A 110,776-nucleotide genomic window follows, 5' to 3' on the forward strand; every position below is an offset into this window, starting at 1 on the left:
GAGGTAGGGCTCGGGATGGCGGTCGTGCCGAGTACGGTGCTGGCCGGACGGCCGGGGCTGCGCGGGATTCCGCTGTCGGGCGACAGCGGGCGCGATGGGCACGGACTGCACCGTACGGTCGCGCTCGCTCATCGCAAGGATGTCACCCCCACGCACGCGGCCGGAGCATTCCGCGCCACGCTGGAGAGGTTCGTCCGGGAGGCCGCCGCGAGTGGCGGCCTCCCGCCGGGGGTCCGGTCGCTGCTGCCGGAGACCGAGTAGGACTTCGTCAGAGCTCACGGTCAACCGAATCGGTTACGGCGCAATGCGATTGGCCGCACAGAACCCGGCTCCGAGCACCATCCCCCTGCCCAGCTGGAACTGAACGTCGCCGCGGCCCGGATACCGCTGTCCGACAACCAGTTCGAGCGGCTCTCGGTTATCGCTGCCGCGTGCACGCCCTGATCGGACCGACGTAGTGGATGGTTACGTCATGGTCGGCGTCGATCGACAGATGTGGCGGCGGGTCGCGCGACGCTGGAGGTTCTCTCTCCGCACGATCGATCGGTCATCGGGCGAGCAGCGCAGGCGCAACCCGTCGACGTGGACCGCGCCATGGCGGCGGCGCATGCGGCTTTCGAAAGCCGCGCGTGGCGCGACACCCCGCCCTCGAGCGAATCGCATCGCAGCGGCGGTTCGATAAGCTGCGCGAGGCCGAGGCCGACCGGATCGCCGAACTCATCACCCGAGAACTAGGAGATCAGGGTGTCGCGGAGGCGCCGGAGTTCGGGGGCCGAGAGACCGTTGGCCAGTAGCCATTCGGCAGCGCCGCCGTGTTCGGCGTAGAGGTTCTTCAGGAAGCCGAGCATGACGTCCGGGGAGACCGCGAGGATACCGGTGTCGGTTCGCGGGAGTCCCTCGTAGGAGGGGAGAGCGTCGAGGCGGTCGCGGACTCTCTGCATGCGCTCGTTGGTGAGGGCGTAGTCGTGGGCGATCGCTTCGGCGGGGACACCTACCGCGTCCAACAGCACTGCGGCGAGGACGCCGGTGCGGTCTTTGCCCGCGGCGCAATGGAACAAGACCGAGTGGCGGTCGGGGTCGATGATGAGGCGGACGGCCTCGACGATGTGCTCGCCGCTGCCGCCGAGCAGCTGGCCGTAGAGCTCGGTGAGGTCGACGCGGGTCTTGTCCGGGACCAGATCGCGTGCCGCCAGCGAGGATCGGGGCGACTTCCGGATCGGCAGGCTCGCGATGCGGAGGTCGGCGTCGGCGATCAGGCCGTAACCCTCGCGTTCCACCTCGTCGGGCAGGCGCAGGTCGATGACCGTGCGCAGGCCCAGCTTCCCGACCAGGTGCGACAGGTCGTCGCAGGTGGCCTGTTGCAGAGTGGACGAGCGCAGAACGATGCCGAAACGGGTTGTACCGCCGTCGATTACCGGAAGTCCGCCCAGATCGCGGACATTGTCGATCTGGGCGAAGTCGATCCAGCGGGCGGGCATGGAATCAGTGGGCACGGCCGGCCGCCGCCTCGTCCGCGCGAGTCAGGCCGCACAGGCCGATGAGGTCTTCGTGCAGTTCGAACCAGACGGTGTGGTAGCTGTCCATGATGGGGCGTGCCACGTAGGTGTGGTCGCCCTCGGCGATGCGCTCGACGGCCCGGTCCAGGCGGTCCAGGTAGCGGGACAGGCGGGGAGCCAGGTCACCGAGGCGGGCGATGAGGGCGCGCAGGCGGTGGTGAGCGTCGTCGAGGCGGGCCAGGACCCCGGCGTCGTAGTCGGTGTCGGCATGGTCGTTGACGGTGGCCGGGTCCTTCATCTGCCAGTCGGTGATGATGACCTTGAGGTCGGCGTTGAAGACGCAGAACTCGTCGTAGGCGGTGGTCATGGCGGCCGGGTCGACGGTTCGACGCTCCTCGGCGAGGAGCTGCTCCAGGCGGGAGCGGCCCTCGGGGGTGATCCGGAAACCGGCAGGCGTGGTCGCGCAGTAGCCCGCCGCCACCAAACCCTCACAGCAGGCGGCGATTTCGGCGGCCTCGGCGAGGAGGCTGGCGGCCAGGTTGTCGGCGTTCACCCGGCCCTTGATGCCGATCAGGCGCAGTACGGCCAGTTCGGTGACGGGAGCGTTCACGGGAACCTCCTCCTGCTCAGCGTCTTCGGGAGCGGCGCCGCGCTGCTCGAGGCGATCGGCCAGCCGCGCGCTGTCGACACCCGCCCACTGGGCGAGCTGGTGGACGTCGTCGAGCACTGCCTGTTCGACCGGCTTGGCGACGACTTCGCCCGGCAGCACGAGCCCGGCCCCGCCGTCGACGGTGACGGTTCTGCCGGTGAGCGTGTCGACGACGCCGGGCCCGCAGCCGACCACGCACGGGCGGCCCAGTTCACGGCTCACCAACGCGGCATGGGAAGTGGTGCCGCCCAATTCGGTGACGATGGCCCGCGCCGCGATCATGCCGTGCAGGTCGTCGGGGCTGGTGGTGGGGCGCACCAGGATGACGTCCTCCCCCGCCTCCGCGCGCGCCTCCGCCTCCTCGGGATCGGTGACGACCACGCCGGAAGCCAATCCGGGACAGGCGGATTCGCCGCGTGCCAGCGGCATGTGGCCGCCGGTGTCACCGGAGGCCGGGCGCAGCACCTCGCGCACCTGCTCGGCGGTGACCCGGTCCAGGGCCTCGTCGGCGCTGATCAGCCCCTCCTCTGCCATGACGACCGCGGCACGCACCGCGGCTCGGGCCGAGCGCTTGGCCGAGCGCGACTGCAGCAGCCACAGGGTGCCGGATTCGACGGTGAACTCCACGTCCTGGATGTCGCGGCCATCGCGCTCCAGCAACTGCGCGGCGGCGATGAGCCGCTCGTGCACCGCGGGCTGGGTGGCCGCCAGGTCATCGAGGGGACGCGGGGTGAGACGGCCGGACACGACGTCCTCGCCCTGCCCGCCGACCAGCCACTCGCCGTAGACGGGTCCGTCGCCGGTGTTGGGGTTGCGGCTGAAAAGCACTCCGGTGCCGGATGATTCGTCGAGATTGCCGAATACCATGGCCTGCACGGTGACCGCGGTGCCGAGGGTGTCTGGCACGCCGCGATTGGCGCGATAGGTTCTGGCGCGCGCGGAATCCCAGGACCGGAACACGGCCTCGACCGCGCCGCGCAGCTGCTCCCACGGGTCGGCCGGGACCACACCGCTCTCGTCGCCGAGCACCGTCTCGCGGTACTGGTGCACGAACCGCCGCCGGGTGTTCTCGGCGTAGGCCGAATTGCGAGTCTCGGCCGCCAGCGCCTGCCGCACCGCATCGGTCATGCCGAGGTTCAGGACGGTGTCCATCATGCCGGGCATGGAAATGGCCGCGCCCGAGCGCACCGACACCAGCAGCGGCCGTTCCGCCGATCCGAAGCGCCGCCCGGTGCCGCGCTCGATCATGGCGATGCCCTCACGCACCTGCGCCCAGATCTCGTCGGCGATCGCGCCGCGCCGCGTGTAATCGGCCCACCCGTCGGTGGTAATGACGAAGGCGGGCGGCACCGGCAAACCCAGTGCCCGCATGTGGTCGATGCTCCACGCCTTGCCGCCGATCTTGTCCCGCGACAGTCCGCACGCGCCGTCGAGTTCGACAACGGTGACCGCGCCCTGATCCAGCCGCTGCGCCAGCTCCGTTCCGGCCGTCATGTCACTCCTCCGAGATCCTGAATTCATCCGCACTCCAGCGCTTTGCCGCTGCTCGAGCGGCCTGCCGGGCAATATCCCGTCCCCCCGACGGAACCACTGCATCGAGCGTGCCGCGTGACCGTTCCCACCCCCAACTCCCATCCCGATCACCGGAACGTCGGCGCGTTCGCGGGCATGCGTATGGCACGCCCGGTCAGCGGGATGGCATGGCGAAAATGGGCATCGGTCCTCGGAGCCTGGGGCAGGATGGGCGAAATGGATCGGCGGCACTCGGGCGGAAGCTCAGCGGTCGGACCCGTGACAACCATTCCGGCCCTGGTGGCGGAGCGGGCGCGGCGGTATCCGGACGCGGTGGCCATTGCCGGACCGGCCGGGCGGCTCACGTTCGGCGAACTGGCCGAGGAGGTCGCCGCGGTGACGCGGGCCGCCATGGCCTCCGGTCTCGAGGTCGGCGATCGGGTCGGGATCTGGGCCCCCAACAGCGTGCGCTGGATCGTGACCGCGCTCGGAATGCTCAGCGCGGGCGCGACTTTGGTGCCGATCAGCACCCGGTTGCGCGGGGCGGAAACCGCGGAGGTGCTGGCGCGCGGCCACGCCCGGGTGGTGTGCACGGTGCAGGAGTTCCTCGGTCTGGACTATCCGCGCATGCTCGCCGAATCCGGCCGTCCGCTACCGGATCTGGAGCATCTGATCCTGCTCGACGACGCCCGCGGCGAGGGTGACGCGGACTGGGCCATCAGCTCGTGGGAGGGATTCCTGGCCCGCGGCATCGTGATCGGGCCGCAGTCGGCGCAGGAGCGCATGGCCGAGATCGAGCCGGATTCCATCTCCGACATCCTGTTCACCTCCGGCACCACCGGTGCGCCCAAGGGCGTGCTCTGCACCCATCGGCAGAGCCTGGAAGTGTTCTCCCAGTGGGCCGAGGCGGTGACCCTGCGCCCCGGCGACCGGTATCTGCTGGTGAATCCGTTCTCGCACACCTTCGGATACAAGGCGGGCATTCTGGCCTGCCTGCTGCGCACCGCCACCATGGTGCCGATGGAACGCTTCGACACCGCCCGCGCGCTGCAACTCATCGACTGCGAACGCATCACGGTACTGGTTGGTCCCCCAACGCTTTTCACCGACCTACTGGCCGCCGACCATGACAACTACATGCTCGGCTCCCTCCGCCTGGCGGGTACCGGCGGCGCGACCATCCCCACCGAACTGGTCCGCCGTATCCGCGAGGACCTGCGGATCCCCTACGTCTTCACCGCCTACGGCCTCACCGAATCGATCGGCGTCGTCTCCATCTGCCCGCCGGACGCCCCCACCGAACTGGTCGCGGGCGCCGTGGGAAAAGCGCTGCGCAGCAGTGAGATCCGCATCCTCGACGGCGACGGCAAGCCGGTGGAGGCGGGCGAGCCCGGCGAGATCACCGTCAAGGGGCCGAATGTCATGCTCGGCTACCTCGACGATCCGGAGGCCACTGCCGCCGTCATCGACGAAGACGGCTACCTGCACACCGGGGACGTCGGAACCCTCGACGGCGACGGCTATCTGCGCATCACCGACCGGCTCAAGGACATGTTCATCGTCGGCGGATTCAACGCCTATCCGGCCGAGATCGAGCGAGTCCTGATGCAGCACCCGGATATCGACGATGTCGCGGTGATCGGCATCCCCGACGACCGGCTCGGCGAGGTCGGCCGCGCGGTCGTGGTCCCCGCCGACGGGGCAGCGGCGGATCCGGCCACCATTATCGAGTGGTCGCGCAGCCGCATGGCCGGCTACAAGGTGCCGCGGGAGATCACCTTCGTCGACAGCCTGCCGCGCAATGCTGGTGGCAAGGTGCTCAAACAGCGACTGCGCGACCCGGCCTGATCAGTTCCCCGGCGCCGGGCCGCCCGCCCGGCGGTATCGGTGCGCGATCGCCGGTTACGCCGGCGTCTGCGGCGGATCGGTCATCGGAACGATCGGAAGTTTGCGGCTCACAGCAATCAGATCACGCTACGACAGCCAGCCCCGCACCGTTCGGTGCGGGGCTCGTACGGGCATGACGGAGGCATGCCTGACCCACCCACTCGCCCTCGGTTCGTGTCCGGGTGCGGAACGCACCGGGACAACGGGAGCTCCGGGGCGTCGGTCAGATCTCCTTGCGCATCTGGGCGGTCAGCGGCTTCATGTAGCCCGAGCCGAGCAGGCGGCGCATGAGGTTCATGGCTTTGGCGTCCTTGCCGATCAGGATGAGCGGCTTGTTCTTCCGAATGCCGTTGACGATGGTCTTGGCGCAGTCCTCGGGGCTGGTCTGGGCCAGGCGGTCGAAGTTGGCGGCCAGGTCGTCGCGGTCGCGGGTGGCGGCGGCGCGCGCCTTCCAGGCGATCTCGGTCTTGATCATGCCGGGGTGGATGCTGGAGACGCCCACATTGTGACCGGCGATGATCATCTCCTGACGCAGCGCGTCGCTGATGGCGTGCATCGCGTACTTGGAGGAGCTGTAGCCACCCTGGCTCGGGCAGGCCACCAGGCCGAACATGCTGGAGACATTGGCGACGTGCCCGTCACCGGAGGCGATCACATGCGGCAGAAACGCCTTCACACCGTGCAGGGTTCCCCAGTAGTTGATGCCGAAGATCCATTCGAGATCTTCCCACGAGACTTCCTCGATATTGGCTGTCAGCGAGACGCCCGCATTGTTGATCACGGCATTGACCTTGCCGAAATCGGCCACCACCTCGTCGGCGTGGGCGTAGACGGCCGCCCGGTCGACCACGTCCAGTCGGTAGGCGCGAGCCTTGGCGCCCTCTTTCTCACACAGCGCCGCGGTCTCCGCGACATTGTCGAGATTGCGCCCGGACAGCGCGAGTTGCGCACCGTTGCGGGCCAGCTCCAGGGCCAGCGCCCGGCCGATGCCCGCTCCCGCACCGGTGATGACGGCGACCTTGCCGTGGAAGTCCTTCATAAGTGTTTCCTTGTCTCGCTTCGCGATTACGCTCGAGGAGTTCGCAGGGGCGTCCCCCGAGAACCCGAGGAGTCCGGGTGGCCGACGCCTTACTCGGTGGTGAAGCCGCCGTCGGCGATGAATTCCGAGCCGGTGCTGTAGGAGGAGTCGTCGGAGATGAGGAACAGCACCAGATTGGCGAGTTCCTCGGGGGTCGCCGGGCGGGCGATGGGCTGATTGGCCGCGATATCCGCCGAACGCGCGGAGGCCGCGACCATGTCGGTCGCCACGATGCCCGGATGCACGGAGTTGACGCGGACATTGTCGGCCGCGAATTCCTGCGCGGCCGTTTTGGTCATGCCGCGCACGGCCCACTTGGAGGCCACGTAGCCCAGGATGTTGGAGTAGCCGATCAGGCCGCCCGTCGAGGAGATGTTCACAATGGAACCCACCCCGGCCCGGCGCATGGACCCGATCACGGCCTTCATGCCCAGGAACACGCCGACCTGGTTGACGTCGATCACTGTGCGGTAGTCGGCTTCCGAGAGCTTCTCGATCGGGTCGACGTGCACGATGCCCGCGTTGTTGACCAGGCCGGAGACCGGCCCGAAGGCCGACTCGGTCTGCGCGACCACGTGGTTCCAGGCGGCCTCGTCGGTCACGTCGAGCGGGAAGAACCTTGCGGCGTCACCGATTTCGGCGGCAACGGCCTGTCCGGCGTCGGCGAGCACATCGGTGATCACCACCTTCGCCCCCTCGGCGGCGAGCTTGCGAGCGAAGGCCGCCCCCATGCCGCGCGCACCGCCGGTGACGACGACGACCTTCGAATCAACCCGTCCCATATCAGTTCTCCTGTGCCGCTGCGGATTCCGCGTCCGCCAGGTGGTTGGCCGCGATGTAGCCGAACACCATGGCGGGTCCGATGGTGGCGCCCGCGCCGGCGTAGTCGTTGCCCATGACCGCGGCGGAGTTGTTGCCCGCCGCGTACAGACCGCGAATGACCTCGCCCTGGTCGTTCAGCACACGGGCGTGCTCGTCGGTGACCAGCCCACCCTTGGTGCCCAGGTCACCCGGCACCATCTCGACCGCGTAGAACGGGCCGCGCTCGAGCGGGGCCAGGGTCGGGTTGGGCTTGACGGTCGGGTCGCCGTAGTAGCGGTCGTAGGCCGAGTCGCCGCGTTGGAAGTCCTCGTCGCGGCCCTTGCGGGCGAAGCAGTTGAAGCGCTCGACAGTGGCGGTCAGCGTCTCGGCCGCAACGCCCAGTTTGTCCGCGAGTTCGGCAAGGGTGTCGGCCTGCTTGATGATTCCGGCGTCGAAGTACTTCCGGGGCAGCGGCCGCTTGGGGAAGTTGCCCAGGAACAGATACCGGTCGCGGAAGTTCTGGTCGAAGATGAAGTGCGCTGGAATGCTGCCCGGCACCTTCTTCTCTTCCTCGTACATGGTGTGCACGACATTCACGTACGGCGCGGACTCGTTGACGAAGCGCTCGCCTTTCGCATTGACCACGATCGCACCCGGCTGCGAGCGCTCGGCCAGCATGAAGAACGGCGGCCCGTCGGGATTGCGCACGGACGGACCCCACCAGGCGTCATCCATGAGATCGACGGCCGCGCCGACCTTCTGACCAGCCACGATGCCTTCGCCGACATTGTCGGTCGCGCCGACGGTCCAGCCGGTGTTCTGCGGCCCGTCGATGTACCGCTCGCGCATCTCCAGGTTGTGCTCGAAGCCACCCGCCGCCAGCACCACGCCGCGGCGCGCCCTGATGGTCACCGGACGGCCCTGGTGCTCGGCGCGAATGCCGACCACGGTGTCGCCCTCCACGATCAGGTCGGTGAGCGGCGTGTTCAGCCACACCGGCACACCCGCGTCCCGCAGCGACAGCCACAGCCGGGCGGCCAGCGCCTTGCCCAGGCTGAGCGGCTTCGCGCCCTTGATCAGGTTGAGGGCGGTCTGCGCGCCGACCTTCATGGCGGTCTTCTTGCCGGCCCAGGTGCGGGCGATCATGTTCAGGTCGTGGAAGTCCTTGACCGTAATGGCGATGCCCTTGGGCGCGGACATGGTCGGCTGGTTGATCTTGTGCAGGTCCCCGCCCAGCAGTCGGCCGTCGATCGGCTTGGGCTCGATGCTGCGGCCTTGCGCCAGGCCGCCCGGGAATTCGGGGTGGTAGTCGGAGTAGCCGCGGTCGTAGGCGAACTCCCAGTGCCGGGAGCGAGCGCCGATGTAACGGAACATCTCCGGGCCGTGCTCCAGGAAAGCACGCTGCTTCGCCTCCGGAACCCGTTCGCCGACAACGGCTTTCAGATAGGTGCGGGCGAGTTCCGGGCTGTCGGGCACGCCCGCGGCCTGTAGCACCGGGTTGTTGGGCACCCAGATGCCGCCGCCGGAGCGCGCGGTGGAGCCGCCGAACAGGCGGCTCTTCTCGATGAGTGTCACCGACAGCCCGCGGTAAGCGGCGGTCAGCGCGGCGGTCATGCCCGCCGCGCCGGAACCCACGACAACGACGTCGAATTGGAATTCCATGAATCTCGATCCTTAATAGCCGCAGCTGGTCAGCATGCCGCCGTCGACGACGAATTCGCCGCCGGTGCAGTAGCTCGAGCCGTCCGAGGCCAGGAACAACGCCACCTCGGAGACCTCGGCCGGCTGACCCCAGCGCGGAATCGGCAATTCGGAGAAGAAGGTGTTGCCATCCACCCCGGACGCGCCCGCCACGGACGCGGTCATGGGGGTGGCGATGCCGCCGGGATGAATGGAGTTCACCCGGATACCCGAATGCCCCAGCTCCCGGGCGGCGGACTTGGTGAGCCCGCGCACCGCGAACTTGCTCGCGCTGTAGGCGGACAGACCGGCCGCACCGACGAAGCCCTCCACCGAGGAGACATTCACGATGGACCCGCCGCCGGCGGCGGTGAGCGCGGGCGCGGCGGTCCTGATGCCGAGGAAAGCGCCGGTGACGTTGATGTTCATGATGGTCGTGAACTCGTCCAGGCTCATCTCCACGATGCGCTTGAACCGCAGGATGCCGGCATTGTTGATGAGCACGTCCAGCTTTCCGAACCTGGTGGTCGCCTCGGAAACCGCTGCCTGCCAGTCACTTTCACTGGTCACGTCGTGGTGCACGTAGTGGACGGCGGCGCCGAGCTCGGCGGCGAGCGCCTTGCCCTCCTCGTCCAGCACATCACCGAACACGACCTTGGCGCCCTCGGCCACGAAGCGGCGTACATGCTCCGCTCCCATGCCCCGGGCGCCACCCGTCACCAGCGCTACCTTGCCGTCCAGCTGTCCCACCGAATCCGTCCTTCCTCTGCTCGTCAACCGACGCTAAGTCCGGATGCGGAACGCCGGCACGATGTGGTCCCGGCCACTGAGACATCCCGATGACCTGAGGCTTTGGGTGCAGTTGTATTCCGGTTAGGCATAAGCGGCCGGACGGGTGGGCAGCATCGCGGCGAGAAACTCATTCCCACTTCCGCACCGAATAGCACCGTCGCAACAAGTAGACGACACAGAAAGAAGTCGAAATGTCGGATCTGACAGGCAAAGTCGCCCTGATCACCGGCGCCGCCCGCGGCCAGGGCGCGGCCGAGGCGCGACTGTTCGTGGAGCGCGGCGCCAAGGTCGTCGTCACCGACGTGCTCGAGACCGAAGGCGAGCAGCTCGCCGAATCCCTGGGCGACGCAGCACGTTTCGTACGCCACGATGTCACCGACGCCGAGAGCTGGGATGCCGCCGTCAAGGTCGCCGTCGACACCTTCGGCAAGCTGGACGTGCTGGTGAACAACGCGGCCATCTACATCATGAAGCCGCTCACCGAGACCAGCGCCGAAGAGCTGGAACGGATTCTGAAGGTCAATCTGGTCGGCGCCTTCCACGGCATGAAGGCCGTGATGCCCGCCATGGCCGCGGCCGGCGGCGGCTCGATTGTGAACATCTCCTCACAGGCCGGGCTCGAGGGCCTGATGAACCATAGCGCGTACGGCTCCTCCAAATGGGGTCTGCGCGGCCTGTCCAAGATCGCCGCTCTGGAGCTGGGCCCGACCCGGATCCGGGTCAATTCGGTGCATCCCGGACCGATCGCCACCCCGATGGTGCCGTACCTGACCACCGGTCCCGGCAGCTTCCCGACTCTGCCGCTGGAGCGCACCGGCCTGCCCGAGGAGGTCGCCGAACTGGTGGCCTTCCTCGCCTCCGATGCCGCCGCCTATATCACCGGCGCCGAGGTCACCGTCGACGGCGGGCTCGCCGCGGGCAAGTTCATCCCGCGGAACATGCGGTAAGACAGCGCGATCCAGGAAGGCCCGCAATGCCCCTGTCTCCCGAATGGCAGACCTTCGTCGACGTTGCTACCGCGGCGTTCCCGGCGCTGGGCACCGAGGTGCTCGACGCCGCCGAAGCGCGGGCCTTCCTGGCCGCCCGTCCTGCCGCCGCCATCGATCCGATTCCCGTCGCGGGAGTGGAGGAATGGCTGGTTCCGGGCCCCGACGACGCACCCGAGGTAGCGGTGCGCCTGTACCGACCGCTGGACGCCGAACCCGTTCCGGCCGTGGTGGTCTTCTACCACGGCGGCGGATTCGTGCTGTGCGGCTTGGACTCTCACGATCGCTTCTGCCGCACCATGGCCAATGAGGCCGGGGTCATCGTGGCCTCGGTCGACTACCGCCGCGCACCCGACGCGCGGTTCCCGGCCGCGGCCGACGACGCCTACGCGGTGCTGCGCTGGATCGCCGACAATGCCGAGTCCCTGGGTGGCGATCCCGCCCGCGTCGCGGTAGCCGGAGACAGCGCGGGCGGCAATCTCGCCACCGTCGCCGCCATCACCGCGCGTGACAACGGCGGACCGGACGTCGCCTTCCAGCTGCTCATGTACCCGATGCTGGACCCGCGCTGCGACAGCCGGTCCTACGCCGACAATGCCGAGGGCTACTTCACGACGGCGGCCCATCTGCGTTGGTACTGGGAGCAATACCTGTTCTCGGATGCCGAGAAAGCCAACCCCTACGCCAATCCCACCATCGCCGACCTGTCCGGCCTCCCGCCCGCCCACATCGCCACCGCCGAATTCGATCCGCTGCGCGACGAGGGCGAAGCCTACGGACAACGGCTGCGCAAGGCGGGAGTCGAAACCGAGATCCATCGCTGGAACGGCACTGTACACGGGTTCATGTCCATGGCCTTGCATCTGCGAGAAACCCAGCGCGCCAATGCAACCGCGTTCACCGCCCTGCGTCGGGCCCTGGCGTGCGCACCGGTCGTCCGAAATTCCCCGTGAGTTCACGGGGCGACCGGTTAGCATCACCTGCGTTCGCATATCTGAAACGTCAGGAATTCTCTTGCCGGTTGCACGCCTCACCACCTCGGCGACAGACTGTGTCCGATTCACCACGGGGATAGCCGCGCTCACCGCGGCCATGGCCCTCGCCGCGGCGCTGGCCGGATCCGCCGGCGCCGCACCGCAGTCCTACGGCACGCTGGCCCTGTCCCGACTGAAGAACTCGGCGGTCGCCGACACCGGCACCAGCAAGGTCGCCGCCGACGCCGCCGCGATTCGCGACTGCGCCAGCTACGACTGCGAGATCGTGCTCCGCTTCACCGGCGGCTGCGGCGCCGTCGCCCAGGGCGCCGACGGCGCCTGGGGTTGGGCCCTCGGCGCGAGCCTCGACGAGGCCGAACAGAACGCCGTCACCGGCCTCGGCCAGAGCTCTCCCCCGTTCCCCGATCTGGGCAGCGCGCAGCCGCGCGCCGCCCACGTGGTCGCCAGCGCCTGCGCCGAGAACGGGCAGTAGCGGGGCTCTCGGTGCCAGGCTCAGTGCGGGTACTGGGCCTCGTAGGCCGCGCGTTCGGCGGCCCGGCGGGCGGCCCGGGTCGGGTTCTCCAGATCCTCGGGGAATCCGTGCTTCATCAGCCGGTGTGCCCGATTCATCGGCATGTAGGCCACGATGTAGAACAGCGCCAGCAGCATGCCGAGCAGGATCACCGCCAGCTTCAGCCACAACTCTCCCGGAAGCAGGAGCGCCAGAGCGAACAGCGGAATCAGCGGCACCAGCTGGCGCACGATGTGCCGCGGCACCGCCCACTGGCCGGTGAGGTCATTGCGCACCCACTCCCGCAGATCCTCGGGCAACACGCGCCCGTACGAGTAGCCGAGCCACTGAATAGGGTTGGGGCGCTTCATTTCCGGTTTCCCTTCTTCGATCCGGCCTGCTCGCCGTCCGCCAAGACCGATCGTCGCGCTGCCGTATTGACCCGCTCGAGCACCTCGCGCAGTTCCTCGAGATCGGCCAGGCTCACCCCCAAGCGCGCCACCACGGCGGGCGGAATCCTCTCGGCCTCCGCACGCAGCTCACGCCCGGCCTCGGTCAGATCCACGACCAGATTGCGTTCGTCGTGGCTGTCGCGCCGCCGGGTGATGAGTCCCGCCGACTCCAGCCGCTTGAGCAGCGGCGAGAGCGTCGGGGAATCGAGCTGGATGGCCTCGCCGATGTCCTTGACCGACATCGGCGCCTCACCCCACAGCGCCAGCATCACCAGATACTGCGGATGAGTCAGACCCATCGGCTCGAGCAGCGGCCGATACACCGCCAGCACCGCCCGATTGGCGACGGCCAGCGCGAAGCACACTTGCCGGTCCAGCCGCAGCGGGTCCTCGACCTCCAACTCCACCGGTCGGCCCTCCTCGATCATCTTGGTTAGCGCAACAATAGTTAATGCACTAACTATTAGTCGACGACCGAATAGGTGAGAGAGGTCACATCAGCCCTGCCTCGCCTGCCGCACAGCCAGGATCCGACCGGTGTCCATGTAGTCACGGAAGAGCGTGACCAGGCCGTTCCGCACGCGAATCACATTGACGGAGCTGCGAAACCAGCCCCGCCCCCCACCCGGGCGGGTGATGTCGATGTCGTTCTCGACCACGAAGAGTTCCGGGTCGGTAGTCGCGTGGATATCGGGGCGGATGCCGTGGATCTCGATATCGGGCATGGCCGACCAGCGCGAGGCGAGGTACTCGCGAACCCGCTCACGACCCTCGATCCGGGTCGGCTCACCCGGAATCGGGAATGGGATCTCGAAGAGGACATCCGGGGCGAGCAGCGCGGCGAACCGGTCGGCATCGCGCGAGGGCAAGCCGAGGAAGAGGCGTTCGACGAGGTCACGAGGGGTTTCGATGGAAGTGGACACAGGGGCCTCCAAAAACGGAACGTTGGACCCGGTTAATATTCGGGGCGATCGCCCCGGTTGTCAATGGGTCGGTAGGCTGTCGGACGTGACGAACCGCCCCCTGCGCGCCGATGCCCGCCGCAATCGCGAGCGGGTCCTGGCCGCCGCCCAGGAAGCCTTTGCGGCCGAAGGCATCTCGGTACCGCTCGACGAGATCGCACGGCGGGCCGGCGTCGGGGCGGGCACGGTGTACCGCCACTTCCCCACCAAGGAGGCGCTTTTCGAGGCGGCCATCCTGGATCAGGTCGAGAAGATCACCGCGCACGCACGCGAACTGACCGGGGCCGAGGATCCGGGGGCGGTGTTCTTCGAATTCCTGGAGCGGCTGGTCCTCGGCGGCAGCCTCAAACGGGATCTGGCCGACGCGCTCCGAACCGGTGGCGGCGAATATCCGCGCACGGTGTCGGACGATTTGAAAGAGGCCCTGGGCATTCTGCTTTCGCGCGCCCAGCAGGCCGGGGCGGTGCGTCCGGAGATCACCGTGGACGATCTGCTGGCCATCATCAAGGGGGTATTCCTGGCGGTCCATGAGGCGGGGGCCGATCCCGGGCTGCGCGACCGCACCTTCGCCGTCATCGCGGACGGGCTCCGCGCGCGCTGATCGGTAGCCGAGAAGGGTGGATCACACACCTGTGTGAAATCGAGGAAATACCGCGGAATGAACTGACACAAGGGCGTCCAGCCCGCATGGTTCCGCGATGCCCGCGCGCTCGCCACCCGCACGATTTGATGCACCATCTGCCGACCGGTTGCCTCTCCGACACCTCGGCCCGGTGCGAATTGCACGAACCTTTCACCGATGTCGCCGTGAAATACCGCGGCTGAGGACATCGACCACACGGAACCATGTCCGCCGCAACGTTCCTGGAAGCCGTGCGGTCCGTCGGCCGATTTCGCCCAACCCGGACCGCCGAATAATGCGGTGCACCGGAACGGCCGGTCCACCTACCGTGGACGGCAGTCGAGAGGAAGGACAGTCCCATGTTTCCCGTCGAGCTGCGCGGTACTCGGGCGCAGACGCTCATGTGGGCCCACGAGCACGAGGTCGAACCGGCCGCGCTGCGGCAGCTGCGCAATATCGCGCAACTGGAGTGGGTGCACGGCGTACGGGTGATGCCGGACGTACACCTGGGCAAGGGGGCCACGGTCGGATCGGTCATCGCCATGCGGGACGCCGTCGCGCCCGCGGCGGTCGGGGTGGACATCGGCTGCGGAATGGAGGCCGTGCTCACCTCGCTGACGGCGGCCGACCTGCCCGACAACCTGCACTCGCTGCGGTCGCGGATCGAGGCGGCCGTGCCGGTCGGCTTCGCGGCACACGGCGATCCGGTGAACGTGAACCGATTGAACGCCGAGGTTTTCGGCCAGCGCGCGGCGGGCACCACGCTGCGGGCGGGGTGGGAGCGTTTCTGGAAGGCGTTCGAATCGCTGGATTCGGGCGTACAGGCGCGGGAATCCAAGGCGCACAAGCAGATGGGAACGCTGGGCGGAGGAAATCACTTCTGCGAGGTATGCCTGGATTCGGAGCAGCGCGTCTGGATCCTGCTGCACTCCGGGAGCCGCAATATCGGCAAGGAACTCGCCGAGCGGCACATGTCCGTGGCACGCACGCTGCCGCACAATGCGGATCTGCCGGACCGCGATCTCGCGGTATTCCTTTCCGGGACACCCGAAATGAACGCCTACCGGCGTGATCTGACCTGGGCGCAGGAATACGCGGCGCGCAACCGCGCCGTCATGCTGGCACTGGTCTGCAAGGCGGTGCGCGACGAATTTCATGGGCAGACCGTGCGATTCGACAATCCCATCTCCTGCCACCACAACTATGTGGCCGAGGAGGTCATCGACGGCATACCCATGCTCGTCACCCGCAAGGGCGCGGTACGGGCGGGAGCGGGTGATCTCGCGCTGATTCCCGGGTCGATGGGGACGCGCTCGTATGTGGTTCGGGGCAAGGGGAATCCGGCCTCGTTCCAGTCGGCCTCGCACGGCGCCGGGCGCCGGATGAGCCGCAATGCGGCCAAGCGGCAGTTCACCGTGGCCGACCTGGTCGCGCAGACCGAGGGCGTGGAGTCGCGCAAGGACGCCGGGGTGATCGACGAGATTCCCGCGGCCTACAAGGACATCGACCAGGTCATCGCGGCACAGTCCGACCTGGTCGACATTGTGGCCACGCTGCGGCAGGTGCTGTGCGTGAAGGGGTGAACCGGGTCAGCGGCGGCGGAAGGTCGCCGCTGCACCCGCCCCCACCAGCAGGATGCCCACGATGAGCGGGAATCCCGTTTGCAGCCACTGGAACAACGCGACATGCATGTCGTCGGAGACCGGCAGGTCGCCGATCAGGCGGAAGGTGTCGTCCGGGAAGATGACATGGATGATCCCGGGCAGCACCCCCCACACCAGCCCGGCGATGATGGTGCCCGCCGGGGAATAGGCGGCCAGGGCCGCCACCAAGAGGAACACGACCGCGGCGGCGAGGATCTCGAAGGTAGAGCCGACGCGGTCGGCGAAATCCCCGAGAATCGTCCACTGCCTGGTCCCGGCCGCGCCGCGCGCGGCGAGTGCGATGCCGACGGGGGTCAGGATCAACCCCGCCAGCATGCCGGTCACCGTCCGCGAAGCGCCTCCACTACTGCGAAACTCTGCGCCCGGCGGAGTCCACCCCGCGGGCGACGGAAACTTCTCCGGCATCAGCGTCTCCCTGCGCACCCCGGACGCCCTTCGTGCCCGGAACCCTATTGTGCGTCCGCGCACGGGATTCCGCGCGATCTTGACCCCACCGCGGCCAACGCGGTCTCCACCGGTGTTCTACAGGGCGAATGATTGTCCGGTTGGAAGGATTTGCACGATTGTCTCCGGCGCGAGATCGGCCGCGGCGGCACGGAAGTGCCGCGCGCCGTTCCGGTCGCCCTTGGTCATGATGCGATCGCCGAGGGGACCGCTGGAGAACGCGTAGTGGATCGGGATGGCCAGGCGTGGGCGCAGGGTCCGGGTCAGGTCGGCGGCCTCGACCGCGTCCATGACCACCTGCTTGTTCAGGGCCGGACGGATGCGCAGGCCGTTGACGGGCAGAAACCGATGGCGCTGCGCGCCTTTCGGCACTGTGTCACGCCTTCGTCGACTACGGCGTGGCCCACCCCGGGCACTATCGCGTGCTGTTCGGCACCGCCGGAACCCCAGGCTGGGAACCGACCACCGGCCAGCTGCCCGGCCTGCCGACCATCCGCCTGCTGGCCGCCACCGCGACCGCCGCCGGCGCTTTGGACCCCGACGCCACGGCCCAATGCCTCTGGGCGGGTATGCACGGCCTCATCACCCTTCGCCAGGACCGGCCCAGCTTCCCCTGGTTGCCCCTCGATCGCCTGGTCGACACCCTCGTCCAGGCCCATCTGGCCGCGGGCCGCTGACCCTCCTGCCCGGATCCGCGCGCCCCTTGTGCGCCGCCCGCCCAGGGGGGTGGCGCACAAGGGGCGGCGCAGTAGGGGCGAAGTTCGCCGAATATGCGGGCGGCGGCAGTCCGGTGTCGGTGCCGTGGGGCACGATGGAGCGCGTGACCTCGACCGCCCCTTCCCCCTCGCCCGATCCTTCGGCCACCGCGGCGACCGACGCGTCGCGCCCGTCGTCCATGGCCGCCGACCGGCATTCGGGTGGATCGGCTTCCGATCATCCGGCGGGCGGTCTGCGTGCGGACGCCGAGGCGCTGCTGCGCGAGCTCGCGGGGCCCGAGGCTCGGTTACGAGAGGATCAGTGGACCGCGATCGAAGCCCTGGTGGTGCGGCGACGGCGGGCGTTGGTGGTACAGCGGACCGGATGGGGAAAGTCCGCGGTCTACTTCATTTCCGCCAAGCTGTTGCGGGCGCAAGGGCGAGGGCCGACGGTGATCGTGTCACCACTACTGGCCCTGATGCGGAACCAGGTGGCGGCGGCCGAGCGGGCGGGAGTCGTTGCGGCGACCATCAACTCGGGCAATGTCACCGAGTGGGACGAGATCCACGCGCGAGTGGCGGCCGAGGATGTCGATGTACTGCTGGTGAGTCCGGAGCGGTTGAACAATCCGGACTTCCGGGACTCGGTCCTGCCCAAACTGGCGGCGGACGCGGGGCTGGTGGTGATCGACGAGGCGCACTGCGTGTCCGACTGGGGGCACGACTTCCGGCCGGACTATCGGCGCATCCGCACGCTCATCGCCGATCTCGGATCCGAGGTCCCGGTGCTGGCGACCACGGCCACTGCCAACGACCGCGTGGTCACCGATGTGGCGACCCAGATCGGCACGGACACCCTGGTGCTGCGCGGCAGCCTGGACCGGGAGTCGCTGCACCTGTCGGTGGTGCGCATCCCCGATGCGGTGCAGCGCACCGCCTGGCTCAGCCGGCGGCTGCACGAGCTCCCGGGCTCCGGCATCGTCTATACGCTCACGGTGGCCGCGGCCCACGATCTCGCCGACGTCCTGAACTCGCACGGACACCACGTGGCCGCCTACACCGGGCAGACCGACCCCACCGAACGCGAAGCCCTCGAGGCCGCACTGCTCAACAACGAGGTGAAGGCGCTCATCGCCACCTCGGCGCTCGGAATGGGTTTCGACAAGCCCGATCTCGGCTTCGTCGTGCATCTCGGTGCGCCTTCCTCCCCCATCTCCTACTACCAGCAGGTGGGCCGCGCGGGCCGCGGCACCGAACGGGCCGAGGTCGTGCTGCTGCCCGGTCACGAGGACCGTCAGATCTGGAGTTACTTCGCCTCGGTGGCCTTCCCGCGCGAACACATCGTGCGCTCGGTGCTCGCCGCCCTCGACACCGACCGGCCACTGTCCACAGCCGCTCTGGAACCGCTGGTGGAACTCAACCGCTCCCGCCTGGAGATGGTGCTCAAGGTGCTGGATGTGGACGGCGCGGTGCGCCGGGTGCGCGGCGGCTGGCTCGGCACCGGCAAGCCCTGGGTGTACGACACCGAACGTTACGAGCGGCTCAGCGCCGCCCGCGAGGCCGAGCAGCAGGCCATGATCGACTACGAGTCCACGCCCGAGTGCCGAATGACGTTCCTGCGCAGGCAACTCGACGATCCCGGCCTGGCTTCGGATGCCCGCTGCGGCCGCTGCGACAACTGCACCGGCGCCCGCCAGGACACCGCCGTGGACACCGCCGACCTGGCCGAGATCCGCACCCGCCTGGACCGCCCCGGCATCGACCTCGCGCCCCGCAAGCAGTGGCCCACCGGGCTGACCAAACTCGGAATCCCCCTGTCCGGCAAGATCACCGACGGCCCCGAGACCGGTCGGATTCTGGGCCGCCTCAGCAGCCTCGGCTGGGGCCAGCGCCTGCGCCCCCTCCTCGACGGTCCCGACGCCGCCATCCCCGACGAAGTCCTCCGTGCCTGCACCACCGTGCTGCGCGAATGGAATTGGGCACAGCGCCCGACTGCCGTCATGGCGCTGGACTCCGGCACCCGCCCGATCCTGACCCGCTCCCTCGCCGCCCGCCTCGCCGAGATCGGCCGCCTGCGAGACCTCGGCGTCCTCCACCTGCGCCCCGAGCTCCCACCCGTCTCGGCAGCCAACTCCGCGCATCGCGTGGCCGCCCTCCACAATGCCTGGGAGACACCGGATCTCAGCTTCTTCGACGGCCCCATCCTTCTGGTCGACGCGCTCACCGACACCGGCTGGACCTTCACCCTGGCCGCCCGCACCCTCCGCGCCGCGGGCGCCGCCGCCGTCTTACCCTTCGCGCTGGCGACGCCGAGCTGAGCGCCGCCCCGATCGCGAAGCGCCTCAGCATCTGCCGGCGGGCAGCTCGTCAGGCGATGGCCGCAACGCCTGACCCAGTGCCGATCGCACGGATCGATTGTGGGCGACGCGGCGAACTCACGCTAAGCATCGGCGGGCGGGCGGCGGTCCTTCAGGTTGTCGATGGCGTCGACGTAGCGGAGCATGAGCCGGGCGAAGTCGAGGCGATCCTGTTCGGACCAGTCGGCGGTGATGTATTCGTAGGCGGCGCGCTGCTGGCCACGGAAGCGTTGCATGAACTCCAGACCCCGCTCGCTCAGCTCGAGGACCGCGCGGCGGCCGTCGAGCTGGGAGGGGACGCGGAGCAGGTACCCGGCCTTGATGTTGTCGGTGACCATGCGGCTCGCGACCGAGGGGTCCACGCACATGCCGGCGGCGATGCCCCCCACCGTCATCTCCTGCCCCGTTTCCCGGGCGCAGCGCACCATGCCCAGCACGAGGGCGCGGGTCGAATCCTTGGTGGTGATGGGATTTTCGACCTCCTGCAGGACACCGCGACGGAGCTTCCCGAATGCCGGGCCGATGGCATCGAGCAGCTCGTCGGGAGTGCGGTCATCCTGCGTCATGGGCACATAGTATCGGCATGCATACAGGAACATATGTGTTGACGAGCAAATGTGTGCATGACAGCATGCATTTGTCCATATGCATGGATTCTCACTCGATCGGAGTACGCCCATGACCATCCTCGTCACCGGTGCCCGCGGCCAGATCGGCCGCGCCGTGCTCACCAGCCTGCATGCCCAGGGCCTGCCGGTCCGCGCGGCCAGCAAGGACCCGTCGGCCCTCAACCTCCCCGCCGGGATCCAGGCGGTCGCGCTACGCGACGACGACCCCGAAACCCTCACCGCCGCATTGGAGAACGTGCGCCAGGTCTTCCTCTACGCGAACCCGGCCACCGCCGACCTCTTCGTCAAGGCCGCCGAGCAGGCCGGAGTGGAGCACGTCGTACTGCTGTCCTCCTCCGCGGTCGACTCCCCCGACGCCGCGTCCAACCCCATAGGCGCAAGCCACCTGACGGTCGAAAAGGCGCTCGCCGCTTCGACTCTCACCACCACCACGCTGCGGCCCGGTGGATTCGACAGCAACGCCTTCGGCTGGATCCCGGCCGTCTCGGCCGGACAGCCGATCGAACACGCCTACCCCGACGCCGCCCTGGCCATGATCCACCCGCTGGATATCGCCGACATCGCCGTCGCCGCCCTCACCGGCGCCGAATTGCGCGGCCGCACAGTCAAGCTCACCGGGCCCGAGGCGATCAGCTTCCGCGCGCAGATCGCCGCCCTGTCCGAGGCCATCGGCCGCGAGATCCCGATCGCCGCTATCACCCCGGCGGAGGCGGAGGCCCAGCTGTCCCGCACCATGCCGCCCTACATCGTGAAAGCCCTGCTGACCATCTGGAGCCTCACCACCGATCAGCCCGAAACCCCCGCCGACACCACCGAGACCCTGCTCGGCGTCCCCGCCCGCACCTTCGGGCAGTGGGCCCGCGAGAACGCCGCCGCCTTCACCGCCCCCTGAGCCGCGCCACGCCGGGGAGGTTGCCCGGCGGTCGCGGAAACCACTGCCCACCAGGGGCGCAACGCGTAGGCTCAGAAACTCCCGCAGCCGCCGAACGATCCCGGGAAGGTCACCATGGCGTCGGCATCTCCCAAGGCTCCACCGCTTCCGATCGTGCGCACGCTCTCACTGGTCCGCGACGGGCTGGCCGCACTACAGCGTCGGCTGATGCCCGGTCATATCGCGCTGCTGGATATCTCCACGGCCGGGTACGTGACCCAGGCGGTCGCGGCGGCGGCGGAGCTCGGGATCGCCGATGCGCTCGCCGATAGGCCCAAGCAGCCGGGTGAGCTCGCTCGGGCGCTCGGTGTCGACGAGGCGGCACTGCGGCGGCTGATGCGCTTCCTGATCAGCTTCGCGGTCTTCGCACAGCGAGGAGACGGAGCCTATCGGCTGACCCGTATTTCGCGGGGCCTGCGCGGCGACGCTGCGGTATCGCTGCGCGATCTATTCCTGGTCTTGGGATCCGAACTGCACCGCAAGCATTGGTCATACCTCGCCGAGTCCGTACGCACCGGGCACGGGCTCTGGCTCGAGCTGGACGGAATGCCGTTCTTCGAATACGCCGATGCGCATCCGGAGGTCGGGGATGCCTTCGACCGCGCAATGACCAGCGTCAGCAGCCTCGCCGCCGAACCGCTGCAGGCCGCCTACGATTTCGGACGGTACGGATCGATCGTGGATATCGGCGGTGGGCGCGGCAGCCTGCTCGTCGACATCCTGCGGCGGCATCCGTCCATGCGCGGCACCATCTTCGAGCTGCCGCGCGTCGCGGGGAATCTTGCCGAGGGATTGGCAGAGCCCGGACTGTCCGGGCGGCTCACCGTCGAAACCGGTGACTTCTTCGAATCGGTGCCCAAGGGCGCGGACGCCTACCTCCTCAAACACATCATCCATGATTGGTCGGACGAGGACGCCGAGCGCATTCTGCGTACCGTGCGCAGCGCCATGGAAACCGAAGCGCGCCTGCTCATTATCGACATCGTCCTACCGGATCATCAGCGCCCCCACCCGGGCAAGATGACCGATCTGGAAATGCTGGTGAATACCGACGGCGGTCGGGAACGCACCCAGACCGAATTCGGAGACCTGCTGTCCCGCAGCGGTTTCGTGCTCACCAAGGTCATCCCGACCGCCGCCCCCGACTGCGTGATCGAGGCACGCCCCTCCTGGTGAGGAAGACACCTGCGCCGGGCCTGTGAATGCGTAATTCACACGCCCGGCGCGGGCGTCCTGCCACCCGGATGCGCTGACGGCGCCGGCGGATCAGGCGGAGCGGCGGATTCTCGGGCCGACAACCCCTGCGGCCCGATCGGTCCAACCGTCCGCCATCTGAGCCAGCAGGAACCAGGCGGCGTGTACTTGTTCGTCCGATACGTTCTCGACCGTTCTGAGCAGGTGCACGGCGCGCACATGCGCTGCCGCCATGGCATCCACCACGGCCCCGAGGGACTCGGCCCGCGCTGCACCCCTCGGCAGCGCCCGGCTTGTCACCCACTCGTCGATGAACGCGACCAGCTGAGCCCGTAGCTCGTCGATCCCACCCGCGTCGCCGGGCTGTCCCCGCCGCTGCAGGTGCAGTTCGGCCAGTGCCCGGGCCCAGCGGGTGACCGGGTGATCCTCGGACTGATCACCGATGTGGCCGCAGAAGGCGGCCAGCAGTTCGTGCCAATCGGGCAGCAGTGGCTGTTCGGCGAACCTCTCCTCGAAACTCGTGTCACGGCCGCTCGCCCGCCACAACTGGGTGCTGTCAGGTTGCGGAACGTACATACCTTCCTCCACGGGCGGTACGGGCGCACCCGGAGCCGCGGGCGATCACCGGACCGCGAGCCCGGCGCGGCAAGGGCGGACCGCGCCGGATCCAGGCAACCGCTATCGGCGAAGGGCACATCTCGATGCGGCACCGGGTGCTCCTCCAGCATGAACCTCCGGCCCGTCCCGCCCACTGCCCTTCCCCCGCCCTCCCCCTGCCCCTCACTTGAGCGTCCAACCGACCGGTTTGGGTCGTTACTTCCCCTCTCCCCCAATGCAATTCGACCGTAACCGGTACTTCGCCATCGCATGGCTAGACCTTCACCAGGTCGTCGGCATGCACGACCGGCCGCTGCATGCTGTCGGGCAAGGCGGTGGTGGAACGGCCCTTCATGGTCTCGAGTTCGTCGCTGTCGTAGGCGACGACGCCACGGGCGACGAGGCGACCATCGGGGGCGATCAGGTCGATGACGTCACCGGCATAGAAGTGATCCGATACCGCGGTGATGCCCGCGGCCAACAGGGAGTGACGGCGCTCGGACACCGCCGCCACCGCACCGGCGTCCAGATGCACCGCGCCCCGCGCGTCGGCAGCATGCCGGACCCAGAACTTGCGGGCCGAGAGCCGGACCGGCCGGGCTGCGAAGGCCGTGCCGACGGTCGCACCCGAAAGGGCCGCCGCCGCATCCGAAGCCGCGGCAAGCAGCACCGGCACGCCCGCGTCGGCGGCCAAGCGGGCCGCGGAGAGCTTGGAGGCCATGCCACCGGTGCCCAACGCCCCGCCGGACCCGGCGATGACGCCATCAAGATCGGCGCTGCCTCGCACCTCCGGAATGAAGTTCGCGGCGCCCTTTCGGGGGTCACCGTCGTAGAGGCCGTCGACATCCGACAGCAGGATCAGGGCATCCGCGCCGACCAGATGAGCGACCAGCGCGGCCAGCCGGTCATTGTCACCGAAGCGGATCTCTTCCGTTGCGACGGTGTCGTTTTCGTTCACCACCGCGATGGCATGCAGCGAACGCAGACGATCCAGGGTGCGCTGGGCATTGCGATGCGGCTCGCGGCGGCCGAAGTCGCCCGCACTCAACAACACCTGCCCGACGACGCGATCGTAGCGGGCGAAGGAGGTGCCCCAGGCGTGCGCCAGGGCCAGTTGCCCAACGCTCGCGGCAGCCTGCTTGGTGGCGAGATCCCTTGGGCGCTTGGACAACCCGAGCGGAGCCATGCCCGCGCCGATGGCACCGGAGGAAACCACCACCAGATCCGATCCCGCCCGCATGCGGGCCTCCACCGCATCGGCCAGCTTGTCCAGCCGACCCGTGTCGAGACCGCCCTCCAGACTGGTCAGCGCGGACGAGCCGATCTTCACCACGACGCTGCGCGCCGACGCGATCGCCTGCCGCGCCGCGCTGAGCGCTCCAAGTCCAGCCCCGAGCTCGGTTACCCGCGCGCTACCTGAACTCACTTGCACCACACCTCAATTCGCCCGCGGCGTTGGAGCGCCGTCGCACCCGAATCCGTCGTCGCTCCGCAACGACCGTCCGCACCGTCGCGAATAGCCGTTGCGGCACTGCATTACTGGCCCTCGTCCTCGGTCACCAAGCCACGGCGCACCCGCGAGGCGTGTTTGCGCTCGGCGGCGCCGATACGGTCGGTCTGGTCCAGACGCGGGTCCACGCCACGGCGGGTCATCAGGGTCTCCACACCCGCCGAAATGGATGGCTCCCAATCGAAACAGTAGTCCGCGATGGTGACCGACGCGCCCGGCTCGGCGCCCAGCTTGACCAGTTCCTCCTCGACGCCCAGGCGGGCCAGGCGGTCGGCCAGATAACCCACGGCTTCGTCATTGTCGAACTGGGTCTGGCGCACCCAGCGCTCGGGCCGCTCGCCGATGACGATGAAGCCGCCCTCGACCTCGGGATCGCTGATGATGCGGAAACCGCTGTCGCCCTTGACGACCGGGCGGATGATCTGCCGCTTCGGCTCGGCCATCGGATGCGCCTCACGGTACTCGGCGACCAGCTCGGCGAGCGCGAAGGTCAACGGCCGCAGGCCCTCCCGGCTCACCGCCGAGATCTTGAACACCGGCCAGCCGCGCTTCTCGAACTCCGGCCGCACGAACTCGGCCAGCTCGTCGGCATCCGGGATATCGGCCTTGTTGAGGATGACCACGCGCGGGCGATCCGCCAGATCACCCAGACCGGCGTCACCGATCAGCGCGGGCTGGTACGCGGCCAGCTCGGCCTCCAACGCGTCCACATCCGACACCGGGTCGCGACCCGGCTCCAGGGTCGCGCAGTCGACCACGTGGGCCAGCACCGCGCAGCGCTCCAAATGGCGCAGGAAGTCCAGGCCCAGGCCACGGCCTTCGCTGGCGCCCGGGATCAGCCCGGGCACATCGGCCACGGTGAAGGTGGTGTCACCCGACTGCACCACACCGAGATTCGGCACCAGCGTGGTGAACGGGTAGTCCGCGATCTTCGGCTTGGCCGCCGACAGCACCGAGACCAGCGACGACTTGCCGGCCGACGGAAAGCCCACCAGGCCCACATCCGCCACCGACTTGAGCTCGAGCACCAGATCGTGCTCCTGGCCGTCCTCGCCGAGCAGCGCGAAACCGGGCGCCTTGCGCTGCTTCGACACCAGTGCGGCATTGCCCAGCCCGCCGCGCCCGCCCCGCGCGGCCACATACCGCGCGCCGACGCCGACCATATCGGCCAGCACCTCACCGTCGGTGCTCATGACCACGGTGCCGTCCGGCACCTTCAGCACCAGCTCCTCACCCTGCTTGCCGTTGCGGTTGCCGCCCTCACCGGGCTTGCCATTGCCGCCCTTGGCATGCGGATGGAAGTGAAAGTCCAGCAGAGTGTGCACGTTCGGGTCGACCTCGAGGATCACATCCCCGCCATTGCCACCGTTACCGCCGTCGGGACCACCCAACGGCATGAACTTCTCGCGGCGTACCGAGGCGCACCCGTGGCCGCCTTTGCCCGCACGAACGTGCAATACGACACGATCGATGAATTTGGACATGCTGTATCCTCTGCCTCCGCTTTGCTCCGGCGGGTTCACGGCCCTGAAGGTCTCGTTCTTCCCTCCTCCGCTCTCCCACTCCAAGCGCGGGGAGCGGAGCGCAGTCCGGAACAAGACGCGCCACGAACCACAGGGCGGACGATCACAGATCAGTGAGCTGCATCGTATTGTCTCAAAAACACAAAGCGGGTCAGGGTTCCTCACCCTGACCCGCTTCGAAGTGTGTGGAAAAGCTCCGGTCCGCCGGTCAGGCGTTCACCGGCTCCGGAACCACGATGTTGACGGTCTTGCGACCACGCTTGGTGCCGAACTGCACCGCGCCCGCCGCCAGGGCGAACAGCGTGTCGTCGCCGCCACGGCCGACGTTGACGCCGGGGTGGAAGTGCGTGCCGCGCTGGCGAACCAGAATCTCGCCGGCCTTGACGGACTGGCCGCCGAAGCGCTTCACACCGAGCCGCTGGGCATTCGAATCGCGACCGTTGCGCGAGCTGGATGCACCCTTCTTATGTGCCATTGCTAACTCCTCGTGCCGGGGTGACGAACCCCTGGTCGGATTACTTGATGCCGGTGACCTTCAGGACCGTCAGCTTCTGACGGTGGCCCTGACGCTTGTGGTAGCCGGTCTTGTTCTTGAACTTGTGGATGCGGATCTTCGGGCCCTTGGTCTGCTCAACGACCTCGGCGGACACGGAAACCTTCGCCAGCTTGTCAGCATCGGTGGTCAGCTCGGCGCCGTCAACGACCAGCACCGGCGACAGCGACACCGCAGTGCCAGGCTCACCCTCGATCTTCTCGACCTTCACCAGGTCACCGACCGCGACCTTGTACTGCTTTCCGCCGGTCTTGACGATCGCGTACGTTGCCATCGGTCGGCTGCCCTTCTTTCTTTACAAGTGCTCGGCACTCTGCTCACACGGCGGTCACTCGGAACACATCCGGAAACCGCCGCAGACTGGTCTGGTGGTATTCACCGCCGCCTCGGGCCAGTGGTTCCGCGAACCGAACCGGACCCAGTCACAGCACTAGTCACAACAGAGTGCCGTCGCAGGGGGCAGCGACTGACCAAGACTACAGGACACGGCCGACCCCCTCCAAACCGGGTTATCCGCCCCTCACCCGAGGTGTCGCGTTCTTACAAGATCTTCCGGCACGAGTCGGGCAGGATCGAGACCATGCGAGCCACCGGAACCTTCAGCGTCAAGTCCTTCATCCCCACCGAGGTGACCCCCGACCCCGCCATCGCCACCGGACTGCCGGTCGGGATCTCACAGATGGAGAAGCAGTTCGACGGCGAGATCTCCGGACGCTCGGCCACCCTGTTCACCGCGGCATACGACCAGGCCTCCGGCGTCGGCACCTACCTGGCCATGGAATCGTTCGAGGGTTCTCTGAACGGCCGGGCGGGTGCGTTCAACTTCGTGCACTCGGCCTCCACCACCGGCACCGACCGCACCGACGGCTTCTTCTCCATCGTCCCGGGCAGCGGCACCGGCGAGCTGGCGGGCATCACCGGTAAGGGCGATATCGCCATCGACGCGGACGGCACGCACCGCATCTGGTTCGACTACGAACTCGGCTGATACCGAATCGAGGACTTCCGGCCGGGACCCTGGCGACTTCCGGCACGAGAATCCGCACGTCACGGCGACATACGCTGGTCACAAAGCGGCCCGAACACAGCATCAGAGCACAGTGGCCGCCCAACCTGAGGACTTGCCATGGCCTGGTCGACAGCAGCCGTCATCATCGCCCTGATCATCGCCGTCATGGTGGTGGTCAGCACCTATGTGTCCGCCCGTTATCAGAAGAAGTAGAGAACAGCCCGCCCCTCTCCCCGTAAGCCGGTCCGCGCGCAGGCAACCGCCGCGTCGGCGGAACCGCCCGTCTTCTCGCTTTCCGCACTCGGAGCACATGCTGCCCCGCGAAAACGTATGGCCCCGCCGGGATTCCGGCGGGGCCACAGTCGTCTCACGCGAGCGGGCTAGTTCTCGCCCTCCGGCGCACCGGCGGGACGGCCCGCGGCCCGACGACGCGGGCGGGCCCGCGGCGGAACCACGGCCGGGGCCAGGTCATCGAGGTTGAAGCCCGGCTTGTCGGACTGATCCGTGCCGGAGAGCACGAACACCGCGCCCTTGCTGTCGGCGGCCGGGGCCGACGCCGTACGCGCCACCCGGCGACGGGACGGACGACGGCCGGACACGCGCTCAGCGGCGGTCACGGCGGCGACGGCCGCGTGCGCCTCGGCGATCGGCGATTCGATTGCGGCGGGCTCGGACTCGACACCCACGACCCCGGATGCCATGGCATCGGTCGCGGCCAGCATGTCGGCGGCGGCTGTGCCGTTCGTCGCGGGCTGGGCCGCAGCGCTTTCCGCCGCTTCCTCGACCTTCGTCGCCGCCTCGGCCGCGAGGGCGGCTTCAGCGGCAGCGTTCTCGGCCTCGCGCACGATGATGGACTCCGCGGCGGCGACATCGGCCGCGGTCGCGGATTCGCCTTGGGCCAGCAGCGCATTGGCAGCGTCGGCGGCCGCGACGGCGTCCTCGTACGCCGCGTGCGCGGACTCCTCGACCGCATGCGCGGCCATGGCCAGAGCCACCGGATGGGCGCGCTTGGTGGCGGCCTGCTCGGCCTTCTCCCTGACCTCGCCCTTGTCGGCTTTCTCCTCGACCGCAGGCTCGACGGCCGCGGCCTCGACGGCGGCCGCATGGCGGTCCTTGCGGCGGCGGCGTGAACCCTCACGGCGACCCACGCCGTCGCCGCTCTCGACCGGCGGCGACGACTCGACTGGGTAGTTGTGCACCAGGATGCCGCGGCCGTGGCAGGTCTCACAGGTGGTGGAGAACGCCTCGACCAGGCCCGTGCCCAGCTTCTTGCGGGTCATCTGGACCAGCCCCAGCGAGGTGACCTCGGAGACCTGGTGACGGGTGCGGTCGCGGCCCAGCGCCTCGGTGAGCCGGCGCAGCACCAGATCCCGGTTCGACTCGAGGACCATGTCGATGAAGTCGACGACGATCATGCCGCCGATATCGCGCAGCCGCATCTGGCGCACGATCTCCTCGGCCGCCTCCAGGTTGTTGCGGGTCACGGTCTCTTCGAGGTTCGACCCGCCCGACCCGGTGAACTTGCCGGTGTTGACGTCGATGACGGTCATGGCCTCGGTGCGGTCGATCACCAGGGTGCCGCCCGAGGGCAGCCACACCTTGCGGTCGAGCGCCTTGGCCAGCTGCTCGTCGATGCGCAGGCTGCCGAAGACATCCACGGTGGGGACGGTGGAGCGGGAAGAAGAGTCAACGCCGTAGCGCTCGACGCGGGACAGCATGTCCGGGGCGACCGTGCGGACGTAGTTCTCGACCGTGGTCCAAGCGCGCTCGCCCTCGATGACCAGCTTGGAGAAGTCCTCGTTGAACAGGTCGCGGACCACCTTGACCAGCAGGTCCGGCTCTTCGTACAGCGTCTTGGGCGCGCCCGAGCCGTTCTTTGACTGCTCCTCGATGGTGCGCCAGGTCGCCTGCAGCCGCTCGACATCGCGCGCCAGCTCGGTCTCGGACACGCCCTCCGAAGCGGTACGGATGATGACGCCGGCGTCCTGCGGCACGATGTCGCGCAGAATTTCCTTGAGCCGCTTGCGTTCGGTGTCGGGCAGCTTGCGGGAGATGCCGGTGGAGGTGCCGCCCGGCACGTACACCAGGAAGCGACCGGCCAGGCTGATCTGCGTGGTCAGGCGAGCTCCCTTGTGGCCCACCGGATCCTTCGACACCTGCACGAGCACCGTGTCACCGGGCTTGAGCGCCTGCTCGATCTTGCGCTCCTTGCCGCCCAGTCCGGCGGCCTCCCAGTTCACCTCGCCCGCGTACAGCACGCCATTGCGGCCACGGCCGATATCGACGAACGCGGCCTCCATCGACGGCAGCACGTTCTGGACCTTGCCCAGATACACATTGCCGACCATGGATGCGGAGCCCGTCGAGGTCACGAAGTGCTCGACCAGGATGTTGTCCTCGAGCACCGCGACCTGGGTGGTCGAGGTCGGGTGGTCCGGGAAGTGCTTCTCGCGCACCACCATCACCCGGTCCACCGCTTCACGGCGGGCCAGGAACTCCGACTCGGTCAGGATGGGCGGGCGGCGGCGGCCGGCCTCGCGACCGTCGCGTCGGCGCTGGCGCTTGGCCTCCAGGCGGGTCGAGCCGCTGATGCCCTGCACCTCGTCCACCTGTACGCGACGCTTGCTGCGGGGCTCGCGCTCATGCACGACGGTGTTCGGCGGATCGTCGTAGGCGGCCTCGGGCTCCAAGTCCTCCCCGCCCTTGCGGCGGCGCCGGCGACGGCGGCGACGGCTGCTCGAGCCCTCGGGCAGCGGCGCGCCCTCGTCCTCGTCTTCGCCGGACTCGGTGTCGGCGGATTCGGCCGACTCGTCGGCCTCGGCGTCGGGCTGTTCCTCGCCCTCGGCCTCGTCGATGTCGTTGTCGCCGTGGTGTTCTCCCCGGCCCCGGCCACGGCCTCGACGACCCCGGCGGCGACGACGCGAGGCGCCCTCGCGCTGCTCGCGGTCCTGGTCGCCGTCCCAGTCGGCCTCGTCCTCGGTGTCCTCGGACGCGGTCTCCTCGGTGACGGCCGTCGCCTCGACGACCTTCTCCTCGGCGACCGGCTCCTCGACGCGGGCCTTGCGCTCGGCGCGGCGCTTGCGGCGGGCCTCCTCGGCGGCCGTGGCGTCCGGCGGCAGGAACAGCGGCGCCGCCACCATGGCGGACGGCTGGTACTGGACCGGCTCCTCGGCCCTCGACTCGCTCTGGAACGGGCTGGCGAACAGGGTAATCTGCGGCACGCCGGCCGCCCCTTCGGCGGCTTCGGACGCCTCGGCGGCCTCGACCTCCTCGGCGGCGATCTCGTCGGCGGCTCGATCGTCACCGGCGGCGATGGCCGCGTCGACGGTCGTCTCGGCGATCGGCGCGAGGGCGGCGACCGGCTCGGCGGCCTCGACATCCCGCGGGCCGAAGGCGTCGCGCACGGTTTCGGCGACGGTGCGGTCCAGACTCGATTGGGGGCTTCGCGCCTGCGCGCCCATCTCGGTCAGGTGGGCCAGAATACGTTTGCTGGTGGTGCCCAGCAGCTTCGCCAGTGCGTGCACTCGGATCCGTTCCGGCAATTGTTCGGCAGCCGGGGTGATCTGAGCGCCCTCCCCTTTACCGTTCACCTGCGATGCTTCCAGCGGCTCTTGATCGGCCACGAATTCTCCTCGGAGCCCCCGGGCGCGTCCCTCCGAGGAGTGACGCGGCCGACGCGGGGGCGCTGTCTTGTTGGCCTCACGCCCGCGGGCGCGAGATCGTAAGTCTTCGCGCCGCGTGGCCCGTTATCACCGGTGTCTCGTCGTTCGGGCTAACTGGTCACGTGGCGCCTGGTTGGTTGGCTCAACTCCGTGTCACGAGCGTTCATCCAGCGTGCCTGCCCGGCGGCCGAGTCTTGGAAGCCGTCGGCGGCAGCGATGATCGTCCGTCGCTCCGCGGTGTCAATCGAAGGTGAACGCCACCGGCCACAAATGGTCGGCGTCGGTCACTTCCACAACCAGTATCCCACACCACGTCGGGGCGTCGTGCCCACGCGGCCCGGAGCAGGCCTCGCGAGTCTCACGCGGACCGCGCCGCGTCCGACCGATGTGCGGCCGAGAACCGCCCGCCCCGCGCCGGCCATGCGGGGCGGCGGGGCGGTCGGCAACCTCTGCCTCGGGGGATCCGGGTGTCAGACCCCAGATCTTCGTAGGGGTTGCGGCGGCGCGGCCACCGCGAGAGCTCAGAGCGTGAATTCGGGGAACCAGAGCGAGATTTCACGCTTGGCGGACTCAGGCGAGTCGGAGCCGTGCACGAGGTTGTACTGGGTCTCGAGGGCGTAGTCGCCGCGGATGCTGCCGGGCACGGCCTTCTCGACCGGGTCGGTGCCGCCCGCGATCTGACGGAAGGCGGCGATGCCGCGCGGACCCTCGAGTACGGCCGCGACGACCGGACCGGATGTGATGAATTCGATGAGCGAACCGAAGAACGGCTTCTCGGCGTGCTCGGCGTAGTGCTGGGCGGCCAGCTCCTCGGAGACGTTCACGAGCTTCAGCGCCGCGATCTTCAGACCCTTGCGCTCGATGCGGGTGATGATCTCCCCGACGAGGCCGCGGGCCACGCCGTCCGGCTTGATGAGTACCAACGTCTGCTCAGTCACGGCGCAACTGTACCGCCTCCCAGAAACTCCAGCGCACGGCCGAGAGCCGTCGCCGACTCCATTCACGTGCCAGCGGTCAGAACGCGAAACATTTCCGGACTTACCCGACGAGTTGTCCGGTCGCAACGAAATCAGGTGTCGCCCGGGGGCAACGAAGATTCACGCTCCTGACATACGCTGGCTGGGCAACAGCCCGGCCTCCATGCGCTTCTTCACATCGGCGCGCAGGAACAGGACGAACACCCAGACCGCGACGAAGACCACACCGATCACCAGGATCGACAGGTGGATGAAGCCGCCGAGCAGCAGCGCCACCTGCAGGGCCAGGTTGAAGGGGATGGCCCAGGGCCGGCGCTGCAGGCCCGCGCCCAGGAACATCACGACGGCCAGGCCGACGACGTAGAGGATGGACCACCAGCGCAGGCCGCCGCCGACCGCGCTGATCACCGGCAGCGCCAGCAGTACGGTGATGGCCTCGAGGACCAGGGTGCCGGCCATGACGCCGCGCAGGCCCTTCCACGGGTCGGTGGCGGGCGGCGGAATATCGGGCTGGGCGTCGGAGGTCATGCGGGATCCTTTCCGAACAGGCTGCGGGCGGCCCCGGCGGTGACGACCGACCCGGTGATGACTATGCCCGCACCGGAGACCAGTTCGCCGTCCTCCCCGCCCTCGGCGAGGGCGATGGCGGTCTCGATGGCGTCGGCCAGGTCGTGGGCGACGGCCACGCGTTCGTCGCCGAAGCGCTGGACGGCGAGGTTGGCCAGATCGTCGACGGGCAGGGCGCGCGGGGAGCCGTTCTCGGTGACGACGATCTCGTCGAAGACCGGTTCGAGGGCGTCGAGGATGCCGCCGGCGTCCTTGTCGCCGAGCACCGCGATCACACCCACCAGTTTGCGGAAGTCGAATTCACTGGTCAATGTGGCCGCCAGCGCCTTGGCACCGTGCGGGTTGTGGGCGGCGTCGATGAAGATGGTGGGCGCGCTGCGCATACGCTCCATCCGGCCGGGACTGACGGCATTGGCGAATCCGGCTCGCACAGCGTCCATATCGAGCTGTCGGGACGCGCCCGCGCCGAAGAACGCCTCGACCGCGGCCAGCGCGAGGACCGCGTTGCGGGCCTGGTGCTCGCCGTGCATGGGCAGGAAGATCTCGTCGTAGACGCCACCGAGCCCTTGCAGTTCCAGCATCTGCCCGCCGATGGCGACACGGCGCGAAACCACCTGGAACTCCGAGCCCTCGCGCGCCACGGCCGCGTCCACCTCGACGGCGCGGCGCAGCAGGACGTCCATGACCTCGGGTTCCTGCTGGGCGATGACGGCGACGGTCTCGCGCGGGGAAAGCTCGTCCTCGACGGCCTTCTTGATGATCCCGGCCTTCTCCCCCGCGATGGCGGCGAGGTCGGGGCCGAGGAATTCGGTGTGGTCCAGGCCGATCGGGGTGATGACGGCGACCTGGCCGTCGATCACATTGGTGGCGTCCCACCGGCCGCCCAGTCCGGTCTCCACCACGGCCACGTCGACCGGGGCTTCGGCGAAGGCCGCGTAGGCCATGCCGGTCAGCACCTCGAACTTCGACATGGCCGGTCCACCAGCCGATTGGGACTGCGCGTCGATCATCTCGACGAACGGCAGCAGCTCCCGGTACAGCTCGACATACCGCCCGGGCGTGATGGGCGCGTTGTCGATGGCGATGCGTTCGGTGGCCAACTGCAGGTGCGGGCTGGTGATGCGCCCGGTGCGCCGGTGCAGCGCGGTGAGCAGCGAGTCGATCATGCGGGTGACCGAGGTCTTGCCGTTGGTGCCCGCGATGTGGATGGCCGGATAGCTCTGCTGGGGCGAGCCCAGCAGGTCCATCAGCGTCGCGATGCGGGTGAGCGACGGTTCGATCTTGGTTTCCGGCCAGCGCCGATCGAGTTCGGCCTCGACCAGCGCCATCTCGGCCAGGTCCACCGGCGAGGTGCCGCTGGTCAGCGGCCCCTCCGCGTACTGACGCTCCGGCTCGTCGTTCACTGGGCCGCCAGCTTGGCGATCTCGGCGAGGCGGGCGGTGATGCGCTCGACGTCGTCCTCGGCGATCTCCTTGCGCGCCTTGATCTTCGCGACCACGTCCTCGGGGGCCTTGGCCAGGAAGCTCTCGTTGCCGAGCTTGGCGGTGGTGCCGGTCAGTTCCTTCTGCGCGGCGGCGAGGTCCTTCTCCAGACGGCGGCGTTCGGCGTCGAGGTCGACCGTGCCGGAGGTGTCGATCTCGACGGTCACCGTGGCGGTGCTCAGACGCACTTCGAGCGAGGCGGTGGCGGCGAAGTCGTCACCGGCCGGGGTGAGCTTGGCCAGGTTGGCGATTCCCGCCTCCTGCGCGCGCAGGTCCGCGATGTCGATGCCGTTGAGCCGGGCGGCGACCTTCTGGCTGTCGGCCAGGCCCTGGTCGGAGCGGAAGCGGCGGATCTCGGTGATCAGCTTCTGGGTGTCCGAAACCCGCCGGGCCGCAATGGCGTCGGCGGTGGTGCCCGAGTGCGCGGGCCAGGCCGAGATGACGATGGACTCGCCCTCGGCGCCCTCGGTGAGGGCCTGCCACAGCGTCTCGGTGACGAACGGGATGGCCGGATGCAGCAGGCGCAGCACGGCATCCAGGACATTGCCGAGCACCGTGCGGGTGCCGGCGGCGCGTTCCTCGGACTCGGCGAACTGCACCTTCGCCAATTCCAGGTACCAGCTGCAGAATTCGTCCCACGCGAAGTGGTACAGGCCCTCGAGGGCCTTGCTGAACTCGTAGCGGTCCAGGGCCGCGTCGACCTCGGCGATGACCTCGTCGAGGCGGTCCAGGATCCAGCGGTCGTTGTCGGTGAGGCTCTCGCGCGCGGGCAGCTCGCCCGGCTGCGCGCCATTCATGAGCGCGAACTTGGTGGCGTTGAACAGTTTGGTGATGAAGCTGCGCGAGGCCGTCACGTGCGGCGTGCCGACGGAGAGGTCGCCGCCCGGCTGCGCGCCGCGGGCGAGGGTGAATCGGGTGGCGTCGGCGCCGTATTCGTTGATCCAGTCCAGCGGGTCGATGCCGTTGCCGCGCGACTTGGACATCTTCTTGCCGAACTCGTCGCGAATCAGGCCGTGCAGGAACACGTCCCGGAACGGAACCTGCTTCTGGTTCGGATCCTTGCCCACGGTGAGCGCCGCGTCGTCGGAGACGAACATGCCGAACATCATCATTCGGGCGACCCAGAAGAACAGGATGTCGTAGCCGGTGACCAGCACGCTGGTCGGATAGAACTTGCGCAGCTCGGGAGTCGCGTCCGGCCAGCCCATGGTGGAGAAGGGCCACAGGCCCGACGAGAACCAGGTGTCGAGCACGTCGGGGTCCTGGACGTAGCCCTCGGGGGCCTCCTCGTCGGGTCCGACGCAGACGATCTCGCCCTCGGGGCCGTACCAGATCGGAATGCGGTGACCCCACCACAGCTGGCGCGAGATGTTCCAGTCGTGCATGTTGTCGACCCACTCGAACCAGCGCGGCTCCTGGCCTGCGGGGTGGATCGTGACGTCGCCGTTGCGGACCGCGTCGCCCGCGGCCTTGGCGATGCTTTCGACCTTCACCCACCACTGCATGGACAGCCGCGGTTCGATGGGCTCGCCGGAGCGCTCGGAGTGGCCGACCTGGTGGATGTAGGGGTATTTGCGTCCGACCACGCGGCCCTCGGCCTCGAGGCGCTCGCGGATCTTCACCCGCGCCTCGAAGCGGTCCATGCCGTCGAATTCGGTTCCGCTGTCGGCGATCTTGCCGGTTTTGTCCATGATGGTGGGCATGGGCAGGTTGTGGCGCAGGCCGAGCTCGAAGTCGTTGGGGTCGTGCGCGGGTGTGATCTTGACAGCGCCCGAACCGAATTCGGGGTCCACGTAGTCGTCGGCGACGATCGGGATCTGGCGACCGGTGATCGGGTGGTAGACGGTCTTGCCGATGAGGTCGGAGTACCGCTCGTCGTCGGGGTGCACCGCGACGGCGGTGTCGCCGAGCATGGTCTCCACGCGCGTGGTGGCCACGATCACGTGCGGCTCATCGTCGTTGAGTGAGCCGTAGCGCAGGGAGACGAGTTCGCCCTCGACTTCCTTGTGGTCGACCTCGAGGTCGGAGATGCCGGTCTGCAGCACCGGCGACCAGTTCACCAACCGCTCGGCGCGATAGATCAGGCCCGCGTCGTAGAGGCGCTTGAAGATGGTCTGCACGGCGCGGGACAGGCCGTCGTCCATGGTGAAGCGGTCGCGGCTCCAGTCGACGCCGTCGCCGAGGCGGCGCATCTGGCCCTGGATCTGGCCGCCGGATTCGCGCTTCCAGTCCCAAACCTTGTCGACGAACAGTTCGCGGCCGAAGTCTTCCTTGGTCTTGCCGTCGACGGCGAGCTGCTTCTCCACCACGGTCTGGGTGGCGATGCCGGCGTGGTCCATGCCGGGCAGCCACAGCACCTCGAAGCCCTGCATGCGCTTGCGGCGGGTGAGCAGGTCCATGAGGGTGTGGTCGAGAGCGTGGCCCATGTGCAGGTTGCCGGTGACGTTGGGCGGGGGCAGCACGATCGAGTAGGCGGGCTTGGCACTGCCCGCGTCGGCGGTGAAGTAACCGGCGGCTACCCAACGCTCGTACAGGTCGGCCTCGACATCGCTGGGGTTCCAGCTCTTGGGGAGGGCATCGGCACGATTACGCGGGTTCTCAGAGGCTGCGCTGGTCACCGGTCGATTCTAAGGGCTGGGATTATGACCCAACGACCGGGTTTTTCCCAGGCTCTGTTCGATGCCGGACGGGCGCCTGATGGACAGCCGAAGGGCGGGGCTTCCGACGGATGAGGGACACCGGAAGCCCCGCCCTCGATGGTCAGCCTACCGCCGTTTCGGGCCCCACTCCCGGATCCAAAGGTAATTCTCAGGTTCCGACCCAAATCGGCCAGGGTAGACCAGATTTCGTTGCATCAACGTTGCGTCCGCCGCATTGTTCTCGCGTCGTGGCGAGCGCCCTGCGAGCCCACCGACGGGTAGCCTTTCGCCCATGAATCCGATTGTCTCGCGCGTGATGTCGACGGTCGCCGGGCAGCTGGGAAATCCGCACGGCCTGCCGGGCAAGGCCGTGGCAGGATTGCTCAACCGCAGCAATCGCCCCATGATCAAGGCCGCCGTGACCGCGGCCGAAATCACCCCCGGCGACGCGGCCGCCGACATCGGATTCGGCGGCGGCATCGGCCTGACCCTGCTGCTGCATCGGATCGGCACCGGCACGGTGACCGGCGTCGAGCCCTCCCCCGACATGCTGATGCGGGCCCGATCGAAATTCGCGTCCGACGTCTCCGCCAACCGCCTCCGCCTGGCCGAGGGCTCCCTCACCGAACTCCCCCTCCCCGACGACTCCCAGGACGCCGTCATCACCTGCAACACCATCTATTTCGTGCCGGACCTGAAGCGCGCCTGCACCGAACTGTCCCGCGTCCTGAAACCCGAGGGCCGTGTGGTGATCGGCATCGGCGACCCCGACATCATGGCCAAAATGCCCTTCACCTCATACGGATTCACGCTGCGCCCGGTGGCGGAGGTCGAGGAAGCCTTGGAGCGGGCCGGGCTCACGGTCGACCGGCGGCCCCTGCCGCTGAAGCCGGTTCCTGTTCCCGGGCACTTGCTCATCGCACGCCCGTCCGAGTAGTCCTTCCGGACGCGTGTCGCGTCAACCCGGGGCGACGTGTCATACATCGTGATAGTTCAATAAAGTGACCTGGATCACTTTACCCTTGCCATGGCTACCTGCGGTGATGTGTTCTGGCTATCCGACTGGCGCCAGTCGCCACCCGTTCACCGCAGTATCGAGACAGCTTCGCAGGACATCTCTCCCGCCGTTGGAAAGCGAGTCATCATGCGTGTTCGAACCTTTGCCATTATCGCGGCCGCCTGCGCGGGGCTCGGCCTGGCCGGATCGGCCGTGACCGGAACCGCCTCCGCCGCAACCCCGTTCGTGATTCCACAGATCGGCGCGGCGGGGGTGGAGCTCACGCACGATGAGACGCAGGCCCTGGCCGACAGCCCGGTTCCGGTGCTGATCGAACGTTATGCGCCGCGTAATGCCGTGATCATCGGGCTCAAATCCGATTCGACACTCGCCCAGAACGGCAATTCCGTCTACGCGGATATGCCCGCGATCATCGGCGAGGCCGCGGGGCACCCCGACGGCTCGGTGGACATGGCGCTCACCCCGAAGGGTTTGGTCATTCTTCAGGTCTGGTGAGAATTCACAGCCCACCTGACAGTGCGTCCCATGCCGAAAGCCATGGGGCGCACTGCTTTTGCCGGATCGGACCGAACCGGGAGGTGACGCGGGTCAGGGGACGAGCACGTCCAGGGCGCCCGGAGCGGCGCGGAAGTGCGCGGGGAGGAGTCCGGCCGGATCGCCGTCGGCCGTGGCGGGGGCGGCGGGGGCGGACAGGCGGATCTCACGGGCGCGGTACTGGACGGCGGCCGGGTGGTCGATGCGCTTGCCCGAGGAGAGGGCGGGGAGCAGGCGGAGCATGTCCAGGCGAGACATGGCGCCGACGACGGTGAGGTCCAGCAAGCCGTCGTCGATGAGGGCGTCGGGGCATATGAGCATGCCGCCGCCGTAGGTGCGGGTATTGCCAACCGCCACCATGACGGCGTCGAGTTCGATGACCGTGTCGTCCGGGTGGTCGGGCGAGCCGGTCAGTTCGATGCGATAAGGCACGGCCAGCTTGCCCGCGAGTTCGAGCAGCGCGGCGACCGTGTAGCGCATCGGCCCGTTGGGCCAGCGCAACGCGTTGGCGCGCAGGGTGACTCGCGCGTCGAGGCCGGTGCCGGTGACGGTGGCGAACCAGACGGCGCGACCCGACTGCTCGGTTTCCACGGTGCCGAGATCGATGGCGCGGGTCTTGCCGCCCAGAACGGTGGTCACCGCGGCGTCGGTGTCATCGGGGACGCCGAGCTCGCGGGCGAGATCGTTGCCGGTGCCTCCGGGTACCAGGCCCAGCGGCACGCCGGTGCCTACCAGCGCTTGGAGCACGACGCCGACCAGTCCGTCGCCGCCCGCGGCCACCACGGCGTCGGGGCGGGAGTCGGGGTCGGCCAGCGCCTTGCGCACCAGCCGTTCGCTCTCAGCGGCCGAGTCGCCGCGGATCTCGGTGACCTGGACGCCGCGATCTGTGAAGCGGTTGGCGGCTTCCACGGCGACCAGCGCGCCCTTGCCGTGACCGGACAGCGGATTGGTCACCAGGGCGACGGAGCGAATGATTCTCACGGAATCAGCTTTCCAGGATTGAGGATTCCGGCGGGGTCGACCGCGCTCTTCACCGCGCGCAGCACCTGGACGCCGAGGTCGCCGATCTCGTCGGTCATCCAGGGGCGGTGGTCGGCGCCGACGGCGTGGTGGTGGGTGATGGTGCCGCCCGCGGCCACGATGGCGTCGCCCGCGGCCCGCTTGGCGACGGCCCACTGCGCGATCGGATCCTCGGCCTGCTTGCCGACGATGGTGAAGTACAGCGAGGCGCCGGTCGGGTAGGTGTGCGAGATGTGGCACATGACCAGCGCGGGGGTGCCCTGGGCGGTGAGCGACTCGGTCAGCGCGGCGGTCACCTTCGCCTTGAGATTGGCGAGATCGGCCCAGCTGGTGGCGGTTTCGAGGGTCTCGCAGAGCACGCCCACATCCAGCAGCGCGTCGCGCAGGTAGGGGGCGGCGAAGCGGCCGTGCTCCCATTCCCGGGCGGGGGTTTCGCCGAGCGCGGTCCCGCCGGCGGCGGCCAGCAGGGCGGCGGACTCGGCGCTGCGGGCGACCACATGGGCGGCGGTGCCCTCGAAGGTGGTGACGGCGAGGCAGCCGCCGACGGCCGCGCCGCCGATGTCCCCGGCGCGGGCCAGGTTCAGACCGGTCTCGGCCTCGTCGGACAGGCGCATGACCGTGGGGGCGGCCCCGGCCTGGATGACGGTGCGCAGGGCGGCCGCGCCGGTGGCGAAGTCGGGGAACGACCAAGCCTGGTAGGCGGTGGTCTCCGGGACCGGGTGCACGCGCAGGGTGACTTCGGTGATGATGCCGAGGGTGCCCTCCGACCCGGAGAACAGCTCGCGCAGATCGGGTCCGGCGGCCGAGGCGGGGGCGCGGCCGAGGTCGAGATCGCCTGCGGGAGTGGCGATCCGGAGGCGTTGGATCATATCGTCGAAGCGCCCGTAGCCGGCCGAGGCTTGGCCCGAGGAGCGGGTGGCCGCGAAGCCGCCGATGGTGGCGTACTCGAAGCTCTGCGGGAAGTGGCCGAGCGAAAGGCCTTGGCGGGCAAGCAGTTCCTCGGCCTGCGGGCCGGACAGGCCGGCGCCCAGGGTCGCGGTGCCGCTCACCGGATCGACCTCGGTGAGGGTGTCGAGGCGGCGCAGATCGAGGGCGATGACGGCAGGAAAGCTGCCGCGCGCGGGGTCGAGGCCGCCGACGACGCTGGTGCCGCCGCCGAAGGGTACGACCGCGATTCCCTTGGCGGAGCAGTACTTCAGTACCGCGAGGACCTGGTCGTGATCGGCGGGGAGGACGACGGCGTCGGGCGCGTCCTGTTCGCCCTCGGCGCGCCGACGGAGCAGGTCGGGAGTGGATTTGCCGCCCGCGTGCAGCAGCCGGTCGCGGTGGTCGATGGACAGGTTCTCGGCTCCGACCACCGCGACGAGCCCGGCGTGCTGTTCCGGCGTGAGCGCCGAGGCGCGCAGCGGCACGTCGCCCTCATCGCGACGGGTCACCGGCTCGCCGGACACCCCGAAAACCTGTGCGAGCAATCCCCGAATCTGCTCGGGCAGCGGCTTGTGTCCGGACGGGGAGCCCCAGGCGTCCCACACCATACTCGCGCGGACCTGCGGCTCGCCCGGCTTTTCCGTGGATGCGGAAGCTGCTTGTGTGTCGTCCATGCGTTACAGTCTGACATAGAATGTCAAGCAGTAACGGAAACTACTCTCCGGTGGTGGCAACCATGAGTTCAACGGAACCATCCTCCGCCGTCGATCGGGCCATCCTCGACGCGGCGCGCGCCTGCGTGGCGGAATTCGGCGTCCGTCGCACCACCCTGACCGAGGTGGCACGGCGCGCGGGCGTCAGCCGCCCCACCGTGTACCGGCGCTGGCCCGACACCGGGTCGCTGGTGGCGGATCTGCTGGTGCGGGAACTGCGCGAGATCATCGCCGACACCGCGCCCACCACGGGCAGCGCACGAGAGCGCCTGGTCGGGGCGATCGTCGGCGGCGGCTCGGTCATGCGCCGAAACCCCCTGTTCGCCAAGATCTTCCGCGCCGACGCCGACGTCATGCAGACCTATGTGTTCGAACGCCTGGGCCGCAATCAGCGCGCCCTCATCGATCTGTTCGCCGGTGCCATCCGGGAAGGTCAGGCCGACAACTCGATTCGCGACGGCGACCCCGACCGGCTGGCCGCCATGCTCCTGCTCATCGCCCAGTCCGCCGTCCAGTCGGCGACCGCCTTCGCCCCCGTCCTGAAGGGCGACGACCTGGATACCGAGCTCGCCCGCGCCCTGCACAGCTATCTCGCGCCGGTCGACGTCGGAACCAGCGGTAGCTGACCACCGCACCGGACCGGTCGACCCACTCCCTCCCATTTTCCACACGGCATCGAAAGGCACTGGTATGACCGGCAATTCGCATCGATCCAGTTCGTCGCTCAATCGCGAGCGACGTCGGCGGGAGCTCACCGCCCTGGGCGACGGCCCGCAGATCGACGTGCTGGTGATCGGCGGCGGCATCACCGGTGTCGGGGTGGCGCTCGACGCCGCCGCGCGCGGGCTGCGCACAGTCCTGGTGGAGAAGCACGACTTCGCGTTCGGGACCAGCCGCTGGAGTTCCAAGCTGGTGCACGGCGGGCTGCGGTATCTGGCCGGCGGCGGTGTCGGCATCGCGCACGAGAGCGCGGTGGAGCGCGACATCCTGCTGACCCGCACCGCCCCGCATCTGACCCGGGCGCTGCCGCAGGTGGTGCCGTTGCTGCCGAATATCGGTGCGGCGCAGAAGGTCCTGGTGCGCACCGGGTTCCTCGCCGGTGACGTGCTGCGGCGTGCGGCCGGGACATCGCCGTCTGTGCTGCCGCGCTCGCGGCGGGTGGCCGCGGCGGAGGCGTTGCGGCTTGCCCCGACCCTGCGCCGCGCTGAGCTGCGCGGTGGATTGCTGGCCTGGGATGGGCAATTGGTGGACGACGCGCGCCTGGTGGTGGCCATCGCTCGTACGGCCGCACGGGAGGGCGCGTCGGTGCTGACCCGGGTCGAGGCCGTACGGGTCACGGGCACCTCGGCCACGCTGAAGGATATCCTGACCGGCGAAACCCTGGACGTGACAGCGCGTTCGGTGGTCAATGCCACCGGCGTGTGGGCGGACCGGGTCGATCCGAGCATCGAGCTGCGGCCCTCGCGCGGTACCCACCTGGTGTTCGACGCCGCCGCGTTCGGCGGTCTCACCGCCTCGCTGACCGTGCCGATTCCGGGCAGCACCAGCCGTTTCATCTTCGCGTTCCCGGCCGCGCACAACCGGGTCTATCTGGGCCTCACCGACGAGGAGGCCCCGGGCCCGGTGCCGGATGTTCCGCACGCGACCGACGGCGAGATCGACTTCCTGCTCGACACCGTCAATACCGTGCTGCGGGAGCCCTTGAGTCGCAGCGATATTCGCGGCACCTTCGCGGGCCTGCGCCCGCTGCTGCGCACCGGCGACGACAGCACCGCCGACATCTCCCGCGAGCACGCCGTCCTCACCTCCCCCGCCGGGGTGATCACCGTGGTGGGAGGCAAGCTCACGACCTACCGGAAAATGGCCGAGGACGCGATGGATGCCGTGGTGGCGCACGCGCACCTCGCCGCCGCACCGTGCCGCACCCGCGTCTTGCCCCTGGTGGGCGCGGTCTCCGGCGCGGCCCGCGATGCCGTCCAAGCCCCGCCGCGTCTGGTCGAGCGCTATGGCGGCGAGGCCGCCACGGTTCTCGAACTGGCCGACCAGCATCCGGCCCTGGCGGCCGAGGTGATGCCCGGCATGGACGTCATCGCGGCCGAATTCGCCTTCGCCGTCGCCCACGAGGGCGCTCTCGACGAGGCCGACCTGCTCGACCGGCGCACCCGCATCGGTCTCGTCGCCGCGGACCGGCAGGCCGCCGAACCCGCCGCCAAGGCGGCCTTCGGCTGAGCGGCCGGTCGACGACGGCGAACAGCGCTCAGTTGGCGACGCCGCAGCCGGAGCCGGTCGGCAGGCCGGTACCCACCTGGATGTCGACGTACGGGAAGACGTCCGCACTGTCGCGGTGGTACTGCCAGATCTGGAGCCGGTGCGGCCCCGCGGTGGCGGGCGTCCAGTGCACCTGAGCCAGCGCACCGGACGGATTGGCGTAGCCGAAGGGAACGCCGTTGTCGTAGAAGACGACCGGCGTGACCGGGTCGTCCACATAGCCGTCGATGGCGTAGGTGCAGCCGGTGCCGTAATTGGTCGCCGAGCCGAAACTGATGCCCGGGTCGATGCCGACCCGGGTGGCCGTGGCGCCGACGGGTGCGGCCAGTGCGGCGATGGTCGCGAGCGCGGCGCAGCCGGACGCGACGGCCGTCGTGGTCCTGATGATCGTGCCCATCATGATTCGGTCCTCATCGGTGCTGCCGGGGCCGGGTGCGCCGGCACGATGCCTCGATCCTCGCGCCCGGGTAGGGAATTCGGGCCGCATTGCCGCAAACCGGCGAGTTCCATGTCGCCGACGATGATCGGGGCGGCCGTATGCCTCGGTCATGGAACGGACCTATGCTTGGCTGCGATGTTGTGAGCGCCGGAAAAGGGAGGCGCGGATGGGTCGAATTCCGACGACGGTCGGGTTGGTGCCGGGGGCGGGGCTGGTCGCCCGGTTCGGCGTCGTGGTCATCTTCCTGCATGGTGAAAGCCCGTCCACGGACCGGATTCTCGGTGCCGCGGAGACCGCCGCGGGCGCCGCGGATCCGGGGGTGGCGGTCGCGCAGCGACTGGCCGCCACGGTCTTCACCAGCAGTTCCGCGCAACCGCCCGCCTTCGGGGTGGTCGCGCCGACCGCGGGCGGCATCCTGATCCTGCTGCGCGGCGCGGTGACGGCCGCGGTGGACGGGCCGGAGGGCGCCCGCACGCTGTCCGGGGAGCGCGCCATGACCTGGGCCGACGAGATCGTGCGGGATCCGGTGCGGCGGCTCACCGTGGTCGCCGACGGCGCGGGCGGCGAGATCGCGCACACCGACCTGCGGTCCGGGGTCGTGGTGGGCGGCGGTTTCGTCCTGCACGCCCCGGTCTCGGGGCTCGCGGCTCCGCGCACCGGCGAGACCAAGCCGAAGGCCGCCCCGATTCCCGACGCGACCCGGCGCGCCCCGATACCCACGCCCTCGCATACGCGTTTCTCGGGGCCCGTTCCCGCGAAGGGCACGGAAGCCGGCCGTGGACGGCCGGTTTCCCCGGCGCCGGCGGAATCCGCCCCCGAGCCCGCGCCGCCGCGCAATGCCGCCACGACTCCCGCCCCCGGCTCACGACCCGGTGGCGGTTCCGGATCGGATCAGCCCGCGGGCGTGCTCGACGAGAGGATGCGGATCGAAACGCAGGCCGACCCCGAACCCGAAACACGGGCGACACCCGCCGAGCGCCCGTCGCCGGAGCGGCCGCACGGACTGCGGGCGGCCGGCCCGGACCTGGAGAAGCCGCCCGCCGATTCGAGCTCTCCGGCGCGGCGTGACGATCGCCCGGACCCGGAGGATCAGCCGCCGACCGCCGCCTACGTCCCGGGGCCCGACAGCTTCGAGGATCCGTCGGCCCGTGGTGCCGCTGGACCTCCTTCGCCCACCACGTCCGCGATGGCCGCCGGGGGTGGCGCGCTCACCAGCATGGAGGGCGCGGTGTATCCGCTGGATCGCCCGTACGTGATCGGGCGGGATCCCATGATCGATGAGGCGGTGCGGCGGGCGGTGGCCTCGCCCATCGTGATCGCGCGGGATCGGCACGTGTCGCGGGTGCACGCTCGGGTGTTCGTTCAGAACGGCCTGGTGTACGTGCGGGACGCGGGAACGCCGGGCGGGACGTTCGTGGCGGCTCCCGGTGCGGCGGACTGGGTTCGGGTGGGGCAGCAACCGATGGAGTTGCAGGTGGGATGGAGCCTGCGGATCGGCGAGCGGATCCTCACCTACCGAATCTCGCAGACGTCCCCGTAGCGGCGTTATTGCAGTGCCGACCAGTCTCCCCGCTGTAGGGCATCGCGGGCGACCGGCGGAATCTCCTTCCGCGCGTGCACGGCCTGCTGGGCGGCGGCCACATCGGACGGGTGATGGCCCAGCACGATCGCGCCGACGGCACGACCGCGGGAGATCACGAGGCGGCGGTAGGACCGCCGGGGTGAATCGTCGACCACGATCACCTCGTCGTGCTGCCCCGGCTCGACCTGCCCGATGGCGAACAACTCCAGCCCGACGCCCTTGAGGATGGTCGCGGGCGTCTCGGCCGTGAGCACCTGATCGCCGCCGAGGGCATTCACCGCGGCGGCCTGCGCCTGTTCCGCGGCGATGGGCCACAGGCCGAGCACACGGTCCCGATGTTCGGCCGCGTCTCCGGCCGCGTACACGTGCGGAGCGGCCGTGCGCATGCGGTCGTCCACGAGAATGCCCCGCCGGACCGGGATTCCGGCGCGAGCGGCAAGCTCGGTATTGGGGCGGATGCCGGTGGCGGTGAGGAATACCTCGCACGGCAGGACGGTGCCGTCCTTCAGGACCACGGACCGGACCGGATCGGAGTCCCGGCCGGGCCCGTGCGGGCCGCCGGGTTCGACGGCTCTGGAATCGGCTGTCAGCGCGGCGGTCTCGGCCCGATGCCGAACCTCGATCCCCGCCCGGGTGAAGTGGTCCGCGACGATGGCCGACGCGCGCGGATCGAGCTGCTTGCCGAGCAGCCGCTGTCCGCGTTCCAGCACGGTGACGCGTAATCCCAACTGGTGCAGGGCATATGCGGCCTCGAGGCCGAGCAGGCCGCCGCCCGCGACCACGGCGCGGGTGCACGACCGTTGCTGGGCGTAGGCGCGGATGTTCATGGCGTCCCCCGCCTCGCGGAGCACGAAGCTGCCCGGCCGGTGCAGTCCGGCGATCTCGGGAAGCGCGGCGGAGGCGCCCGTCGCGAGGATGAGCCGGTCGTAGGGCAACACCTCACCGGTGCCGAGGTGGACGCGCTGGGCACGCGGATCCAGGTGCGCGGCGAGGGTATTGAGCCACGGCGTGATGCGGTGGTCCTCGTACCACTGCTCGGGCAGCAGGTGCAGGCCCTGCATGGCGGAGCGGCCCGGGATCAGGCGGGAGATGCCCATGCGGTTGTAGAAGTCGTGGGATTCCCGGCCGACCAGGTGGATTTCGCAGTCGGGGTGGCCGCGGCGCAGGAAGTCGGCGGCGGTGACGCCCGCGATGCCGGTGCCGATGACGACCAGACTCATCAGCGAGCGATCGAAAGACGCTGGGCGATCACCGTTTCCGCGCCCGGGCTGTGGGGTGAGCGATACCCGCACGCCGCCGCCGTTCACGCGAGCGCAGCAGGCCATGCGGGTGTTGTCGGCGAAACCCAGCCGCCGCAGGGTGTTCCGCTCGTCGGCGGTGGGTTCGCAGAGCTGCCCGGCACCCGCCAGGATCGCCACCGGGTCCGCCCCGCAGACGCCCATCCGGCATCCGGCCTCGAGCGGCAGATTCGCTTTCTCGGCGAGATCGAGCAGACTCACGCCCGGTTCGGCCGCCACGGCCTGGCCCTCGAAATCCACCGTAGCGGCCGGAGATGCGGATTTTTCGACGTCGGCCCGCGGACGCGGGAAGGGCAGCAGGACCGGTTCGGCGCGCGTGCCCGTGGTGAGCGCGTACTGGAGTTCGCTGACCCGGGTGCGGGCCAGGAACAGCAGGGTGGCCGCCAGCACGACGAGGCTGATCGGCCAGCGCAACCAGGCCACCCCGTCGATCGCGGTGACGGTGGTGAACGAGCCGAGCAGCACCGGACCCGCGAACCAGTAGAAGCCGTTGAGGGCCACGGCCGCGTACACCGCCGACAGCATGGCCGTGCTCACTCCGGTCAGCGCCTCGACCACGAAATAGACGCCGACGGCGACCAGCAGCGCCAGCCCGAGCGTCAGATACCGTTGCGGCACCGACACTCCCGGATATCCGGCCAGCGCCAGGAATCCGAGCACGAATCCGGGCAGCGCGGCGGCGAACAGCTTGCGCGGCGCACTCCAGCCGCGGTCCGGATCGGCCATATCGGCCTGGTAGGCGGCGCGCGGTTTGAAGTCGAAGCAGTTCTTGGCGCAGCCCACGCACGGGTCGCAGTGATTGTTGGCGACGGTGACGAACGGCGTCTGACCGTAGGCGCGCTGCAAGGGGAACAGCGGGCAGATGCTGCTGCACCAGCCGCTCTTGCCCTTGAACGCGACACCGCCGGCGAAGGCGGCCAGCAGCACCACGGAAAGCACTGCGCCGGTGGCGATTCCGCTGCGGTCCAGTCCGGCGATCCGCGATCCGGCGATCCCGAAGAACAGCGCGACCGCGATGAGATAGCCCCGCTGCTGCCACCACACCGGCGGAGTGAGCGCACGGGTGAACCGGAAGAGCCGAGGCAGCTGATTGGTGGCGGCGAGTGGACAGGTATTGCGCCACAGACCCGGTGCGATCAGGAACAATCCGGGCAGCAGCGGCACGACGATCTTGAAGAACACGAACAACCCGCCAGCGGGCCGCACGAACAGGGCGACGATGAGCGCCAGGTAGGCGGCGATGCTCACGAAGCGCGCCGCCCGCCAGAGCGGCAGCGGTATCCGGCCCGGCAGTTCGGTGAAGGCGGGGAACGGGTTTCGCTCCCCGGTGGGATCGATGCCGAGCACCCGGTTGGCGAGGGCCACCCAGATCGGGGGTGTCGGTTCACTGCCGGGTGGGCGGGGTATCCGGCCCGAGGGCCCGAGCACGGTTTCCGAGGAATCGTGCTCGCCCGGTTCGATGGTCGGCGCGTGCAGCACCAGGATCTCGCTGCGACCCAGGCGCACCACGTCGCCGGTGACCAGTTCACGCCGCCCGGTCAGTGCCACGCCGTTGACGGTGGTGCCGTTGCGGCTGCCCAGATCCACCACGGACAGGGCGGTTGGGGTCGGCACCAACCGCAGGTGCTGCCGGGAGACCCCGCCGTCGGCCAGGACCTCATGGCTGCCGTCGCGGCCGAAGACGAGGGGCCCGTCCAGCATCCGCCGCCGCGCGGGCCGTCCCCACTCCCGGATTTCGATGACCGGCCGCCCCGCCATGCTTCCCCACCTCATTCCCCGCCGCGGACGTCGATCTCGCCGCGCTCATGCGTATATCGCCTGGATCCGGTCCCACCATTACCATCGCGCGTCCGGCGGGGTGCTTGCCCCGCATCCGAGAGATGGTCAGGCGCGCTCCCGCAGCAGGGGCACCCGCACACAGCGGCAGAGCTCGCCGACCCGTCGGCGTGCCCCGCGACCTACGATGCGAAGACCGACGGGAACGCGCCACCGCGCCGGAGAGGACAATCGGGACCATGCATCGTGCCGCGCCCAAGACCGATATCGACGAGTCCGCGCTGACGGTCAGCGCGCCGAAGACCGAGGCCGCGGGCGTCAAGGCGGTCACCGTCGCGCTGGAGCGCGCGGTCGAGGAGATGGGCGTGGTGCGCACCGCGCGCACGCTGGCCCGGGTGAATCAGCGGCACGGCTTCGACTGTCCGGGCTGCGCCTGGCCGGAACCAACCGGTCGGCGTCGAGCGGCGGAATTCTGCGAGAACGGGGCCAAGGCCGTCGCCGAGGAGGCGACCCTGCGCATGGTCACTCCCGAATTCTTCGCCGAGCACTCCGTCGAGGACCTGGCCGGCAGGTCCGGCTACTGGCTCGGCCAGCAGGGCCGCCTCACCCACCCCATGGTCCTGCGTGAGGGCGACACCCATTACTCCCCCCTCGGCTGGGACGAGGCCTACCGCCTCATCGCCGACGCCTTGCGCGGCTTGGACTCCCCCGACGAGGCCGTCTTCTACACCTCCGGTCGCACCGCCAACGAGACCGCCTTCCTCTACCAACTGCTGGTCCGCAGCTTCGGCACCAATAACCTGCCCGACTGCTCCAATATGTGCCACGAGTCCTCGGGCACCGCGCTCACCGGCTCGATCGGCATCGGCAAGGGCTCGGTGACCATCGACGACTTCGCCAGGGCCGACCTCATCATCGTGGCCGGGCAGAACCCGGGCACCAACCATCCGCGCATGCTGTCGGCGCTGGGTGAGGCGAAGGCACACGGGGCCACGGTGATCGCGGTCAACCCGCTGCCGGAGACCGGGCTCATCGGCTTCAAGGACCCGCAGACGGTCGAGGGGCTCACCGGCGGTATCACCATCGCCGACGATTTCCTCCAGATCCGCCTCGGCGGCGATATGGCGCTGTTCCAGGGCCTGGCCAGGCTGCTGTTCGAGGCGGAGGACCGCGCACCCGGCACCGTCGTGGACCGCGCCTTCGTCGACGCCCACACCGCGAGTTTCGCCGAATACGAAAAGCACATGCGCGCCGTCGATCTCGGCGTCGTCGAGCAGGCCACCGGGCTCACCCGCGAAGATCTGGACCGCACCGCGAAGCTGCTCGCCGAATCCAAGGCCACCATCATCTGCTGGGCCATGGGCCTGACCCAGCAGGTGCACGGCGTGGCCACCATCGAGGAGGCCACCAACCTGCTGTTGCTGCGCGGCATGATCGGCAAGCCCGGCGCGGGTGTGTGTCCGGTGCGCGGCCACTCCAATGTGCAGGGCGACCGCACCATGGGCATCTGGGAGAAGATGCCCGATGCCTTCCTCGACGCCCTGGACCGCGAGTTCGGCATCACCAGCCCGCGCGAACACGGCTGGGACACCGTCGATTCGATTCGCGCCATGCGCGACGGCCGCGGCAAGGTGTTCTTCGGCATGGGCGGCAACTTCGTCTCCGCCACCCCCGACACCGAAGTCACCGAGGCCGCGCTGCGCAACTGCGCACTCACCGTGCAGGTGTCCACCAAACTCAACCGCAGCCATGTGGTGCACGGGCGCACCGCGCTCATCCTGCCTACCCTGGGCCGCACCGACGAAGACCTGCAGGACGGTGTGCGCCAACAGGTTTCGGTCGAGGACTCGATGTCCATGGTGCACCTGTCCACGGGCCGGCTGAACCCGGTCAGCGATCAGCTGCGCAGCGAAGTCGCCATCGTGTGCGAACTGGCCGAAGAATTGTTCGGGCCCGGTCACCCGGTAACGTGGAGCGACTTCCGCCGCGACTACGACAAGATCCGCGACGCCATCGCCCACGTCGTGCCCGGCTGCACCGATTACAACCAGAAAGTCCGCGGCCGCAACGGTTTCCAGCTCCCGCATCCGCCGCGCGACGCCCGCGAATTCCGGACCACCACCGGCAAGGCCAACTTCGCCGTCAACGACCTGCACTGGCTGCCGGTCCCCGAGGGCCGGCTCATTCTCCAGACCCTGCGCAGCCACGATCAGTACAACACCACGATCTACGGCCTCGACGACCGCTACCGCGGCATCCACAACGGGCGGCGGGTGGTGCTGATCAATCCGGCGGACATCACCGCCCTCGGGTTCGCCGAGGACGACCTCGTCGATGTCATCTCGGAGTTCGAGGACGGCACCGAACGCAGCGTCACCGGATTCCGTCTGGTCGGCTACCCCACGCCGCGCGGCAATGCCGCCGCCTACTATCCCGAGACCAACCCTTTGATCCCGCTGGACCATGTCGCCCGGCGCTCCAATACGCCCGTCTCCAAGGCGGTCACCATCCGCCTCGAGCGCCACACCCACGTCACCGCATGAGCCGAGTCACCGCCCGCCGCCGCACCCTGCGTATCTCCCCCACCGGCGCCATCACCCGGCCCGACACCCTGGCCGTGGAGGAACCGCTCGAAATCCGCACGGGCGGACAGGCGCTGACCGTCACCATGCGCACACCCGGCGCGGATATCGACCTCATCCACGGCTTCCTCTACGCCGAGGGCATCATCGACACGGCCGAGGACATCGTCAGCGCCCGCTACTGCGCCGGCACCGACGAGAACGGGCAGAACACCTACAACGTGCTCGACGTCCAACTCCGGACCGCGGTCCCGGTGCGGCCCAGGCCCTTTCTCACCAACAGCTCCTGCGGGCTGTGCGGCAAGACCGCCCTCGACGAGGTCCGAACCCGCATCCGCCACGACATTCCGGCCGCTACGCCCCGCATCGATGTGGACACCCTGGCCAAGCTGCCCGCCGAACTCCGTTCTCGCCAGCAGGTTTTCGACGCCACCGGCGGCCTGCATGCCGCGGGCCTGTTCACCGCGGCCGGCGAGGTGCTGGCGGTCCGCGAGGACATCGGGCGGCACAATGCGGTCGACAAGCTGATCGGCTGGGCGATCCGTGAAAACCGGCTCCCCGCCCACGATCTCGTCCTCATGGTCAGCGGCCGGGCCTCCTTCGAACTGGTCCAGAAGGCCGTCATGGCGGGCATTCCGCTGCTGGGCGCGGTCTCGGCCCCCAGCTCGCTGGCCGTGGATCTGGCCGCGGACTCCGGCCTCACCCTGGTCGGTTTCCTGCGAGGCGAGACCATGAACGTCTACACCGGCGAGGAGCGCCTCGCGCTGTGACCAGCGCGCGTTCCATAGGGTGAGGCAGCGGGGTTCTTTTGCGCGCTCCGGCTGTTAGGCTCCGCATTAGAACACGTTTCAATTCGATGGGAGTCTTCCATGGCAGCGCAGCCCCGGGATGTGGTCGAGCAGTATGTGAAGTTGGTGGCCACCGGGCCCACGTCGGCAATCGTGGACCTGTACGCCGAGGACGCGGTGGTGGAGGATCCGATCGGGACGCCAGAGCGCCGCGGCCACGAGGCCATCGGAGAGCTCTACAAGGCGCTCGAGAATCTCGAGCGCGAGACCGAACTGCACACCGTGAAGGTGGCGGGCAACCAGGTCGCCGCGTCCTTCACCCTCGTCACCGTGTCCAACGGGCACCGGATGACCCTCTCGCCCATCGACGTCATGGAGCTGAACGACGAGGGCAAGATCACCAGCATGCGGGCCTACTGGGGTCCGGATGATCTGAAAATGGAGCAGATCTAAGCCGCGGGGCTTGTCCCCTCCCGCTTCCCGAATTACGGTTTCAGCACAGTGATTCGGCGAGGGCGGGAGGGCCTGTGCGGATCTCGTTACGCGGCACCGGCGACGGGGTGCGGGTCAGCATGCGGCTGGAGATCAACCGCGGGCGCTGGATCGCCCTGCTCATCATGCTCGGCGTGCTCACCGCCACGGGTGTGATCACCGGGCTGTGGGCCATCGTGGCACCCGAATCGTTCTACACCAGCTTCCCCGGATTCGGCCTGCACTGGGTGCGCGCCGACGGTCCGTACAACCATCACCTGGTCGGCGATGTCGGGGCCTTCTTCCTGGCGCTGGCCGCCATTTCCGGGGCCGCGGTCTACTACCGCGACAGCGTCATCGCCCGCGTCGCCGGGCTCGGATGGCTGGTCTTCGGCGTGCCGCACTTCATCTACCACGCCTTCCATCGCCCGGAGACGATCGGCGGGTTCGACTTCGCCCTCGAACTGCTTGCCGCCCTGGCCCTTCCGGCGCTCGGCCTGGCCATTCTGTTGGTCGCCCCGCGCGAGCGCTTCCCGGTCCCCGAGCCCGCCCCCTTCACCTTCAAATTTCCCCGCCGATGATCCGCCGCCGATGATTTCCCGGCCGTCGCACCGTCGTAACAGGTGACCCGGCCGCACCGATTTTCGGAGTAACGGAGTAAAGGTTCAACGGCGAACCACGGGGGATCAATGGCGATCCTCGCCACGGGCGCGATCGGCCGCGCCGACCGTCACCGACTCCGCGACCCTCCGAAGCAGAGGGTGCACAGGAGAACAAGCAAGGAACTGCCCGGTCACCCGGTTCGTCACCGTCGACAGTGACCGTCGAGCAATCCGGGTGGACCGGAGTGGATCCGAGCGGAGGATTCGCGCACGGCGGCTGGTCCACGCCCTTCGGCAAGCAAGCCGGGTTCATTCCGAGCATATGAGGCCGAAGCCCGAGCACACACAAGAAACCGGCTCCGCGAGAAATTCTCGCGGAGCCGGTTTCTTGTTCTCTCGGCAGGGGTTTCGGGGACTCCCCTGAGAGCCCTGGAGTTGCCTATGCCGACTTCTCGCGGCGCTCGGGGCCGGACTGACGCTTGCGGGGGACGATCGTCGGCAGGACGTTGTCGTTCACCGTGTCGGCGTTGACGACCACCTTGGCCACATCGTCGCGGCTGGGGATGTCGTACATGACCGGGAGGAGCACCTCTTCCATGATGGCGCGCAGGCCACGCGCGCCGGTGCCCCGCAGAATCGCCTGATCAGCGACGGCTTCCAGAGCATCCTGGGTGAACTCCAGATCGACGCCGTCCATCTCGAACAGGCGCACGTACTGCTTCACCAGGGCGTTCTTCGGCTCGGCCAGGATGCGGACCAGCGAGTCCTTGTCCAGGTTGGTCACCGAGGCGACGATGGGGAGGCGGCCGATGAACTCGGGGATCAGACCGAACTTGATCAGATCCTCGGGCATGACGTCGGCGAAGTGATCGGCGGTGTCGATCTCGGCCTTGGACCGGACCTCCGCGCCGAAACCGATGCCGCGCTTGCCGACCCGGTCCTGGACGATCTTCTCGAGACCCGCGAACGCACCGGCCACGATGAACAGCACATTGGTGGTGTCGATCTGGATGAACTCCTGGTGCGGGTGCTTGCGGCCGCCCTGCGGCGGCACCGACGCCTGCGTGCCCTCCAGGATCTTCAGCAGCGCCTGCTGCACGCCCTCGCCGGACACGTCGCGGGTGATGGACGGGTTCTCCGACTTGCGGGCGATCTTGTCGACCTCGTCGATGTAGATGATGCCGGTCTCGGCGCGCTTCACGTCGTAGTCGGCGGCCTGGATCAGCTTCAGCAGAATGTTCTCGACATCCTCGCCGACGTAGCCGGCCTCCGTGAGCGCGGTGGCGTCCGCGATGGCGAACGGCACGTTCAGCATCTTGGCCAGGGTCTGCGCCAGATAGGTCTTACCGCAGCCGGTCGGGCCGAGCATGAGGATGTTGGACTTCATCAACTCGACCGGTTCGCCCCGGGAGTCGCGGCCCTTGTCCCCGGCCTGAATTCGCTTGTAGTGGTTGTAGACCGCCACCGCGAGCGTGCGCTTGGCAGCGTCCTGACCGATCACGTATTGCTCGAGGAAATCGCGGATCTCCGCGGGCTTGGGCAGCTCATCCAGCTTGACCTCGCTGGATTCGGCGAGCTCTTCCTCGATGATCTCATTGCAGAGGTCGATGCACTCGTCGCAGATGTACACCCCCGGTCCCGCAATGAGCTTCTTGACCTGCTTCTGGCTCTTTCCGCAGAATGAGCACTTCAACAGATCGCCGCCATCACCGATGCGCGCCATCTCCTGGGTCCCTACTTCCTTGTCCGCGTGCAACCGTCTGTCCCCGGCTGCCGGCGAGCTGCCTTCTTCGAGCGTAAGCCGCGACCCCTGAGTGTGCGGATCCGGCAATTCGGCTGTGTGTATCCACGGTGCCCATTACAAACACCTGTGTTGGATGCAGAGGCAGAGCCGACAACCACGAGCAAAGGTCCCTAGAGTGACCGTACCCGCTTCGGCTGACCGAGGTCGACAACTTGGGCACGTTTCTCACCGGACATGTGCGTGGACTCACCCCTGCCGGGGTGGCGGGGACGCCTGGGACACACAGAACCCCGCCACCCGCCCAGCTCACTTCTGGGCGCTGAGCTTGCGGTACTCGAACACCGTGTCCACGATCCCGTATTCCTTCGCCTCCTCGGCGGTGAGGATCTTGTCGCGATCGGTGTCCTTGCGAATGGTGTCCGCGTCCTTGCCGGTGTGGCGAGCCAGCGTGGTCTCCATGAGGCGACGCATGCGCTCGATCTCGGCGGCCTGGATCTCGAGGTCGGAGACCTGGCCCTGGATGCCGCCCGAGGTGGACGGCTGGTGGATCAGGACGCGGGCGTTGGGCAGCGCGGCGCGCTTGCCGGGGGCGCCGGCGGCGAGCAGCACGGCCGCGGCCGAGGCGGCCTGGCCCAGGCAGACGGTCGCGACATCGGCGCGCACGTACTGCATGGTGTCGTAGATGGCCATCAGCGCGGTGAAGGAACCACCGGGCGAGTTGATGTACATGGTGATGTCGCGGTCCGGATCCAGGGATTCCAGCACCAGCAGCTGCGCCATGATGTCGTTGGCCGAGGTGTCGTCAACCTGCGCGCCGAGGAAGATGATGCGCTCCTCGAACAGCTTGTTGTAGGGGTTGGACTCCTTGACACCGAAGCTCGAGTGCTCGACGAACGACGGCAGGATGTAGCGGCCCTGCGGCATCTGCATCTGGTTGAGCGAGGAACCGGCGGCAGCGAAGGTGATGCCCGCGGCCCGCGGATCGATCATGTTGGACATACGCGTCTCTCCAAAGTCTGTGTAATGGGCTGCGGAACTACTTGCTGCTGCTGCCGTTCGCCTGGCTCGCGTGGGTGACCACATGGTCGATGAACCCGTAGTCGAGCGCCTCGGCGGCGGTGAACCAGCGGTCGCGGTCGGCGTCGGCGGTCACCTGCTCGATGGACTTACCGGTGTGCTGCGCCTGCAGCTCGTTGAGTTCGCGCTTGGTGTAGGCGAACTGCTCGGCCTGGATGGCGATATCGGCCGCGGAACCACCGAGACCGGCGGAGGGCTGGTGCATCATGATCCGCGCGTGCGGCAGCGCGTAGCGCTTGCCCTTCGTGCCCGCGGCGAGCAGGAACTGCCCCATCGAGGCGGCCAGTCCCATGCCGACCGTACGGATATCGCATTCGGCGAACTGCATGGTGTCGTAGATGGCCATGCCCGCGGTCACCGAACCGCCCGGGGAGTTGATGTAGAGCGAGATGTCCTTGGTCGGGTCCTCGGCCGACAGCAGGAGAATCTGCGCGCACAGCTTGTTGGCGATGTCGTCGTCGACCTGAGTACCCAGGAAGATGATGCGCTCGCGCAGCAGGCGCTCGTACACCGAATCACTGAGGTTCAGACCAGCAGTCGCGGATGTCATGCGCACCCCTGCCTGATGAATTGTCACGGATACCTGCCCTCTCTCAACGGCTCGGTTAACAAGCCCCTACTGATTCGCTGACACAAACCCTAACGAAGCAGGGCGGCACCGAACTCCCGGTACCGCCCTGCTTCGCTCACAGCGCAAACTTACGTCAACACTTCATGTTCCCGCGGCCGGGGGCTCTCGGGGGTGTCACGCCCCGGGGCCCCTGAGCACAGGCCGTGTCGAATTCTTACTTGGCCTCGGCCTCGGCCTCGGCGGCCTCGGTCGCGTCCGCGACGGTGGCGAGCTCCTCGGCGGAGACCTCCTCGGCCTCGTCGGCCGGGTTGCCGAACATCTCGGTGGTGTCCACGGCGTTGCCGGCGGTGTCGGTGACGGCGGCCTTGACCACGACGCCGGCGAGGGCCTTGCCGCGGCGGACGTCGGCGAAGACCGCGCCCAGCTGACCGGCCTGCTGGATCTGCTGGATGAACTGATCCGGCGACATGCCGTAGCGCTGCGCCTGGAAGATGATCCGCTCGTACAGCTCGTCCTGGCCGACCTGGGTGTTCTCGGCCTCGGCGACGGCGTCGAGCAGCAGCTGGGTCTTGACCGACTTCTCGGCGGCTTCCTTGGTGTCCTTCTTGAACTCCTCGAGGGAGGAGCCCTGGGCCTCGAGCGCCTCGGCCAGCTTGGCCTCGTCGTGGTCGAAGCCGTGGACGGCGTCGTGTTCGACGGCGTCGATCTCGGCCTTGACGACGCCCTCCGGCAGCGGGATCTCGACGGTCTCGAGCAGCTGCTCGAGCACCTTGTCGCGGATCTCGCCGGCCTGCTGGACCTTCTTGACCCGCTCGACGCGGGTCTTCAGGTCTTCCTTCAGCTCGTCGATGGTGTCGAATTCGCTTGCCAGCTGGGCGAATTCGTCATCGGCCTCGGGCAGCTCCCGCTCCTTGACCGACTGCACGGTCACGGTGATGACGGCGTCCTTGCCCGCGTGCTCGCCGGCGACCAGCTTGGAGGTGAAGTCCTTGGACTCGCTCTCCTTCAGGCCGATCAGGGCCTCATCCAGGCCCTCGATGAGCTGGCCGGAGCCGACCTCATGGGACAGACCGGTGGTGGAGGCCTCCTCGACGGTCTCGCCGTCGACGGTGGCGGACAGGTCGATGGAGACGAAGTCGCCGTTCTCGATGGCCCGCTCGACCGACTTCAGGGTGCCGAAGCGCTGACGCAGCGACTGCAGCTGCTCGTCGATGTCCTCATCGGTGATCTCGATCGGGTCGACCGAGACGGCGATGGAGGAGTACTCCGGCAAGGTGATCTCCGGGCGGACGTCGACCTCGGCGGTGAAGGCCAGCTCCTGGCCGTCCTCGATCTTGGTGATCTCGATGTCCGGCTGGCCGATGACCTTCGCCTCGGTGGCGACGACGGCCTCGCTGTAGCGCTTGGGCAGCGCATCGTTGACGACCTGCTCCAGCACGGCGCCGCGGCCGATACGGGCCTCGAGAAGCTTGGCCGGCGCCTTGCCCGGACGGAAGCCCGGGATCCGAACCTGCTGCGCGAGAGCCTTGTAGGCGCGGTCGAAGTCCGGCTTCAGCTCCTCGAAGGGCACCTCGACATTGATGCGGACCCGAGTCGGGCTCAGCTGCTCGACGGTGCTCTTCACGGACATGCTCCTTGTTCGTTGTTCATGGTTGACGTCTAGGTTCCCCCCGAACGCATCCCGACCAGGTTAGTCGACCGGCATCCGAGGCACGCAATCGGATACGTAGGGGACACGACGACTGATCCGGCGCGGATGGCAGTGACTCGCCGGGGCCGCCCGAGACCCGACCCGGTACTGACCGGCGGCCCGGAGCGAGATGGGAGGGCGGCACCCGACTACCGGCGGAAACTCCGGGGAGTCGGGGAAGTCAGCTACCGACCTTGACGGCGTCGGTGACGAAGACCAGGGTCTCGTACGGCTTGATACCGCGCCCGCCCGCGCCGTAGCCCAGGTCCGGCGGGACGATGAGCAGTCGGCGCGCGCCCTGTTGGACGCCGACCAGGCCCTGATCCCAACCCTTGATGACCTTGCCAGCGCCCAGCGGCAGGTCGAAGGGCTCGCCGCGAGTGAAGGAACTGTCCAGAACCTTCTTGTTCGACCAGGTAACCAGCGTGTAGTTCATGGTCAGCTGGTCGCCGGCCTTGGCGCCCGGGCCGCTGCCCGGGACCAGGTCTTTCACGATGAGCTGCTTGGGCGGATCGCAGTCGTCCGGGATGGTGATCTTGGGAGCCTCGCCGAAGCCGCCGTCGACCTTGATGTCGTCGGCGGTGCACTCGCGGCCCTTGCTCTGGGTGGCGGTGGCGGCCGTGCTGGTCGCGGCGGTGGTCGTGGAGGTAGACGCCGCCTTGTTGTCGCCGCTGCTGCCGCAGCCCGCCGCCAGCACCGTGGCGGCCGCGATCGCACCGATCACACCGACCTTGCCCACCAAGCGCATTCCCGCTCCCGTCCGTCTGACCCGGATTGCCGCGAAGATTGCGGCGTCGCGCCGAACCTACACGGTGGGATCGGCACCCGCCGAGCAGGGCGCGGCCGCGAGAGTTTTCGACCGCTGCGCCGATGACCAAGCGAAATTCATCGAGGGACTGGTCCGCACCCAGGATAATCCGGCGCAATTGCGGCCAGGCCAGCGTCCAGCGCCGACCAACCCGAGGCTGGAGAACAGCAGGTTGCGTGGATCGCCCGCGGTCATGGCGGATTCGGCGGCGGCGACCTTCTCGAAGTTGGTGGCGGATGCGGTTCTCTCGTCGGGAGCCGCCGAAACATGCAGGCACTCGGCGGTTCTACCGAAATGGAGTGCGCCGGTGAGGGGCAGGAAGCGTAGCTCCACGCCTGCTTCCCGTCCGTGACGCCTGCTTCCCACCGGTTCCGCGCACTGTCGGGGGACGGGCCTAGGCCAACGATCAGCCGCGGGACCTGAATATCGAGCGAGTTCCCCAACCCGATGCGGCGGAGCAGTCCTACGGCGTCGCGCACGTTGTGATCCGGAGGCGGCGCCGGGGCGGGCGCGCTAGCGGCCGGTGACCAGGACGGCGTACTGGGCGGCGGCCATTCGGTGTACGGCTTGCTCGGTCGGGCCGGATACCAGCGCCAGGTAGCGGCCGTCCAGCACCAGGCAGGTGTAGTCGTGGTCGCCCGCCTGCGAGTTCACACCGAAACCGCGCAGACAGACGGCGTCCGGAACGCCGTCCGGCGGGGCCGCGAGGGATCGGGTCGCGCCCGGCTCGGACAGTCTGCGCAACGCCTGCCGGGCGGCGACGGCGTCGGGAAAACGCAGCAGTTGCGCGGAATCCGCGATGGCGACGGCCTCGACCGGGATGCGGGCGGTGTCGCCGGGCCGGTTGATCCGGAGGTCGGCGACGATCGGGCCGTACACCACGCCGGTCGCGCGCCGGGGGCCGCCCCAACCCGCGATGAGCTGGTACTCGTCTTGGAACAGCCTGGGGTACGGCCATTGACCGGGTTCGGCGGGCAGCAGGCGAGCCAGCATGCCGCCCGGATCGAGCGGCAACGCCGAGAGTGCCTCGGGCGTAGTCGGTGTGAACGCGTCCAGCCGTGGAAGTTCCGCGTCGAAGGTGGCGGTGGCCAGCGCCCTCATGGCGGCACGGTCGGTGGTCTGGTTGGTGATGAACAGGCTTACCACGTAGGGACCGTGGGCGAGGGTCGCGGCCATCGTCGGGACAGAGGGTCGCCAATGTCCGTACGTCGCAAAGTAATCGGGGAACCGAACGGTGACATTGTCGCGATTGACGGCGAAGTCGAAGGCGTCGATCTCCCGGGCCGCATCGATGGCCGCCATATTGTCGCGCATGCGCAGGACCGTGATGCGCACCGATCGGATCGGGCCGGACTCCGGTATACCGGTCGCGTCGATCTTCGGCATGCCGGTCGGATCGTCGGTGCCGCCGATGCTGAACCCGGCCAGCATCCCGTGAGCGGTGAGCGTCGATCGGGTCGCGTCGGCGAGAATGCCGACCGCTTCCGTCGGAGACGGGACCGGTATGGCCGAGATCCGCGACAGGGCGGGGTCGACCGCCCGGGGCGAAACGACGGCTTCGGCCATGCGCACCGATTCCATCAGCCGTCCATAGGTTTCACCGGCATCCGGCGGTGCGGTGAGGGGACTGCCGCTGTAGCCGCCGAGATCGAGAGTTCGCAGTTCCGGCGTCGCCACCCGCGGCGCGCCCGCGATCGTGCAGGCGCTCACCAGTACCGCGACCGAGACCAGCGGTAACCTTCCGGCGTAACCGCGCCGGATCGTCGAATCAGTTCGGCGCATCCCGCCACCACCCGTCGTACAGGTTCGCTCCGGGCCGCCGGATCATCTATCGCCGTGTGCTGGTGTGAGCTTCGCGCCATGCTGTCGAAATGTCGGCGAGATCCTCCCCCGGACGCGCCTTTTCGAGTGTGATCGCATTCATTGCGGGCGGCAACCGTTCAGCGGGAGATCGCGACCGGTCCGTGACAATTCGCGAACGACACGGCATTCTCCGTAGACGGAAATGTGTTTGCGACCACTCCCAGCCTACGGGAGCATCTCAGGATGCTGTTGACGATTTCTTGTACGCGACCCGTGGGGGCCGAATGGCCCGCCACCGATCTGGGGTACCTGCTGCACAAGAATCCTTCGCGCATACAGACTTTCGAGCAGTCCTACGGAGTGGCGCACGTCCTCTACCCGGAGGCGCGCGACGAGCGCTGCACGGCCACGCTGATGCTGGAGATCGATCCGGTGCGGCAAGCGCGGGGAAACGGAGCGGGGCGTGGGAAGTCCAAGGGCACGCCGGAATTCAGCCTCGGCCAGTATGTCAACGATCGGCCGTACGCGGCGTCTTCGCTACTGTCCGTGGCCATTTCGACGGTTCTCGGCACCGCCCTGCACGGTCGCTGCACGCAGCGGCCGGAACTGGCCGAAACCGCGCTGCCACTGTGGATCGAGCTCCCGGCCGTGCCATGCAAGGGCGGGCCGGAGTACGCCGAGCGGGTTTTCGCGCCGCTGGGCTGGACCGTCGCGGCCGCTCCCCTCCCGCTGGACCCGGCCTTCCCCGAGTGGGGCGACTCGCATTGTCTGCGGCTCGAACTCACCGGGACCCTGCGGCTGGCCGATGCGCTGTCGCACCTGTATGTGCTGTTGCCGGTACTCGACGGCAGCAAGCACTACTGGCTCGACAGCGCCGAGATCGACAAGCTGCTCCGCTTCGGCGAGGGCTGGCTCACCGAGCACCCGGAGCGCGAGTGGATCACCCGCCGCTACCTGACCCGGCGTCACACCCTGGTTCGCACCGCGCTGGCGCGCCTGGCGGAATTGGACGACGCCGAGCCGGAGGAACTGGACGCCATCGAGGACCTCGGCGACGACGTTGTGGCCGAGAGCGATTCCGGTGCGACGGCGGACTCGGCCGACGACACCTCGGCGGAGCCGACCGGGAACGATGCCGCGGCGACCGGGTGCGCGCTCGCCAACGGCGAGCGCGGTCCCTCGCTGGCCGTGCTGCGCCGCGCGGCCGTGCATCGGGCACTGCTGGAGCTCGGGGCGCACCGAGTGCTCGATCTCGGATGCGGGCAGGGGTCGCTTCTGCGGGAACTGGTGGCGGACCGGGCTTTCGGCGAGCTCGTCGGGATAGATGTGTCGATGCGGGAGTTGAAGATCGCGGCGCGGCGGCTGCGGCGGCTGCCGGAGTGGCAGGCGCGACGGATCACCGTGTGGCAGGGAGCGCTCACGTATACCGACGCCTCGTTGCGGGGGTATGACGCGGCCGTGCTCATGGAGGTGATCGAGCACGTGGACGCGTCTCGGCTGAAGGCGCTGGAGCACGCGGTGTTCGGTGCGGCGACTCCGGGCGCCGTCGTCGTGACCACGCCCAACAGCGAGTACAACGTGCGCTATGGCGGGCTCGCGGCCGGCGCTTTCCGGCACTCGGATCACCGATTCGAGTGGAGCCGGGCAGAATTCGCCGAATGGGCGCACCGGGTCGGTGAAACGTATGGGTACGCCGTGCGATTTGAGCCGATCGGGCCCGAGGATGCGGAAGTGGGGGCATCGACACAGATGGCCGTGTTCACGAAACAGGATGCCGTGCTCGCCGACGAGGAAACCAAGCGCGACGATGGCGACGAGAAAGGGGCCGCGTAATGGCAGAGCTGTCCATCCCGGTGCTGTCGCTCGTCGTGCTGATCGGCAGCACGGGTTCCGGAAAATCCACCTTCGCGCGCAAGCACTTCCGGTCGACGGCGGTGCTGTCCTCAGACGCCTATCGGGGGCTGGTGAGCGATGACGAGGCAGATCAGTCGGTGACCGCCGAGGCGTTCGACCTGCTGCACCACGTGGCCGGCGTACGCCTGCGGCGCGGGCTGCGCACCGTCGTCGACGCCACCAATGTGCAGCCCAAGGCACGGCAGGCGCTGGTGGAATTGGCGCGCGCCCACGACGTGCTGCCGGTGGCGATCGTGCTCGACGTGCCGGAGGACGTGTGCGTGCGGCGCAATGCCCTGCGTGTGGACCGCGCGGATCTCGGTCCACACGTGGTCGGCCGCCACCAGCGCGACCTGCGGCGCTCGTTGAAGTTCCTGGAGCGCGAGGGTTTCCGCAAAGTGCATGTGCTGCGCGGCGTCGAGGAGATCGACGCGGCCACCATCGTGGACGAGCGGCTGTGGAACGACAAGACCGATCTCACCGGACCGTTCGACGTGATCGGAGATGTGCACGGCTGCCGCGGCGAGCTGGAAACGCTGCTGGGCGAACTCGGCTACGCCATCGCCCGGGACGCGGACGGGCGCGCGGTGGACGCGCGGCACCCGGAGGGGCGCACGGCGGTGTTCGTCGGCGACCTGGTCGATCGGGGGCCGGATACGCCCGGCGTGCTACGGCTGGTCATGGGCATGGTCGGGTCCGGAAACGCTTTGTGCGTCACCGGAAACCACGAATTCAAGCTGGTGCGCGCACTGGACGGCCGCCGCGTGAAGGTGGCGCACGGCCTAGCCGAGTCGCTGACCCAGTTGGAAGCCGAGGATGCCGAATTCCACAAGGCCGCACACGAATTCATGCGCGGGCTGGTCAGCCACTACGTCCTCGACGGAGGCAAGCTGGTGGTCGCGCACGCGGGCCTGAAGGAGGAGTACCAGGGCCGCACCTCGGGTCGGGTGCGCGAGTTCGCCATGTATGGCGAATCCACCGGCGAGACCGACGAATACGGGCTGCCGGTGCGCTACCCGTGGGCCAATGACTACCGTGGCAAGGCGCTGGTTCTCTACGGCCACACACCGATGACCGAACTCGTATGGGTGAACAACACTCTGTGCCTGGATACCGGCGCGGTGTTCGGCGGCCGCCTGACCGCCCTGCGCTACCCGGAGCGGGAGCCGGTGTCGGTTCCGGCCGAACAGGTCTGGTTCGAGCCGGTGCGCCCGCTCGAGGCCGCCACCTTCGCCACGGGCGAGGCGGTGGTGCGGCGGGATCCGGGCGTGCTCGATTTGGACGACGTGCTGGGCCGGCGTGTGGTGGAGACCCGCCACCTCGGCCGGGTCACCGTGCAGGAGGACGCCGCGAGCGCCGCGCTCGAGGTGATGAGCCGCTTCGCCGTGGACCCGCGCTGGCTGGTGTACCTGCCGCCGACCATGTCGCCGTGCGCCACCTCCACGCTGGACGGCTATCTCGAGCACCCGGCCCAGGCCTTCGAGTACTACCGCTCCGAGGGCGTGGACACCGTGGTGTGCGAGGAGAAGCACATGGGTTCGCGTGCGGTCGTGGTCGTTTCGCGGTCGGAGCGGGCGGGCCGGGACCGGTTCGGCATCGAGGACGGCAGCACCGGCGCGGTGTACACCCGCACCGGCCGCCCCTTCTTCGACGATCCGGCGCGGACCGAGACGCTGCTGGCCCGGGTGCGGGCGGCGGCCGAAACCGCCGGGCTGTTCGAGGAATTGGACACCGACTGGTTGCTGCTGGACACCGAACTGCTGCCGTGGTCGGCCAAGGCGCTGGGGCTGCTGCGCACCCAGTACGCGGCGGTCGGCGCGGCGGCGCGCGCCTCGCTCGCCCGGGCCTCCGAGGTGCTGGCGACCGCGGCCGAAAGAGGTTTGGCGGTAGGCGATCTCGCCGCGCGCACCGAGGCGCGCCGGGCGGACGCCGATGCCTTCACCACCGCCTACGGCCGTTACTGCTGGCCCACCGATGGCCTCGACGGCGTGCGTCTGGCCCCGTTCCAGCTGCTGGCCGCGTCCGGCGCGAATTACGCCGGGCGCGACCACAATTGGCACTTGGAGCGCATCGACCGCCTGGTCGCCGCCGATCCGGAGTTCCTCACCCCGACCGGTCGCCGCCTGGTCGACCTCGCCTCCGCCGAGGCCGAGGCGGCCGCGACGACCTGGTGGACCGAGCTCACGGCGGCAGGCGGCGAGGGCATGGTGGTCAAGCCGCTGGGTTCGCTGCTGTCCGGCAGCGGCACCCGTAGCGGGCGGCCGGTGCAGCCGGGCGTGAAATGCCGTGGGCCGGAATACCTCCGGATCATCTACGGCCCGGAGTACCTGCGTCCCGACCAGCTGCACCGCCTGCGCCATCGCGGTCTCGGCGGCAAGCGGTCCATGGCGCTGCGCGAATACGCGCTGGGTCTGGAGGCGCTGGACCGCTTTGTCGCCCGCGAGCCGCTCTGGCGCGTCCATGAGGCGGTGTTCGCGATCCTTGCGCTGGAGACCGAACCGGTCGACCCGCGCCTGTAGATCGGCCGTGTGGCCGCCGAACCTGCCGCGGCTCCCGGCCCACTGTCCTGCGGCTACAGGGGTCTCGGCGCGACTAGTCGGTTTCCGCGGCCAACTGCGTGCTCAGCCGTTGGAGGTATGGCCGCTGGCCCTTGCCCAGCTTCTCTTCGGCGGTGGCGAGATCGAACCAGGCCATCCGGTCGATTTCGGGGAATTCGGCGATTCGTCCGGAGCGCGGAGGCCATTCCAGCTCGAAGGTGCCCGGTACCACCAGTGCGGGGTCGAGGTCGCCCTCGACCGCCCAGACGGTGAGCTGCTTTTTGCTGCTCCCGCTGCCGTAGCGGACGTCGCCGAGCGGAATCCACTCCCCCTCGGGCACGGGCAATCCGAGTTCCTCGCTGAATTCCCGGCGGGCGGCGTCTCGCGCCTGCTCCTCGCCGGGGTCGTACTCGCCTTTGGGGATGGACCAGGCGGAGGCGTCCTTCTTCGCCCACAATGGGCCGCCCATATGCCCGATCAGCACTTCGAGGCCGCCGGCGCGGCGGAACAACAGGACGCCGGCGCTGTATCTGACGCTCATGGGTAGGAGTTTGCCGAATCGGCGCGCGCACGCGCACGTGGGGCGCTATGGTGGGCGACACTGCGGCAACCCGGACGTTGGGGATTATTTCCCGATAACGGACGAATATTTCCCGCTTGCCCTTTTGCGCCCGAAACCTGTTCGGCAGCATCGATTTCCATTAAGCTCCTGGGTTCGGATCGGCCCACACCTGATGACGGATTGGATACCGCATGGAGTTCCGCAACACCTGCGCGACTGCCACCCTGGTGATCGGTGCACTCGTGACCCAGGCGGCCGCGCTATCGGTCGTCACCGGCCCGGCGAGCGCCGAACCGGCGCCCGGCCTCGTGTACTCGGCCAAGCTGGTGGACAAGACGGTCGTCACCACCCTCAAGGGCGGCACGTTCGAGCTGTCGCAAGCATCTGCCACCGATCCGGCGGCCACCGGCTCGGACCCGGCGGCCAGGCCCGTCGACGTGGTGAACGTGAAAGACGGCGACGGCAAGGTGCTGCTCACCCTGCCGTTGGAATTCCACCTCGGACCCGTCGACATCCCGGTCAAGCCGGAGGTGCGGAAGGACGGCACCGTGCTGGCCCTCACCCCCGACAAGCCGGCCGGGGTGCCCCTGTCACAGCCGCTGGTCGTGAAGCCGGTGGCCTCGCAGGTCGAGAACGACCGCGCGCTCAGCAACTTCACCACCCAGTTCAGCCTGGCCACCACCATCGGCACCTTCGTCGGCACCGCCATCGGCGCGACCATCGGCTGCCTCGTCACCCTGGTGGCCGGGTGTGTCCCGGGACTGACCACCGGCGCCGCCGCGGGCGGCATTATCGGCAGCATCGCCCTGGGCGGCCCCACCCTGATCGCCTCCGGCATCGACCTGCTCTCCACCATGCAGGCCGCCGACGGCACCACCAAGTGGGCCGACAAGACCACCACTCCGACGCCCGCGCCGCAGGCGGCTCCCCAGCCCGCGGAGCCGAGCAACTAGACCCGCGGGACCGGCCCCGCACCGACACAGCAGCGTGGTGCCGCGCCTGTCCAATCCGAGCCTGCTGAACACGCCGTCCAGATCGGTGTTGCGTTCGGCGATAGTGCGCGGCCCGCCCCTCCGGGGCCGCCTCGCCCCCGCCGAGACCGTTGTCCGCGATCTCGGGCGGCGCGAAACATCCCGCCGCCGGGCCGAGCTCTCCAGCGCGGCGCGAGGATCGCCCAGCCCCGGACGAGCCGCCGACCGCCGCCTGCGTCCCGATTGCGGCGTGAGCACCAGGTCCGTCATCCGATCGATTCCGAGACCGACTGCCGTGAATTCCGTGCGGTGTCACCGGGTTCGGTGTCTGGATGCCTAGACGCGTAGACCGTTCACCAAGGCCAGGACCGCGGGTTCGGTGCGGGCGCGGGCGGTTTCGGGATCGTCCGAGTTGGCGATGAACATGGCGGCCTCGCCGAGAGCGGAGAGGATCATCAGGGACAGGGGGCGAACATCGAGGTCGGCACGCAGGGCGCCCGCTTGGATGCCGGCTTCGAGGCCCGCGACGACCAGGCCCAGGCCGTACTTCTCATCGACCGCGCGCCATTCCTGCCAGCCGAGCACCGAGGGAGCGTCGATGAGAGTGATGCGGACGCGTTCGGGGTCGACGCAGGAGAGCAGGAAGTTGTGCAGACCGGCTTCGAGGACGGCCATGGGGTCGGAGGGCGGCGCGTCGGCCATGGTCTCGGCGACCTGCTGCAGGATCTCCTGCTGCACCTGTTCGTAGACCGCGCGGAACAGGTCCTTCTTGTCCTTGAACTGGTGATACAGCGCGCCGCGCGAACTGCCGGCGCGCTCGACGATCTCGGGAGTGCCGACCGCGGCATAGCCGCGTTCGGCGAACAGTTCGCGCGCGGCGGCCATCAGGTTCGCGCGGGTCGACTCGGATCGTTCGGCTTGCCTGATCATCGACACCTTTCTGGCTCGGTGGGTGGATCGTAGCGCGCGACCATTGAAAACAGGCAGCCTGTTTGTTAGTTTGAAGACCTCATCACCGTCTCTGCTCCATGAGGAGTCATCCAGATGACGCACACCATCACCCCCGAATCCCGAGCCGGCTGGCGCGACCCCGCCCTCGGCACCCGACGTGAACTGTCCCTGCCGCAGGGGGCGCTGACCGTATTCGACACCGGCAGTGGCGACCCCCTCGTATTCGTGCACGGACTCCTGGTCAACGCCAACCTGTGGCGCAAGGTCATCCCGGCGCTGGCAGGCGAATTCCGCTGCGTGGCAATCGATCTGCCCTTCGGCTCGCACACCACCGCCATGCCCGCCGCCGACCTCTCCGCCCCCGGCCTCGCGCAACTGGTGATCCAGGCCGTCGAACAGCTCGACCTTGGCCCGGTCACGTTGGTGGGCAACGACTCCGGCGGCGCAGTGAGCCAACTCGTGGTCGCCGCCCGCCCGGATCTTGTCGCCCGGCTGGTGCTGACCTCCTGCGATGCCTATGAGAATTTCCCGCCGCCGTTCTTCGACTATCTCGGCCTGGCCGCCCGCACCCCGGGCGCACTCGCCTGCCTGGCGCTGAGTATGCGCATCCGCCCGGTGCGCCGCCTGCCCATCGCCTACGGCCGGCTGGCGCACGGTCCGATCGAGCGTGCGGTCAGCGACTCCTACGCCCTGCCCGTCTCCGCGAAAGCCATCCGCGAGGATGTCCGCCGCGCCATCGGAGGTCTCGACAGCCGGTACACCCTCACCGCCGCAAAGACTTTCGCCGATTTCGAGCAGCCGGTGCTGTTGGCCTGGTCGGCCGGCGATCGATTCTTCCCGGACCGCTACGCCGAACGCCTGGCCGCCGAATTCCCCGACGCGCGCATCGAATGGATCCGCGACTCGTACACCTTCTCACCCGAGGATCAGCCCGCCCAGCTGACCAGCGCGATCCGCGTCTTCCTCGACGCGACGCGCGCCGACACCCGGCAGTGACCGGGCGTCAGAAGTCGCCGTCGAATCCGCCGAAATCCCCGCCGCCCAGGTCCGCGCCGGGGTCCATCCCGCCCTGGTCGTAGGCGCCCTGGTCGTAGGCGCCCTGGTCGTAGGCGCCCTGGTCGTAGGCGCCCTGGTCGGACCCGCCGTCGGCATATCCGCCGTCGGCGGCGTCCAGGCCCGCCTGATAGCCGTCGCCGTAGCCGCTTTCGAAGGCGGCCGCGTCGTAGCCGACACCGGACATACCGCTGAAGAGGGCATCGAACAGGACCGCGGAGCCGACACCTCAGGCGCCGGCGACGAGCGCGGTCTTCCACCAGGGCTCGGAATACCAGCCGGCTGGAACTGGACGGCCCGCGACACGGCCACCCGGGTAGTAGTTCGGGGTGGTGGCCGACGGCGTGGGCGAGGCCTCGATGCGGCGGCCGTCGAAGTCGATCGCCCGATCCTCGGTGACCCGACCGGCGCTGCGCTGTCCGTCGAGCTCGGGCACGGCCGGTCCGGGATCCATCCCCATGGCGGAACGGGCAGCGCGCACGTAGTAAAGGCCTTCGAGCGCAGTCTCTTTCGCCAGCCGTGCCTGGGCGGGCGTGCCGGCCTGCTCGATCTGCGAGCCCGCGGCGTTGAACCGCTCCCCCGCGTCGGCGAGGGCCTGCTTGGAGGCGTCATCCGTGCCGGCAAGGCTGTAGACCTGCCCGCCGAGACGTTCGATCACCCGTCGCGCATCGGCCTTGGCATCCGCGAGCTGCGCCGTGGTCCGCGACCGTTGCGTACGGCTGACCACCACGACGGCCAGCAGCACAACCACCATGACACTGAGCAGAACGACGACCGTAGCCACGCGACCAGCCTACGCGGCAGAATTCGCCGATCAGTTGCTAACTGTGCGAGCCTCCCGAAACCCGAAGGCTATCCGGCCACTGCGGCAAAATGAGAGCTGCGGCGACCTGGATCAACCTCCTCTTCATCTAGCTCTGACACCGCGAACTGTCGTTTGCCCGCAGTTTTCGCCGAATACATGGCCCGGTCGGCGCTGCGCAGCAGATCCGAGAAGTCGCAGTCGCGGCCGGGTGGGCAGAAGGCGGTGCCGACGCTCGCCGACGCCGGAACCGGACCGGCGGCCGTGGGCACCGGCTCGCACAGCGCGGCCAGCACTCGCATGGCCAGCTCGCCCAGGGTATTGCGACGGGCGGGCAGCGCGACCACGAATTCGTCACCGCCGTAGCGCGCGATCACGGGCTCGGGCCCGCATGTCGAGCGCAGCCGCTGAGCAATGGTCACCAGCACCTCGTCGCCGACCGTATGGCCGTAGCCGTCATTGATCGCCTTGAAATCGTCGAGGTCGATGAGCAGCAGCCCGACTCCGCGCGCCGGATCGGTGGCCATCACTCGCACCCGCTCCTGCAGCAGCGAGCGGTTGGCCAGGTCGGTGAGGGCGTCATGGGTGGCCTCGTGCCGCAGCCGGGTCTGCAGCGCCGCGATCTCCTGCACCCGCACCGACACCGCCTCGGAGAGGCTGCGTTCCTGCTGGGCGAGGGCGCGCTGCTGCAGCGCCTCGGCATAGGCGTCGATGGCCTGGCTGGCGATGAACGACCAGCGGGTGGCGATCAGCGAACCGCGCACCCCCGGCGCGAGCCCGAGCAGCGCGCGACTGGCGGGAGCGAGCATGCGGGTGCGCTCGAACGGAGACTCGGCCAGGCTGCGTCCGATACGGCGAGCGGCCTCCACCGGAAACGGTTCGGACCCGGCCAATTCCAGCAGATCGTCGATGACCCGGCCGAAGATGCGCTCGAGTTCATCGGGGGGAACGCCGGGCTCCTGGCCCAGCGCGGCGCTGCTCGCGCCCGGGTGCATTGCCCGCACCCATTCCCGGATGGTCGCCGCGACGACAGCGGCGGTTCGGGTGTCCAGACGGATGGGCATGCGCGCTCACCCTGCGTACGTGATGCCAGGGCCGGCGGCCGCGCCGGTCATGCCCTTCGAATCGAACTCACTACCGCGCGGTCGGCCACACCAGTGGTGCATGCTCACCGCCCCCTTTCCAGATACCCCCGTCCGGACAAAAAGGATCCTAGCAAGCCACCCGACATCGAAAACCCATGATTAGAACAGGTTCTCGCTGTCTCGCGAATGGCGATCGGAAGTGTCATCGCAGCTGAAGCCCCGGTGTTACATCTGATTTCGGCATGTTCTCCACGACGCGCCGAACGACTCATCCGACCGGCCGCGACGTGCGGCGACACGACCTGATTGGCATTCCGGGAGTGAGGTTCGGTACAGTGCTCAACGCACGCGGCATCCATGGATGCGGGCACTGCGGGTGTAGTTCAATGGTAGAACCTCAGCCTTCCAAGCTGATGGTGCGGGTTCGATTCCCGTCACCCGCTCTTACCCGTTCAGCGGGGAGCGTCGAGTCCGACGCGCAACGGGGTGTAGCGCAGCTTGGTAGCGCATCCGCTTTGGGAGCGGAGGGTCGCAGGTTCAAATCCTGTCACCCCGACTCGTGAACCCGCAGGTTGGCGAGTGTTCTCGCTCTCCAACCTGCGGGGTCGGGTCTGATTGTCGAGGCGGTCCAACAGTTTTCGACCGACATGTCCTGTCAGCGCTCTCGCACTCTCACGCCAATGGCGGGTGTCTGCTGCCGATGACGCGACACTGCGGCTCGGAGCACATCCGAGCTCGGCCGTGCCCAATGTATGGCAAATCCCTTGGCCACGAGGACTGTTTGGTGCCCATGATGACTGGCAGTCGGCTCGACCGTCGCCGCTTCGACCGGTCCGGTCAGCGCAACGGCTGTGCGCCGCAGGGTTATCCGATCCTCAGCCGCGAGCCGGTCTCCGGTAGGTGGCGGCGGACCGCCCGCCTCGGCGTCCGTCGGCCCCGGGTGGCAGTGCCCGTGTCGGTCAGCACGATCGCGATGCCGCCGGGCATCCACTCGCGGCGGATGAGCCCGTGCCTCTACATCCGCGTCAGCTGGTGCGAAATGGCCTTCTTATTCAGCTGATCGGCCCGGTGAGCGCTCGCTGACGCAGGTGGCTCCCACCAAGATCCGCCGAGCCCGGACAGGAATCCACGGCGTTGTCACCTGATCCGAACCACCCCGATATCGGATTCCGGTAACCGGATGTTGTGCCTCCGTTTGCACTGTGTTATCGATTAACAGTGCTGGTAGACCACAAGATGAACGTTTCCAGCTCGGTATCGACCGGTAGCTGGACCCGTTCTCGGCTCATCCCGGCCGCCGGGCTGGGCGTGGCGGTGGTGTTGCTGATGGTCGCGCAGGTGTGGGCCTCGGCGCACGGGGTGATGGGCCCGCTGCGCAGCCTGCTGGACGACTACTTCGCGAATCCGCAGTCAGCGGCCGTGTCCTGGGCCGGACTGGGGTTGGCGTGCATCGGCGTGCCCTCCCGGGTCCGGGTCGTCAGCCTGGTTGCCGCGGCGGTGCTGGACCTGCTGACCCTGGCGCTGCAGGCCGCGTGCGGATGGCACGTCTCGATCGGCACCGGGCCGACGCTGGCCTTGACGGCCTTGACCCTCGTGGTCGTGCGCTGGGAGGGCGAACGCAGGCGGACCGCGGTGCAGGCCATCGCCTTCGGCGTCCTGCTGATCATGGCCTCCAAACTCGCCGACACCTGGCTGATGGTCAGCATCGTCACCGGGCCCCGGGTGCTGGACCAGTACGTTCAGCTCGCCGACCGGGCATTGGGCGAACCGGCGTGGCTGGTCGGACGCGCGCTCGACGCGCTGGGTCCGCTGCCCTCGCACGTGTTGCACGTGGTCTACATCCAGCTGCCGGTGGCGGCGGTCGTCGTCGCGGTGTGGCAGCTGCGCCGAGTGACGACCAGCTCATGGCCGCGGCATCACCTGGTGCGGACCTTCCTGGTGCTGGGCGTGATCGGCCCGCTCGGCTACGTGCTGTTCCCCGTGGTCGGCCCGGTCTTCGCCTACGGCCCGCTCGGCCACGGCCTGGAGATCGGTGACTGGCCGCAGGTCTGGAGCGCCCTGACCACCGACCCGCAGCCGATGCTGTTCGACTCCGAGACCGCCCGCAACTGCATGCCGTCCATGCACACCGCTTGGGCGACCGCGCTTTTCATCCACTCCCGCACCGCGCCGCGCTGGCTGCGCTGGGCGGGGACCTTCTGGCTGGTGTGCACGCTGCTCGCGACACTGGGCTTCGGCTACCACTACGGCAGCGATCTGGTGGCGGGCGCGGTGCTGTGCCTGACGGTGGAGTCGGCGCTGCGAGATCCCGAGCGCGGCTGGGACCTGCCCCGAGCCCGAATCGTGTCGCTCGGCGTGGCGGTGCTCGCCGGATTGTTGCTGTCCTATCGGTTCCTGGCCGCGACCATGGCGGAACATCCGATACCGGCAGGGATCGTCGTACTGGGCTCGCTGGCCGCCGTATCCTTGCTCTTCTACGCGACCTGGTTCGCGCGGCCGGGTAGCCGGTTGGCGCACTGGGGCGGCCGAACCCCAGCCGATGGATTTGCCCTCGATTAGCCACTCCCCCAATGCAATCCGGACAACTTGCGCGAAAGTCGAAAGGGTTAATGTCTCCCCTGATGATCACTACGCGGGCGGGGCAACGTAATTTGCTGCGCAATCTGAAGTCGGAGGGCCGCTCGGGCCCGCCCCGCATTCCGATCATGATCGGAATCCTGCTGACCGTGGCGATCACGGCGCTGTTCTCCGCCATGCACGGGTTCCTCGACCTGCAGGTCTATCGCGTCGACACCCGAGGCTGGCTGGAGCACGGCACCCTGTACGGCCCGACGCTGCCGGTCGCGGGCCACACCGACCTGCCCTTCACCTATCCGCCGTCGGCGGCGGTCATGATGATCCCGCTCGCCATCGTGCCGCTCTGGCTGGCCGAACTGATGGTGACGGCGAGCTCGCTGGCCTGCCTCGGCGTGACTATCTGGCTGGTGCTCTCCCGGGTCCGCCCGGACCTGGACCCGCGCGCGAAACTCACGCTGAGCGTGACCGCGGTCGTCCTCATGCTGGCCGTCGAACCCGTGCGCACCACCCTGTGGTTCGGGCAGATCAATCTCGTGCTGATGGCCGCGGTCGCCCTCGACTGCCTGACCGAGAAGCCCCGCTGGCCGCGCGGTGTCCTCATCGGCGTCGCCGCCGTCACCAAGCTGACTCCCGCCGCTTTCGTCCTCTACTTCCTCATCCGCCGCGACTGGAAGGCAGCGGGCACGGCGGCGGCCACCGCGGCGACGGTGATCGGCGCCGGATTCCTGGTCTTCCCAAGGGAATCCCGCGACTACTGGCTGCACGCCATCACCGACACCAACCGCATCGGCTCCCCCGATTACGTCGGCAACCAGTCCCTCAAGGGCCTGGTCTTCCGCCTCGGACTCTCGAATTCGGCCGCCACCGCCGTCTGGCTCGGCCTGGCCCTCGTCGTCGTCTGCGCCGGCGCGATCCTGATGCACCACCTGCTCCGAGTCGGACGTACGACCGCTCACCGCGATGGCGTCGCGGGAACGACACCGGTAACCATCCTGTCCGTCACGGCCCTGCTCGTGAACGCCGCAGTGCTGCTGCTGATCTCGCCGGTCTCCTGGACCCACCACTGGGTATGGGCCGCCCCCGCCCTGGTCACCGCCGCCACCTGGGCAACCGCCACTCCCCGCTTCGCCGCGGTCGCGGTGATCGCCGCCTTCGCCATCTTCTTCCTCATCGGCCCGGGCATCGTCCCCAACGGCCGCCACCAGGAACTCGCCTGGTCCTGGTGGCAACACATCCCCGGCGACATCTACATCCTGGCCACCGCCGCACTACTCGCCGTGGGCGTCGGGCAACTGCTCAGGATGCGTGCCCGCATCTCCCTCGACCCCACCCCGGTAACCGAGGGTCAGCGGGGCTGACAGGTGGGGCACCAGAAGAGGTTTCGAGCGTCGAGAACCGAGTGCAGGACAGTGGTGCCGCAGAGCCGGCAAGGGTCGCCCGCGCGGCGGTAGACATAGGTCCGCGGTTTGTCCTTGGCGTAAGCCGGTGCACCGTGGTCGTGCTCGGGACGGACCACGACGATCTTGCCGCGGCGCACGCCTACCTTCATGAGGTCGACCAGGTCGGACCAGATCCCCTGCCACTCTTCGTAGGAGAGCTGGGTGCCGGGGCGGTCGGGTGAGATGCCGTGGCGGAAGAGGACTTCCGCGCGGTAGACGTTGCCGACTCCGGCGAGGATCTTCTGGTCCATGAGCAGGGCGCCTATGGGGCGCTGGGAGCGGCGGATGCGGTCCCAGGCGCGGTCGGGATCGGCGTCGCGGCGCAGCGGGTCGGGTCCCAGTCGGGCCGTCAGCGCCGTCACCTCCGGTTCGAGCAGGATTTCGCACGCGGCGGGGCCACGCAGGTCGGTGCCCCGCAATTCGCCGGTGCGTCCGCCGCCGATCAGTCGCATGCGGACCTCGCCGACCGGATCGTCCATGGGCACAGCGGATTCGGTGAACTTGCCGTACAACCCCAGATGGATGTGCAGGGTGACGCCCGAATCATAATGGTGGAGCAGGTGTTTGCCCCAGGCCTCGGCGCGGGTCAGCACCCGGCCGTCGAGCAGCGCCGCACCCTCGGCGAATCGCCCCTGTGGGCTGGAAACTCGAACCTGACCGCCGGCGAAGCGCTGGTCGTGCAGCTTCGCCAGGCGGTGCAGCGTATGACCTTCCGGCACAGGTCAGTTCGGGAGAGCCGGGGGGACGCCGGTCTTCTCGTACTCGGCGAGGATGTCGATGCGGCGCTGGTGGCGCGCCTCGTCGGACCACGGGGTGGTCATGAAGGCGTCCACGATGGCGAGGGCTTCCTCGGTAGTGTGCATGCGGCCGCCGATGCCGAGCAGCTGGGCGTTGTTGTGCTGACGGGCGAGCTGGGCGGTCTCCACGCTCCAGCCGAGGGCGCAGCGGGCGCCGGGCACTTTGTTGGCGGCGATCTGCTCGCCATTGCCGGAGCCGCCGAACACGAAGCCCAGCGAACCCGGGTCGGCGACCACGCGGCGCGCGGCCTCGATGCAGAAGGCCGGGTAGTCGTCGAGGGCGTCGTATTCCAGCGCGCCGCAGTCGACGACCTCGTGACCCTGACCTTCCAGGTGAGCCTTGACGTGGTTCTTCAATTCGAAGCCGGCATGGTCGGCACCCAGGTATACGCGCATGGCTGCGATTCTGTCAGGAGGCCCGCGCCCGGTCCGCAGGGGGCTCTCGCCGGGAAGCCCGCTGCGTGAGCCACCCTGCGGCGTCGACGAACCCGGGACCCCCGCGAAACGTACTATCCAGGCATGACGTCCGACGACAGATCACAACCGCCGAACGCCTACGGGGGGCAAACCGCTGGCGGCCTACCGGGACAGTTCACCGGCAGCCGATCCGGATGGAACCCGGCCACCGGAATGTCCGGCTGGGACCCGCGGCTGGGCCCGCCGGGATGGGCTCCGCAGCAACCGTATTCGCCACCCCCGCCGCCGGTGGTGCAGCAGACCCGCGGCCTGTCGCCGTTCGGGATGCCGTCGCGGCACAGCTGGGAGATCCCGCTGCTGGTGATCGTGATCGTGGCCACCGTGCTGGCGTATCTGCTGGCGCTGCTGCTGTTGGTGTCCGGCTATGCCGGTCAGCTGGTGCTGGCGCTGGTGTTCGCGCCGCTGATCGTCTATTTGGGCCGCGGTATGAACTACGCGGCACAGCGGGTGAACGGCGTGAAGATGTCGCCGACGCAGTTCCCTGAGGGCTATCGCATGGTGCAGGAGGCGGCGGCCCGCTTCGGCATGCAGAAGGTGCCCGACGCGTATGTGGTGCTGGGCAACGGGCAGATCAATGCCTTCGCCTCCGGGCACGGCTTCCGCCGCTATGTGGTGGTGTACAGCGACCTGTTCGAAATCGGCGGCGCGGCACGCAATCCCGACGCGCTGGCCTTCATCATCGGCCACGAGGTCGGTCACATCGCGGCCGGGCACGTCTCGTACTGGCGGCAGGTGGGCATGTTCCTGGCGCCGTTCCTGCCGATCCTGGGCAGCTCGCTGATCCGCGCCCAGGAGTACACCGCCGACAATCACGGCTTCTGCAACCGGCCGCAGGGCGCGCCCCCGGCCATGCAGACACTGGCCGGCGGCAAGTATCTGAACAATCTGGTCGGCTTCGACGAGATGGCCGACCGGGCGGCCCAGGAGAAAGGCTTCTTCGTCTGGATCGCGAACGCCATGTCCAGCCATCCGGTGCTGACCTGGCGCATGTGGGCGCTGCGCGACCGCAGCCGCCACGGCAAGCTGTTCTGGCGGCCCGATGTCCCGCAGCGCCCGGTCGCTGTCCTGCCGTACGGCGGCTATCAGCAGCCGTTGCCCGCTGGCTACGGCGGGCCGCCACCCGGGTACGGCGACGCCCCGACCCATCACGAGTACCAGCCGCAATAGGTTCTCACGATCGCACGATCGGGCGGGGTCCCACCATGGCCCCCGCCCGATGGTCGTTCACGCCGAAAGCCCTGCGGCTCAGTCGAAGACGGGATCCTCGGTGCGAGTCCGCTTGAGCTCGAAGAAGTGTGGGTAGGAGGCCAGCGCGAGCACGCCGTCCCACAGCTTGCCCGCCTCCTCTCCGCGCGGAATGCGCGAGAGCACCGGCCCGAAGAAGGCGACGTCATTGATGTGGATGGTCGGCGTGCCGACATCCTGGCCGACCTTGTCCATGCCGGCGTGGTGCGAGGCGCGCAGGGCCTCGTCGTGGTCGGTGGAGGTGGCGGCTTCGGCGAGCTCGGCCGGCAGGCCCGCCTCGGCCAGCGACTCGGCGATGATCACCGCGAGCAGATCCGTGCGCGAACCGTCCTGCTCGTACTCGGCGCGACGGTTGTGCAGGCGGGTGCCCATGGCGGTGTAGAGCGGGGCCAGCACCTTGTCGCCGTGCTCCTGGGCGGCGGCGATGGCGACCCGGACCGGGCCCCAGCCACTGCGCAGCAGCTCCTCGTACTGCGGGGGCAGGCCCTCGCGGCCTTCGTTGAGCACCGACAGGCTCATGACATGGAAGTGCGCCTCGATATCGCGCACCTGCTCGACCTCGAGGATCCAGCGGGAGGTGATCCAGCACCACGGGCACAGCGGATCGAACCAGAAGTCGACCCGGTCCTTCTTGGCGTCGCTCACAAGGAAGTCCTTTCGCAGTCAATCGACGGCCGAGGGCAGGGCCGCACACGATGCGCAACAACCCGGATTGTTGCCGATATTTCCGCTCCGCCCGACTCTACCCGGGCTAGGGTCGGGATATCGGCCTCATCGACGGCGGTCCCGACCCTACTAGCAGCGAGGTTTCGGCATGACCACATCCAGGTTCGTCATCGCGGGCGGTGGGCTGGCCGCGGCCAAGCTCGCGGAAGCTTTGAGGGCCAACGATTTCGATGGCACCGTTACGCTCGTCAGCGCGGAGGAGCAGCTGCCCTATGAGCGGCCGCCGCTGTCCAAGGAGCATCTGCTGGGCAAGAAGGCGCTCAGCGATTTCACCGTGAATCCGGCGCAGTGGTATCTCGACCACCATATCGAGGTCATGCTCGGCACGACCGTCACCGGGCTGGACCGGAGCACCAAAACCATTGCGCTGCCGAATGCTACGACGCTGCCCTACGACAAGCTGGCGCTGGCCACCGGTTCGCGTCCGCGGCTGCTGCGTCTGCCCGGCGCCGACGCCGAGGGCGTGTACGTGCTGCGCACCATCGGGGAGTCCGATGCCCTGCTCGGGATGTTGGGCTCCGCACGGCGGCTGGCCATCATCGGCGCGGGGTGGATCGGGCTCGAGGTGACCGCGGCCGCGCGGGCCGCGGGCGTGGAAGTGACTGTGTTGGAGGCGGAATCGGTGCCGCTGCGGGCCGCACTCGGGGCCGAGATGGGCGAGGTGTTCGCCGATCTGCATCGCGCGCACGGAGTGGATCTGCGCCTCGGAGTGAAGGTCGGCGAGATCACCACCGCCGACGGCCGTGCCACCGGCGTGCGGCTCGACGACGGCACCCACATCGAGGCGGACGCGGTGCTGGTCGCGGTGGGTGCGCGGCCCAATATCGAGCTTGCCGCCGATGCCGGGCTGGCCGTGGAAGGCGGCGTGCTGGTGGACGAGAGCCTGGCCACCAGCGACCCGGACATCGTCGCGGTCGGCGATATCGCCGATCAGCAGCACCCTGTGCTGGGGCAGCGGATCCGGGTGGAGCACTGGGCGAATGCGCTCAACCAGCCAGCGGTGGCGGCGCTGACCATGCTCGGCAAGCCCGCCGTGTACGACCGGCTGCCGTATTTCTTTACCGACCAGTACGACCTCGGCATGGAGTACACCGGATATGTCGGGCCGAAGCAGCGGGCGCGCGTGGTGGTGCGCGGCGACCTCGGAAAACGCGAGTTCGTGGCGTACTGGCTGGACTCCGGGAACCGGGTGCTGGCCGGAATGAACGTGAACGTGTGGGATGTGACGGACAAGATCAAGCAGCTGATCCTCAGCGCTGAGGCTGTGGACCCCGACCAGCTATGACGACCGTCACATAATCCGGAGGGCGGGGTACGTCGCGTCGGCGTACCGGGCTCCGACCTGTGGACGAGAGCGCCCACCGGGGCGCGCCGACGAAGGAGCCGACCATGAAGTACATCCTGATCAAGACCTACTCCGCCGCCGCCTACTGCGACACCCCGATCAACGAGTGGGCGCCCGAGGAGATCCAGGCGCACATCGATTTCCAGCGCGCCCTCGGTGAGGAGCTGGCCAAATCCGGCGAACTCGTCGACGCCCAGGGCCTCGCCGACCCGAGCCAAGCGCGCACCGTCATGTCCGACGGCCGCTCCGCGCCGGTGATCACCGACGGCCCCTTCCCGGAGACCAAGGAGTTCCTGGCCGGTTACTGGATCATCGACGTCGACACTCCCGAGCGCGCGGTCGAGATCGCCGCCGAGGCGTCGGCCGCGCCCGGCCCGGGCGGCAAGCCGATCGGCGAGTACATCGAGGTCCGTCCGATCATGAGCGCCCCCGCCGCCGAGCTCTGATGCCGGATACCGCGATCGAGGACCTGCTGCGCGATCTCGCGCCGCAGGTCCTCGGCGTACTCATCCGCCGCTACGGCGATTTCGACGCCGCCGAGGACGCCCTCCAGGAGGCCATGCTCATGGCCGCCACCCATTGGCCCGTCGACGGCCTCCCCGACAATCCGCGCGGCTGGCTCATCTCTGTCGGCCAACGCCGCTTGATCGACGCCATCCGCGCCGACGCCGCGCGCCGCAACCGCGAGGCCGTCAACGCGATCCGCGATCCGGAGCGACTGTGCGCCGCCGCCCCGGATCCGGCCGATGCCGTCATCGCCGCCCTGACAGACGCGGACCTGCCGAGCCTTGCGAGCCCGCCCGATCGCCCGAACTCCGCGACCGGGGGGACGCGCTGCGCGACCGCGGGCAACTCCGGCCGCGCGGACTCGGTGCAGCCCAATCGGTCGGACGCGGGAGCGAGTCCGAGCGGATCGGATCACCCGAGACCCGCGGCCGCAACCACCGGGCGGTCGGGTCCGGCCGGGCTGGGCGGCACGGACCCGGACGCTGAGGAGCGGGATGACACGCTGACGTTGTTCTTCCTGTGCTGCCATCCGGCGCTGTCGCCCGCGAGTGCGATCGCGCTGACGCTTCGGGCGGTGGGCGGGCTGACCACCGAGGAGATCGCGCGAGCCTTTCTGGTGCCGGAAAAAACCATGGCGCAACGGATTACGCGGGCAAAGAAGCGACTGGCCGCCGAGGAGCGGCCGTTCACCATGCCCATGGAATCGCTCGGTCAACGGGGAGAATGGAATGATCGGCTCGACAGCGTGCTGCGGGTGCTCTATCTGATCTACACCGAGGGACACACCAGCGGTGGTGAGCGACTACACCGGGTTGATCTATCGAACGAGGCGATTCGCTTGGCGCGGGCACTGTATCGCGTCCTCCCGGATAACCCGGAGGTCACCGGTCTGCTGGCCTTGCTACTTCTCACCGACGCGCGGCGGGCGGCACGGACCGGGACCCGCGGCGAGCTGATCCCCCTCGCCGAACAGGATCGCGGGCTCTGGGATCGCGAATTGATCATCGAGGGTGTGCGGCTGGCGACCGCCTCGGTGCGCAGCGGCCTCATCGGCCCGTATCAGATCCAGGCCGCCATCGCCGCCCTGCATTCCCAGGCGCTGCGCCCCGAGGACACCGACTGGCCCCGAATCCTGTTGCTGTACAACGCCCTCGAACGCGAGTCCCCCAACCCCATGGTGACCCTCAATCGCGCGGTCGCCACCGCCATGGTGCACGGCCCCCAGGCCGGCCTCGACCTGACCGACACCCTCGACGAATCCCTGGCGGGCAACCACCGTCTCCCCGCAGTCCGCGGCCACCTGCACGAAATGGCCGGCGACTACGAGGAAGCCATCGCCCACTACACCGCCGCCGCCCAACTCACCACCAGCCTCCCCGAGCGGAACTACCTCATCCTCCGCGCCGCCCGCCTCCGCCGCGCCTGATCGGCACGCGGTCGAACGGGGTGACGGAGAGTGTGCGGGGATATCCTGTCTTGCTGCTTACGTGGTGACTTCCGAGGTGCGCCGGATAAGGAGATCGGGGCGGCTCGGTTGGCGGGTTCGGCGCGAAAGGCATGGCCGAGTTCGCCGAGCTGGAGCGGCCGGGCCATGAGTTCGTGCGCACTTCCTTGCCGCCGAAACGGTTCCGTGCTACACCCCAACTCCGTTCCAGGTGTTGCCGGTGATGAGCTCGTAGGCCTGGACGTACTTCTGCCGGGTCACCTCGACCACGTCGGCCGGAATCTCCGGGCCCGGGTACTCCTTGTTCCACCCGGTGGAGGTGGACCAGTCGCGCACGAACTGCTTGTCGAAGGACTTCTGCGGGCGGCCCGGCTCATAGTCGTCGGCGGGCCAGAAGCGGGATGAGTCCGAGGTGAGCAACTCGTCGCCGACGGTGAGAACATCACCGTACCAACCGATTTCGATCTTCGTGTCGGCGATGATGACCCCGCGCGCGGCGGCGTGCTCGGCGCCGCGCGCGTAGATCTCGAGGGTCAGGTCCCGCAGCTTCTCGGCGACCTCCTTGCCCTCCTGGTTCACCACGTCCTCGAAACTGATGGGTTCGTCGTGCCCGGCGTCGGCCTTGGTGGTGGGGGTGAAGATGGGTTCGGGCAGCTTGTCGCCGTCGCGCAGACCGGGCGGCAGCGGAATGCCGGAGACGGTGCCGGAGCGCTGGTATTCGGCCAGGCCGCCACCGGTCAGGTAGCCGCGCGCGATGCACTCCACCTTCACCATCTTCAGCGGCTTGACCCGCACCCCGCGGCCCGCGAACTCGGCGGGAACGTCGGTGGTGGACAGAATGTGGTTGGGCACATCGGAGAAGAACCCGAACCACCAGTTCGACAGCTGAGTGAGCAGCGCGCCCTTATCCGGGATCGGAGTCGGCAGCACCACGTCGTACACCGACACCCGGTCGGATGCGACCAGGATCAGCGAGTCGCCGTCCTCGTACAGGTCGCGCACCTTACCGGCGTGGATGTGCTTCAACGGTCCTCCTCGTGCTGAGCGATTGCTGCCGTCGCAGAGCTTACCGACGTCCCGACCTGCCTCTCGAGGCGCGGTCGAGCACGCCGAGCTTCGCGACGTGGCATTGTGGGGAACGTCGCGTCCGGCGCGGGCGGCGAGTGGAGAATTGTTCGGTCCGCTCGAGGCCCTCGCACGGGCGCATCGCATCACGCGTCGACCGTGGGCAGCGCCGCCCACCGCGTCGGACGCACCTGCCCGGCAGCAGTTCTCTTCAGAGCTAAGGAGCCCCCTTGTCCGCACCGAATCTCACCCGCGAGCAGGCGATCGAACGCGCCGCGACGGTCCAGGTGGAGAACTACAAGGTCGAACTGGATCTGACCGGTCAGCCCACCAATGCCGAAGAGCCGCGCAGTGAGACCTTCGGCTCGAAGTCGACGGTCATCTTCACCGCGACCCCGGGTGCGCAGACCTTCATCGACATCGTGGGCGCGGGCGTGCGCTCGGCCGTCCTCAATGGCGTCGCCCTCGATGTGAGCGGCTACGACGAGGAGCAGGGCATCATCCTGCCGAACCTGGCCGCCAGCAACGAGCTCGTGGTCGAGGCCGACTGCGAGTACTCGCACACCGGTGAGGGCCTGCACCGCTTCGTCGACCCGACCGACAACAAGGTCTACCTGTACTCCCAGTTCGAAACCGCCGACTGCAAGCGCATGTTCGCCTGCTTCGACCAGCCCGACCTCAAGGCCACCTACGACGTGATCGTCACAGCGCCCGAGGACTGGCAGGTCATCTCCAACAGCGCGGTGGTCGACACCCACAAGACCGGCACCGTGGTTCGCCACACCTTCGGCACCACCCCGCGCATGAGCACCTACCTGGTGGCCCTCATCGCCGGGCCGTACGCGAAGTGGACCGACACCTACAGCGATTCGCACGGGGAGATCCCGCTCGGCATCTACTGCCGCGCCTCGCTGGCCGAATTCATGGACGCCGAACGGCTTTTCACCGAGACCAAGCAGGGCTTCGGCTTCTACCACACCAATTTCGGCGTGCCCTATGCCTTCGGCAAGTACGACCAGCTGTTCGTGCCCGAATTCAACGCGGGCGCCATGGAGAACGCGGGCGCGGTCACCTTCCTCGAGGACTACGTCTTCCGTTCCAAGGTCACCCGCGCATCCTACGAGCGCCGCTGCGAGACCGTGCTGCACGAGATGGCGCACATGTGGTTCGGCGACCTGGTCACCATGAAGTGGTGGGACGATCTGTGGCTGAACGAGTCCTTCGCCACCTTCGCCTCGGTGCTGTGCCAGGTCGGCGCGACCGAATACACCAATGCCTGGACCACTTTCGCCAATGTCGAGAAGTCCTGGGCGTACCGGCAGGACCAGCTGCCCTCCACCCACCCGATCGCGGCCGACATCCCCGATCTTGCCGCGGTCGAGGTGAACTTCGACGGCATCACCTACGCCAAGGGCGCTTCCGTGCTCAAGCAGCTGGTGGCCTACGTCGGTGAGGAACCGTTCCTGGCTGGTCTGCGCGACTACTTCACCGAACACGCCTACGGCAACGCCACGTTCGACGATCTCGTGGGCGCGCTGGAGAAGGCGTCCGGGCGCGACCTTTCGGACTGGGGCGCGCAGTGGCTCAAGACCACCGGACTGAACATCCTGCGCCCCGACTTCACCGTGGACGCGGACGGCAACTTCGCCTCCTTCGCGGTCGTCCAAGAGGGCGCGGAGCCCGGCGCCGGTGAGCGCCGCGTGCACCGCCTGGCCATCGGCGTCTACGACGACCAGGACGGAAAGCTGGTGCGCACCAGGCGCGTCGAGCTCGACATCGACCCGGCCGAGCGCACCGAGGTGCCCGAGCTGGTCGGTGTCGGCCGCGGAAAGCTCGTGCTGATCAATGACGACGACCTCACCTACTGCTCGGTCCGCCTCGACGCCGACTCCCTCGACACCGTGGTGGCGCGCATCGCCGATATCGCCGAGCCGCTGCCCCGCACCCTGGCCTGGTCGGCCGCGTGGGAGATGACGCGCCAGGCCGAGATGAAGGCCCGTGACTTCGTGGCGCTGGTGCAGCGCGGCGTCGGCGCGGAAACCGAGATCGGTGTCGTGCAGCGGCTTCTCATGCAGGCCAATACCGCGCTGGGCGCCTACGCCGACCCGGAGTGGGCACGCGCCGAGGGCTGGCCCGCCTACGCCGACCGGTTGCTGGAGCTGGCGCGCGCCGCCGGTGCGGGCTCGGATCATCAGCTGGCGTTCGTCAACGCGCTGACCGGCTCGCTGCTCTCACCGCAGCACGTCGAGGTGCTGCGGCAGCTGCACGCCGGTGACCCGGAGGGCGTCGGTCTGCCTGGCCTGACCGTCGACACCGACCTGCGCTGGCGCATCATCCAGGCACTCGCGGCCGCCGGGACCATCGACTCCGACGGCATCGAAACCCCGCTCATCGACGCGGAACTCGAACGCGACAATACCGCCGCCGGTCGCCGCCAGGCTGCCGCCGCGGCCACCGCCCGCCCGCAGGTGGCGGTCAAGGAGTCGGCGTGGGACACCGTCATGGGCGACGATTCGGTGCCGAACATCACCGCGCGCGCCATCGTCACGGGCTTCGCCCCGGCGGGCCAGGCCGAGCTGCTGGCCCCGTATGTGGAGCGCTACTTCGCCGACATCCCGTCGGTGTGGGAGCGCCGCTCCAGCGAGGTCGCGCAGACCGTGGTGGTCGGGCTGTACCCGCACTGGGCCGTCACCGAGGAGGCCGTGGCGGTGGCCGACAAGTTCCTCGCCGGAGACCACCCGCCGGCGCTGCGTCGCCTGGTGGTGGAGGGCAAGGCGGGCATCGAGCGCTCGCTGCGCGCCCGCGCCTTCGATCGCGGCTAGGAAGTCCCGCGCGGCAACGCCGTTCGATGACGACAGCCCCTCCCGGAGCGTCCGGGAGGGGCTGTCGTCCTGCGACGGCCGGACATACCAGGGCTGCCCGTCGCACCCTGCGAAGTCGGCCGAGATGGTGCACATGGATGTGATGCCCAGCAGCTTCAGCCAAGCCACCGGCAGCACTGCCGGTGGAAACGCCACGAAGTTGACTGTCCTGCCCACTCATCGAATTCCTTTGGTGTTCAGGATGTCAGGGCGCGAAATACCCGCGTCGAAGACCGACGAATCGGCGCCCTCATTCCGGGACCGCACCGACTGAAGAGTCGCTGAAGAAGGCTCCCCGGATCGGGCTGGAGGGGCACGCATCCGACATGATCGGTCCCGCAAGCCATCCCGACCGAATGAGGCCATCCGATGACATCCTGGACCCGTTACGCCGCCGCACTCGTTTTCACCGGAATCTGCTCCGCCGCAGCGCTTTCCGACGCTGGAGTAGCGGCCGCCGACGATGATGACTCGCTCACCCGTTCCACCTGCAGCTGGGCACAGATCGACGCCACCCTCAATGATCAGGACCCGGTGCTGGCCCGGCTCATCGACGGTCACCCGGAACTCACCGCCGGGCTCGCCGTCATGTACCAGCTACCGCCGCAGGACCGGCCGGAATCCTTCTTCCGCATCGTGTCCCAATACCCCGACGTCCAGGACCGCATCGAGCAGATCCGCCGCGATCACGCGCCCGGCAGCGAACCCGTGCGCGCCAAGTTCGACCGCGTCGCCGACACCTGCCACCGCCATTGACCCGGCGCGGAAATCGCAGAGATGAGCGGTTTCCGCATCGCACAGAACGCGAATCATCGCGAACGTATCCGCCATGATGCGATCGAGCAGCGCATTCTCTGCGTCGGCAGCGGTCCGCAGGTCATCGGGGACATCCTCGCCGAGGATGACATCTCTGTCGCACGCTACAGCGCTGCTGTGGGCGGATCCGCTCACAGCAGCGTGGCGGGACTTTCACCGGGTCGCTGCGGCACCGTGATGGCATGGCAGAGAACAAGACTCCGATGTTCAACTGGCGCACCAGGGAACAGCTCTTCGCCCGCCGGGTGCTGGTGCTGGACGGGGCCCTCGACGACGACAACGGCGCGCTGCTGATGACCCAGCTGCTGACGCTGGCGGCCGAGGATCCGGCCGCGGGGATCTCGCTGTGGATCCACTCCCCCGGCGGGTCGGTTCCCGCCATGCTGGCCATCCGCGACGTCATGCGGCTGGTGCCCTGCACCGTATCCACGCTGGCCCTCGGATTGGCCTGCAGCGCAGGCCAATTCCTGCTGTCGGCGGGCACTCCCGGTCACCGCTACGCGCTGCCCCACGCCCGCATCCTCATGCATCAGGGTTCGGCGGGCATCGGCGGCAGCGCCGTCGAGGTCGAGGTGCAGGCCGACGACCTGCGCTATACCGTGCAGACCGTGCTCGGCCTGATCGCCGCCGACACCGGCCAGCCCTACGACCAAGTCTTCGACGACTCCCTGCACGATCGCTGGTTCACCGCCGCCCAGGCCCGTGACTACGGGTTCATCGACCAGATCGTGGAGTCCTTCCACCAGGTTGTGCCCGAACGCCGGAAGCTGGGAATCAGCGCATGACCAGCTACACGATCCCCAACGTCATCGCCCGTGATCCGCGCGGCGAACGCATCATGGACGTCTATTCGCATCTGCTGACGGAACGAATCGTCTACCTGGGCACCCCCATCGACTCCGGCGTGGCGAACGCGCTCATCGCGCAGTTGCTACATCTCGATGCCGAAAGCCCCGGCCAGGACATCAACCTCTACATCAACTGCGAGGGCGGCGACCTGTCGGCCATGCTCGCCGTCTACGACACCATGCAGCACATCCTGTCCCCTGTGGCCACCACCTGCGTGGGCCAGGCCATCGCGGTCGGCGCGGTCCTGCTCGCCGGCGGCGCGAAGGGCCGCCGCAATATCCTCCCCCATGCGCGAATCGTCCTGCACCAGCCGGCAACCCGAGGCCAGGGCACCATTCCCGACCTCATCCTCCAGGCCGACGAGGTGGTGCGCATGCGGGCCGAAATCGAGTCCATCCTCGCCGCGCACACCGGCCAATCCCCTGAAACCCTTCGCCGGGACACCGACCGGGACCGGGTCTTCACCGCCCAATCCGCGCTCGACTACGGCCTGGCCGACCAGATCCTCGGCCCCCGCAGCTGAAAGGCGACGAGCGCGCGCTGGTGCGGGCAGTCGCCGAAAGGCGTATGCGCCAGTGCGCGTTCACTGATCAGGCAGCCAGCAGGACCGGCGAGATTGCCATCGGAGACAGGGCGGGATGGTGTGCCGGAACCGGGCGGTAGCGGAGAAGGTCCTCGGCCACCTGTCGTGTGAGCGCACCCAGACTGGTCCCCAGCGCACCCGCCAGTGCCGCGATCATTTCGCTGGACGGCTCTTTGCGTCCCCGCTCGACCTCCGACAGATACTGCGGCGAAATACCGGCTCGCCCGGCCGTTTCCGTCAGCTTCTCGCCCCGCTCCTGCCGCAGCGACCGCAGCTGCTCCCCCAGTGCCTCCCGCCATAGCGGCTCACGCATCGGCCGCGCCGACCGCGCCCCTTCGTCGAGGCCGCCGGGAACAGCTTTCAGACGCGGATGCTCGGACATGGTCCCGAGCCTAAATTCCCCCGCCCCACCCCCGCGCCCCGATCTGCTGAGGGCGAACTTTCCCGCGGGGGTTTGGGGGCTGGGCCCCCAAACTTCCCTTGGGGTTTCAGGGGCGAAGCTCCTGAAAAGTGCCGAGAGTCGGCTAGACCCGCCCGATGGCGGCCGCCATCACACGCACGGCGGAAACCAGGCCGTCGATCAGCTCGCCCTGACGGAAGGAGCTGGTGGCGGCGGTGGCGCCCAGCTGGCAGACCCGATCGTTGGCCCGCTCGGCGACGTCGCGGCCGGAGCGCACCTCGACCGAGTTGGTGTTCGGGTCCACCGCGATGAGCACCGAGCGGGCGGCCTCCGGGGTGGCGGGGAAGAGGGCGTCCACACCGGCGGCGGAGTCGGAGCCCAGGTCACCGATGTAGATGTTGAAGCGCACCTTGGTGGCACGGGTGGCGTCGGTGAGCGCGTTGTCCATGAGCAGCCGCTCGCGATCGCTGAACGGCGCTTCCTTGAAGACATCGCCGGCCTCGTGCACACCGGAGACGCGTCCGCTGCTGGTGATCGCCCAGCCGTGGGGCAGGTCGGCCTCGTTCACCGCGGGCCAATTAGAACTTGCCACTTGCCCGACCTCCGATCAGCTCCGCGTGGGCGGATTCGATTGCCGCATGGTCGCCATGCGAATCAGCAGTGTCGTGGTGGCCGGATCCGGTCACCTCGTCGGTCGCGCTCCACAGCACCGGGGGCTGGGTCCACTTCGCACCGAGTTCGTAGTGTTCCGGCTTCTTGCCGGGCAGCGGCTTGCCGAGGAACGACAATCCGGCGATCACCAGATAGATCGCGACCGGGATGCCGACGTAGATCAGCACTGTCTGGAGAATGCTCACGGCCCAACGGTAGTCGATGCCCCCGCGACTACTACGACCGGTAAGGGTTAGATGCGATCGTGTCGTAACAATCAGCCTTTCAGACCAGCCACGCCGTCGAGTTCGCCGGAAGTTCCCGCCTCTCGTTGATCGGAGCGCTCGCCAGCAACACCTTCCCCGCGGGCAACAGGATGGGCGCGTCGGTGGCATTGAGCACGCACAGCAGCCCGCCGTCACGCTGAAAGGCCAGGCAGCCGGGCGGACTCTCGTACCATTCCAGCCCGAGCCCCGCGAATTCCGGCCGCACGCCCCGCAATTCGATCGCCATGCGATACAGCGACAGCATGGAGTCGAGCCGTTCGAGCTGCCGCTCCACGGTCACCGCCGACCATTCCGGAGGCATGGGCAGCCACGGCACGCCGGTCGTGAATCCGAACGGCGGTCGCGTCCCCTCCCACGGCAACGGCACCCGACAGCCGTCCCGGCCGCGTTCGGTGTGCCCGGATCGCTCCCAGGTGGGATCCTGCAGCGCCGCCTCCGGCAGGTCGTCCACATTGGCCAGCCCCAATTCGGCGCCGTTGTAGATGAATACGGATCCCGGCAGTGCCAGCTCCAGCAGGATCATGGCCCGCGCCCGCGCCTGCCCGACGAGTCCGCCGCCGTAGCGGGTGACCTCGCGCTCGATATCGTGGTTGGACAGCGTCCAGGTGGGCGACGCGCCGACCTGGGCCACCGCGCGCAGCGAATTGTCGACAGCCGCGCGAATCCGGTCCGGCTGGAACGGCGTCTGGGCAAGCCGGAAGTTGAAGGCCAGGTGCAGTTCGTCGGGCCGGACGTATTCGCCGAAGCGGGTGTTGTCGTTGACCCAGACCTCACCGATGGCGACCGCATGCGGATATTCGTCCATCACCTTGCGGATCCGCCGATGAATGTCGTGCGCGCCGGGGTTGTTGAAGCGCGGGTCGTCGTCTTCGAGGTGGAGCATCCGGGTGTCGATGCGCTCCATGTCGGGCAGGCCCGGCGGTTTGGCCATGCCGTGCGCGACGTCGATCCGGAAGCCGTCCACGCCGCGGTCCAGCCAGAACCGCAGGGTCTGGTCGAAATCCGCCGCGACCTCGGGGTGTTCCCAGTTCAGGTCGGGTTGCTCCGGTGCGAAGATGTGCAGGTACCACTGCCCGGGTCTACCGTCCGGTTCCCTCACCCGGGTCCAGGCCGGACCGCCGAAGATGCTCGGCCAATTGTTCGGCGGCACAGCGCCGTCCGGCCCACGGCCGTCGCGGAAGAAGTACCGCGCCCGCTCCGGACTCCCCGGCCCAGCCGCCAGCGCCGCCCGAAACCACGCGTGTTGATCACTGGTGTGGTTGGGCACCAGATCCATGGTCACCCGGATGTCGCGGTGGTGCGCCTGGGCGATGAGCGCGTCCAGCGCCTCGATCCCACCGAACAGCGGGTCGATATCGCGCGGGTCCGAGACGTCATAGCCGCCGTCGGCCATGGGAGAACGCATTACCGGGCAGATCCATAGCGCGTCCACCCCCAGGAGTTCGAGATAGCCCAATTTGTCGCGCAATCCGCCCAAATCACCGACACCGTCGCCGCTGGAGTCCGCGAAGGAACGGGGATACACCTGGTAGAACACGGCCGATCGCCACCACGGGGCTTGCGCGGCCCCCTCCCCGACCGGGGCGGAAATATCTGTCACAGCCGTAATGGTGCCAAAGCACAGCGACTTTCGCGGGCGCGTCGAAAGGACTTGTCCAGTTTCAGCAAATGATCAGCGGCTTGCAGTGGACAGCGTGAAAATCTGCGGGAAGCTGCAATCTCTGCGGGTCCAATTCAGAAAGGCGAGTTCATGAGCGAATTGGCGGCCATCTCGAAGTAGTCGAGCAACTGCTGCCGGTGCGCGTTATCCAGCACCTCCGGCTCGATCTCCGCGACCGCGATGCGCATGGCCCGCAGCCATGCGTCGCGTTCGATAGGCCCGACCTTGAACGGAACATGCCGCATCCGCAGCCGCGGGTGCCCACGTTCGTCGGAGTAGGTCCGCGGCCCACCCCAGTACTGTTCGAGGAACATCCGCAACCGCCGCTCGGCCGGACCGAGGTCCTGCTCCGGATACAGCGGCCGCAATACCTCGTCCTGCGCCACCTCGCGATAGAAGGCGGCGACGATCCGATGGAAGGTGTTCTCGCCGCCCACGGCCTCGTAGAAGGAAGTTGCGGTCTGCTCGCCGGAAGTCACGCTCCCATTGTGCCGTGTCCGATTTGCCCTCCGCTTCGCTCCGGGCGAGGTTCGCGACCCCGCGGTCTCGGTTCTTCCCCCCTCACTTCCGCTCGCCCGCTCCGAGGCGGAGGGTCCCATCAAGCCGCCGTCCAGAATCGAGACGGCCACGAACCTGGGGGATGAGCTGCTGAAATGCCGCCTACCGACGGCCACTGAACCGGGTCCGGGTGATTGTCACGTCCTGTTCATCCGAATGTGCCCGACAATGTCTCGAAAGAGATGGCATTGTGCGTCATTCCATGGTCAACTGGGTGGCAGTCTGCCGAGATACCACACAATCGGACGAATACGAAACCGGGGTATGGCCCATGAAGCAGCGGCACGGCGCCCGACACCAGGCGCGGACGCATCGACAACTCCAGCCCGCCGACGTCCACAATCGTGGGTCGGGGGCTACTCCGCTGCACTTACTGTCCGAACATTCTCATTCCGAGCATCACCTGGGCGCTCATCCGGAGCCCGCCCATCCGGGCGACCACCGCGACCATTCGCATCATCCGCCCACCGCAGCACCCGTTCCCGCCTGGGCCAAACGCCGTGTGCTACTTCTGAACGCCACGTACGAGCCGCTCACCGCCCTGTCCGCACGTCGCGCCATCGTGCTGCTGATCTGCGACAAGGCCGATACCGTGCACGACAACCCGGAGGGTCCGGTCGTGCATTCCGCCGGGACCTCGGTGGCGCTCCCCTCGGTCATCCGACTACGCAGCTACGTGCGCGTCCCCTACCGGGCACGGGTACCCATGACTCGCGCCGCCCTCATGCACCGCGACCGCTACCGCTGCGCCTACTGCGGCGGCAAGGCCGAGACCATCGACCACGTCATTCCGCGTAGCCGCGGCGGCGCCCATTCGTGGGAGAACTGCGTGGCCTCCTGCGCCCCGTGCAATCACCGCAAGGCCGACAAACTCCTGAGCGAGCTGGGCTGGACGCTGCACCACCCCATGGTCGCGCCGAAGGGCCCGCACTGGCGTTTGCTGTCGGCCGGCTCCGAGCTGGATCCGACCTGGTTGCAGTACCTCGGCGAGGGCGCTGCCTGAGGGTTCACTCACCTGCGGGCAGACCGGCTTCGGCGGCCAGCACGCCGAGCGCGCGCAGCAATGCCGAGCGCTCCTTGGCCGACAGTCCGGCGGTGAGCTCGTCATCAAGTTCCCGTGCGGCCTTATCGCAGCGGGCACACTGTTCTTCGCGTACGGCTACGGCGGACGGGCGGTCCCGTTGTGCGCCGTGACGCTCTTCATGCTGGCGGTGGGGACACGCACCGGACTCGCACCGATCCTCGTGGTGGCCGGGCTGGCGCAGCTCGGCGACGCGGCGATCGGCGTGGGACGGCGCAATTGGCCGATGGCAGTCACCTGCGTCGGACTGGCGACCGTGCACCTGCTCTCGGCATGGTGGGTGGCCGGACAGTGAAGCCCGCTGCGCCGCAGCGGGGTTCGTGGACTAGCTGTATTCGCTGACGAGCAGCGCCCAGGTGCCCGGCTCGAGGGCTTCGAAGACGTGCGGCATGTCGCCGGGGTAGCAGATGTAATCGCCGGGCTCGAGTTCCACCGGACCCTCGGTGGGACCGACCTTGGCGCGACCGGCACACAGGACGATGTGTTCGACGACGCCGCGGGAGTGCGGGGCGGAGTCGCGGGGGTGACCGGGTTCGGCGGTGACGCGATACACGTCACGACGGGCGGCGGGCGGGGAGGCCGCGAGCAAGGTGGTCCGGTATTCGGACTGGGCCGAGGCGAGAACCGGCCCCTCCCCCGCGCGAATGACCTGAACCTGCGGAGTCGGAGGTTCCAGCAGTCGCGAAAACTGGATGTCGAGAGCGATGCAGAGCGCCCACAGCGTTTCTATGCTGGGGTTCCCGGAGCCCGATTCCAGTTGGGACAGCGTCGATTTGGCGATCCCGGCGCGGCGCGCGACCTCGGTCAGCGAGAGCCCGGAGCGGGCTCGTTCCCGGCGCAGGGCAGCGGCGATCACCTCCTGCGGAGACGCTGGCGCCTGCTGCGGAGACACCGGCTCGGAGCGGTCGGGCTGCTGAGTCATGGTGGCGTTCACGGTACCGGCACGCCGGTACGCCCCTTTGACGAACCCGACCGATTATGTTCATTATAGAAAACATGCGTTCGACATGGCGAACACTCGATCGGGGTGTGCTCACAGGAATCGCGGCGATCTGCCTGGCGGTCGCCATGATCGGCGTATCCTACGGCGCTACCGCGGTGACCTCGGGACTGCCCGGGTGGCTGCCGGTACTCATGAGCGTGGCCGTGGTGGCCGGCGGCTCGGAGTTCGTCTTCATCGGCATCCTTACCGCGGGCGGCGGCCTGGTCGCGGCCGTGCTGGCGGGATTGCTGGTGAACGCCCGGCACGTGCCCTACGGGCTGTCCGTGCCCGATGTGGTCGGCACCGGCTGGCGGCGGCTTCTGGGCACGCACGTCATGAACGACGAATCGGTGGCCATGGCCCTGGCCCAGCCGGATCGGGATCGGCGACAGGCCGCGTACTGGCTGTGCGGGCTCGCGGTGCTGGCCGCGTGGCCGTTGGGGGCGGCGCTCGGCGCGATTCTCGGCGCGGTGGTGCCGGACCCCGATGCGTTCGGTATGGACGCCGTCTTCCCGGCCGTGCTGTTCTCGCTCGTGCTGCCCGCCCTGCGCGAACCCCTCACCCGCACAGCCGCTCTGGCCGGTGCGGCCGTGGCCGCGGCGACCACGCCATTCCTGGGCGCGGGCCTGCCGGTGCTGCTGGCGCTGACCGCTGTCCTGCTGGTCTCGCGACGCGCCGGCGCTCCGGCACCCACCGCACCCGACGGCACCGCCGAGTTGGCCACGGCGACCGATGATTCCACCGGTGCGGGTCACCCGACAGCGACCGCGGCCAACTCCACGACCGCCGGGACCGCCTGATGCGGGCCGCATGCCGGAAGGCTGATCAGCGGAGCACGCACCGATGACCAAGACGCTGCTCCTGGGCGCGATGGCATTGGCGGTGGGCACCTTCGCATTCCGCTTCGCCGGACCGCTGTTGCGCAGCCGCGTCAAGGTCTCGCCGCGCACCATTCGACTGCTGGAGATCGCCTCGGTCGTGCTGCTCACCGCACTCGCGGTCACCACGCTGTTACCCACGGGCAGCGGCCGATTCGGGTGGGCACTGCCCGCGGGCGTGCTCGTCGCGGCGGGGCTGGCGTGGCGGCGGGCGCCGCTACTGGTCGTCATCCTCGCCGCAGCCGTTGTCACGGCGGGGCTGCGGGCGCTCGGCGTGCACTGAGCCGCCCGCGAACCCACCGTGCGGCTCACGAAGGCTCTGCCCGCCACACCGGAAGAGCGGGGGCAGCCCTTCCAGCGGTCTCAGCCACGCAGCAGGTCCGCGAGCCGGGACCAGGACTCCTCGGCGACCTCCGGCCGGTACCAGTCGCGGCCCGGGAAGAGGAAGCCGTGGGGGGCGTCGTCGTAGACGACGATCTCATGTTGGATGTCGTTGGCGCTCAGGGCCGCTTCGAGTTCGTCGCGGGCCTCGGCGTCGATGAGCGGATCCTGGCCGCCGAAGAACAGGGTGATCCGGCCGGTGATGCCGGGCGTCGCTTCGATGGTCGGCTCGGGCGTGGACAGCGGGATATCGGGATTGGTGAGCCAGCCCGGGTAGAACGCGGCCGTCGCGGCTATCGGGAGTTGAGTCGCCGCGTAGTAGGCCACGTGGCCACCGGCGCTGAAGCCGACCATGTTCGCCGAAACCGCTCCCCTGCGCCGCAGTTCGTCGAGGCAGGCGGAAACGTCGTCGACGACCTCGGGGCGGCTCAGGGTGCGCAGCAGTGCCAAGCCGCGCTCGCGATCGGTGTGCAGTTCCAGTTCGGCGCGCGGGGCGACGCGGTGGAACAGGTCCGGCATGATAACAATGGCGCCCAGGGACGCCAGACGGTCCGTGGCCGCCCGGGCGGTCGCGTGTAAGCCGTAGATCTCATGTCCCACAACGACTCCGGGGTAGTCACCCGGTTCCGCCGGACGCGCCGCATAGGCGGCCATCACGGCATTGCCGACCTTCAGGTCGATCCATTCGGTCACGATCGCGGCATCGCTCATGCCGCCAAGGTAGATGACGAGTGGGCGGTTCAGCATCCCGTCACGGGTGCGAAGGCCGGGGCCAGCAGCGCGATGCCCAGTGCCACACCGGCGAGAATGCTCCTCAGGATCACCATGGCGATCATCCCTCCCTGTAGTTGCGTTCGTCCCATATCGAACGTAACCGGGCTCGAAAAGCGTTACGAGCCGGGATATTCGGTGCCCCGCGCATTGGGGGCGGGTTCGAGCGCGGTCAGCGTACGCTCAGTGCGGAAGCAGCGGCAGGACGGGCCCGCGGCGGCGCGCCACGGACCCGTAGCGGGCGTCCAGGCGCAGCCAGGTGCGGGCCGCGCGGACCCGCACGATCTCGTCCACCGAGATGCGGCGGGAGTCGGTCTTCTCCCCACCGTGCGGAATGAAATCCATGGCGGCGAGGGCGAAGACCACACGCATCGGCACCTCGACCTGCTCGCCGCTGCCGGAGACGCTGAGCACCGTCTGATCCAGCAGGGCGGCGGGCGGGCCGTGCCGACCGCCGTGCTCCTGCGCCAATTCCGCTCCGCGCTCGGCCAATTCGACGAGCATGCGGGCTGGCACGTCCTCCACGTGGACGAACCCGGCCTCCGGGGGCAGCGCCGCACGCCAGGCGGAGTCCATGGCGTAGCCGAGGTCGAAGGCGGTGCCGGCGTCCGGTCCGTGCAGGCCGGCGAGGATCACGTCCCCGCTGACCGTCACGTCATCCATGCCGAGGTCGGCCACCACGGTGCGCACCGCCAGCGCCTCGAATCCGGTGGCGGCCCAGGCGGAGACGTAACGGTCCCCGCGCCGGCGCAGCCGGATGACCGCTGCCGAGTCGAGGCGGATGGCGTGCGAGATGAAAGTGGCCAGGTTCTCGCGTTCCGCGGGATCCGGAACGTGCAGGGTCAGCTGTCCCGACAAGAGTCGTTCTCGGTCAGTCGGCCAGCCACAGCGCCAGATAGTCGCGTTCCTCGGTGGTGAGGCGGCGTAGGCGCTGGGTGTCGATGTCGAAGGCGGCCAACTGTGTGGAGGCGACCACCGCCGGCGGGGAGTCCGGGGCCGCACCGGCGGCGCGCACCTCGTAGCCGACGGTGAAGTCCACCGCACGCAGCCGGTCGATCCACATGGACACGTCCAGCGGCGAATCCTCGTGCCGGAGCTGGCCCTTGTACTGCACCCGCAGGTCGGCCAGCACACAGCCGGACCGCAACTTGACCGTCGGTCGCTCATCCAGGAACAGCCACGGGATGCGGGCCTCCTCCAGCAGGGTGACCATGCGCGCATGGTTGATGTGCTGGAAGGCGTCCATATCCGACCAGCGCACCTCCACCCTGGTGTGGAAACGCTTGGGCTCGGCCGATTCCTGGGACTCCCCCGGATTCGGCACGGCCGTCGTCGCATGGCCGTTCAGCGAACCGACACTCGTCAACGCGGTACCTCCGATTGCGCACCCACCCCACTCACCATGCTGCGCACCTGCCGCGCCGCAACTGACAGCGTGGCCAGGTCGTGGGTTCCGGACTCGAACAGTTCCGACAGGGCCGAGCGGGCACGGCCCAGGCGGGACTGGTTCTTCGACTCCCAGTATGCAATCTTCTCCTCGGCGGTCTCCTCCGGGTCACCGCCGGAGAGCACGTCGAGGGTGAGCGACCGCAGCGAACCGTACATGTCGTCGCGCAGCGCGAGCCGGGCCAGCGCGTGCCAGCGATCGCCGCGTTCCAGGTGGCTGACCGCCTGCAGCAGCCAATCGATCTTGAGGTGATCGTTGAGCGCGTAGTACAGCGCGCCCACCTCCTCACCGCTGCGGTCGGTGATGTCGGCGATATCGAGCACATCCAGCAGCGGGAACTGGTTGAGCAGGCCGCAGACCTCGGTGGCCAGCTCGGAGGGCGCGCCCTGCTCGACGATGGCCTTGGACTGCTCATTGAGGGTGTCGATGTGGTGGCCCCGCAGCCAGCCCGTCACCTTGGGCGAGAGGGTGCGCACCCCCTGGGCGTAGCGGTGGATCTCCGCGCCCACCGCGACCGGCTGCGGGCGGTTGTTGAGCAGCCAGCGCGAGGCGCGGTCCAGGGTGCGCTTGGTCTCGAGTTCGAGCGCGTCCTTCATGCGTGTGGAGATATCCGCGGCGCGAATGCGATCCCACACCGCGTGCAGGTCGAAGATCTGGGTCGCGGCGGTGAACGCGCGCACCGCGTCGGAGGCCGAGGCCCCGATCTCCTCGCCCAGGCGGAAGGCGTAGCTGATGCCGCCCAGATCCACCACCTCGTTCACCAGCAGGGTGGTAGTGATCTCGCGGCGCAGGCGGTGCCGCTTGATGGCCGCGCCGAAGCGGGTGCGCAGCGGGGTCGGGAAGTACTGCGGCATGCGAGCGGCGAAGTACGCGCTGTCGGGCAGATCGCTGGTCAGCAGGTCGGCCTTGAGTGAAAGCTTCACGTGCGCCATGAGATTCGACAACTCCGGCGAGGTGAGACCGGTGCCCTCCTCGGCGCGTTGCTTCATCTCCGCGTCGGTGGGCAGCGCCTCGAGCTCACGGTCCAGGCCGCGGCGCTCCTCGAGCTCCTCGATGAGCCGCTGGTGCACATTGAGCATGCGTGGGGCCTCGGCGCGGGACATGCCCATCAGATAGTTCTGAGAGACGTTGTCCTGCAATACGAGTGCGGAGACCTCGTCGGTCATTGATGCCAGCAGCGGATTGCGCTCGGCCGGGGACAACTCGCCGGAAGAGACCAAGCCGTCGAGCAGGACCTTGATATTGACCTCATGGTCGGAGCAGTCCACACCGGCCGAGTTGTCGAGCGCGTCGGTGTTCATCTTGCCGCCGTAGCGGCAGAACTCGATGCGGCCCAGCGCCGTGACGCCCAGATTGCCGCCCTCACCGATCACGTTGACGCGCAGAGCGTTCGCGTTCACCCGGACCGGGTCGTTGGACTTGTCGCCGACATCGGCATTGGTCTCGGTGCTGGCCTTGATGTAGGTGCCGATGCCGCCGTTCCACAGCAACTGCACCGGCGACAGCAGGATGGCGCGGATCATCTCCGGCGGGGAGAGCACGGTGATGTCGTCGGCCAGGCCGAGCACCTCGCGCACCTGATCGCTGACCGGAATGGCTTTGACCGTGCGGTCGTAGACGCCGCCGCCCGCGCTGATCAGTGACTTGTCATAGTCCGCCCACGACGAACGGGGCAGCGCGAACATGCGCTCACGCTCGGCGAAAGACGTTGCGGCATCGGGATTCGGGTCCAGGAAGACATGGCGGTGGTCGAAGGCCGCGACCAGCCGGATGTGGCGCGAGAGCAGCATGCCGTTGCCGAATACGTCACCGGACATGTCGCCGATGCCGACCACCGTGAAGTCCTCGGATTGGGTGTCGATGTCGATTTCGGCGAAGTGCCGCTTCACGCTCTCCCACGCGCCCTTGGCGGTGATGCCCATGGCCTTGTGGTCGTAGCCCACCGAACCGCCTGAGGCGAAGGCGTCGCCGAGCCAGAAACCGTAGGACTGGGCCACGTCATTGGCGATGTCGGAGAAGGTCGCGGTGCCCTTATCGGCGGCGACCACCAGGTAGGTGTCGTCACCATCGCGGCGCAGCACCCGCTCGGGCGGCAGCACGGCGCCGGTGGCGCGGTCGACATTGTCGGTGACGTCGAGCAGGCCGGAAATGAAAGTGCGGTAGCACGCGATGCCCTCGGCCTGCAGTGACTGGCGGTCAGCGACCGGATCGGCGGTGGCGGCGGGGGGCTGCTTGACCACGAAACCGCCCTTGGCGCCGACCGGCACGATCACGGCGTTCTTCACGGCCTGCGCCTTGACCAGACCCAGGATCTCGGTGCGGAAATCCTCGAGGCGGTCCGACCAGCGCAGACCGCCGCGCGCGACCGGACCGAAGCGCAGGTGCACGCCCTCGACCCGCGGCGAGTAGACGAAGATCTCGAATTGCGGTCTGGGCTTGGGCAATTCGGCGATCTCCTGCGGTTCCACCTTGAACGACAGGTAATCCCGCGCCTTGCCCTCGGTGTCGGTGACGTAGTAGTTGGTGCGCAGGGTGGCCTTGATCAGGCCCAGGATGGCGCGCAGGATGCGGTCGGCGTCCAGGCTCACGACCTCGTCGATGCGGTGACGGACTGCGGCCTCCACCTCGGTGGCGTGGTCGGGATTGGCCGAGTCCGGATCGAAGAGCGCGGTGAACAGGTCGACGAACATGCTCGCCGCCTCCGGATAGGCCAGCAGCACACGGGTGATGGCGGCCTGGCTATACGCAAATCCGGCCTGCTGCAGGTACTTCGAGTAGGCGCGCAGGATGGAGACCGAGCGCCAGTTCAGACCGGCGCGCAGCACCAGCTCATTGAGGCCGTCGGCCTCGGCACGGTCGTACCAGAGGGCCTCGAAGGCATCCGTGAAGCGCTCACGCAAACCGCGCACCTGAGCGTCGAGGACGTCCAACCGGCCCACAGACTCCACCAGTTCGGCGTCCATGTTCCGGTCCAGGGCGCTGCGCAGCAGTTCGGGCCGGGCCAGCAGGCCGAAGTCGTAGATCCACTGCTCGGGGCCGTGGCCCCAATCGACCTGGTGCGGGCGCTCGTCGATCACCTCCACGCCGAGACTCTGCAGCAGCGGCAGCACCTGGCTCAGCGAAATGCCGGCGCCACTGATGTAGAGCGTGAAACGCCAAGAGCCTGGCTCGGAATCGGGCCACCGGTACAGGTGCTGGTCGATTCCGCCCTCGGCCAGGCCCTGCAGCCGCAGGATGTCGGCCACGGCCCGGCTGGGGTCGAAGTCCTCCTTGTAACTCTCGGGAAGTCCCTCGGCGTAGCGCTGCGCCACGGCCGGGTCCAGCACAGTGGAATTGGCCACCTCGTCGCGCAGGTGGTCGTCCCACGTGCGGCTGGCCTCGGCGAGCAGATGCTGGATGCGCAGGCGGTTGGCCTCGGTGGTATCGGCCGCGGAGCCCTGATCGGGCAGGCGGACGGTGAAATACACACTGGCGAGGTCACTTTCGGAAACCCGGGCCGAGTAGTCGATGGACACACCGCCCAGCTCGCGCATCAGGATGTCCTGCATCTCCAAGCGGACGCGGGTGGTGTAGCGGTCGCGCGGCAGGTACACCATGCAGGCCACGAAGCGGCCGTAGCCGTCCAAGCGCATGAACAGACGAACCTGGCGGCGCATGCCGACATTCAGCACGGCGCTGGCGGTGCGGCGCAGCGCAGCGCCGTCGGAGGAGAACAGCTCGGTGCGCGGGAAGGACTGGATGACCTCGAGCATCTCCTGGCCGGAGAAGGAGTCCAGATCGAAGCCGCTGGCCTCGATGATGGACCGCACCCGGCGATCGATGACCGGGATGTCGAGCACATTCTCGTGCAGTGCGGTGACGGTGAAGACACCGATGAACAGGTGCTGGCCAATGACGGCACCGGAGTCGTCCATCTCGGCGACGCCGACGAAGTACGGGTAGACCGCGCGGTGCACGGTAGCCGGGACCAAGCCCTGAGTCAGCATGAGCAGTGCTTGGTCGCCGCTGTTGTCGGGGACGTGGAAGTCGGTGCCGACATTGGGGCGCAGCACGCCGAGGCTGGTCTCCGGCACGATGACGGATTTCGCCTGGCCGTCCACGGTGCTGCGCTCGTAGCGGGCGTAGCCGAGCAGGGTGAAATGTCCGTCCGCCAGCCAGCGCAGCAGCTTGGCGCAGTCCGTGAGATCCATTGTGGGAAAGGCGGATCTGCCAGCGGTGGCCGCGGCGTCGAGCTCATTGGCGACGTGATCCTGCGCCTCGCGCATGGCCTCGGTGTCCTCGATGACGCGGCGCACATCGGTGAGCACGTCGGGCAGCGAGGTCTCGATGCTCTCGAGCTGGGTCCGGCTGGTGGACGGGTGCAGCTGGATGTGCATCCAGGACTCGCGCAGGCCGGTCGTGCCATTGCCGTCGACCTCATGCGGCACCGCAGTTTCCAAGCGACCCGCGGCGTCTCGGGTCACCTCGAAAATGGGGTGCACGACTTCGCTGACGCTCACACCGATGCGGCTCAGCGAGGAGGTCACGGACTCGACGAGCAACGGCATGTCGTCGGTGACGAGCTGGACGGCGACGCCGAGCCCGGCCTCGTCATCCGCATGGTACACACGGACATTCGCGGTACCGGGGGTGCGCTGGATGCCCAAATCGACATGGCAGCGGAAGATGTGGGTGGAGGTCGCGGGGATCGCGCAGTCCGCGTCGCCGGCGTCGACGTGTCGGAAATACGCCTCCTCGAGGGATACGAGATTGCCGCGCAGAGACGCGGGCAAACTCGCAGCCCAGGCCGCGCTAGACAATTCGGACGAGACCGTCATTTCGCCAACTCCTCGGATTCGGTTCCGTAACAAAGTGACGCCGATGCGAGAGTAGCTGGGCGCTCGATGTGCCGCGCTGAATTCCTCTCAATGCTGCGCCGCGTCCCACAATACGGACGAACCAGACGGTTCGGGGGCCGTTAGCTTGATCCAATATTGCCAGGTCGCATATGACAAACCTTGCACCAAAACAGTTTTCACGCACGACTGCGAATGCCAAACCACTGAGTTCGCTATTCGATAACCGTTCATCTACCCGGTTACGTCTCGCCACCCGGCGGGCCCCAAACCGGCCAGAAAACATCTCCGGACCGATGAAAAGGTGATCAGTCGACCTTTCTTCGGCGGTCCGTACGGAATCCAGCGCTCGGGTAGCCGGGCCGACGATGGGCCGACCCGGCTCCCCACCCGGGTCAACGGGCGGGGCGGGCAAGGAATTCAGTTGGCGCGGAGGGTTATCCGCGGGTCAACTTGCGGTGGGTGACGCGGTGTGGACGAGCCGCTTCCGGACCCAGGCGCTCGATCTTGTTGGCCTCGTAGGCCTCGAAGTTGCCCTCGAACCAGAACCAGGAGGCCGGGTTGTCCTCGGTGCCCTCCCACGCCAGGATGTGCGTGCAGGTGCGGTCGAGGAACCAGCGGTCGTGGGAGATGACCACCGAGCAGCCGGCGAAGTTCTCCAGCGCATTCTCGAGCGAGCTCAGGGTCTCGACGTCGAGGTCGTTGGTCGGCTCGTCGAGCAGGATCAGGTTGCCGCCCTGCTTGAGGGTCAGCGCCAGGTTCAGACGGTTGCGCTCGCCACCGGAGAGCACGCCGGCTGGCTTCTGCTGGTCCGGACCCTTGAAGCCGAAAGCGGAAACGTAAGCGCGGGAAGGCATTTCCTGATTGCCGACCTGGATGAAGTCCAGACCGTCGGAAACCACCTGCCACACGGTCTTGTTCGGGTCGATGCCGGAGCGGCCCTGGTCGACGTAGCTCAGCTTGACCGTCTCGCCGACGCGCACCACGCCGCTGTCCGGCTGCTCCAGGCCGACGATGGTCTTGAACAGCGTCGACTTACCGACACCGTTCGGGCCGATGACGCCGACAATGCCGTTGCGCGGCAGGGTGAACGACAGATCCTTGATCAGCTGCCGGTCGCCGAAGCCCTTGTCCAGGTGCTCGACCTCGACGACCACATTGCCCAGGCGCGGACCGGCCGGGATCTGGATCTCCTCGAAGTCCAACTTGCGCATCTTCTCGGCCTCGGCGGCCATTTCCTCGTAGCGGCCCAGACGCGCCTTGTTCTTGGCCTGCCGCGCCTTCGCACCGGAGCGGACCCAGGCCAGCTCCTCCTTCAGGCGCTTCTGCAGCTTCTGGTCCTTCTTGCCCTGCACCTCGAGGCGCTCGGCCTTCTTCTCCAGGTAGGTGGAGTAGTTGCCCTCGTAGGGGAAGGTGCGGCCGCGGTCCAGCTCGAGGATCCACTGCGCCACATTGTCGAGGAAGTACCGGTCGTGGGTGACAGCCAGTACCGCGCCCGGGTAGGTGGCGAGGAACTGCTCGAGCCAGAGCACCGACTCGGCGTCGAGGTGGTTGGTGGGCTCGTCGAGCAGCAGCAGGTCGGGCTTGCTCAGCAGCAACTTGCACAGCGCGACACGACGGCGCTCACCACCGGAGAGGTTGGTGACCGGCTCGTCCGGCGGCGGGCAGCGCAGCGCGTCCATGGCCTGCTCGAGCTGGGAGTCGACGTCCCAGGCGTCGGCGTGGTCGAGCTCCTCCTGGAGCTTGCCCATCTCCTCCATCAACTCGTCGGAGTAGTCGGTCGCCATGAGCTCGGCGATCTCGTTGAAGCGGTCCAGCTTCACCTTGATCTCGCCGAGGCCCTCCTCGACATTGCCGCGCACGGTCTTCTCTTCGTTGAGGGGCGGCTCCTGCTGCAGGATGCCGACCGTCGCGCCGGGCGCGAGCCAGGCATCACCGTTGTTCGGCTGGTCCAGTCCCGCCATGATCTTCAGCACACTGGACTTACCCGCGCCGTTGGGGCCGACGACACCGATCTTGGCGCCGGGAAGGAAGTTCAAGGTCACATTGTCGAGCACGACCTTGTCGCCATGCGCCTTTCGTACCTTCACCATCTGGTAAATGAACTCAGCCATATCGGCAAGCCTAACTGTGTGTAGTAGCGGGTTCTCCGGCAGTGTCCGCATCCACGGACGGCCGTTCCCCGGGTTCGGTCCGGTCGGTTCGACCGAAGGATTTGCGCACCACCGGGGCGGTGCAACGTCCCAGGTCGGGACCCAGTGCCAGAGCCCGCATCTCGAGGTCGGTGCGCTCCGCGCCATCTCGGGTGGTGTACTCGTTCGAGCGCAGCTGCCCGTACGCGATGATCGGATCACCTCGCTGCAGCGACGCTTCGACTCCTTCGATGATCCCCCGTCGCCAACAGCTTACGGTCAGGTACAGCGTGCCGCCGTCGACCCAGTCACCCGCGCCCTGATCGTAGCGGCGAGCGGTGCTGGCCAGCCGGAAACTCAGGACGTGGTCTCCGTTCTGCAGCACGCGCCGCACCGGATGGGTGACGACCCTGCCGATCACCGCCGTGTTCGCCTCGTACATTGGCACTCCCCCCTGGTCGATTCGGTCCTCTGTCTGCGTCGACCTCCAGCTTCGCGCACACGTGAGGTCAGCGGCAGACCCGCTTCGGCGAGTGTGGACAACTCGCGGGGTGTGGATGATTTCGCGCGTGCTACAGCGTCGCGAGGTCGGTATTGGCCCCGCACAGGACGATTACCGGCCGCTCTCCCGGCCCGGGCACATACGCGCCGCTCTGGATCGCCGCAACCGCCGTCGCCCCCGCGGGCTCCACCACGATGCGGAACTCCCGCCACAGATACTCCCGCGCCATCACGATGGCATCGTCACTGACCAGAACGGAGCGCACCGCGTAGCGCTGCGTCACCTCCATGGCGATATCGCCGATCCGGTTCGCCCCCAACGAATCCGAGGCCACGCTGGAGACGTGCACGTCCACCGGGCGCCCGGCCGCGAGAGCCGCGTGCAGCGTCGGCGCGCCCTGCGGCTCGACCCCGATCACCCGGCCGCGCAGCCCCAGCGACACCGCGACCCCGGCGACCAGACCGCCGCCGCCGACGGCGACCAGCACCGGCGGCCTACCGCGCACCTGCTCCTCGATCTCCAGCCCGACCACGCCCGCCCCCGCCACTATCTCGGGCAGGTCGTAGGCGTGCAACTGCATGGCGCCACGCTCGACCGCGAGCTGCCGGGCGTGCCGCTGCGCCTCGGCGTAAGTAGTTCCGTGCCACAGCACTTCGGCCCCGTGCGACCACATGGCAGCCACCTTGGTGTGCGAGGCCGACTCGGGAACCACCACCGTGCACGCCATTCCGCGCAACGCGCTGGCCAGCGCCGCCGCGATGCCCGCATTGCCGGCCGAGGCCAGCACCACGTGGGTCCGGTCCCCGCGCGCCTGCAACAGCGCGTTGAGGCAGCCGCGCACCTTGAAGGTGCCGCCGTGCTGGAGGTGTTCCAGCTTGAGCGTCACCGGGACCGGACCGCGCGGGCCCAGGATGTCGGTGTGGAAAACGGGGGTCTTGCGGGTGTGCCCGCGCAGCAGCCGGCGGGCCTGCCGTACATCGGATCGGTAGAGCCGCTTGACTTTCCGGGTCGCCATGGCGACGTCGTTCACTTGCGCACCTCTCCGTCGCGCCGGGCGAGCTCGGCGAACATGGCGTTGTAAGCGGTCAGGTCCGCGTCGTCGTCACGTTCGGCCTTGCGGTCGAGCCGGTTCGCCAGGCGTTGATCGCTGCGCGACCACTGGATGAGCAGCGCGAGCATCACCACCACCAGCGGAACCTCACCACTGGCCCAAGCGAGGCTACCGCCGGTGTGCTGATCGGCGAGCAGATCGTGGTTCCAAGACAGGCCCAGACCGCGGTAGAACCAGCCGCCCAGCACGGTATCCATGCTCATCAGGGCGACGCCGAAGAAGGCGTGGAAGGGCAGCGAGCCGAACACCATGCCCAGCTTGGTGAGCGGCTCCAGCGGGCGCGGCTTCGGGTCGATGCCGATGACCACCCAGTAGAAGAGGTAGCCGCTGACCAGGAAGTGCATGTTCATCATCAGGTGCGCGCCGTGCGTGCCGACGAACTTGTCGAAGATGCCGCCCAGGTACAGCGCGTAGAAACCGGCCACGAAGAACACCGAGGCGACCACGGGCTGGGTCATGAAGCGCGATACCGGATTGTGCACGGCCGCCAGGATCCATTCGCGCGGCCCCGGCGGCTGATCCCGACCGGCCGGTTGAATTGCCCGCAGCGCGAGCAGCACCGGACCGCCCAGCGCGAACAGGATCGGGGCCAGCATCGACAGCATCATGTGCTGGGCCATGTGCACACTGAACATGGCCGGGGCGTAGCGGCCGACGCCGGAGCTGGTGGCGATCAACAGCGTCGTGCAGCCCGCGAGCCAGGCGATGGTCCGGCCGACCGGCCAGGCGTCGCCACGCTTGCGCAGCCGCAGCACACCCAGCACGTACACCACGGCCATCACGATCGCGAGCGTGCCGAAGATCAGATCGAAGCGCCAGTCGAACAGCAGTCGCCCGACGTTCGGCGGACCGGCCAGGTTGTAGCCGATCTCGACCTCGGTCGGCGTGGGCACCGTGCCCTGGTCCGGGGGCGGGGTGCGGCCGAGACCGACGGCAAGACCGACGGTCGCGGCGAAGACCAGCGCCTCGACGCCCGCGAAACGGATGAGCGCGCCGCGGTCCTGCGGATCCTTCTCCAGATCCGGGATCGCGCGCTGCCGCTGTAGGAACCCGATGACGCCCAGCAGGATCAGGGCCATGGCCTTGGCGAGCACGAGCTTGCCGTAGGTGGTACTGAACAGCTCCGACAACGGGACCCGGACATAGGCGTTGATCACACCGCTGATCGCGATGACCACGAACGAGACGGCCGCCACCGTCGAGAACCGACGCACGGCCAATGCGGTGTATTTGCCGTCCCGCAATGCGTAGGCCAGCACCGCAACCAAACCGCCCACCCAGAAACAGGCCGACAGCAGGTGCAGGATCAGGCTATTGGTGGCCAGATCGTGCGCACCGCCCGACGACGAGTGCCCGGTCAGGGCGACCGGTAGCAGCGAGAGCACCGACAGCCACAGCAGCACCGGCGTCCAACCCCAGCGCAGTGCCACCCGGCAGCCGATGGCCAGCACGACCACCATGAACACGGTGAACCGCCACGACCCGGCCACGTCGACCTTGTCCGCGGCGCGCCACACTTGCTCCGGACGCAGCGAGTCCAGGAGCGGTTGCCCGGTGGTGTCCGACAGCGTCAACGGCACCAGCCACGCCGCAGCGACCGCCCACACAAGGGCCGCGTTCCCGGCCCGGCGCAGCGCGCGATATCCGCCGACATCGAGCAACCCGCTGCTCTGCGGCGGCACGAAGAACGCCGCGAACAACAGCGAACCGATGGTCAGCGCCGCCGAGAAATCCGCGACCGCGCGCACCGCCGGCAACCCGTAGGTGGTCAGTGGCCCCGGATCCGGAATGCCCAGCAAGGTCAGGGCCTGCGCCGCCGACAACGCCACGACCAGCGCCGCCACCAAGGCCGCCGCTGCCCCGCCCAGTGCCGTGATCGCCGCGAACGTCACACCCGAACCCGGCCGATTCCCCGAAACATCCGATCTTGCGGACGGGTCCTGCACTGACGACATAAGCCCAGAGTAGTTCGGAGCGCCCGCCCGGACTCCCCTGGGGTTTCCGGTCCTCCGGTCTGCACAACCGGCCCGACGCGCCGGACAGTTGCTACGCGACCCACCTTTGCTGATCTGGACGCTCGCTATACTTATCCCGCTGGACACCGAGATCGATTTGGGTCAAGGTGTTTGGTGCCTGCATCAACGCCGATGCCCGCATGCCTCCGTAGCTCAGTTGGATAGAGCAAGGGCCTTCTAATCCCTAGGTCGCAGGTTCGATTCCTGCCGGGGGCGCTTGGGTGCTCTGAACTGCGAAAACTTCGCCAGCTTCAGAGATATCCAGTCCGCACAACGCTCAAACACCTAGGAACTCTTCCGGCTAGAATCCGGACATGGGGCCGGATCTGGACGACATCGCCGAACTCCTCGCGAGGACTTCAAGACCGAGCTACGCCGGACCAACAAGGCCAAAGGAACCATCGACACCTACAGCCGTGATATTGGGTACTTCGTCGCCTTCCTGACAGCGCAGGATCCGCCAATTCAGCCAACAGCCGCAGCACTGACCCGCGACAACATCGGCGCCTACATCGAGGACACGCTGACCCGGACAAATAAGCGGACAGGCCGGCCGGTCACCCCGGAGTATGCCCACCGCCAGTACCGCAGTCTCCAGTAGTTCTGCCGATACCTCGAGATCGAGGCGATCCTCGCGGTCAGTCCATTCGACAAGATGAACCCGCCGTTCGTTCCGGAGAAACCGATCCCGGTCCCACCCATCGACTCTCTCCGGAAGCTGCTATCAGCGTGCGACGGAACCGATTTCGAAGCACGCCGCGACACAGCCATCATCCGGCTCATGGCCGACATCGGACCCCGGATCAACGAAATCGCGCCGCTCGTCCTCGACGCCCTCGACTTCCAGGAAACGCCGCTCTCGTGACTGGCAAGGGCCGACGCCCGCGCACCCTGCCCTTCGGCGACAAGACCCGCATCGCCCTGCGCCGGTACCTGCGTGTGCGCGCTCAGCATCCGCACGCCACTGATGACAACCCCGCCCTGTGGCTGGGCAAGCGTGGAAGAATGACCAGCTCGGGCATTCAACAAATGCTCGAACGCCGGGCCGAACAAGCCGGCATCGGCCATATCCATCCCCACCAGCTGCGGCATTTCTTCGCACACAACTGGCTCGCGAACGGCGGCCAGGAGCAAGACCTGATGATGTTGGCGGGCTGGCGATCCCGACAGATGCTCGGACGGTATGCCCGCGCGACGGCAGAAACCCGCGCAAAGGATGCCCACCGGAAGGCGAGACTCGGCGACCAGCTCTAGCTTCCCCTCGACGGCGGCGCCGGCCGCCATGTCGTCGGAGGCGGAGGCGGATTCCTGGTGTCCGGTGCGCGGGTCCATCGCGGCTGTTCGTCATCTCGCTCATGTTCCACCTCGCTGACGGAAGCTCAAGGCCTGCAAGACGCATGGGCGCTTTGGGTACGTCACCGCCGCGGAGATCGCAGACGGCCCAGGCGACTGCCTGGAAAGGTAGATAGCACTACTAACAGACCAGCCAGGTTGATGGTCCAACCACGACCGGCCCCACGCCGGAATCGAACACCGATCACCCAGCAGCCGGGTCCCGCAACGCAACTACCGTCTCACCGGTCCCTGCTCCAGGATCCCGACCACTCCACCCCCATGCTGCCATCCCGAGCAGCTCACCCTCGACCTCGACGCCGTGGAACCAACCTCGTGAGACACCACACCTAGGCGAGTATCACGGTCATCAATCTCCCGAGAGAGCGCAACTAGTACGGTCCGATCCGCATGCCTACCAGGATCTTTGAGCAATCAGCGGTGCGGGTTTTTGGCCGCGAATCGGCGGCCCATCTGCAGTGCGCAACCAAGGCCAACGATCGCAGCTACCCCTTATCAGCCGTACGCAGTTTCAAAGCACGGTGCGAACACCACTGACACACCTCCAACGCCCCGCGTCGGTTGCCCGTCAAGACCACGAATGAAACGAGCCCAAGCCACGCACCATCTGCCCTGTTAACTCACTTCAGTTGTTGATCCACGGGTCCAACGTTGGGGTGCATCGAGTGGAGGCATCGCCGGTGCTGTCAATGCCCCAATTTGTGAAACGAATCCAATTCAAAACGGTCCACCGGCGGCTACGCTGCGCTCGTCCAGGCGATCATGCCTGGATCAAGCAAGGAGACCCCCAGTAATGAATTGGAAAGCATTGGGCAGCAGAGGAATCGGGATGCTCGCGATGGGCGTGGCCGCGGGCCTCGCCATACCGGCAGCACCGGCTTCGGCCGCCATCACCGCCGTCAGCGCGTACTGTCCGGCCAGCGGAGTCGACGGGCCGTGCACCGAATCGTATGTGTTCGTGACAGTGACGGATTCGAATCCGGTATGGATCACGCTCAACGGAAACGCGCTCGGGAAAGGTGCCTTCACCCCGGTGGCGAACAGTGCCGGCGGATACTACGTACAACTGTGGCTCGATTGCATCTACACGCCGTTCCATGTGGTCGCCACCGAGAAGGACGCGAACGGCACCACGATCAGCCAGGGCTCGGCCGACTACACACCGAAGTACAACTGGCAGAGCGTGATCCTCGGCGACCTCACCACAGGCAGTCTCGATGCCGGGGTCCAGGGTTTCTACAACGGCAGTTCCAATGGCATCGCGCCCGGCTACGCCCGCACCGGCAGCAGCGATGCGGCAGCCACCGGCAGTTCCGTCATGAACGGTTGCCACGTCGTCGGGTAAGAGCGAGCTAGGAGATACTTCAGAATGCACTGGAAAGCACTGATGGGCAAGGGGTTCGGAGCCCTGGCCCTCGCCGCGACGGCCAGTCTCGCGGTGGCCGCGACACCGGCGTCGGCCGCCATCAACTTCGTCAGCGTGAGCTGCCCGGCCCCGGCGACCGGCGGCGCGTGCACCCAACCGCACGTGTTCGTACGGGTGACAGATCCCGGTCCGATCTGGATCACCGTCAACGGAAACCCGCTCGGCTACAGCAACGGACGATTCAACCCCTTCCAGGACAGTCTCGGCTACTACAGCGAATTCAACCTCGACTGCGCCTACACCCCATTCCACATCGAGGCCGTCGAGAAGGACAGCAACGGGGTTGTCACCAGCAACGCCGGGGCCGATTACAGCCCGGCGGTCTCCGCGCCGAGCGTGATAGTGCGTGATCTCATCACGGGCAGCGTCGGTGCCGGCACGCAGAGTTTCGACACCGGCGTGGCCAACGGCGGCCCGGCCAATGCCGCAATCACTGGCAGCAGCGGCGCAGCCGCCGCCGGCAGCGCCGCGGCGAAGCCCTGCCAGGTCGCCTCCCTCTGATACCGGCGTAGTGCCGGTATCACATGCGCGATACCGGCACGATCGGAACCTGAGCTGTCGGCCCGCCCGCCCTATCCGGCCGGGCTGGTCAGGCAATCGATGAGGTCCGCGAAAGCCGCGTGCACCGCGCGAGGACTCTCGATCCGGAGAAAGCCGCTTTTTCGCCAATCAAACAAACTGCATCGGCCCAAGCCACCGCGGCCCTGGGCCAGCGAGCGGTCCCGAAGTTCGACGGCGCGGCGGCCACGGTGAGCGCGCGCAGCGTCTCGTCGCCGGGGCTCTCGGAGTAACGGGCGGTAGCCGCCTCGAACGCAGCGATCGCATATGGCGCGAATGCGTTGCGCCAGCTTGCATTCGGTGCGCTGCTCACCAAGGCCATGCCCGCCAGACGCGCCTCGAGTTCCGGTACCGAGAGCATGAACGTACCGCCGGTCGAATGGCCGACCATGCTGTATCAATGCTGCTTAGTTGCTGAGTGATCCTCGGTCACGTCATCTAGCTGTGGTGTCCCATAACGTTGTTTCCACCAGGTGTCGTTGCAGTATTAACCTCGATCTTTCGCCGGGCCTTCGGCCCGGCGTGATCGGTTTCGGATTGGTTTCCGGTCGTCGATCGGCGACCGGTGGGCAACGCGGGATGGCCCGGTCAGCGGGTGGCTGCCGGGTTCCACGGGCC

97 protein-coding genes, 3 tRNA genes and 2 pseudogenes (1 of these 102 running past the window's edge) are annotated in these 110,776 nt (G+C 68.3%); 46 read left to right on the forward strand and 56 right to left on the reverse strand.

Annotated elements, in window-relative coordinates; translation table 11 throughout:
- Positions 1 to 261 carry the 3' end of a LysR family transcriptional regulator gene (locus tag GLP40_RS10615; RefSeq protein WP_328289972.1) on the forward strand. 699 nt of this gene lie to the left of the window's left edge, so the window shows 261 of its 960 coding nt (coding positions 700-960); its start codon lies beyond the left edge, outside the window; the stop codon is at positions 259 to 261.
- Between the two features lie 234 nt (positions 262 to 495).
- A complete protein-coding gene (locus GLP40_RS35045; RefSeq protein ID WP_407671565.1) occupies positions 496 to 735 on the forward strand; it encodes an aldehyde dehydrogenase family protein in 240 nt (79 codons plus the stop codon).
- Here the strand turns inward: GLP40_RS35045 and GLP40_RS10625 are convergent.
- Both GLP40_RS10625 and GLP40_RS33710 read right to left on the reverse strand, forming a co-directional pair.
- Positions 732 to 1,493 carry a tyrosine-protein phosphatase gene (locus GLP40_RS10625; protein WP_154787646.1) on the reverse strand — a complete coding sequence of 254 codons (762 nt, stop codon included), beginning with the start codon at positions 1,491 to 1,493 and terminating at the stop codon, positions 732 to 734. The two genes, GLP40_RS35045 and GLP40_RS10625, sit on opposite strands and share 4 nt — an antisense overlap.
- 598 nt (positions 1,494 to 2,091) lie before the next feature.
- Positions 2,092 to 3,639 (reverse strand): annotated as a pseudogene (locus GLP40_RS33710) (pyruvate, phosphate dikinase); the annotation flags it as partial.
- 297 nt (positions 3,640 to 3,936) lie between these two features.
- On the opposite strand from GLP40_RS33710, the gene GLP40_RS10635 reads away from it, so the two are divergent.
- Positions 3,937 to 5,505, forward strand: a complete 1,569-nt coding sequence (locus GLP40_RS10635) for a FadD3 family acyl-CoA ligase (protein ID WP_328289973.1) — start codon at positions 3,937 to 3,939, stop codon at positions 5,503 to 5,505.
- Positions 5,506 to 5,767: 262 nt separating this feature from the next.
- Here GLP40_RS10635 and GLP40_RS10640 read toward each other — a convergent pair whose 3' ends face one another.
- The 4 genes from GLP40_RS10640 to GLP40_RS10655 form a co-directional block, all read right to left on the reverse strand.
- Positions 5,768 to 6,583 (reverse strand): SDR family NAD(P)-dependent oxidoreductase, encoded by an 816-nt coding sequence (locus GLP40_RS10640; RefSeq protein ID WP_154787648.1) that lies wholly within the window; start codon positions 6,581 to 6,583, stop codon positions 5,768 to 5,770.
- An 89-nt stretch (positions 6,584 to 6,672) separates the two neighbouring features.
- The gene (locus GLP40_RS10645; RefSeq protein ID WP_154787649.1) at positions 6,673 to 7,404 is read right to left on the reverse strand and encodes a glucose 1-dehydrogenase; all 732 of its coding nucleotides are present in this window, start codon (positions 7,402 to 7,404) and stop codon (positions 6,673 to 6,675) included.
- Position 7,405: 1 nt separating this feature from the next.
- A complete protein-coding gene (gene kstD, locus GLP40_RS10650; RefSeq protein WP_154787650.1) occupies positions 7,406 to 9,085 on the reverse strand; it encodes a 3-oxosteroid 1-dehydrogenase in 1,680 nt (559 codons plus the stop codon).
- Between the two features lie 12 nt (positions 9,086 to 9,097).
- Positions 9,098 to 9,853, reverse strand: a complete 756-nt coding sequence (locus tag GLP40_RS10655) for a glucose 1-dehydrogenase (RefSeq protein ID WP_328289974.1) — start codon at positions 9,851 to 9,853, stop codon at positions 9,098 to 9,100.
- Positions 9,854 to 10,086: 233 nt separating this feature from the next.
- On the opposite strand from GLP40_RS10655, the gene GLP40_RS10660 reads away from it, so the two are divergent.
- The 3 genes from GLP40_RS10660 (at position 10,087) to GLP40_RS10670 (ending at position 12,348) form a co-directional block, all read left to right on the forward strand.
- Positions 10,087 to 10,842: an SDR family NAD(P)-dependent oxidoreductase gene (locus GLP40_RS10660; protein WP_154787651.1), complete on the forward strand. Its 756-nt coding sequence runs from the start codon at positions 10,087 to 10,089 to the stop codon at positions 10,840 to 10,842.
- 26 nt (positions 10,843 to 10,868) lie between these two features.
- Positions 10,869 to 11,834 (forward strand): alpha/beta hydrolase, encoded by a 966-nt coding sequence (locus GLP40_RS10665; RefSeq protein ID WP_154787652.1) that lies wholly within the window; start codon positions 10,869 to 10,871, stop codon positions 11,832 to 11,834.
- 61 nt (positions 11,835 to 11,895) lie between these two features.
- The gene (locus tag GLP40_RS10670) at positions 11,896 to 12,348 is read left to right on the forward strand and encodes a DUF4189 domain-containing protein (protein ID WP_230329425.1); all 453 of its coding nucleotides are present in this window, start codon (positions 11,896 to 11,898) and stop codon (positions 12,346 to 12,348) included.
- A 20-nt stretch (positions 12,349 to 12,368) separates the two neighbouring features.
- Here GLP40_RS10670 and GLP40_RS10675 read toward each other — a convergent pair whose 3' ends face one another.
- The 3 genes from GLP40_RS10675 to GLP40_RS10685 form a co-directional block, all read right to left on the reverse strand.
- Positions 12,369 to 12,737 (reverse strand): DUF5313 family protein, encoded by a 369-nt coding sequence (locus GLP40_RS10675; RefSeq protein WP_154787653.1) that lies wholly within the window; start codon positions 12,735 to 12,737, stop codon positions 12,369 to 12,371.
- Positions 12,734 to 13,246 carry a MarR family winged helix-turn-helix transcriptional regulator gene (locus GLP40_RS10680; protein WP_154787654.1) on the reverse strand — a complete coding sequence of 171 codons (513 nt, stop codon included), beginning with the start codon at positions 13,244 to 13,246 and terminating at the stop codon, positions 12,734 to 12,736. Before GLP40_RS10680 ends, GLP40_RS10675 begins: the two co-directional genes overlap by 4 nt.
- 69 nt (positions 13,247 to 13,315) lie before the next feature.
- Positions 13,316 to 13,741, reverse strand: coding sequence for a nuclear transport factor 2 family protein (locus tag GLP40_RS10685; protein ID WP_196054609.1), 426 nt, complete (start codon positions 13,739 to 13,741; stop codon positions 13,316 to 13,318).
- Positions 13,742 to 13,826: 85 nt separating this feature from the next.
- Here GLP40_RS10685 and GLP40_RS10690 point away from each other — a divergent pair, with 85 nt between their 5' ends.
- Both GLP40_RS10690 and GLP40_RS10695 read left to right on the forward strand, forming a co-directional pair.
- Positions 13,827 to 14,381, forward strand: coding sequence for a TetR/AcrR family transcriptional regulator (locus GLP40_RS10690; RefSeq protein WP_328289975.1), 555 nt, complete (start codon positions 13,827 to 13,829; stop codon positions 14,379 to 14,381).
- Between the two features lie 380 nt (positions 14,382 to 14,761).
- Positions 14,762 to 15,985 (forward strand): RtcB family protein, encoded by a 1,224-nt coding sequence (locus GLP40_RS10695; protein ID WP_154787657.1) that lies wholly within the window; start codon positions 14,762 to 14,764, stop codon positions 15,983 to 15,985.
- Between the two features lie 6 nt (positions 15,986 to 15,991).
- Here GLP40_RS10695 and GLP40_RS10700 read toward each other — a convergent pair whose 3' ends face one another.
- The gene (locus GLP40_RS10700) at positions 15,992 to 16,381 is read right to left on the reverse strand and encodes a hypothetical protein (protein ID WP_230329426.1); all 390 of its coding nucleotides are present in this window, start codon (positions 16,379 to 16,381) and stop codon (positions 15,992 to 15,994) included.
- Positions 16,382 to 16,588: 207 nt separating this feature from the next.
- A complete protein-coding gene (locus tag GLP40_RS10705; RefSeq protein WP_154787659.1) occupies positions 16,589 to 16,882 on the reverse strand; it encodes an MBL fold metallo-hydrolase in 294 nt (97 codons plus the stop codon).
- A 26-nt stretch (positions 16,883 to 16,908) separates the two neighbouring features.
- Here GLP40_RS10705 and GLP40_RS10710 point away from each other — a divergent pair, with 26 nt between their 5' ends.
- Together GLP40_RS10710 and GLP40_RS10715 are read left to right on the forward strand one after the other, a co-directional pair.
- The gene (locus GLP40_RS10710) at positions 16,909 to 17,187 is read left to right on the forward strand and encodes a TetR-like C-terminal domain-containing protein (RefSeq protein ID WP_196054610.1); all 279 of its coding nucleotides are present in this window, start codon (positions 16,909 to 16,911) and stop codon (positions 17,185 to 17,187) included.
- Between the two features lie 218 nt (positions 17,188 to 17,405).
- The gene (locus GLP40_RS10715) at positions 17,406 to 19,523 is read left to right on the forward strand and encodes a RecQ family ATP-dependent DNA helicase (RefSeq protein ID WP_154787816.1); all 2,118 of its coding nucleotides are present in this window, start codon (positions 17,406 to 17,408) and stop codon (positions 19,521 to 19,523) included.
- A 122-nt stretch (positions 19,524 to 19,645) separates the two neighbouring features.
- Here GLP40_RS10715 and GLP40_RS10720 read toward each other — a convergent pair whose 3' ends face one another.
- Positions 19,646 to 20,128 (reverse strand): MarR family winged helix-turn-helix transcriptional regulator, encoded by a 483-nt coding sequence (locus GLP40_RS10720; RefSeq protein ID WP_154787661.1) that lies wholly within the window; start codon positions 20,126 to 20,128, stop codon positions 19,646 to 19,648.
- Between the two features lie 112 nt (positions 20,129 to 20,240).
- Here GLP40_RS10720 and GLP40_RS10725 point away from each other — a divergent pair, with 112 nt between their 5' ends.
- Both GLP40_RS10725 and GLP40_RS10730 read left to right on the forward strand, forming a co-directional pair.
- Positions 20,241 to 21,083 carry an NAD(P)H-binding protein gene (locus GLP40_RS10725; protein WP_154787662.1) on the forward strand — a complete coding sequence of 281 codons (843 nt, stop codon included), beginning with the start codon at positions 20,241 to 20,243 and terminating at the stop codon, positions 21,081 to 21,083.
- A gap of 114 nt (positions 21,084 to 21,197) precedes the next feature.
- Positions 21,198 to 22,298 (forward strand): methyltransferase, encoded by a 1,101-nt coding sequence (locus GLP40_RS10730; protein WP_154787663.1) that lies wholly within the window; start codon positions 21,198 to 21,200, stop codon positions 22,296 to 22,298.
- Positions 22,299 to 22,388: 90 nt separating this feature from the next.
- On the opposite strand, the gene GLP40_RS10735 is transcribed toward GLP40_RS10730, so the two are convergent.
- From GLP40_RS10735 to rplU, 5 genes are all read right to left on the reverse strand, one after another.
- On the reverse strand, positions 22,389 to 22,892 hold the full coding sequence (locus tag GLP40_RS10735) for a DUF4254 domain-containing protein (RefSeq protein ID WP_230329427.1): 504 nt from the start codon (positions 22,890 to 22,892) through the stop codon (positions 22,389 to 22,391).
- Between the two features lie 295 nt (positions 22,893 to 23,187).
- Positions 23,188 to 24,267 carry a glutamate 5-kinase gene (gene proB / locus GLP40_RS10740; protein WP_407671572.1) on the reverse strand — a complete coding sequence of 360 codons (1,080 nt, stop codon included), beginning with the start codon at positions 24,265 to 24,267 and terminating at the stop codon, positions 23,188 to 23,190.
- 182 nt (positions 24,268 to 24,449) lie between these two features.
- Positions 24,450 to 25,907 (reverse strand): GTPase ObgE, encoded by a 1,458-nt coding sequence (obgE, locus tag GLP40_RS10745; protein WP_154787664.1) that lies wholly within the window; start codon positions 25,905 to 25,907, stop codon positions 24,450 to 24,452.
- Between the two features lie 247 nt (positions 25,908 to 26,154).
- The gene (gene rpmA, locus GLP40_RS10750; RefSeq protein ID WP_154787665.1) at positions 26,155 to 26,421 is read right to left on the reverse strand and encodes a 50S ribosomal protein L27; all 267 of its coding nucleotides are present in this window, start codon (positions 26,419 to 26,421) and stop codon (positions 26,155 to 26,157) included.
- Positions 26,422 to 26,461: 40 nt separating this feature from the next.
- A complete protein-coding gene (gene rplU, locus GLP40_RS10755; RefSeq protein ID WP_030512746.1) occupies positions 26,462 to 26,773 on the reverse strand; it encodes a 50S ribosomal protein L21 in 312 nt (103 codons plus the stop codon).
- 306 nt (positions 26,774 to 27,079) lie between these two features.
- Here rplU and GLP40_RS10760 point away from each other — a divergent pair, with 306 nt between their 5' ends.
- The gene (locus tag GLP40_RS10760; protein ID WP_154787666.1) at positions 27,080 to 27,487 is read left to right on the forward strand and encodes a DUF3224 domain-containing protein; all 408 of its coding nucleotides are present in this window, start codon (positions 27,080 to 27,082) and stop codon (positions 27,485 to 27,487) included.
- A gap of 401 nt (positions 27,488 to 27,888) precedes the next feature.
- Here GLP40_RS10760 and GLP40_RS10765 read toward each other — a convergent pair whose 3' ends face one another.
- The 5 genes from GLP40_RS10765 to GLP40_RS10785 all read right to left on the reverse strand — a co-directional run bounded on the left by GLP40_RS10765 (position 27,889) and on the right by GLP40_RS10785 (position 36,813).
- Positions 27,889 to 31,131 carry a translation initiation factor IF-2 N-terminal domain-containing protein gene (locus tag GLP40_RS10765; RefSeq protein ID WP_407671566.1) on the reverse strand — a complete coding sequence of 1,081 codons (3,243 nt, stop codon included), beginning with the start codon at positions 31,129 to 31,131 and terminating at the stop codon, positions 27,889 to 27,891.
- A gap of 560 nt (positions 31,132 to 31,691) precedes the next feature.
- Complete coding sequence (ndk, locus tag GLP40_RS10770; protein WP_328289977.1) at positions 31,692 to 32,108, reverse strand: nucleoside-diphosphate kinase; 417 nt, start codon at positions 32,106 to 32,108, stop codon at positions 31,692 to 31,694.
- Positions 32,109 to 32,267: 159 nt separating this feature from the next.
- Positions 32,268 to 32,675 (reverse strand): DUF4233 domain-containing protein, encoded by a 408-nt coding sequence (locus GLP40_RS10775; RefSeq protein WP_154787667.1) that lies wholly within the window; start codon positions 32,673 to 32,675, stop codon positions 32,268 to 32,270.
- Positions 32,672 to 34,042: a bifunctional tetrahydrofolate synthase/dihydrofolate synthase gene (folC, locus tag GLP40_RS10780; protein ID WP_154787821.1), complete on the reverse strand. Its 1,371-nt coding sequence runs from the start codon at positions 34,040 to 34,042 to the stop codon at positions 32,672 to 32,674. Before folC ends, GLP40_RS10775 begins: the two co-directional genes overlap by 4 nt.
- Before the next feature lie 71 nt (positions 34,043 to 34,113).
- Complete coding sequence (locus GLP40_RS10785; RefSeq protein WP_328289978.1) at positions 34,114 to 36,813, reverse strand: valine--tRNA ligase; 2,700 nt, start codon at positions 36,811 to 36,813, stop codon at positions 34,114 to 34,116.
- Positions 36,814 to 37,126: 313 nt separating this feature from the next.
- On the opposite strand from GLP40_RS10785, the gene GLP40_RS10790 reads away from it, so the two are divergent.
- Positions 37,127 to 37,771 (forward strand): class I SAM-dependent methyltransferase, encoded by a 645-nt coding sequence (locus GLP40_RS10790; protein WP_154787668.1) that lies wholly within the window; start codon positions 37,127 to 37,129, stop codon positions 37,769 to 37,771.
- 207 nt (positions 37,772 to 37,978) lie between these two features.
- A complete protein-coding gene (locus GLP40_RS10795; protein WP_154787669.1) occupies positions 37,979 to 38,347 on the forward strand; it encodes a hypothetical protein in 369 nt (122 codons plus the stop codon).
- A 93-nt stretch (positions 38,348 to 38,440) separates the two neighbouring features.
- Here GLP40_RS10795 and GLP40_RS10800 read toward each other — a convergent pair whose 3' ends face one another.
- Together GLP40_RS10800 and GLP40_RS33715 are read right to left on the reverse strand one after the other, a co-directional pair.
- Positions 38,441 to 39,367 (reverse strand): diacylglycerol/lipid kinase family protein, encoded by a 927-nt coding sequence (locus tag GLP40_RS10800; protein ID WP_328289979.1) that lies wholly within the window; start codon positions 39,365 to 39,367, stop codon positions 38,441 to 38,443.
- Positions 39,364 to 40,941, reverse strand: coding sequence for an FAD-binding oxidoreductase (locus GLP40_RS33715; protein WP_230329471.1), 1,578 nt, complete (start codon positions 40,939 to 40,941; stop codon positions 39,364 to 39,366). Before GLP40_RS33715 ends, GLP40_RS10800 begins: the two co-directional genes overlap by 4 nt.
- 128 nt (positions 40,942 to 41,069) lie before the next feature.
- On the opposite strand from GLP40_RS33715, the gene GLP40_RS10810 reads away from it, so the two are divergent.
- Together GLP40_RS10810 and GLP40_RS10815 are read left to right on the forward strand one after the other, a co-directional pair.
- Positions 41,070 to 41,672 carry a TetR/AcrR family transcriptional regulator gene (locus GLP40_RS10810; RefSeq protein ID WP_230329428.1) on the forward strand — a complete coding sequence of 201 codons (603 nt, stop codon included), beginning with the start codon at positions 41,070 to 41,072 and terminating at the stop codon, positions 41,670 to 41,672.
- Positions 41,673 to 41,736: 64 nt separating this feature from the next.
- Positions 41,737 to 43,275: a glycerol-3-phosphate dehydrogenase/oxidase gene (locus tag GLP40_RS10815; protein ID WP_154787673.1), complete on the forward strand. Its 1,539-nt coding sequence runs from the start codon at positions 41,737 to 41,739 to the stop codon at positions 43,273 to 43,275.
- A 28-nt stretch (positions 43,276 to 43,303) separates the two neighbouring features.
- Here the strand turns inward: GLP40_RS10815 and GLP40_RS10820 are convergent, their stop codons facing one another.
- The gene (locus GLP40_RS10820) at positions 43,304 to 43,714 is read right to left on the reverse strand and encodes a hypothetical protein (protein WP_154787674.1); all 411 of its coding nucleotides are present in this window, start codon (positions 43,712 to 43,714) and stop codon (positions 43,304 to 43,306) included.
- Between the two features lie 205 nt (positions 43,715 to 43,919).
- Between GLP40_RS10820 and GLP40_RS10825 the strand changes: the two genes are divergently transcribed.
- Positions 43,920 to 45,293 (forward strand): FHA domain-containing protein, encoded by a 1,374-nt coding sequence (locus GLP40_RS10825; RefSeq protein ID WP_154787675.1) that lies wholly within the window; start codon positions 43,920 to 43,922, stop codon positions 45,291 to 45,293.
- 5 nt (positions 45,294 to 45,298) lie between these two features.
- On the opposite strand, the gene GLP40_RS10830 is transcribed toward GLP40_RS10825, so the two are convergent.
- Positions 45,299 to 48,391 carry an FAD-dependent oxidoreductase gene (locus tag GLP40_RS10830; protein WP_154787676.1) on the reverse strand — a complete coding sequence of 1,031 codons (3,093 nt, stop codon included), beginning with the start codon at positions 48,389 to 48,391 and terminating at the stop codon, positions 45,299 to 45,301.
- Positions 48,392 to 48,648: 257 nt separating this feature from the next.
- On the opposite strand from GLP40_RS10830, the gene GLP40_RS10835 reads away from it, so the two are divergent.
- The 4 genes from GLP40_RS10835 to GLP40_RS10850 all read left to right on the forward strand — a co-directional run bounded on the left by GLP40_RS10835 (position 48,649) and on the right by GLP40_RS10850 (position 52,831).
- Positions 48,649 to 50,952 (forward strand): FdhF/YdeP family oxidoreductase, encoded by a 2,304-nt coding sequence (locus GLP40_RS10835; protein WP_154787677.1) that lies wholly within the window; start codon positions 48,649 to 48,651, stop codon positions 50,950 to 50,952.
- A complete protein-coding gene (gene fdhD / locus GLP40_RS10840; RefSeq protein WP_154787678.1) occupies positions 50,949 to 51,761 on the forward strand; it encodes a formate dehydrogenase accessory sulfurtransferase FdhD in 813 nt (270 codons plus the stop codon). Before GLP40_RS10835 ends, fdhD begins: the two co-directional genes overlap by 4 nt.
- Positions 51,762 to 51,860: 99 nt before the next feature.
- Positions 51,861 to 52,232 carry a nuclear transport factor 2 family protein gene (locus GLP40_RS10845; protein ID WP_154787679.1) on the forward strand — a complete coding sequence of 124 codons (372 nt, stop codon included), beginning with the start codon at positions 51,861 to 51,863 and terminating at the stop codon, positions 52,230 to 52,232.
- A gap of 74 nt (positions 52,233 to 52,306) precedes the next feature.
- Complete coding sequence (locus GLP40_RS10850; RefSeq protein WP_328289980.1) at positions 52,307 to 52,831, forward strand: hypothetical protein; 525 nt, start codon at positions 52,307 to 52,309, stop codon at positions 52,829 to 52,831.
- Between the two features lie 460 nt (positions 52,832 to 53,291).
- Here the strand turns inward: GLP40_RS10850 and clpX are convergent, their stop codons facing one another.
- The 7 genes from clpX to GLP40_RS10885 form a co-directional block, all read right to left on the reverse strand.
- Positions 53,292 to 54,575 carry an ATP-dependent Clp protease ATP-binding subunit ClpX gene (gene clpX, locus GLP40_RS10855; RefSeq protein WP_154787823.1) on the reverse strand — a complete coding sequence of 428 codons (1,284 nt, stop codon included), beginning with the start codon at positions 54,573 to 54,575 and terminating at the stop codon, positions 53,292 to 53,294.
- A 327-nt stretch (positions 54,576 to 54,902) separates the two neighbouring features.
- Positions 54,903 to 55,526, reverse strand: a complete 624-nt coding sequence (locus tag GLP40_RS10860; RefSeq protein ID WP_154787824.1) for an ATP-dependent Clp protease proteolytic subunit — start codon at positions 55,524 to 55,526, stop codon at positions 54,903 to 54,905.
- 106 nt (positions 55,527 to 55,632) lie between these two features.
- Positions 55,633 to 56,223: an ATP-dependent Clp protease proteolytic subunit gene (locus GLP40_RS10865; RefSeq protein WP_154787680.1), complete on the reverse strand. Its 591-nt coding sequence runs from the start codon at positions 56,221 to 56,223 to the stop codon at positions 55,633 to 55,635.
- Between the two features lie 235 nt (positions 56,224 to 56,458).
- Positions 56,459 to 57,868 (reverse strand): trigger factor, encoded by a 1,410-nt coding sequence (gene tig / locus GLP40_RS10870; RefSeq protein ID WP_328289981.1) that lies wholly within the window; start codon positions 57,866 to 57,868, stop codon positions 56,459 to 56,461.
- 247 nt (positions 57,869 to 58,115) lie between these two features.
- Positions 58,116 to 58,682 carry an FKBP-type peptidyl-prolyl cis-trans isomerase gene (locus GLP40_RS10875; RefSeq protein WP_154787682.1) on the reverse strand — a complete coding sequence of 189 codons (567 nt, stop codon included), beginning with the start codon at positions 58,680 to 58,682 and terminating at the stop codon, positions 58,116 to 58,118.
- A 57-nt stretch (positions 58,683 to 58,739) separates the two neighbouring features.
- Complete coding sequence (locus tag GLP40_RS10880; protein ID WP_154787683.1) at positions 58,740 to 59,075, reverse strand: hypothetical protein; 336 nt, start codon at positions 59,073 to 59,075, stop codon at positions 58,740 to 58,742.
- A 180-nt stretch (positions 59,076 to 59,255) separates the two neighbouring features.
- Complete coding sequence (locus GLP40_RS10885) at positions 59,256 to 60,524, reverse strand: DUF7373 family lipoprotein (protein ID WP_154787684.1); 1,269 nt, start codon at positions 60,522 to 60,524, stop codon at positions 59,256 to 59,258.
- 264 nt (positions 60,525 to 60,788) lie between these two features.
- Between GLP40_RS10885 and GLP40_RS10890 the strand changes: the two genes are divergently transcribed.
- Positions 60,789 to 62,378: a 3' terminal RNA ribose 2'-O-methyltransferase Hen1 gene (locus tag GLP40_RS10890; protein ID WP_154787685.1), complete on the forward strand. Its 1,590-nt coding sequence runs from the start codon at positions 60,789 to 60,791 to the stop codon at positions 62,376 to 62,378.
- Positions 62,378 to 64,957 (forward strand): polynucleotide kinase-phosphatase, encoded by a 2,580-nt coding sequence (locus GLP40_RS10895; protein ID WP_154787686.1) that lies wholly within the window; start codon positions 62,378 to 62,380, stop codon positions 64,955 to 64,957. Before GLP40_RS10890 ends, GLP40_RS10895 begins: the two co-directional genes overlap by 1 nt.
- 73 nt (positions 64,958 to 65,030) lie before the next feature.
- Here GLP40_RS10895 and GLP40_RS10900 read toward each other — a convergent pair whose 3' ends face one another.
- The gene (locus GLP40_RS10900) at positions 65,031 to 65,516 is read right to left on the reverse strand and encodes an NUDIX domain-containing protein (protein ID WP_154787687.1); all 486 of its coding nucleotides are present in this window, start codon (positions 65,514 to 65,516) and stop codon (positions 65,031 to 65,033) included.
- 212 nt (positions 65,517 to 65,728) lie between these two features.
- Here GLP40_RS10900 and GLP40_RS10905 point away from each other — a divergent pair, with 212 nt between their 5' ends.
- A complete protein-coding gene (locus GLP40_RS10905) occupies positions 65,729 to 66,490 on the forward strand; it encodes a hypothetical protein (protein WP_154787688.1) in 762 nt (253 codons plus the stop codon).
- 354 nt (positions 66,491 to 66,844) lie between these two features.
- Here the strand turns inward: GLP40_RS10905 and GLP40_RS10910 are convergent, their stop codons facing one another.
- Positions 66,845 to 67,438, reverse strand: a complete 594-nt coding sequence (locus GLP40_RS10910; RefSeq protein WP_154787689.1) for a TetR/AcrR family transcriptional regulator — start codon at positions 67,436 to 67,438, stop codon at positions 66,845 to 66,847.
- 114 nt (positions 67,439 to 67,552) lie between these two features.
- Here GLP40_RS10910 and GLP40_RS10915 point away from each other — a divergent pair, with 114 nt between their 5' ends.
- Positions 67,553 to 68,455: an alpha/beta fold hydrolase gene (locus GLP40_RS10915; RefSeq protein ID WP_154787690.1), complete on the forward strand. Its 903-nt coding sequence runs from the start codon at positions 67,553 to 67,555 to the stop codon at positions 68,453 to 68,455.
- Positions 68,456 to 68,462: 7 nt separating this feature from the next.
- Here the strand turns inward: GLP40_RS10915 and GLP40_RS10920 are convergent.
- Both GLP40_RS10920 and GLP40_RS10925 read right to left on the reverse strand, forming a co-directional pair.
- Positions 68,463 to 69,266: pseudogene (locus GLP40_RS10920) on the reverse strand (DUF1542 domain-containing protein).
- Between the two features lie 98 nt (positions 69,267 to 69,364).
- On the reverse strand, positions 69,365 to 70,378 hold the full coding sequence (locus GLP40_RS10925; protein ID WP_154787691.1) for a GGDEF domain-containing protein: 1,014 nt from the start codon (positions 70,376 to 70,378) through the stop codon (positions 69,365 to 69,367).
- 393 nt (positions 70,379 to 70,771) lie between these two features.
- Here GLP40_RS10925 and GLP40_RS10930 point away from each other — a divergent pair.
- The 4 genes from GLP40_RS10930 to GLP40_RS10945 all read left to right on the forward strand — a co-directional run bounded on the left by GLP40_RS10930 (position 70,772) and on the right by GLP40_RS10945 (position 74,334).
- Positions 70,772 to 70,842, forward strand: a tRNA-Gly gene (locus GLP40_RS10930).
- 39 nt (positions 70,843 to 70,881) lie between these two features.
- Positions 70,882 to 70,955, forward strand: a tRNA-Pro gene (locus GLP40_RS10935).
- Positions 70,956 to 71,635: 680 nt separating this feature from the next.
- The gene (locus GLP40_RS10940) at positions 71,636 to 72,958 is read left to right on the forward strand and encodes a phosphatase PAP2 family protein (RefSeq protein WP_154787825.1); all 1,323 of its coding nucleotides are present in this window, start codon (positions 71,636 to 71,638) and stop codon (positions 72,956 to 72,958) included.
- 62 nt (positions 72,959 to 73,020) lie between these two features.
- Positions 73,021 to 74,334: a glycosyltransferase family 87 protein gene (locus tag GLP40_RS10945; protein ID WP_196054611.1), complete on the forward strand. Its 1,314-nt coding sequence runs from the start codon at positions 73,021 to 73,023 to the stop codon at positions 74,332 to 74,334.
- Here GLP40_RS10945 and GLP40_RS10950 read toward each other — a convergent pair.
- Positions 74,322 to 75,134, reverse strand: coding sequence for an Fpg/Nei family DNA glycosylase (locus tag GLP40_RS10950; protein ID WP_328289982.1), 813 nt, complete (start codon positions 75,132 to 75,134; stop codon positions 74,322 to 74,324). The genes GLP40_RS10945 and GLP40_RS10950 overlap by 13 nt on opposite strands.
- A 3-nt stretch (positions 75,135 to 75,137) precedes the next feature.
- Positions 75,138 to 75,608 (reverse strand): ribose-5-phosphate isomerase, encoded by a 471-nt coding sequence (locus tag GLP40_RS10955; protein WP_154787693.1) that lies wholly within the window; start codon positions 75,606 to 75,608, stop codon positions 75,138 to 75,140.
- A gap of 234 nt (positions 75,609 to 75,842) precedes the next feature.
- On the opposite strand from GLP40_RS10955, the gene GLP40_RS10960 reads away from it, so the two are divergent.
- Entirely contained in the window at positions 75,843 to 76,856 is a 1,014-nt protein-coding gene (locus tag GLP40_RS10960) for a M48 family metallopeptidase (protein ID WP_154787827.1), read from the forward strand.
- A gap of 78 nt (positions 76,857 to 76,934) precedes the next feature.
- On the opposite strand, the gene GLP40_RS10965 is transcribed toward GLP40_RS10960, so the two are convergent.
- Positions 76,935 to 77,579, reverse strand: a complete 645-nt coding sequence (locus tag GLP40_RS10965) for a mycothiol-dependent nitroreductase Rv2466c family protein (RefSeq protein ID WP_328289983.1) — start codon at positions 77,577 to 77,579, stop codon at positions 76,935 to 76,937.
- 169 nt (positions 77,580 to 77,748) lie between these two features.
- Between GLP40_RS10965 and GLP40_RS10970 the strand changes: the two genes are divergently transcribed.
- From GLP40_RS10970 to GLP40_RS10980, 3 genes are all read left to right on the forward strand, one after another.
- Positions 77,749 to 78,945, forward strand: a complete 1,197-nt coding sequence (locus tag GLP40_RS10970) for an NAD(P)/FAD-dependent oxidoreductase (protein WP_154787695.1) — start codon at positions 77,749 to 77,751, stop codon at positions 78,943 to 78,945.
- A gap of 104 nt (positions 78,946 to 79,049) precedes the next feature.
- Entirely contained in the window at positions 79,050 to 79,451 is a 402-nt protein-coding gene (locus tag GLP40_RS10975) for a YciI family protein (protein ID WP_154787696.1), read from the forward strand.
- Positions 79,451 to 80,938 carry an RNA polymerase sigma factor gene (locus GLP40_RS10980; protein ID WP_154787697.1) on the forward strand — a complete coding sequence of 496 codons (1,488 nt, stop codon included), beginning with the start codon at positions 79,451 to 79,453 and terminating at the stop codon, positions 80,936 to 80,938. The genes GLP40_RS10975 and GLP40_RS10980 overlap by 1 nt, the downstream gene beginning before the upstream one ends.
- Positions 80,939 to 81,145: 207 nt before the next feature.
- Here GLP40_RS10980 and GLP40_RS10985 read toward each other — a convergent pair whose 3' ends face one another.
- The gene (locus GLP40_RS10985) at positions 81,146 to 81,982 is read right to left on the reverse strand and encodes a phosphoribosylaminoimidazolesuccinocarboxamide synthase (protein ID WP_154787698.1); all 837 of its coding nucleotides are present in this window, start codon (positions 81,980 to 81,982) and stop codon (positions 81,146 to 81,148) included.
- A gap of 269 nt (positions 81,983 to 82,251) precedes the next feature.
- Here GLP40_RS10985 and pepN point away from each other — a divergent pair, with 269 nt between their 5' ends.
- From pepN to GLP40_RS11005, 4 genes are all read left to right on the forward strand, one after another.
- A complete protein-coding gene (gene pepN, locus GLP40_RS10990) occupies positions 82,252 to 84,843 on the forward strand; it encodes an aminopeptidase N (RefSeq protein WP_154787699.1) in 2,592 nt (863 codons plus the stop codon).
- A gap of 408 nt (positions 84,844 to 85,251) precedes the next feature.
- The gene (locus tag GLP40_RS10995; RefSeq protein ID WP_154787700.1) at positions 85,252 to 85,638 is read left to right on the forward strand and encodes a hemophore-related protein; all 387 of its coding nucleotides are present in this window, start codon (positions 85,252 to 85,254) and stop codon (positions 85,636 to 85,638) included.
- Between the two features lie 242 nt (positions 85,639 to 85,880).
- Positions 85,881 to 86,483, forward strand: coding sequence for a ClpP family protease (locus GLP40_RS11000; RefSeq protein WP_154787701.1), 603 nt, complete (start codon positions 85,881 to 85,883; stop codon positions 86,481 to 86,483).
- Entirely contained in the window at positions 86,480 to 87,070 is a 591-nt protein-coding gene (locus GLP40_RS11005; RefSeq protein WP_154787702.1) for a ClpP family protease, read from the forward strand. The genes GLP40_RS11000 and GLP40_RS11005 overlap by 4 nt, the downstream gene beginning before the upstream one ends.
- A 67-nt stretch (positions 87,071 to 87,137) precedes the next feature.
- Here GLP40_RS11005 and GLP40_RS11010 read toward each other — a convergent pair whose 3' ends face one another.
- From GLP40_RS11010 to GLP40_RS11030, 5 genes are all read right to left on the reverse strand, one after another.
- A complete protein-coding gene (locus GLP40_RS11010) occupies positions 87,138 to 87,512 on the reverse strand; it encodes a helix-turn-helix domain-containing protein (protein ID WP_154787703.1) in 375 nt (124 codons plus the stop codon).
- 142 nt (positions 87,513 to 87,654) lie between these two features.
- Positions 87,655 to 88,122 carry a DUF5130 domain-containing protein gene (locus tag GLP40_RS11015; RefSeq protein WP_328289984.1) on the reverse strand — a complete coding sequence of 156 codons (468 nt, stop codon included), beginning with the start codon at positions 88,120 to 88,122 and terminating at the stop codon, positions 87,655 to 87,657.
- A complete protein-coding gene (ctaJ, locus tag GLP40_RS11020) occupies positions 88,109 to 88,387 on the reverse strand; it encodes an aa3-type cytochrome oxidase subunit CtaJ (protein WP_328289985.1) in 279 nt (92 codons plus the stop codon). Before ctaJ ends, GLP40_RS11015 begins: the two co-directional genes overlap by 14 nt.
- 79 nt (positions 88,388 to 88,466) lie before the next feature.
- Complete coding sequence (locus GLP40_RS11025; protein WP_328289986.1) at positions 88,467 to 90,068, reverse strand: glycoside hydrolase family 13 protein; 1,602 nt, start codon at positions 90,066 to 90,068, stop codon at positions 88,467 to 88,469.
- Positions 90,069 to 90,202: 134 nt separating this feature from the next.
- A complete protein-coding gene (locus GLP40_RS11030; RefSeq protein WP_328289987.1) occupies positions 90,203 to 90,607 on the reverse strand; it encodes a globin in 405 nt (134 codons plus the stop codon).
- A gap of 350 nt (positions 90,608 to 90,957) precedes the next feature.
- On the opposite strand from GLP40_RS11030, the gene GLP40_RS11035 reads away from it, so the two are divergent.
- Both GLP40_RS11035 and GLP40_RS11040 read left to right on the forward strand, forming a co-directional pair.
- Positions 90,958 to 91,689 (forward strand): HNH endonuclease, encoded by a 732-nt coding sequence (locus GLP40_RS11035; protein ID WP_196054612.1) that lies wholly within the window; start codon positions 90,958 to 90,960, stop codon positions 91,687 to 91,689.
- A gap of 187 nt (positions 91,690 to 91,876) precedes the next feature.
- Positions 91,877 to 92,062 carry a hypothetical protein gene (locus GLP40_RS11040; RefSeq protein WP_154787705.1) on the forward strand — a complete coding sequence of 62 codons (186 nt, stop codon included), beginning with the start codon at positions 91,877 to 91,879 and terminating at the stop codon, positions 92,060 to 92,062.
- A 30-nt stretch (positions 92,063 to 92,092) separates the two neighbouring features.
- On the opposite strand, the gene GLP40_RS11045 is transcribed toward GLP40_RS11040, so the two are convergent.
- A complete protein-coding gene (locus GLP40_RS11045) occupies positions 92,093 to 92,689 on the reverse strand; it encodes a helix-turn-helix domain-containing protein (protein ID WP_154787706.1) in 597 nt (198 codons plus the stop codon).
- A 74-nt stretch (positions 92,690 to 92,763) separates the two neighbouring features.
- On the opposite strand from GLP40_RS11045, the gene GLP40_RS11050 reads away from it, so the two are divergent.
- Both GLP40_RS11050 and GLP40_RS11055 read left to right on the forward strand, forming a co-directional pair.
- A complete protein-coding gene (locus GLP40_RS11050) occupies positions 92,764 to 93,549 on the forward strand; it encodes an AzlC family ABC transporter permease (RefSeq protein WP_154787707.1) in 786 nt (261 codons plus the stop codon).
- Positions 93,550 to 93,592: 43 nt separating this feature from the next.
- Positions 93,593 to 93,910 (forward strand): AzlD domain-containing protein, encoded by a 318-nt coding sequence (locus GLP40_RS11055; RefSeq protein WP_154787708.1) that lies wholly within the window; start codon positions 93,593 to 93,595, stop codon positions 93,908 to 93,910.
- Positions 93,911 to 93,990: 80 nt separating this feature from the next.
- Here the strand turns inward: GLP40_RS11055 and GLP40_RS11060 are convergent, their stop codons facing one another.
- From GLP40_RS11060 to GLP40_RS11095, 8 genes are all read right to left on the reverse strand, one after another.
- The gene (locus GLP40_RS11060; RefSeq protein ID WP_196054613.1) at positions 93,991 to 94,719 is read right to left on the reverse strand and encodes a dienelactone hydrolase family protein; all 729 of its coding nucleotides are present in this window, start codon (positions 94,717 to 94,719) and stop codon (positions 93,991 to 93,993) included.
- A 243-nt stretch (positions 94,720 to 94,962) separates the two neighbouring features.
- Positions 94,963 to 95,637, reverse strand: a complete 675-nt coding sequence (locus tag GLP40_RS11065) for a hypothetical protein (protein ID WP_154787710.1) — start codon at positions 95,635 to 95,637, stop codon at positions 94,963 to 94,965.
- A gap of 13 nt (positions 95,638 to 95,650) precedes the next feature.
- A complete protein-coding gene (locus GLP40_RS11070) occupies positions 95,651 to 96,103 on the reverse strand; it encodes an acyl-CoA thioesterase (protein ID WP_328290000.1) in 453 nt (150 codons plus the stop codon).
- Positions 96,104 to 96,141: 38 nt separating this feature from the next.
- Positions 96,142 to 101,043, reverse strand: a complete 4,902-nt coding sequence (locus GLP40_RS11075; RefSeq protein WP_154787711.1) for an NAD-glutamate dehydrogenase — start codon at positions 101,041 to 101,043, stop codon at positions 96,142 to 96,144.
- A 455-nt stretch (positions 101,044 to 101,498) separates the two neighbouring features.
- On the reverse strand, positions 101,499 to 103,175 hold the full coding sequence (gene ettA, locus GLP40_RS11080) for an energy-dependent translational throttle protein EttA (protein ID WP_154787712.1): 1,677 nt from the start codon (positions 103,173 to 103,175) through the stop codon (positions 101,499 to 101,501).
- Positions 103,176 to 103,185: 10 nt separating this feature from the next.
- Positions 103,186 to 103,635: a single-stranded DNA-binding protein gene (locus GLP40_RS11085; protein ID WP_154787713.1), complete on the reverse strand. Its 450-nt coding sequence runs from the start codon at positions 103,633 to 103,635 to the stop codon at positions 103,186 to 103,188.
- A 130-nt stretch (positions 103,636 to 103,765) separates the two neighbouring features.
- Positions 103,766 to 104,710: a threonine/serine dehydratase gene (locus GLP40_RS11090; protein WP_154787833.1), complete on the reverse strand. Its 945-nt coding sequence runs from the start codon at positions 104,708 to 104,710 to the stop codon at positions 103,766 to 103,768.
- A gap of 11 nt (positions 104,711 to 104,721) precedes the next feature.
- Complete coding sequence (locus GLP40_RS11095; RefSeq protein ID WP_154787714.1) at positions 104,722 to 106,761, reverse strand: cytochrome c oxidase assembly protein; 2,040 nt, start codon at positions 106,759 to 106,761, stop codon at positions 104,722 to 104,724.
- Between the two features lie 202 nt (positions 106,762 to 106,963).
- Here GLP40_RS11095 and GLP40_RS11100 point away from each other — a divergent pair.
- From GLP40_RS11100 to GLP40_RS11115, 4 genes are all read left to right on the forward strand, one after another.
- Positions 106,964 to 107,037 (forward strand) — tRNA-Arg (locus GLP40_RS11100).
- Between the two features lie 645 nt (positions 107,038 to 107,682).
- Entirely contained in the window at positions 107,683 to 108,075 is a 393-nt protein-coding gene (locus tag GLP40_RS34785; protein WP_328289988.1) for a tyrosine-type recombinase/integrase, read from the forward strand.
- A gap of 937 nt (positions 108,076 to 109,012) precedes the next feature.
- Complete coding sequence (locus tag GLP40_RS11110) at positions 109,013 to 109,519, forward strand: hypothetical protein (RefSeq protein ID WP_154787715.1); 507 nt, start codon at positions 109,013 to 109,015, stop codon at positions 109,517 to 109,519.
- 24 nt (positions 109,520 to 109,543) lie between these two features.
- Positions 109,544 to 110,101 (forward strand): hypothetical protein, encoded by a 558-nt coding sequence (locus GLP40_RS11115; protein WP_154787716.1) that lies wholly within the window; start codon positions 109,544 to 109,546, stop codon positions 110,099 to 110,101.
- An 88-nt stretch (positions 110,102 to 110,189) separates the two neighbouring features.
- Here GLP40_RS11115 and GLP40_RS11120 read toward each other — a convergent pair whose 3' ends face one another.
- Entirely contained in the window at positions 110,190 to 110,549 is a 360-nt protein-coding gene (locus GLP40_RS11120) for a hypothetical protein (RefSeq protein WP_154787717.1), read from the reverse strand.
- Between the last annotated feature and the right edge of the window lie 227 nt (positions 110,550 to 110,776).

Source organism: Nocardia aurantiaca, from assembly GCF_009708175.1.
Classification (GTDB): Bacteria; Actinomycetota; Actinomycetes; order Mycobacteriales; family Mycobacteriaceae; genus Nocardia; species Nocardia aurantiaca.

Excerpts from the sequence above, each read along its gene's own strand:
- GLP40_RS10640 (WP_154787648.1), bottom strand. The coding sequence starts at position 6,583 with ATGAAGGACTTCCACGGCAAGGTCGCCGTCATCACCGGTGCGGGAGCG.
- GLP40_RS10645 (WP_154787649.1), bottom strand. The coding sequence starts at position 7,404 with ATGGGACGGGTTGATTCGAAGGTCGTCGTCGTCACCGGCGGTGCGCGC.
- kstD (WP_154787650.1), bottom strand. The coding sequence starts at position 9,085 with ATGGAATTCCAATTCGACGTCGTTGTCGTGGGTTCCGGCGCGGCGGGC.
- GLP40_RS10660 (WP_154787651.1), top strand. The coding sequence starts at position 10,087 with ATGTCGGATCTGACAGGCAAAGTCGCCCTGATCACCGGCGCCGCCCGC.
- GLP40_RS10665 (WP_154787652.1), top strand. The coding sequence starts at position 10,869 with ATGCCCCTGTCTCCCGAATGGCAGACCTTCGTCGACGTTGCTACCGCG.
- GLP40_RS10675 (WP_154787653.1), bottom strand. The coding sequence starts at position 12,737 with ATGAAGCGCCCCAACCCTATTCAGTGGCTCGGCTACTCGTACGGGCGC.
- GLP40_RS10680 (WP_154787654.1), bottom strand. The coding sequence starts at position 13,246 with ATGATCGAGGAGGGCCGACCGGTGGAGTTGGAGGTCGAGGACCCGCTG.
- GLP40_RS10695 (WP_154787657.1), top strand. The coding sequence starts at position 14,762 with ATGTTTCCCGTCGAGCTGCGCGGTACTCGGGCGCAGACGCTCATGTGG.
- GLP40_RS10700 (WP_230329426.1), bottom strand. The coding sequence starts at position 16,381 with ATGCTGGCGGGGTTGATCCTGACCCCCGTCGGCATCGCACTCGCCGCG.
- GLP40_RS10715 (WP_154787816.1), top strand. The coding sequence starts at position 17,406 with ATGGCCGCCGACCGGCATTCGGGTGGATCGGCTTCCGATCATCCGGCG.
- GLP40_RS10720 (WP_154787661.1), bottom strand. The coding sequence starts at position 20,128 with ATGACGCAGGATGACCGCACTCCCGACGAGCTGCTCGATGCCATCGGC.
- GLP40_RS10725 (WP_154787662.1), top strand. The coding sequence starts at position 20,241 with ATGACCATCCTCGTCACCGGTGCCCGCGGCCAGATCGGCCGCGCCGTG.
- GLP40_RS10730 (WP_154787663.1), top strand. The coding sequence starts at position 21,198 with ATGGCGTCGGCATCTCCCAAGGCTCCACCGCTTCCGATCGTGCGCACG.
- GLP40_RS10735 (WP_230329427.1), bottom strand. The coding sequence starts at position 22,892 with ATGTACGTTCCGCAACCTGACAGCACCCAGTTGTGGCGGGCGAGCGGC.
- obgE (WP_154787664.1), bottom strand. The coding sequence starts at position 25,907 with ATGTCCAAATTCATCGATCGTGTCGTATTGCACGTTCGTGCGGGCAAA.
- rpmA (WP_154787665.1), bottom strand. The coding sequence starts at position 26,421 with ATGGCACATAAGAAGGGTGCATCCAGCTCGCGCAACGGTCGCGATTCG.
- rplU (WP_030512746.1), bottom strand. The coding sequence starts at position 26,773 with ATGGCAACGTACGCGATCGTCAAGACCGGCGGAAAGCAGTACAAGGTC.
- GLP40_RS10760 (WP_154787666.1), top strand. The coding sequence starts at position 27,080 with ATGCGAGCCACCGGAACCTTCAGCGTCAAGTCCTTCATCCCCACCGAG.
- GLP40_RS10775 (WP_154787667.1), bottom strand. The coding sequence starts at position 32,675 with ATGACCTCCGACGCCCAGCCCGATATTCCGCCGCCCGCCACCGACCCG.
- folC (WP_154787821.1), bottom strand. The coding sequence starts at position 34,042 with ATGGCGCTGGTCGAGGCCGAACTCGATCGGCGCTGGCCGGAAACCAAG.
- GLP40_RS10790 (WP_154787668.1), top strand. The coding sequence starts at position 37,127 with ATGAATCCGATTGTCTCGCGCGTGATGTCGACGGTCGCCGGGCAGCTG.
- GLP40_RS10795 (WP_154787669.1), top strand. The coding sequence starts at position 37,979 with ATGCGTGTTCGAACCTTTGCCATTATCGCGGCCGCCTGCGCGGGGCTC.
- GLP40_RS33715 (WP_230329471.1), bottom strand. The coding sequence starts at position 40,941 with ATGGTGTGGGACGCCTGGGGCTCCCCGTCCGGACACAAGCCGCTGCCC.
- GLP40_RS10810 (WP_230329428.1), top strand. The coding sequence starts at position 41,070 with ATGAGTTCAACGGAACCATCCTCCGCCGTCGATCGGGCCATCCTCGAC.
- GLP40_RS10815 (WP_154787673.1), top strand. The coding sequence starts at position 41,737 with ATGACCGGCAATTCGCATCGATCCAGTTCGTCGCTCAATCGCGAGCGA.
- GLP40_RS10820 (WP_154787674.1), bottom strand. The coding sequence starts at position 43,714 with ATGATGGGCACGATCATCAGGACCACGACGGCCGTCGCGTCCGGCTGC.
- GLP40_RS10825 (WP_154787675.1), top strand. The coding sequence starts at position 43,920 with ATGGGTCGAATTCCGACGACGGTCGGGTTGGTGCCGGGGGCGGGGCTG.
- GLP40_RS10830 (WP_154787676.1), bottom strand. The coding sequence starts at position 48,391 with ATGGCGGGGCGGCCGGTCATCGAAATCCGGGAGTGGGGACGGCCCGCG.
- GLP40_RS10835 (WP_154787677.1), top strand. The coding sequence starts at position 48,649 with ATGCATCGTGCCGCGCCCAAGACCGATATCGACGAGTCCGCGCTGACG.
- fdhD (WP_154787678.1), top strand. The coding sequence starts at position 50,949 with ATGAGCCGAGTCACCGCCCGCCGCCGCACCCTGCGTATCTCCCCCACC.
- GLP40_RS10845 (WP_154787679.1), top strand. The coding sequence starts at position 51,861 with ATGGCAGCGCAGCCCCGGGATGTGGTCGAGCAGTATGTGAAGTTGGTG.
- clpX (WP_154787823.1), bottom strand. The coding sequence starts at position 54,575 with ATGGCGCGCATCGGTGATGGCGGCGATCTGTTGAAGTGCTCATTCTGC.
- GLP40_RS10860 (WP_154787824.1), bottom strand. The coding sequence starts at position 55,526 with ATGCAGATGCCGCAGGGCCGCTACATCCTGCCGTCGTTCGTCGAGCAC.
- GLP40_RS10865 (WP_154787680.1), bottom strand. The coding sequence starts at position 56,223 with ATGACATCCGCGACTGCTGGTCTGAACCTCAGTGATTCGGTGTACGAG.
- GLP40_RS10875 (WP_154787682.1), bottom strand. The coding sequence starts at position 58,682 with ATGCGCTTGGTGGGCAAGGTCGGTGTGATCGGTGCGATCGCGGCCGCC.
- GLP40_RS10885 (WP_154787684.1), bottom strand. The coding sequence starts at position 60,524 with ATGCGCCGAACTGATTCGACGATCCGGCGCGGTTACGCCGGAAGGTTA.
- GLP40_RS10890 (WP_154787685.1), top strand. The coding sequence starts at position 60,789 with ATGCTGTTGACGATTTCTTGTACGCGACCCGTGGGGGCCGAATGGCCC.
- GLP40_RS10895 (WP_154787686.1), top strand. The coding sequence starts at position 62,378 with ATGGCAGAGCTGTCCATCCCGGTGCTGTCGCTCGTCGTGCTGATCGGC.
- GLP40_RS10900 (WP_154787687.1), bottom strand. The coding sequence starts at position 65,516 with ATGAGCGTCAGATACAGCGCCGGCGTCCTGTTGTTCCGCCGCGCCGGC.
- GLP40_RS10905 (WP_154787688.1), top strand. The coding sequence starts at position 65,729 with ATGGAGTTCCGCAACACCTGCGCGACTGCCACCCTGGTGATCGGTGCA.
- GLP40_RS10910 (WP_154787689.1), bottom strand. The coding sequence starts at position 67,438 with ATGATCAGGCAAGCCGAACGATCCGAGTCGACCCGCGCGAACCTGATG.
- GLP40_RS10915 (WP_154787690.1), top strand. The coding sequence starts at position 67,553 with ATGACGCACACCATCACCCCCGAATCCCGAGCCGGCTGGCGCGACCCC.
- GLP40_RS10925 (WP_154787691.1), bottom strand. The coding sequence starts at position 70,378 with ATGCCCATCCGTCTGGACACCCGAACCGCCGCTGTCGTCGCGGCGACC.
- GLP40_RS10940 (WP_154787825.1), top strand. The coding sequence starts at position 71,636 with ATGAACGTTTCCAGCTCGGTATCGACCGGTAGCTGGACCCGTTCTCGG.
- GLP40_RS10945 (WP_196054611.1), top strand. The coding sequence starts at position 73,021 with ATGATCACTACGCGGGCGGGGCAACGTAATTTGCTGCGCAATCTGAAG.
- GLP40_RS10955 (WP_154787693.1), bottom strand. The coding sequence starts at position 75,608 with ATGCGCGTATACCTGGGTGCCGACCATGCCGGCTTCGAATTGAAGAAC.
- GLP40_RS10960 (WP_154787827.1), top strand. The coding sequence starts at position 75,843 with ATGTCCGGCTGGGACCCGCGGCTGGGCCCGCCGGGATGGGCTCCGCAG.
- GLP40_RS10970 (WP_154787695.1), top strand. The coding sequence starts at position 77,749 with ATGACCACATCCAGGTTCGTCATCGCGGGCGGTGGGCTGGCCGCGGCC.
- GLP40_RS10975 (WP_154787696.1), top strand. The coding sequence starts at position 79,050 with ATGAAGTACATCCTGATCAAGACCTACTCCGCCGCCGCCTACTGCGAC.
- GLP40_RS10980 (WP_154787697.1), top strand. The coding sequence starts at position 79,451 with ATGCCGGATACCGCGATCGAGGACCTGCTGCGCGATCTCGCGCCGCAG.
- GLP40_RS10995 (WP_154787700.1), top strand. The coding sequence starts at position 85,252 with ATGACATCCTGGACCCGTTACGCCGCCGCACTCGTTTTCACCGGAATC.
- GLP40_RS11000 (WP_154787701.1), top strand. The coding sequence starts at position 85,881 with ATGGCAGAGAACAAGACTCCGATGTTCAACTGGCGCACCAGGGAACAG.
- GLP40_RS11005 (WP_154787702.1), top strand. The coding sequence starts at position 86,480 with ATGACCAGCTACACGATCCCCAACGTCATCGCCCGTGATCCGCGCGGC.
- GLP40_RS11010 (WP_154787703.1), bottom strand. The coding sequence starts at position 87,512 with ATGTCCGAGCATCCGCGTCTGAAAGCTGTTCCCGGCGGCCTCGACGAA.
- GLP40_RS11035 (WP_196054612.1), top strand. The coding sequence starts at position 90,958 with ATGAAGCAGCGGCACGGCGCCCGACACCAGGCGCGGACGCATCGACAA.
- GLP40_RS11045 (WP_154787706.1), bottom strand. The coding sequence starts at position 92,689 with ATGACTCAGCAGCCCGACCGCTCCGAGCCGGTGTCTCCGCAGCAGGCG.
- GLP40_RS11050 (WP_154787707.1), top strand. The coding sequence starts at position 92,764 with ATGCGTTCGACATGGCGAACACTCGATCGGGGTGTGCTCACAGGAATC.
- GLP40_RS11055 (WP_154787708.1), top strand. The coding sequence starts at position 93,593 with ATGACCAAGACGCTGCTCCTGGGCGCGATGGCATTGGCGGTGGGCACC.
- GLP40_RS11060 (WP_196054613.1), bottom strand. The coding sequence starts at position 94,719 with ATGAGCGATGCCGCGATCGTGACCGAATGGATCGACCTGAAGGTCGGC.
- GLP40_RS11075 (WP_154787711.1), bottom strand. The coding sequence starts at position 101,043 with ATGACGGTCTCGTCCGAATTGTCTAGCGCGGCCTGGGCTGCGAGTTTG.
- ettA (WP_154787712.1), bottom strand. The coding sequence starts at position 103,175 with ATGGCTGAGTTCATTTACCAGATGGTGAAGGTACGAAAGGCGCATGGC.
- GLP40_RS11085 (WP_154787713.1), bottom strand. The coding sequence starts at position 103,635 with ATGTACGAGGCGAACACGGCGGTGATCGGCAGGGTCGTCACCCATCCG.
- GLP40_RS11090 (WP_154787833.1), bottom strand. The coding sequence starts at position 104,710 with ATGGCGACCCGGAAAGTCAAGCGGCTCTACCGATCCGATGTACGGCAG.
- GLP40_RS11095 (WP_154787714.1), bottom strand. The coding sequence starts at position 106,761 with ATGTCGTCAGTGCAGGACCCGTCCGCAAGATCGGATGTTTCGGGGAAT.
- GLP40_RS11110 (WP_154787715.1), top strand. The coding sequence starts at position 109,013 with ATGGGCGTGGCCGCGGGCCTCGCCATACCGGCAGCACCGGCTTCGGCC.
- GLP40_RS11115 (WP_154787716.1), top strand. The coding sequence starts at position 109,544 with ATGCACTGGAAAGCACTGATGGGCAAGGGGTTCGGAGCCCTGGCCCTC.
- GLP40_RS11120 (WP_154787717.1), bottom strand. The coding sequence starts at position 110,549 with ATGGTCGGCCATTCGACCGGCGGTACGTTCATGCTCTCGGTACCGGAA.